The organism is Streptosporangium sp. LJ11 (assembly GCF_051918945.1).
Classification (GTDB): domain Bacteria; phylum Actinomycetota; class Actinomycetes; order Streptosporangiales; family Streptosporangiaceae; genus Streptosporangium.
The window spans coordinates 1-113,315 of sequence record NZ_JBPXMB010000006.1; the positions used below are offsets into that span (position 1 = coordinate 1).

At 71.7% G+C, this 113,315-nt stretch carries 98 protein-coding genes and 1 pseudogene (1 of these 99 running past the window's edge); 53 read left to right on the top strand and 46 right to left on the bottom strand.

Translation table 11 applies throughout. From position 1 onward, the window contains the following. The 11 genes from ACTOQ3_RS10685 to ACTOQ3_RS10735 form a co-directional block, all read right to left on the bottom strand. The coding region (locus ACTOQ3_RS10685) for a helix-turn-helix domain-containing protein (protein WP_440083184.1) at positions 1–437 on the bottom strand (437 nt) is incomplete at its 3' end. Positions 438–948: 511 nt separating this feature from the next. Then, positions 949–1,572, bottom strand: coding sequence for a TetR/AcrR family transcriptional regulator (locus ACTOQ3_RS10690; RefSeq protein WP_440083185.1), 624 nt, complete (start codon positions 1,570–1,572; stop codon positions 949–951). A 68-nt stretch (positions 1,573–1,640) separates the two neighbouring features. After that, positions 1,641–2,168 (bottom strand): VOC family protein, encoded by a 528-nt coding sequence (locus ACTOQ3_RS10695; RefSeq protein WP_440083186.1) that lies wholly within the window; start codon positions 2,166–2,168, stop codon positions 1,641–1,643. A 436-nt stretch (positions 2,169–2,604) separates the two neighbouring features. After that, positions 2,605–3,216, bottom strand: a complete 612-nt coding sequence (locus ACTOQ3_RS10700) for a WD40 repeat domain-containing protein (protein WP_440083187.1) — start codon at positions 3,214–3,216, stop codon at positions 2,605–2,607. A 43-nt stretch (positions 3,217–3,259) separates the two neighbouring features. After that, positions 3,260–4,780: a condensation domain-containing protein gene (locus ACTOQ3_RS10705; protein ID WP_440083188.1), complete on the bottom strand. Its 1,521-nt coding sequence runs from the start codon at positions 4,778–4,780 to the stop codon at positions 3,260–3,262. 448 nt (positions 4,781–5,228) lie between these two features. Next, on the bottom strand, positions 5,229–6,611 hold the full coding sequence (locus tag ACTOQ3_RS10710) for a pectate lyase family protein (RefSeq protein WP_440083189.1): 1,383 nt from the start codon (positions 6,609–6,611) through the stop codon (positions 5,229–5,231). A 766-nt stretch (positions 6,612–7,377) separates the two neighbouring features. Further along, positions 7,378–11,184: a type I polyketide synthase gene (locus tag ACTOQ3_RS10715; RefSeq protein ID WP_440083190.1), complete on the bottom strand. Its 3,807-nt coding sequence runs from the start codon at positions 11,182–11,184 to the stop codon at positions 7,378–7,380. 66 nt (positions 11,185–11,250) lie between these two features. Beyond that, entirely contained in the window at positions 11,251–12,294 is a 1,044-nt protein-coding gene (locus ACTOQ3_RS10720; protein WP_440083191.1) for a ketoacyl-ACP synthase III family protein, read from the bottom strand. Positions 12,295–12,313: 19 nt separating this feature from the next. After that, positions 12,314–12,589, bottom strand: coding sequence for a hypothetical protein (locus ACTOQ3_RS10725; protein WP_440083192.1), 276 nt, complete (start codon positions 12,587–12,589; stop codon positions 12,314–12,316). After that, positions 12,586–13,596, bottom strand: a complete 1,011-nt coding sequence (locus ACTOQ3_RS10730; protein ID WP_440083193.1) for a ketoacyl-ACP synthase III family protein — start codon at positions 13,594–13,596, stop codon at positions 12,586–12,588. Before ACTOQ3_RS10730 ends, ACTOQ3_RS10725 begins: the two co-directional genes overlap by 4 nt. Positions 13,597–14,005: 409 nt before the next feature. Then, positions 14,006–15,307 (bottom strand): cellulose binding domain-containing protein, encoded by a 1,302-nt coding sequence (locus ACTOQ3_RS10735; protein WP_440083194.1) that lies wholly within the window; start codon positions 15,305–15,307, stop codon positions 14,006–14,008. 574 nt (positions 15,308–15,881) lie between these two features. Between ACTOQ3_RS10735 and ACTOQ3_RS10740 the strand changes: the two genes are divergently transcribed. The 5 genes from ACTOQ3_RS10740 to ACTOQ3_RS10760 all read left to right on the top strand — a co-directional run bounded on the left by ACTOQ3_RS10740 (position 15,882) and on the right by ACTOQ3_RS10760 (position 20,165). Next, the gene (locus tag ACTOQ3_RS10740; RefSeq protein WP_440083195.1) at positions 15,882–16,100 is read left to right on the top strand and encodes a hypothetical protein; all 219 of its coding nucleotides are present in this window, start codon (positions 15,882–15,884) and stop codon (positions 16,098–16,100) included. Between the two features lie 364 nt (positions 16,101–16,464). After that, positions 16,465–16,824 (top strand): PRC-barrel domain containing protein, encoded by a 360-nt coding sequence (locus ACTOQ3_RS10745; RefSeq protein ID WP_440083196.1) that lies wholly within the window; start codon positions 16,465–16,467, stop codon positions 16,822–16,824. A 282-nt stretch (positions 16,825–17,106) separates the two neighbouring features. Next, positions 17,107–18,327, top strand: a complete 1,221-nt coding sequence (locus ACTOQ3_RS10750; RefSeq protein WP_440083197.1) for a Tm-1-like ATP-binding domain-containing protein — start codon at positions 17,107–17,109, stop codon at positions 18,325–18,327. Beyond that, positions 18,324–19,145 carry a phosphoenolpyruvate hydrolase family protein gene (locus ACTOQ3_RS10755; RefSeq protein WP_440083198.1) on the top strand — a complete coding sequence of 274 codons (822 nt, stop codon included), beginning with the start codon at positions 18,324–18,326 and terminating at the stop codon, positions 19,143–19,145. The genes ACTOQ3_RS10750 and ACTOQ3_RS10755 overlap by 4 nt, the downstream gene beginning before the upstream one ends. A gap of 270 nt (positions 19,146–19,415) precedes the next feature. Continuing rightward, positions 19,416–20,165, top strand: coding sequence for an HAD family hydrolase (locus tag ACTOQ3_RS10760; protein ID WP_440083199.1), 750 nt, complete (start codon positions 19,416–19,418; stop codon positions 20,163–20,165). Positions 20,166–20,740: 575 nt separating this feature from the next. Here ACTOQ3_RS10760 and ACTOQ3_RS10765 read toward each other — a convergent pair. After that, complete coding sequence (locus tag ACTOQ3_RS10765) at positions 20,741–21,355, bottom strand: TetR/AcrR family transcriptional regulator (RefSeq protein WP_440083200.1); 615 nt, start codon at positions 21,353–21,355, stop codon at positions 20,741–20,743. Between the two features lie 95 nt (positions 21,356–21,450). Here ACTOQ3_RS10765 and ACTOQ3_RS10770 point away from each other — a divergent pair, with 95 nt between their 5' ends. Then, positions 21,451–23,643 (top strand): MMPL family transporter, encoded by a 2,193-nt coding sequence (locus ACTOQ3_RS10770; RefSeq protein WP_440083489.1) that lies wholly within the window; start codon positions 21,451–21,453, stop codon positions 23,641–23,643. A 1,188-nt stretch (positions 23,644–24,831) separates the two neighbouring features. On the opposite strand, the gene ACTOQ3_RS10775 is transcribed toward ACTOQ3_RS10770, so the two are convergent. From ACTOQ3_RS10775 to ACTOQ3_RS10785, 3 genes are all read right to left on the bottom strand, one after another. Next, a complete protein-coding gene (locus ACTOQ3_RS10775) occupies positions 24,832–25,590 on the bottom strand; it encodes an SDR family NAD(P)-dependent oxidoreductase (protein ID WP_440083201.1) in 759 nt (252 codons plus the stop codon). A 95-nt stretch (positions 25,591–25,685) separates the two neighbouring features. Beyond that, entirely contained in the window at positions 25,686–26,648 is a 963-nt protein-coding gene (locus ACTOQ3_RS10780; RefSeq protein WP_440083202.1) for an alpha/beta hydrolase, read from the bottom strand. Between the two features lie 55 nt (positions 26,649–26,703). Beyond that, on the bottom strand, positions 26,704–27,009 hold the full coding sequence (locus tag ACTOQ3_RS10785) for a putative quinol monooxygenase (RefSeq protein WP_440083203.1): 306 nt from the start codon (positions 27,007–27,009) through the stop codon (positions 26,704–26,706). A 157-nt stretch (positions 27,010–27,166) separates the two neighbouring features. On the opposite strand from ACTOQ3_RS10785, the gene ACTOQ3_RS10790 reads away from it, so the two are divergent. The 3 genes from ACTOQ3_RS10790 (at position 27,167) to ACTOQ3_RS10800 (ending at position 30,918) form a co-directional block, all read left to right on the top strand. Further along, positions 27,167–28,069 carry an AraC family transcriptional regulator gene (locus ACTOQ3_RS10790; protein WP_440083204.1) on the top strand — a complete coding sequence of 301 codons (903 nt, stop codon included), beginning with the start codon at positions 27,167–27,169 and terminating at the stop codon, positions 28,067–28,069. A gap of 120 nt (positions 28,070–28,189) precedes the next feature. Beyond that, on the top strand, positions 28,190–29,455 hold the full coding sequence (locus tag ACTOQ3_RS10795) for a pyridoxal phosphate-dependent aminotransferase (RefSeq protein WP_440083205.1): 1,266 nt from the start codon (positions 28,190–28,192) through the stop codon (positions 29,453–29,455). 236 nt (positions 29,456–29,691) lie between these two features. Then, entirely contained in the window at positions 29,692–30,918 is a 1,227-nt protein-coding gene (locus ACTOQ3_RS10800; RefSeq protein ID WP_440083206.1) for an acetyl-CoA acetyltransferase, read from the top strand. A 217-nt stretch (positions 30,919–31,135) separates the two neighbouring features. Here ACTOQ3_RS10800 and ACTOQ3_RS10805 read toward each other — a convergent pair whose 3' ends face one another. From ACTOQ3_RS10805 to ACTOQ3_RS10815, 3 genes are all read right to left on the bottom strand, one after another. Further along, the gene (locus ACTOQ3_RS10805; protein ID WP_440083207.1) at positions 31,136–32,092 is read right to left on the bottom strand and encodes a hypothetical protein; all 957 of its coding nucleotides are present in this window, start codon (positions 32,090–32,092) and stop codon (positions 31,136–31,138) included. Continuing rightward, on the bottom strand, positions 32,089–32,649 hold the full coding sequence (locus ACTOQ3_RS10810; RefSeq protein WP_440083208.1) for an RNA polymerase sigma factor: 561 nt from the start codon (positions 32,647–32,649) through the stop codon (positions 32,089–32,091). Before ACTOQ3_RS10810 ends, ACTOQ3_RS10805 begins: the two co-directional genes overlap by 4 nt. Before the next feature lie 110 nt (positions 32,650–32,759). After that, the gene (locus tag ACTOQ3_RS10815) at positions 32,760–33,776 is read right to left on the bottom strand and encodes a carboxymuconolactone decarboxylase family protein (RefSeq protein ID WP_440083209.1); all 1,017 of its coding nucleotides are present in this window, start codon (positions 33,774–33,776) and stop codon (positions 32,760–32,762) included. Positions 33,777–35,054: 1,278 nt separating this feature from the next. Here ACTOQ3_RS10815 and ACTOQ3_RS10820 point away from each other — a divergent pair. From ACTOQ3_RS10820 to ACTOQ3_RS10835, 4 genes are all read left to right on the top strand, one after another. Continuing rightward, complete coding sequence (locus tag ACTOQ3_RS10820) at positions 35,055–37,814, top strand: AAA family ATPase (RefSeq protein ID WP_440083210.1); 2,760 nt, start codon at positions 35,055–35,057, stop codon at positions 37,812–37,814. 216 nt (positions 37,815–38,030) lie between these two features. Further along, on the top strand, positions 38,031–38,171 hold the full coding sequence (locus tag ACTOQ3_RS10825) for a hypothetical protein (protein WP_440083211.1): 141 nt from the start codon (positions 38,031–38,033) through the stop codon (positions 38,169–38,171). 298 nt (positions 38,172–38,469) lie between these two features. Then, on the top strand, positions 38,470–39,897 hold the full coding sequence (locus ACTOQ3_RS10830; protein WP_440083212.1) for a hypothetical protein: 1,428 nt from the start codon (positions 38,470–38,472) through the stop codon (positions 39,895–39,897). 252 nt (positions 39,898–40,149) lie between these two features. Next, complete coding sequence (locus ACTOQ3_RS10835; protein WP_440083213.1) at positions 40,150–41,043, top strand: tetratricopeptide repeat protein; 894 nt, start codon at positions 40,150–40,152, stop codon at positions 41,041–41,043. 343 nt (positions 41,044–41,386) lie between these two features. Here ACTOQ3_RS10835 and ACTOQ3_RS10840 read toward each other — a convergent pair whose 3' ends face one another. The 9 genes from ACTOQ3_RS10840 to ACTOQ3_RS10880 all read right to left on the bottom strand — a co-directional run bounded on the left by ACTOQ3_RS10840 (position 41,387) and on the right by ACTOQ3_RS10880 (position 52,787). Next, positions 41,387–42,085 carry a neutral zinc metallopeptidase gene (locus ACTOQ3_RS10840; RefSeq protein WP_440083214.1) on the bottom strand — a complete coding sequence of 233 codons (699 nt, stop codon included), beginning with the start codon at positions 42,083–42,085 and terminating at the stop codon, positions 41,387–41,389. Positions 42,086–42,357: 272 nt separating this feature from the next. After that, entirely contained in the window at positions 42,358–44,817 is a 2,460-nt protein-coding gene (locus ACTOQ3_RS10845) for a tetratricopeptide repeat protein (protein ID WP_440083215.1), read from the bottom strand. After that, positions 44,814–45,164 (bottom strand): hypothetical protein, encoded by a 351-nt coding sequence (locus tag ACTOQ3_RS10850; RefSeq protein WP_440083216.1) that lies wholly within the window; start codon positions 45,162–45,164, stop codon positions 44,814–44,816. Before ACTOQ3_RS10850 ends, ACTOQ3_RS10845 begins: the two co-directional genes overlap by 4 nt. Positions 45,165–45,335: 171 nt before the next feature. Then, positions 45,336–46,349, bottom strand: a complete 1,014-nt coding sequence (locus ACTOQ3_RS10855) for a LacI family DNA-binding transcriptional regulator (protein ID WP_440083217.1) — start codon at positions 46,347–46,349, stop codon at positions 45,336–45,338. A 366-nt stretch (positions 46,350–46,715) separates the two neighbouring features. Further along, positions 46,716–47,198 carry a YdcF family protein gene (locus ACTOQ3_RS10860; protein ID WP_440083218.1) on the bottom strand — a complete coding sequence of 161 codons (483 nt, stop codon included), beginning with the start codon at positions 47,196–47,198 and terminating at the stop codon, positions 46,716–46,718. Positions 47,199–47,471: 273 nt separating this feature from the next. Further along, positions 47,472–49,505: an amylo-alpha-1,6-glucosidase gene (locus ACTOQ3_RS10865; protein WP_440083219.1), complete on the bottom strand. Its 2,034-nt coding sequence runs from the start codon at positions 49,503–49,505 to the stop codon at positions 47,472–47,474. Further along, positions 49,502–50,911, bottom strand: a complete 1,410-nt coding sequence (locus ACTOQ3_RS10870; protein ID WP_440083220.1) for an MGH1-like glycoside hydrolase domain-containing protein — start codon at positions 50,909–50,911, stop codon at positions 49,502–49,504. The genes ACTOQ3_RS10865 and ACTOQ3_RS10870 overlap by 4 nt, the downstream gene beginning before the upstream one ends. Next, the gene (locus ACTOQ3_RS10875; protein WP_440083221.1) at positions 50,908–51,726 is read right to left on the bottom strand and encodes a TIM barrel protein; all 819 of its coding nucleotides are present in this window, start codon (positions 51,724–51,726) and stop codon (positions 50,908–50,910) included. The genes ACTOQ3_RS10870 and ACTOQ3_RS10875 overlap by 4 nt, the downstream gene beginning before the upstream one ends. 14 nt (positions 51,727–51,740) lie before the next feature. Continuing rightward, positions 51,741–52,787: a zinc-dependent alcohol dehydrogenase gene (locus ACTOQ3_RS10880; RefSeq protein WP_440083222.1), complete on the bottom strand. Its 1,047-nt coding sequence runs from the start codon at positions 52,785–52,787 to the stop codon at positions 51,741–51,743. Positions 52,788–52,976: 189 nt separating this feature from the next. On the opposite strand from ACTOQ3_RS10880, the gene ACTOQ3_RS10885 reads away from it, so the two are divergent. The 6 genes from ACTOQ3_RS10885 to ACTOQ3_RS10910 all read left to right on the top strand — a co-directional run bounded on the left by ACTOQ3_RS10885 (position 52,977) and on the right by ACTOQ3_RS10910 (position 59,411). Next, positions 52,977–54,335, top strand: a complete 1,359-nt coding sequence (locus ACTOQ3_RS10885; RefSeq protein WP_440083223.1) for an ABC transporter substrate-binding protein — start codon at positions 52,977–52,979, stop codon at positions 54,333–54,335. Positions 54,336–54,369: 34 nt separating this feature from the next. Beyond that, the gene (locus ACTOQ3_RS10890; protein WP_440083224.1) at positions 54,370–55,383 is read left to right on the top strand and encodes a carbohydrate ABC transporter permease; all 1,014 of its coding nucleotides are present in this window, start codon (positions 54,370–54,372) and stop codon (positions 55,381–55,383) included. After that, the gene (locus ACTOQ3_RS10895) at positions 55,380–56,246 is read left to right on the top strand and encodes a carbohydrate ABC transporter permease (RefSeq protein WP_440083225.1); all 867 of its coding nucleotides are present in this window, start codon (positions 55,380–55,382) and stop codon (positions 56,244–56,246) included. The genes ACTOQ3_RS10890 and ACTOQ3_RS10895 overlap by 4 nt, the downstream gene beginning before the upstream one ends. A gap of 21 nt (positions 56,247–56,267) precedes the next feature. Further along, positions 56,268–57,494: an ROK family transcriptional regulator gene (locus tag ACTOQ3_RS10900; RefSeq protein WP_440083226.1), complete on the top strand. Its 1,227-nt coding sequence runs from the start codon at positions 56,268–56,270 to the stop codon at positions 57,492–57,494. Then, positions 57,491–58,375 carry a Gfo/Idh/MocA family protein gene (locus tag ACTOQ3_RS10905; protein ID WP_440083227.1) on the top strand — a complete coding sequence of 295 codons (885 nt, stop codon included), beginning with the start codon at positions 57,491–57,493 and terminating at the stop codon, positions 58,373–58,375. The genes ACTOQ3_RS10900 and ACTOQ3_RS10905 overlap by 4 nt, the downstream gene beginning before the upstream one ends. 229 nt (positions 58,376–58,604) lie before the next feature. Continuing rightward, positions 58,605–59,411 (top strand): hypothetical protein, encoded by an 807-nt coding sequence (locus ACTOQ3_RS10910; RefSeq protein ID WP_440083228.1) that lies wholly within the window; start codon positions 58,605–58,607, stop codon positions 59,409–59,411. A gap of 72 nt (positions 59,412–59,483) precedes the next feature. Here ACTOQ3_RS10910 and ACTOQ3_RS10915 read toward each other — a convergent pair whose 3' ends face one another. The 3 genes from ACTOQ3_RS10915 to ACTOQ3_RS10925 form a co-directional block, all read right to left on the bottom strand. Further along, positions 59,484–61,583 carry a tetratricopeptide repeat protein gene (locus ACTOQ3_RS10915; RefSeq protein ID WP_440083229.1) on the bottom strand — a complete coding sequence of 700 codons (2,100 nt, stop codon included), beginning with the start codon at positions 61,581–61,583 and terminating at the stop codon, positions 59,484–59,486. A gap of 228 nt (positions 61,584–61,811) precedes the next feature. Continuing rightward, complete coding sequence (locus ACTOQ3_RS10920; RefSeq protein ID WP_440083230.1) at positions 61,812–62,312, bottom strand: hypothetical protein; 501 nt, start codon at positions 62,310–62,312, stop codon at positions 61,812–61,814. Positions 62,313–62,588: 276 nt separating this feature from the next. After that, on the bottom strand, positions 62,589–63,650 hold the full coding sequence (locus ACTOQ3_RS10925; protein WP_440083231.1) for a YihY/virulence factor BrkB family protein: 1,062 nt from the start codon (positions 63,648–63,650) through the stop codon (positions 62,589–62,591). Positions 63,651–63,787: 137 nt separating this feature from the next. On the opposite strand from ACTOQ3_RS10925, the gene ACTOQ3_RS10930 reads away from it, so the two are divergent. Further along, positions 63,788–64,354: a ferritin-like domain-containing protein gene (locus ACTOQ3_RS10930; RefSeq protein WP_440083232.1), complete on the top strand. Its 567-nt coding sequence runs from the start codon at positions 63,788–63,790 to the stop codon at positions 64,352–64,354. A gap of 36 nt (positions 64,355–64,390) precedes the next feature. Here ACTOQ3_RS10930 and ACTOQ3_RS10935 read toward each other — a convergent pair whose 3' ends face one another. The 3 genes from ACTOQ3_RS10935 to ACTOQ3_RS10945 all read right to left on the bottom strand — a co-directional run bounded on the left by ACTOQ3_RS10935 (position 64,391) and on the right by ACTOQ3_RS10945 (position 66,707). Next, positions 64,391–65,467 (bottom strand): cellulose binding domain-containing protein, encoded by a 1,077-nt coding sequence (locus ACTOQ3_RS10935; RefSeq protein WP_440083233.1) that lies wholly within the window; start codon positions 65,465–65,467, stop codon positions 64,391–64,393. Between the two features lie 212 nt (positions 65,468–65,679). Next, a complete protein-coding gene (locus ACTOQ3_RS10940) occupies positions 65,680–65,982 on the bottom strand; it encodes a YbfB/YjiJ family MFS transporter (RefSeq protein WP_440083234.1) in 303 nt (100 codons plus the stop codon). An 11-nt stretch (positions 65,983–65,993) separates the two neighbouring features. Next, on the bottom strand, positions 65,994–66,707 hold the full coding sequence (locus ACTOQ3_RS10945; RefSeq protein WP_440083235.1) for a sensor histidine kinase: 714 nt from the start codon (positions 66,705–66,707) through the stop codon (positions 65,994–65,996). A 296-nt stretch (positions 66,708–67,003) separates the two neighbouring features. On the opposite strand from ACTOQ3_RS10945, the gene ACTOQ3_RS10950 reads away from it, so the two are divergent. Beyond that, on the top strand, positions 67,004–67,990 hold the full coding sequence (locus tag ACTOQ3_RS10950) for a LysR family transcriptional regulator (protein ID WP_440083236.1): 987 nt from the start codon (positions 67,004–67,006) through the stop codon (positions 67,988–67,990). A gap of 140 nt (positions 67,991–68,130) precedes the next feature. Here ACTOQ3_RS10950 and ACTOQ3_RS10955 read toward each other — a convergent pair whose 3' ends face one another. After that, positions 68,131–68,964, bottom strand: coding sequence for a GNAT family N-acetyltransferase (locus ACTOQ3_RS10955; protein ID WP_440083237.1), 834 nt, complete (start codon positions 68,962–68,964; stop codon positions 68,131–68,133). Further along, positions 68,961–70,076 (bottom strand): M20 family metallopeptidase, encoded by a 1,116-nt coding sequence (locus ACTOQ3_RS10960; protein WP_440083238.1) that lies wholly within the window; start codon positions 70,074–70,076, stop codon positions 68,961–68,963. Before ACTOQ3_RS10960 ends, ACTOQ3_RS10955 begins: the two co-directional genes overlap by 4 nt. 442 nt (positions 70,077–70,518) lie before the next feature. Here ACTOQ3_RS10960 and ACTOQ3_RS10965 point away from each other — a divergent pair, with 442 nt between their 5' ends. The 8 genes from ACTOQ3_RS10965 (at position 70,519) to ACTOQ3_RS11000 (ending at position 79,883) form a co-directional block, all read left to right on the top strand. Then, positions 70,519–72,327 carry an ABC transporter substrate-binding protein gene (locus ACTOQ3_RS10965; protein WP_440083239.1) on the top strand — a complete coding sequence of 603 codons (1,809 nt, stop codon included), beginning with the start codon at positions 70,519–70,521 and terminating at the stop codon, positions 72,325–72,327. Then, positions 72,324–73,331: an ABC transporter permease gene (locus ACTOQ3_RS10970; RefSeq protein ID WP_440083240.1), complete on the top strand. Its 1,008-nt coding sequence runs from the start codon at positions 72,324–72,326 to the stop codon at positions 73,329–73,331. The genes ACTOQ3_RS10965 and ACTOQ3_RS10970 overlap by 4 nt, the downstream gene beginning before the upstream one ends. Before the next feature lie 64 nt (positions 73,332–73,395). After that, positions 73,396–74,352 (top strand): ABC transporter permease, encoded by a 957-nt coding sequence (locus ACTOQ3_RS10975; RefSeq protein WP_440083241.1) that lies wholly within the window; start codon positions 73,396–73,398, stop codon positions 74,350–74,352. 4 nt (positions 74,353–74,356) lie between these two features. Next, positions 74,357–75,703 (top strand): ABC transporter ATP-binding protein, encoded by a 1,347-nt coding sequence (locus ACTOQ3_RS10980; RefSeq protein WP_440083242.1) that lies wholly within the window; start codon positions 74,357–74,359, stop codon positions 75,701–75,703. Continuing rightward, positions 75,700–76,710 (top strand): ABC transporter ATP-binding protein, encoded by a 1,011-nt coding sequence (locus tag ACTOQ3_RS10985; protein ID WP_440083243.1) that lies wholly within the window; start codon positions 75,700–75,702, stop codon positions 76,708–76,710. The genes ACTOQ3_RS10980 and ACTOQ3_RS10985 overlap by 4 nt, the downstream gene beginning before the upstream one ends. Then, complete coding sequence (locus ACTOQ3_RS10990; protein WP_440083244.1) at positions 76,707–77,627, top strand: GNAT family N-acetyltransferase; 921 nt, start codon at positions 76,707–76,709, stop codon at positions 77,625–77,627. The genes ACTOQ3_RS10985 and ACTOQ3_RS10990 overlap by 4 nt, the downstream gene beginning before the upstream one ends. 128 nt (positions 77,628–77,755) lie before the next feature. Continuing rightward, positions 77,756–78,685 (top strand): N-acetylmuramic acid 6-phosphate etherase, encoded by a 930-nt coding sequence (murQ, locus tag ACTOQ3_RS10995; RefSeq protein WP_440083245.1) that lies wholly within the window; start codon positions 77,756–77,758, stop codon positions 78,683–78,685. Positions 78,686–78,800: 115 nt separating this feature from the next. After that, positions 78,801–79,883, top strand: coding sequence for a serine hydrolase domain-containing protein (locus tag ACTOQ3_RS11000; RefSeq protein WP_440083246.1), 1,083 nt, complete (start codon positions 78,801–78,803; stop codon positions 79,881–79,883). A 45-nt stretch (positions 79,884–79,928) separates the two neighbouring features. On the opposite strand, the gene ACTOQ3_RS11005 is transcribed toward ACTOQ3_RS11000, so the two are convergent. Beyond that, complete coding sequence (locus ACTOQ3_RS11005) at positions 79,929–80,420, bottom strand: MarR family winged helix-turn-helix transcriptional regulator (protein WP_440083247.1); 492 nt, start codon at positions 80,418–80,420, stop codon at positions 79,929–79,931. A gap of 65 nt (positions 80,421–80,485) precedes the next feature. On the opposite strand from ACTOQ3_RS11005, the gene ACTOQ3_RS11010 reads away from it, so the two are divergent. Further along, positions 80,486–81,583, top strand: a complete 1,098-nt coding sequence (locus tag ACTOQ3_RS11010; protein ID WP_440083248.1) for a serine hydrolase domain-containing protein — start codon at positions 80,486–80,488, stop codon at positions 81,581–81,583. Positions 81,584–81,729: 146 nt separating this feature from the next. On the opposite strand, the gene ACTOQ3_RS11015 is transcribed toward ACTOQ3_RS11010, so the two are convergent. Then, a complete protein-coding gene (locus ACTOQ3_RS11015) occupies positions 81,730–82,386 on the bottom strand; it encodes a TetR/AcrR family transcriptional regulator (protein WP_440083249.1) in 657 nt (218 codons plus the stop codon). A 58-nt stretch (positions 82,387–82,444) separates the two neighbouring features. Here ACTOQ3_RS11015 and ACTOQ3_RS11020 point away from each other — a divergent pair, with 58 nt between their 5' ends. The 3 genes and pseudogenes from ACTOQ3_RS11020 (at position 82,445) to ACTOQ3_RS11030 (ending at position 84,617) form a co-directional block, all read left to right on the top strand. Further along, complete coding sequence (locus ACTOQ3_RS11020; RefSeq protein WP_440083250.1) at positions 82,445–83,275, top strand: SDR family NAD(P)-dependent oxidoreductase; 831 nt, start codon at positions 82,445–82,447, stop codon at positions 83,273–83,275. A gap of 257 nt (positions 83,276–83,532) precedes the next feature. Beyond that, positions 83,533–83,856: a nuclear transport factor 2 family protein gene (locus ACTOQ3_RS11025; protein WP_440083251.1), complete on the top strand. Its 324-nt coding sequence runs from the start codon at positions 83,533–83,535 to the stop codon at positions 83,854–83,856. A gap of 153 nt (positions 83,857–84,009) precedes the next feature. Beyond that, positions 84,010–84,617, top strand: a pseudogene (locus tag ACTOQ3_RS11030) (IS5 family transposase). On the opposite strand, the gene ACTOQ3_RS11035 reads toward ACTOQ3_RS11030, so the two are convergent. Together ACTOQ3_RS11035 and ACTOQ3_RS11040 are read right to left on the bottom strand one after the other, a co-directional pair. Beyond that, positions 84,614–85,513, bottom strand: a complete 900-nt coding sequence (locus ACTOQ3_RS11035) for a MurR/RpiR family transcriptional regulator (protein ID WP_440083252.1) — start codon at positions 85,511–85,513, stop codon at positions 84,614–84,616. The pseudogene ACTOQ3_RS11030 and the gene ACTOQ3_RS11035 overlap by 4 nt on opposite strands. A 27-nt stretch (positions 85,514–85,540) precedes the next feature. Beyond that, positions 85,541–87,046, bottom strand: coding sequence for a glycoside hydrolase family 3 protein (locus ACTOQ3_RS11040; RefSeq protein ID WP_440083253.1), 1,506 nt, complete (start codon positions 87,044–87,046; stop codon positions 85,541–85,543). A 345-nt stretch (positions 87,047–87,391) separates the two neighbouring features. Here ACTOQ3_RS11040 and ACTOQ3_RS11045 point away from each other — a divergent pair, with 345 nt between their 5' ends. From ACTOQ3_RS11045 to ACTOQ3_RS11080, 8 genes are all read left to right on the top strand, one after another. Further along, positions 87,392–89,029, top strand: coding sequence for a glycoside hydrolase family 10 protein (locus tag ACTOQ3_RS11045; RefSeq protein WP_440083254.1), 1,638 nt, complete (start codon positions 87,392–87,394; stop codon positions 89,027–89,029). 40 nt (positions 89,030–89,069) lie between these two features. Next, positions 89,070–90,218 (top strand): anhydro-N-acetylmuramic acid kinase, encoded by a 1,149-nt coding sequence (locus ACTOQ3_RS11050; RefSeq protein WP_440083255.1) that lies wholly within the window; start codon positions 89,070–89,072, stop codon positions 90,216–90,218. A 337-nt stretch (positions 90,219–90,555) separates the two neighbouring features. Further along, positions 90,556–91,416 carry an FAD/NAD(P)-binding protein gene (locus ACTOQ3_RS11055; protein WP_440083256.1) on the top strand — a complete coding sequence of 287 codons (861 nt, stop codon included), beginning with the start codon at positions 90,556–90,558 and terminating at the stop codon, positions 91,414–91,416. Positions 91,417–91,449: 33 nt separating this feature from the next. Further along, positions 91,450–91,812, top strand: a complete 363-nt coding sequence (locus tag ACTOQ3_RS11060; RefSeq protein ID WP_440083257.1) for a gamma-glutamylcyclotransferase family protein — start codon at positions 91,450–91,452, stop codon at positions 91,810–91,812. Between the two features lie 102 nt (positions 91,813–91,914). Beyond that, on the top strand, positions 91,915–92,607 hold the full coding sequence (locus ACTOQ3_RS11065; RefSeq protein WP_440083258.1) for a DsbA family protein: 693 nt from the start codon (positions 91,915–91,917) through the stop codon (positions 92,605–92,607). A 357-nt stretch (positions 92,608–92,964) separates the two neighbouring features. Next, positions 92,965–93,543: an NADPH-dependent FMN reductase gene (locus ACTOQ3_RS11070; RefSeq protein WP_440083259.1), complete on the top strand. Its 579-nt coding sequence runs from the start codon at positions 92,965–92,967 to the stop codon at positions 93,541–93,543. A 186-nt stretch (positions 93,544–93,729) separates the two neighbouring features. Next, positions 93,730–94,275, top strand: coding sequence for a hypothetical protein (locus tag ACTOQ3_RS11075; RefSeq protein WP_440083260.1), 546 nt, complete (start codon positions 93,730–93,732; stop codon positions 94,273–94,275). 23 nt (positions 94,276–94,298) lie between these two features. Beyond that, positions 94,299–95,174: a diacylglycerol/lipid kinase family protein gene (locus tag ACTOQ3_RS11080; protein WP_440083261.1), complete on the top strand. Its 876-nt coding sequence runs from the start codon at positions 94,299–94,301 to the stop codon at positions 95,172–95,174. Between the two features lie 96 nt (positions 95,175–95,270). On the opposite strand, the gene pgm is transcribed toward ACTOQ3_RS11080, so the two are convergent. After that, positions 95,271–96,908, bottom strand: coding sequence for a phosphoglucomutase (alpha-D-glucose-1,6-bisphosphate-dependent) (gene pgm / locus ACTOQ3_RS11085; protein ID WP_440083262.1), 1,638 nt, complete (start codon positions 96,906–96,908; stop codon positions 95,271–95,273). 284 nt (positions 96,909–97,192) lie between these two features. On the opposite strand from pgm, the gene ACTOQ3_RS11090 reads away from it, so the two are divergent. From ACTOQ3_RS11090 to ACTOQ3_RS11110, 5 genes are all read left to right on the top strand, one after another. Next, positions 97,193–98,152 carry an ROK family protein gene (locus ACTOQ3_RS11090; RefSeq protein ID WP_440083263.1) on the top strand — a complete coding sequence of 320 codons (960 nt, stop codon included), beginning with the start codon at positions 97,193–97,195 and terminating at the stop codon, positions 98,150–98,152. Positions 98,153–98,208: 56 nt separating this feature from the next. Then, a complete protein-coding gene (locus ACTOQ3_RS11095) occupies positions 98,209–98,958 on the top strand; it encodes a sugar phosphate isomerase/epimerase family protein (RefSeq protein ID WP_440083264.1) in 750 nt (249 codons plus the stop codon). Next, on the top strand, positions 98,955–100,058 hold the full coding sequence (locus ACTOQ3_RS11100) for a Gfo/Idh/MocA family protein (RefSeq protein ID WP_440083265.1): 1,104 nt from the start codon (positions 98,955–98,957) through the stop codon (positions 100,056–100,058). Before ACTOQ3_RS11095 ends, ACTOQ3_RS11100 begins: the two co-directional genes overlap by 4 nt. Before the next feature lie 99 nt (positions 100,059–100,157). Further along, the gene (locus tag ACTOQ3_RS11105) at positions 100,158–100,769 is read left to right on the top strand and encodes a TetR/AcrR family transcriptional regulator (RefSeq protein ID WP_440083266.1); all 612 of its coding nucleotides are present in this window, start codon (positions 100,158–100,160) and stop codon (positions 100,767–100,769) included. Further along, positions 100,766–101,521 carry a VC0807 family protein gene (locus tag ACTOQ3_RS11110; protein WP_440083267.1) on the top strand — a complete coding sequence of 252 codons (756 nt, stop codon included), beginning with the start codon at positions 100,766–100,768 and terminating at the stop codon, positions 101,519–101,521. Before ACTOQ3_RS11105 ends, ACTOQ3_RS11110 begins: the two co-directional genes overlap by 4 nt. On the opposite strand, the gene ACTOQ3_RS11115 is transcribed toward ACTOQ3_RS11110, so the two are convergent. Further along, positions 101,488–102,255 (bottom strand): metallophosphoesterase, encoded by a 768-nt coding sequence (locus ACTOQ3_RS11115; protein ID WP_440083268.1) that lies wholly within the window; start codon positions 102,253–102,255, stop codon positions 101,488–101,490. The genes ACTOQ3_RS11110 and ACTOQ3_RS11115 overlap by 34 nt on opposite strands. A 203-nt stretch (positions 102,256–102,458) precedes the next feature. Here ACTOQ3_RS11115 and pdxR point away from each other — a divergent pair, with 203 nt between their 5' ends. Next, positions 102,459–103,862: a MocR-like pyridoxine biosynthesis transcription factor PdxR gene (pdxR, locus tag ACTOQ3_RS11120; RefSeq protein ID WP_440083269.1), complete on the top strand. Its 1,404-nt coding sequence runs from the start codon at positions 102,459–102,461 to the stop codon at positions 103,860–103,862. 49 nt (positions 103,863–103,911) lie between these two features. Here the strand turns inward: pdxR and ACTOQ3_RS11125 are convergent, their stop codons facing one another. Continuing rightward, the gene (locus tag ACTOQ3_RS11125; protein ID WP_440083270.1) at positions 103,912–104,115 is read right to left on the bottom strand and encodes a hypothetical protein; all 204 of its coding nucleotides are present in this window, start codon (positions 104,113–104,115) and stop codon (positions 103,912–103,914) included. Between the two features lie 17 nt (positions 104,116–104,132). On the opposite strand from ACTOQ3_RS11125, the gene ACTOQ3_RS11130 reads away from it, so the two are divergent. Both ACTOQ3_RS11130 and ACTOQ3_RS11135 read left to right on the top strand, forming a co-directional pair. Next, positions 104,133–104,768 carry a hypothetical protein gene (locus tag ACTOQ3_RS11130; RefSeq protein ID WP_440083271.1) on the top strand — a complete coding sequence of 212 codons (636 nt, stop codon included), beginning with the start codon at positions 104,133–104,135 and terminating at the stop codon, positions 104,766–104,768. A 161-nt stretch (positions 104,769–104,929) separates the two neighbouring features. Beyond that, positions 104,930–106,156 carry an NAD(P)/FAD-dependent oxidoreductase gene (locus ACTOQ3_RS11135; RefSeq protein WP_440083272.1) on the top strand — a complete coding sequence of 409 codons (1,227 nt, stop codon included), beginning with the start codon at positions 104,930–104,932 and terminating at the stop codon, positions 106,154–106,156. A gap of 14 nt (positions 106,157–106,170) precedes the next feature. Here ACTOQ3_RS11135 and ACTOQ3_RS11140 read toward each other — a convergent pair whose 3' ends face one another. Then, a complete protein-coding gene (locus ACTOQ3_RS11140; protein ID WP_440083273.1) occupies positions 106,171–106,632 on the bottom strand; it encodes a PPOX class F420-dependent oxidoreductase in 462 nt (153 codons plus the stop codon). 213 nt (positions 106,633–106,845) lie between these two features. Here ACTOQ3_RS11140 and ACTOQ3_RS11145 point away from each other — a divergent pair, with 213 nt between their 5' ends. Together ACTOQ3_RS11145 and ACTOQ3_RS11150 are read left to right on the top strand one after the other, a co-directional pair. Beyond that, positions 106,846–107,502: a fasciclin domain-containing protein gene (locus ACTOQ3_RS11145; RefSeq protein WP_440083274.1), complete on the top strand. Its 657-nt coding sequence runs from the start codon at positions 106,846–106,848 to the stop codon at positions 107,500–107,502. 336 nt (positions 107,503–107,838) lie between these two features. Further along, positions 107,839–109,500 (top strand): RecQ family ATP-dependent DNA helicase, encoded by a 1,662-nt coding sequence (locus ACTOQ3_RS11150; protein ID WP_440083275.1) that lies wholly within the window; start codon positions 107,839–107,841, stop codon positions 109,498–109,500. A 35-nt stretch (positions 109,501–109,535) separates the two neighbouring features. On the opposite strand, the gene ACTOQ3_RS11155 is transcribed toward ACTOQ3_RS11150, so the two are convergent. The 3 genes from ACTOQ3_RS11155 to ACTOQ3_RS11165 form a co-directional block, all read right to left on the bottom strand. Then, entirely contained in the window at positions 109,536–110,354 is an 819-nt protein-coding gene (locus ACTOQ3_RS11155) for an SAM-dependent methyltransferase (protein ID WP_440083276.1), read from the bottom strand. Between the two features lie 105 nt (positions 110,355–110,459). Further along, a complete protein-coding gene (locus ACTOQ3_RS11160; protein ID WP_440083277.1) occupies positions 110,460–111,275 on the bottom strand; it encodes an SAM-dependent methyltransferase in 816 nt (271 codons plus the stop codon). A 236-nt stretch (positions 111,276–111,511) separates the two neighbouring features. Then, positions 111,512–112,015, bottom strand: coding sequence for an ATP-binding protein (locus ACTOQ3_RS11165; protein WP_440083278.1), 504 nt, complete (start codon positions 112,013–112,015; stop codon positions 111,512–111,514). Between the two features lie 231 nt (positions 112,016–112,246). Between ACTOQ3_RS11165 and ACTOQ3_RS11170 the strand changes: the two genes are divergently transcribed. Further along, positions 112,247–112,483, top strand: a complete 237-nt coding sequence (locus ACTOQ3_RS11170; RefSeq protein WP_440083279.1) for a DUF397 domain-containing protein — start codon at positions 112,247–112,249, stop codon at positions 112,481–112,483. A 128-nt stretch (positions 112,484–112,611) separates the two neighbouring features. Then, positions 112,612–113,315, top strand: the 5' portion of a protein-coding gene (locus tag ACTOQ3_RS11175) for a helix-turn-helix domain-containing protein (RefSeq protein ID WP_440083280.1). It continues 214 nt past the right edge of the window; only the first 704 of its 918 coding nucleotides appear in the window; it begins with the start codon at positions 112,612–112,614; its stop codon lies off the right edge, out of view.

Consider the following 113,315-nt stretch of genomic DNA (forward strand, 5'->3'; position numbering starts at 1 on the left):
TCGGCCTCCACCCGGATCGCTCCGGTGGTGAACCGGCACGAGGAAACGGCGCGGTGCTTGGACTTGAACCGGGGAAATCCGACCTTGGGCCCCTTGCGGGTGCCGTTGCGGGAGGCGGCCCAGTTCTTCAACGCCCGCGCCACCCCGTCGAGGCCGGTGGTGTAGGCCTCTTTGGAGTTGTCGGCCCACCACGGCGCGACGTCGCCCTTGGCGGTGTTCCACGCCCGGCGCAGACCGTACAGCGACCACGCCACCTCGGTCAGGTGTTCATCGGGCACGCCGTAGGACTTCTCCGCCTCCCGCTGGGACAAGGCGGCCTTGATGCGGGCCAGGCCCCAGTTGAAGGCGAACCGCGCCGCGCCGCAGTGGGAGGCGAGCAGGCGCGCCTGCTCGGGGGTGGGGTCCAGGGCGTAGCGGTAGGCCTGGTGGACCCGCATCAACCCTCCCCGTCACGGTACGTCGCCGACCGTCAACGTACCGTAGGAGTCATGATCGATGACTACCCGATCGGCGAAGAGACAGACGCCTGCCTCGGTAGCGCAGGAAGCCGCAGACGGAGCCGGTGGCCTTGCCGGCGGTGTCAGTGGCGGTGGCGGTGGCGGTGGCGTCGAGCTGGATCTCGCAGCCGCCCGCGACCGCCGAGGTGGGGCCGGTGGAGGCGGGCGCACGCCGAGGAAGATGCCTGCGCCGAAGAGACGCAGGCGTACCCCACGGTGGTTGCGCCGTGCGAGGCGAGGGGATCGACGTCTGCGACCAGGATCAGCCGTCCGGCCTTACCGGCGGGCACGGGCAGGATGCCTTCCCGATACCACCGGTAAGCGGTGATCGGGTGGACACCTTGCGCCTTAACCCACTCTTTCACGATCACTCACACATACTGATACACGCTCAACCACCAACTGCTTCCAACCCCGCGCCTGACGGTCGCCGACCTGATCGGCGCCGACGTCATCGAGGCGGGGCCGTAGAGGGGGCGCGCAGCGGGTCGAGGCGGCGGATCAGTTCGATCGCCGCCTCGATGATCCGCTCCGCCTCCGCCTCGCCGTCGCAGGTCGCCACCTCGCGGCCCGCCTCGCCGATGACCGACGTCAGGACGGCGACCGTCAGGCGGTCGAGGGAGGTGCCGCCCGCGCCGAGCAGGACGCCGTTCTGCCGTACCCACTCGCGACCGCGCGTGCGGCGCATCAGCTCGAACCCCGGGGGCCCGCCCCCGTCCATGAACAGCCGGGCCAGATCCCGCCGTTCCCACGACCCCTCGAGAAAGGCGCGGGCGCCGGCGACGAACAGTTCCAGGGGATCGTGGGTGCCCGACTGGCGGGCCTTCGACACCGCGGAGGCCGCGTTCCTCTCGTGCTCGGCCTGGTGGCTCTCCCACAGCGCGAGGAACAGCTCGGTCTTGCCGCCGAAGTGGTGGTAGAGGCTGCCGATGCTCAGGCCGGCGCGCTCGACGACGTCGGCCACCCCGGCGTCGGCGAAACCGTGCTCGGTGAAGACCTCCCTGGCGGCACTGAGCATGCTCGTACGAGTCTGCGCCGTGCGGCTCCACTCCCAGGCGCCTGGCTTGCGTGTCATGTGCCTCTCCGCTGTCCGCCGGACGGAGAGGCTCCGGAACCCCGTCCTGTCCGATGATGGTTCCGTGTTCAGGCGGGGCTGGGAATCCCGTTGCCGCGGAATCCGCGTCCGGCCAGCACGTCGTCGAGGGAGGGGACGGGTACGGAGTCGCGCGGACCGGGCTGCGCGAGCTGGACCAGCACGCCGTGGGCCTCCTTGGGGTGCAGGAACACCTCACGCCACCTCGGGTCGCCCAGGTTGAGGCCGTGCAGGCGGTAGCCGCGCTCGGTGAGCAGGGAGACCGCCAGGTCGATGTCGACCACGTGGAAGTTGAGGTGGTGCACGCCGCCCCGGCCGCGCGTCAGCTCGAAGAAGCTGTCGAAGAAGGTGGATCCCTCGAGCGGCTCCATCAGCTCGATCTTGCCGCCGCCGGGATAGGTGAGCTGCATGGCCCGGTAGCCGCCGAGCTGGTTGTCGCCGCCACGGTGGAAGGTCCCGCCCAGCAGGTCACGATAGACCGGCAGGAGATCCCTGATCCGCGGTGCCGCGACGGCGGTGTGGTCGAAGACGGCGCCGAGTTCCCGAAGTGCCCGGAGCTCCGGTGAGACGTCGTGCACGTGGGCTCCTCGCGGTCGGGGGCCGGGAGACCGGCCAATCCTAGAATTGCATTCTAGTGGCCTCGTCCGTACCGCGCGTCTCGCGGGCGGGGCGTCCGGCCCGCCTCCGCGCGGCGACCTCTCCACGCAGGCTCTCCACGCGGGTGGGACGCCGAACGGAACGTCGAGGGAAAGCGGACCGGAACACCGAACGGAACGCCGGGGAAGGGGAGGCTTCGCCACGCGTTACGGGGTGAGCACGCCGTCACAGGACCAGATGTCCTCGTCGGCGGCATGGTCGAAGTCCTGCCCGTCGATGTGGCGCTCCCGGAAATCGTGCGAGATCCCGGCTCCCCCGTGGCGACATACGCTCCTGAGCGGGTCCCGGTCCACCTCTGAGAGATCCTAGACTCGCGGACCGCGCACCACGCTGCCCACCACGGCGGTCCGTCCGTCTTCACTGAGGGCGACCGTCTCCGTGCCGGGGCCCGGCTTCAGAGCCGCCAGCTTGACCGGTTTCGACGGCTGTGACAGGTCCCAGCGTGGCGCGCCCTTGAAAGTCGGCAGCGAGCACCAGGTCGCCGTTGCGGGCCAGGGCAACGGCGTACACGTCGCGGAAGTCGTCGTCCATCGTCGCCCTGTGGACGGGCTTCGTACGGTCGCCGAGGTCCCAGACGTCCACCCCGCCTTTGCTGGTGCCGAGCACGACCCGACGCCCGTCATGACTGAGCGCGGCAGTCCTCTCGGCGTGGTCCTTGTGATCCAGCTCGGCGACGGTCGCGGGATGGGCCGGGTCCGTCAGATCCCAGACGATCGCGCCCGTGTCGTCGTTCCGAACCGCCACCGCGGTCTTTCCGTCAGCGCTGACGGAAAGACCGTACAGATGGGATCCGGGCACCTTCAGCGTCGATCGGCGAGCCGGATGTGCCTTGCGCCTCAGGTCCCATACCTCGACCACCACGGCCTCCGGTTCGTCCAAGCCGTTATATGCGACCAAGGCCGTCTTCCCGTCGGGAGTCATGGTGATCTGATAGATGAATCCCACCCTGTCGACGTCCGCCTTCGTCATCCTCACCCGGGCCGCACGGCCCGCCACCCGGATCGATCCGTTCTCAGCCGGCGGCGCGCACGTAGTCGCTGGGCGCGACCACGCCGTGGCGTCCTTCGCGCAGGACCGCGTCGGCCACCGCCCTGGCGGCCGCGGAGACGTCGGCGTCGCGCCCGACGTGGGCGATGAGCTCGTCGCCGGCGGCCTCGATCCGCGCGACGCCGGGGCCGAGGGCGAGGTCCGCCGCGGCCTGGACGCCGGCGAGGTCGACCCAGCACGAGCGGGCACGCACCCAGCCCGGCCCCCGTTCCACCGGGGGGACGCCGAAGCCGGCCGGGTCGACGTCGCCGTCGGCGGCGGCGACGATGAGCCGCTCGACCCCGCCGAGGATGCCGGCGGTCTCGTCGGCGGTGGCCAGGCGGGCGTCGAGGCCGAGTCCGCAACCGAGCGTGCCTTCCAGCCGGTAGATGTCGAACTCCGCGGGGGCGCCGAACACGCGGTCGCCCGTGCCGGGTTCCACACCGGCCCTCGGCAGGATCACATGCGAGTGACCGGTCGTGTTGTTGACGACCACGTCCCGGTGGCAGCGCATGCCGCGGGCCCGTTCCGCCTCGCCCTGCGCCTCGGAGAGCCGAACCGGGTCGTACCGGCCGTACTTGTAGGCGGCCAGGGCCGCGGCGTTCGTCTGGGAGACCGACCGCAGGAACGAGGGCGACGCGCTGAAGGGAATGATCGTCTCCTGGGCCACCGTGCCGACGTAGTCGCGCAGCTCCGGGGAGAAACGGTTGTTGCACAGGCAGTTCAGCTGGCATCCCGGGGCTCCGGTCCAGTTCGTCAGGAGCGACGCGAACGCGGCCATCACGACCGCCGGCGGCCGCGCGCCCGTCTTCGCCGCGACGTGGGCCAGCGCCTCCGCGGCGGGCCGCGAGCCCAGCAGGACGTGATGATGGCCGCGGGCGCCGGGAAAGCGGAAGGGCAGGCCGAGCGCGCACAACGGCTTCTCGGCCATCTGGCGGGCCCAGTACCTGACCGAACCCTCCAGCCGGCGCTGCCCGGCCGGGGTGAGTTCGTAGGCGGCCTGGTCGGCGGGGTGGTACGCGGCGGGGGGAAGCGGCCGGCCCGCCAGCAGGGCGGCGAGTTCGGCGCGCAGGATCGTCATCGCCGACAGGTCCGCCGCCACGTGCGACACGTGCAGGACGACCAGGAACGGAGCTCCCGACCGGGTCACCACGCTCGCCCTCACCGGAAAGTCGGCGGCGGGGTCGAAAGCCCGGCCGGGCGGGAACCAGTCCTGGCCGGTGCCCGTGGCCTCGACCACGTCGGCGACGAGTGTTCCCGACGCGTGCACGAACTGCTCGCCGTCCCGCAACAGGGTCCGCAGCGCCTCCTGGCGGCCGATCAGCGCGCCCAGAGCCGCGCCGACCGCGTCCATGGTGCTTCCCCGGGGCACGCGCACCATCGTCGACAGGATGTCGGCCGGCCCCGGCAGGTCCGGACTGATCCACTCCAGCACGTTCTTCTGGCCGACCGTAATGGGCCAGCGCCCCGATCGGGAGCCCGAGAAGCAGACCTTCAGGTCGTTCACCTCCGACCACTACCGGTCATCGCGGTCTGCCTCGCACGGGGGCCGCACCGAACCCGGTGCGTGTCCCCCGGCGGTCACCGGCGTGCGGTCCGGCCGGGAGTGATGGTCCTGGCGAGTCGCCTCTCCGCGCCGGCGATGCCCGCCGCGGCCGAACGGCTCGTTCAAGCCCACTCCTTCGCGCCCATCACGTTGCCGTCGAGACACATGCCAATATGGCACTCGACCAAATTGTTGGATCGAGTGCCACATTGGTATTCGTCGTCGATCGGCCCGCTCCCGATATCGGTGGGAGAATGGTAAGGAGCGCCATTGGGGTCGTCAAGACGTTAAGTAATATCCGGCTCCTTCTCTTTCGGCCTCGGGCCGGTACTTCCCCGGTTCGGCCCCATGGGGCGAGGACACTCTACGGGGCGGGCCGAACGACTTCGGAAATCGGTTTCACGGTCGTTCAGAGATTGATTTTTCCTGCTCCCGCACCGGAGGTGACGATGGACTTGACGCTGGATGCTCCGTCAAGGCTGTAGGAATACGGGATGGAGGCCACCGAACCGCCTTGCTGCCCGCTGCCGGAACCGGTCAGGTAGTTGTTGCGGGCCACCAGGGTGCCGGGGCCTGACGCGGCCTCGCCCAGGTGGTACGGGTCGTCGACGTTCTCGAAGTAGTTGCCCTCGACCAGCACGCCGGCGCCTTCGGTGGAGGCGACACCGTATCCGCTGACGTTGGAGTAGTAGTTGTTGTAGACGTGCACCGGGTTGCCGAAGCGCACCCGGGGGTTGCGCTGGTTGGTGCCGTCGAGCCAGTTGTGGTGGTAGGTCACGCGCAGGTGGCCCCTGTCCTCGGCGCCGTTGTCGTCGCTGTGCCCGAGCAGCATGGCCTTGTCGTGGGAATACAGACGGTTCCACGACACGGTGACGTAGTCGCTGGCGCGCTTGACGTCGATGGCGCCGTCGTAGCCGTTGGACAGCGTGTTGTGGTCGATCCAGACCCGGGTCGAGTACTGGACGTTGATCGCGTCGTCGTTCCAGTTCCTGAAGGTCAGGTTCCGGATGATCACGTTGGAGGCGTTGGAGACGTTCAGGCCACAGCCGACGATCGCCGCGCCGGAGTTACCGATGATCGTCTTGTTGGAGCCGACCCTCAGCATGCCCGAGCAGGAGATCGTGCCCGACACCCGGATCACCGCCGCGCCCGTCCCCGAGGCCGCGCCGGTCAGGGCCGACGCGCTCGTCACCGTGGTGGCGGACGCACTGCCACCGCCCGTCGTGCCGCCCCCCTGGGTCGCCCAGCCGACCAGGCCGGTGGGGTTGGGCGGTGGCGGTGAGGTGGTCGGAGTGGGCGTCGGGGTAGGGGTCGGGCTGGGGGACGGGCTCGGTGACGGCGAGCCGGTGACCGAACCCGTGCACGCGACCCCGTTGAGGGTGAAGGAGGCAGGTATCGGGTTGGATCCGCTCCAGCTTCCGTTGAAGCCGATCGTGGTGACGGCACCGGTCGCCAGGTCGCCGTTGTGGGGGGCGTTCGCGGCGGTCACCGCGCTGCCGCTCTGGGAGAAGGTCGCGTTCCAGCCCTGCGTCACGGCCTGTCCGGCCGAAAACGACCATTTCAGCTGCCAGCCGGTGAGCGGGTCGCCCAGATTGGTGATCGCGATGTTCGCGCCGAACCCGTCGTTCCACTGGGAGCTCACCGAGTAGCTGACCTGGCAGCCCGGCGCCGCTGAGGCCGGCGCCGCTGAGGCCGGCGCCGCCGAGGCCGGCGCCGTGACGAGACCCGCCGCCAGACAGAGGGCCCCCGCCGCACCCCCGAGGATCGCCAGGTGTCGTTTTCCCAAGCTCATGCTCTCGCCTCCCTCTTGGGCGTCGGACGGGAGCCGAGCCCCTGAAACCGCAGGTCATTCCCGTGGTTTCGGTGAGCCAAGTTCACTTGAACCCTCACGTCAAGGCGCCGGTCCCGGGCCGGACCTGATCGACCGCCCCGGCGCGGGGAGGCACCGCATCCGGCCAAAGGTCCACGACACCTGTCGTCGGCGTCTCCTGGCTGGTGAGAGGAATGAGCCGTCCCCCGGCCGGGTTCTCGAGGCGGCGGTCGAGGCACCCGCGGTCCGTCCTCAGGCCCCGCTGGCACACGCAAGATCGAAGAAACTTTCATCGCCGGCCCGTGAGAGACGTGAATCAGCGCGGAACATGGACAGATCTCATGCCACGGGCCGGTGACGACACGTACGAAAAGCACAAGAAGTGTCGTCGAAGCTCAACCGTTCAAGTGCTTTCGTAAGAATTCCTGACTCGAAGGCGTCATTCAAATAAGAGGAGAACGACCCGGCGCCCGGCCCGTCGGCGGTCGAAGGGCGGGCAGAAAGATTCAGGCATCGCAGATATGCCGCGCCGGTGTCGTTTTCTCCGAGCCGGACGGTCCGCTCATCACGATCGGCAGCCGAAAACCCACGGGCTCCGTATCCTTTCAGCGTCCTTTCAGCGTCGACGCCGAGGAGCGGAGGGCGGCCGAGCGGCCGGGACGCGGCGGGTGGTGCGACCGGCTCCCGCCGAACGCGACGGCCGGACGGCCCGGGGGGATCGCCCCCTCGGGCCGTCCGGCCGGCGGCCTCAGCCCCCGATCGCGGGTGCGCTCTCAGGAACGGTCTCCGCCACCGCGTCCGGTCTCGGAGTCGCGAGAAGCCCCGCCAGGTGGTCCGCGATCGCGGAGATGGTGGGCTGCTGCCACAGCAGGGTCGCGGGGAGACGGCGGCCGAAGCGCTTCTCCAGGCGCCGCCGGACCATGACGGTCATCACCGAGTCCAGCCCCTGCTCGACGAGGGGACGCCGGGTCGCCAGATCCTCGGGGGCCAGCCTCATCACGGCCGCGATCTCCGCGCGGACCTCGGGCAGGACGCGCTCGCGCAGGTCCTCGGGCGCCAGGCCGGCGAACGACTCCGCGGGTCCCCGGAGATCCTCCTCGGCCGGGGCGGGCGCGTCGATCACCGGATAGCGGAGTCCCGTGAGGTGTCCCACCACCCGGCCGTCCACGTCGGCCAGGAGCGCCCGGACGGTGTCGTCGGCGGCCGGGTCCACGGCCGCGTCGATGATCACCGTCGAGGGCGGCGTGCCGGTCAGCACCACCTCGTCGATGTGCACGACCATGCGCAGCACCGGATCGCCGGGGAACACGCAGGGCGCCACGGACATCGCCGCGTCCAGCGCCGGCGCCCAGCTCCCCGGTTCCCCGGCGCGGGCGGTACGGACGGTGGCCCGCAGCACGCCGTCTCCGCCCAGCAGCGTCTCGATCGTCCAGTCGAAGCCCGTCGAGGGCACGCCGACGGTGGCCAGCCGCCCGTGCACGAACCCGGGATCGATCGGGGTGAGCGCGCCGGCGTCCGGCAGCACGTCGGGTTTCACCTGGCCCGGAGCGGCCACGTTCGCGGTGACGTGCACCAGCCAGGCGGGTTCCGGCTCGTCGGGGCCCGCCGGGGTGCGGGCCGCGAGCCGTACCGCCGGAGGCTCGTGCACGACCTGGACCTGCCTGCGTTCCGCGGTCATCAGCGGATGCATCATCTCCACGTCGGTGAGCGTGACGTCCTCGTCCTCGACCGCGTTCAGGAACGTGTTGACCAGCACGGCGGCGGGCACGATCTCGACCCCGTTGAGGGCGTGGCTGCCCGGGTAGGGCCGGTTGGCGTCCTCCACGCTGGTCCGCCACACCCGGGTCCGGCTGCCCGCGAGGCTGCTCACGGCTCCGAGCAGGGCGTGGGAGTGCACGTCGTGCCCACGGTTGCCGTCCTCGGCGTACGCCTCGCGCCAGTGGCGGCGGTGCTGCCAGGCGTACGGCGGCAGATCGGCCAGGCCGCCGGACGGCTGCAGCCGGCTCCAGTCCACCTCGACACCGTGACAGTGCGCCGTGCCCAGCGCGACGAGGAAGGTCAGCGGCTCCGGCTGGTTCCTGCGCAGCGACGTGCCGACGAACACGTCCTCGAACCCGTTCTCCGAGAGCGTCTCGCTCACCGAGTGCGCGACCACGGGGTGGGGGGAGATCTCCAGGAACACGCGGTGGCCGTCCTGCGCCGCGGCCGCCGTCGCCGCGACCAGCCGCACGGGGTCCCGGAGGTTCGCCGCCCAGTACGCGCCGTCCAGGACGGGCGTCGAGCGGGGGTCCGCCAGCGCGGTCGTGTACATGGGGATGCGCGGCGCCCCGAACGAGAGATCGGCGACGGCGGCGGCCAGCTCGACGGCCAGAGGGTCCATGTGCGGGCTGTGGAAGGCGACGTCCGACGCCACCCGCCGCACCACGATGCCCTCGACCGGCCACTCGTTCACCACCTCCTCGACCGCGGCGACGTCGCCGGACAGCACGGTGGAGCCGGGGGCCGACGCGATCGCGGCCACCAGGTCGCTGCGGCCGGCCAGCCTCTCCGCCGCCTCCTCGAAGGACAGGTCGACCATCACCATGGCCCCCTTGCCCTCGGCCCGGCGCAGCAGCCGGGAGCGGCGGCAGATCAGCCGGGCGCCGTCGGCGACGGTCATCGCGCCGGCCGTCACCGCCGCCGCGAGCTCGCCGACGGAGTGGCCGATGACGGCCTTCGGAGCGACCCCGTACGCGTTCCAGAGCCTGGCGAGGCCCAGCTGCATCACGAAGATCATGGTTTGCACGCGGTCGATGGTGTCGAGATCGCCGTCGGCCAGGACCTGCCGGGGGGAGAAGCCGATCTCCTCGGCGAAGATCGGCTCCACCTCGTCGACCAGGGACGCGAACTCCGGCACGGCGAGCAGTTCCCGCCCCATCCCGCGCCACTGGCAGCCCTGCCCGGAGAAGACCCAGACCGGCCCCGGGCCGAGCTCGGGCAGCACGTCGCCGGTGAGGACGGCCTCGGCGGGCACGTCCTCCGCGAGCCTGCGCAGGCCGGCCGCCAGCTCGCCCGCGTCCGCCCCGACCACGACGGCGCGACGGGCCAGATGGGTGCGCCGGAGCGCCAGCGTGTGCCCCGCCGACGCCAGGTCGAGCCCGTTGCCGAGGTGGTCGGCGAGCTTGCCCGCGTACTGCCGCAGAGCCTGCTCCGACGCGGCCGACAGCGGGAACAGCCGCTCTCCCGTCCCCTCGCGCAGGGGCGTCTCCCGGGACTCCCGGGCCTCCTGGACCGGAGGAGCCTGCTCGAGCACGATGTGCGCGACCGTGCCGCCGTACCCGAAGCTGGAGACGCCCGCCCGGCTGGGGTGGTCGCGCTCCGGCCAGGCCGACCGCTCGGTCACCACCCGAAGGCCCGAGGTCTCCCACGAGATGGCCGGGTTGAGACTGGTCAGCACGCTCGGGGGGATCTCGCCGCGGTCGAGGGCGAGCACCGCCTTGATGACGCCGGTGATGCCGGCGGCGCCTTCGAGGTGACCGATGTTGGACTTGACCGAGCCGATGAGGCACGGGTCTCCGGGGGGTCGCCGCGTGCCGTACACGGAGGAGAGCGCCCCCGCCTCCAGCGGGTCGCCGAGCCGGGTCCCGGTGCCGTGCGCCTCGATGTAGTCGACGGTGGACGGCTCGACGCCCGCCTGTCGGCAGGCCCGGACCATCACGTGTTCCTGGGCCTCCCCGCACGGCGCCATGATCCCGTTGGTGTGCCCGTCCTGGTTCACGGCGCTGCCGATGACGAGCGCGAGGATCCGGTCACCGTCGCGCCGCGCGTCGGACAGCCGCTTGAGCACGACCACGCCGCAGCCCTCTCCGCGTCCGTAGCCGTCGGCCGACGCGTCGAACGACTTGGACCGCCCGTCGGGGGCGAGGGCCCCGGCCGTGCCGAGCGTGAGGGTCTGGCCCGGGGTGACCAGCAGGTTGACGCCGCCGGCGAGGGCGACGTCGTTCTCGCCGAGCCGCAGGCTCTGCGCGGCCAGGTGCAGCGCGACCAGCGACGCCGAGCAGGCGGTGTCGATCGCCATGCTGGGTCCGCGCAGGTCGAGGGAGTAGGAGATGCGATTGGCGACGGCGCAGGTCGCGGCGCCGATCCCGGTCCACGCCTCGATCTGGGGCAGGTCCTCCAGGAGGCGGCCTCCGTAGTCGGCGGTGCAGACTCCCATGAACACCCCGGCGTCGGTGCCGGCCAGCTGGTGCGGCGGCAGGCCGGCGTGCTCCAGGGCCTCCCACGCGGTCTCCATCAGGATCCGCTGCTGCGGGTCCATCAGCTCGGCCTCGCGGGGCGACAGGCCGAAGAACTCCGCGTCGAAGCCCTCGATGTCGCTCAGGAAGCTGCCGTGACGCACGGCGTCACGCAGCGCGGCGGCGTACTCGGGGCTCCGGTTCTCGTACCGGCGCCAGCGTTCGGCGGGCAGCGGCCGGGTCGTGTTCCGGCCGGCGCGCAGCAGGTCCCAGAACTCGTCCGGTGAGCGGACGTCGCCGGGAAGGCGGCATCCGATCCCGATCACCGCCACTGGTTCCACCCGGACTCCGCGCGGACTGTCGACCATCTGCGTTCGTTTCCCTTCGGTTCAGGCCCACTCTTCGGTTCAGGCCCACTGAGGATTGTCGATGATCTTGATCACGGCGCTGGAGACGGTCACTCCCGGCCCGGTGCCGAGCATCAGCATGTGGTCGCCGGGGCCCAGCTGCCCGGTCATGAGCAGGTGGTCGAGGGAAAGGATCTGGTCGCTGGCGCCGCAGTGGCCGATGGTGCGGCCGTAGTCCCAGGTCGAGTGGGACATGGGCAGGTCGAGCATGGCCATGCACCGCTGTTCGACGATCTCCTCCGAGTAGTTCATGAACGCCACCCGGGTGAGATCGCGGGCCTCGATCCCGCTCTCGGCCAGCGCGCGCTCGACGACCTCCATCAACGCCCGCTGGATCTTGAACAGCGCCGCGGTGGCCTCGCCCTTGGACATGACCTGCTGCCGAAACTGCTCGTTCCTGGCCGCGAAGCTCATCTTGCGCCCGACCGTGACGCCCGGGGGGAACAGGGGTTCGCTGCCCCGGTGCAGTTCCTCGGCCTCGGTCACCGTCGTCGTGCAGACCGACGTCAGGCGCGCGAAACCCGTCCCCTTGGCGAGCACGAGCGCGCTCGCGGCGTCCCCGCCGATGTAGCCGGGGCCCATCCGCCACCGGTCCATCAGCGGGGTGCCGTAGTTGTCGGCGGCGACCAGCAGGGCGGCCTGCCGGCCGGGGGCGGCGTCCAGGTGGCCGGCCGCGAGTTCCAGGGCGATGAACATCCCGTTGCAGCCCTGCCGGACCTCGGTGGCCAGGACGTCCCCGCCGACGAGATGACGCTGCAGGTAGGAGTGCGGGGGCCAGCCGTCCGGTCCCTGGTGCCAGGTCGAGGCGTACAGGAGGAGATCCAGGTCGGCCGGCGCCCGCCCGCTGCGCTTGATCGCGCTCCGCGCCGCGTGCAGGGCCATCTCCGGTGCCGGTACGTCACCGGCCACCACCGCCCCGGCCAGGTTGTGCAGCTCGGCCTCCTCGGCCGGGTACCAGCCCTTGGCGACGGCTTTCTCGACGCTGACGACGGTCCGGGGGAGGAAGGCTCCCACTCCGCTGATGTACGTGTCCGCCAACTGCATGACTCTGCCCTCGCCCCGGCTAGACGGTTTCGAGTTCTCTGACCATCGCCACGATGGTCACGACGTCCCGGAAGTTCTCGGGGTCGAGCTTCGCGGCGGGGACCGGGACGCCGACGTCCCTGCGGAGGAAGTTCAGCAGCCGCGCCGTCCGCAGGGAGTCCAGGAGACCCGACACCAGGAGCGGGGTCGTCTCGTCGACCTTGATGTCGTCGCCGTCCTGGACGAGATTCTCCTGGATGAAGTCGACCAGCCTTCGCGTGAGCTCGGTCGTGCGCGTGTCCGTGAGCTCGGTCATGCGCGTGCCCCTTCCGTGACGGGAGAGGTGGAGAGGATCCTGAACGCCGCCGCGGCGACGGACGTTCCCGAGCCGAACCCGACCATGAGCAGGTGATCGCCGGCCACGAGCCCGCCGGTCGCGATCAGATGCTCGAAGGCGATGAACTGGTCCACCGCGCCGCAATGGCCCACGCGCCTCCCGTAGTCCCAGGTCGTCTGGTCCTCGTCGATGCCCAGCCAGGACATCTGCCCGTCCAGGTCCTCGCGGCGGCCGTGCGGCAACGCCACCCGCGTGATGTCGGCGAGTCCGATCCCGGCCTCGTCCAGGGTCCGTTCGACCTGCTGCATCATCGTTTTCTGGATCGTCAGGTGGATCCCGGTTCCCTGCGCCTTGAGCAGCCGCTGGCGGAACTCCTCGTGGCGGTCCCCGAAGCTCAGCCCTCTGCCGACGGTGGCGTCCGGGGGGAACAGGGGGTAGGCGCCGTCGTTGACCGCGTCGGCCTCCGGGATCACCGTCGCGTTCACCGACAGGAGCTCGGCCATGCCGTACCCCTTGCCGAGGAGGAGCGCGGCCGCGGCGTCGCCGATCAGCGCGCCGGGGGTCATCCGCCAGCGGTCCACCAGCGGGGTGCCGTGGTTGTCCGAGGAGACGACCATGGCCGTCTCGCGGTCCGCGTCTGCCTGCAGATAGCTCGCCGCCAGCTCGAGCGAGCTGATCATCCCTACGCAGCCGCTCCGGATCTCGAACGCCGGCACGTTCCCGCCGAGAAGGTGCATCTGCAGGTAGTGCTGGGGCTGCCAGCCGTTCGGGCCCTGGTGCCAGACCGAGGGGTAGAGCAGGAGGTCGAGATCGCGCGGGGAGGACTCGCCCCAGCGCTCGTACGCGTCCAGGACCGCGAGCCGCGCCATCTCGGGCGCGGACATGTCGCCGGCCACCGCCGCGCCGATCTGCTGGAACCTCTCGACCTCCTCGGCCGGGTACCAGCCCTCGCGAACCGCCTGCTCGACGCTCACACTGTCAGGCACATAGACGCCGAGACTCCTGACGAACATGTTGGATGTACGCACACGTTTCCTAACTCATCAACTCATCGACGATCCCGGACAACGGCCTTCGGGCAGCGGAAGGCGGCTTATCCGATTTATTTCGGGGCTCGGGATGTCAAGCGATACCGGCCGGTCGACGAAAACAACGGAAAATAGGTCGGCGAGCCGTCAGGGGCAAGAGTAGGGGCGGCTCATCGGGTAAAGCAATATGAACACGAGCAATCCGGCCGGTGACATTCCGTGATCAGGGTCCGACGGAAAGTGTTCGCCTTCGGAAATGCGCCTTTCCGCTCCACGTCGCGGTTTCCCCGAATGTAACTTTCAGAATCCGGGCGAGGTGAGAACGGCGCCGGGCCGTCGCCATTCGGCTCGGGCCCGGCGCGTCGTCTCAGGCGGGCACTCTCGTGCAGACGGTGTTGTTGAGCTTGAACTGGGCCGGAATGGCGTTCGTCCCGGTGACGGTCGCCGTGAATCCGAGGCTCTGACTGGAGCCGGGGCCGATGAAGGAGTTACTGCCGACGTCGCGGGCGGTCACCTGGGTGCCGACCTGGGTCACCGCGGCGTTCCAGGCGGTCGTGATCTGCTGGTTTCCCGACCAGGCCCACGTCAGGGTCCAGTCGTCGACGGGGGTCGTGCCGGTGTTCCTGACGGCCACGTTGCCGTTGAAGGCGCCGTTCCAGGCCCCGGTGGCCGCGTAGGTGACCTCGCAGGAGGTGCCCATCTTGAGCCCGCCGCGCAGGAAGTTCGCGAAGTTGGCCCAGGTGGGGTTCAACGTGCCGGTGCCGACGGTCTCGGTGCAGTCGGTGGTGGTGCGGACGGTCTGCATGCCGTACTGGGCGGGGTCCATGATCTGGGGCATCATGTGGTCCGCGGCGGGCACCGAGACGAACGTGGCGTCGCCGCACTGGGCCTTGATCCTGTTGTAGAGCAGGACGCTCTGCCCGTGCGGTACCAGGAAGTCGGCCTGGCCGTGCAGGAACATCAGCGGCGGGTCGTTGGCGTCGACGTAGGTCATCGGATTGGCCTGGGCCACCGTGGCCGGGCAGGTCTGGATCGGGCAGCCGACCAGGAGGGACTCCGGGGAGGCGGGAGAGTTGTGGTCGAGCCCGCCGGTCGGCAGGTTCTGCGCGTTCATCTGCAGGAAGTCGGTCGGGCTGTAGAAGGCGAGTCCCACCTGCACGGCGCTGGAGACGCCGGTCGTGCCGACGGTGCCCTCCATCGCCGCCACGCCGCCGGACAGGGTGGCCATCTCCGTCAGCCAGCCGCCCGAGGAGTCGCCCATGATCGCGAAGCGATTGGGGTCGAGCTGGTAGGTGGCGGCGTTCGCGCGCAACCAGCGGATGGCCGCCTTGATGTCGTGCACCTGGGCCGGGAAGATCGCCTGAGCGCTGGACCGGACGCTGACGCCGGCCACGGCGAAGCCCAGAGGGTTGAAGATGGCCGCGATCGCGTCCGCGCCGGCCTTGCCGTCGTCGCTCGTCCACGCCGAGCCGGTGTGCCAGATCAGCAGCGGCCGGGGCGTGATGCCGGTGGACGGCAGGTGGAGGTCCAGCAGATGCCCCCTGCTGCCGGCTGGTTGTGCGGGCGCGTAAGCGATATCGGTGATCACCTGCATGGCGTGAGCCGGCGGCGCGAAGGGCGCTGACAGGCCGACGGCGGCCAGCATGGTCATCGCAATGCCGACAATCATGGCCCTGCGGATTGGAACTTGCATGGTGCGACTCCGGTCGGGTCGGATGATCGCCGCTTCCCCGGTGACCGTCCGTGTCTCCTCCCGTGCCGGGGCAGCCATCATCGGCATGCCGACCGTGGTGCCTGCGAGAACAACGTCCTGCTCGAGTGTCGCGACTTACATCGATATGGGCGGGGCGACGATATGACACGTAAGTGACGATGGTCAAAGTCTTCCGCATGTCGTTTCCATCGAACAGGAAAAATGGCATAAATCGTACTTTGGAGAGCATGTAGTGCGAACACCCTACAGATCATCCATGGCATGCACGGGCGGTCGGATACGCTCCTACAGGGCCTTTCACGGCCGCCAGGTCTGGAATTGGACGACGGCCGCAGCCCTCGAGAAGGGGCGACCAGGGAAGCGGCACCGCCTTTACCGGCGGTGAATACCCGTGGAACACGCGCACCCGGCGACAGTGCCGCCGGAAGTTTCGGCTCCTTTCCTCGATTGATTCGGGCACACCAATATTCCTGGTGCGTGGTGAGTGATAATGTCCACGGTCATGATCTCCACAGTCACAGGAGGACGAATGCGAAAGGTACGCGCTGTTCTCGTCTCGGCCGTCATGGTTCTCGGGGTGTCGCTGACGATCGGTGCCGCCCCGGCGCACGCCGAGAGTCTGGCCGGCGTCTTCAGGGACCACTCGGAGTGCGAGCGGATCGGAACCCAAGGCGTCAACCAGGAGTGGTGGGACGACTACTCATGCGAGTGGGAGAGCCGGTACCGCTATTACTTCCTCTACGCGTGACCCCGTGAGACGCACGCGCCCCCGCTCCGACCTCCCGCCCCGGCAGACCGTCCACCGGCACTTCGCGTGCCGGGAAGACCGGGGAGTGACCCGGCGAACCGTGGACGCGCCGCGTCGGAGGGTTCGCGGCAGGACCGGCGACGTCGGTTGACCTGACCACCCGGCTCGTCGGCAAGGGAACGCTCTCAAGGCGAGGGGATTTCGAGCCCCTCGCCTCTTCGGCGCGAACGAAGATCCTCCGGGCGTGTTTTCGCCCGCGGTACGGCCCGCCTCCTGGCGGAAGACCGCCATCCGATGCACCGTTTACCTCGGCCGCCACGGGTAGGCGGGGGGCCACACACATCGCGACGAGGAGAGCCCGCACATGACGAGCGAAGGACTGTGGAGCTATCGCGAGGGCGTTTACGGTCCCGACGAGACGATGAGCGTCATCGGCTTCGACGTGGAGGCCGTCGACGGCAAGGTCGGCCTGGTGGAGGAGGAGAGCAACGTGACCGACGACAGCTACGTCGTGGCCGACGTCGGTTCCTGGCTCTCCGGCAGGAAGGTCGTGCTCCCGGCCAGCACGGTGATCCGGATCGACCGCCAGGAGCGCAAGATGTACATCTCGCGGACCAAGCAGGAGATCCAGGACGCGCCGGAGTACGACGCGGCGACATACCGGCAGAGCGTCTACCGCCAGGAGCTGGGCGGTTACTACGGCGCCTTCTCCGCCGCCCTCTGACCGCTACGGCGACGAGACGGCACCACACCACCACACGGCACACGGCGACGAGACGGCACAGAGCCGGGGAGAGCCCGCCCGCCACCGGGCCCCCGTCCGGCGGTCGCGTCGCCGTCCGGCGGCGGGGGCGTGATCCGCGGACCACGGGGCCTCCCGGGGCGGGAACCGGAACGGGTCTCCCGCCCGCAGAGATCGTCCATCGGGTCCGGCACGCGTCTCCCGGGGCGGTCAACACGATCGACGTGGCGAAGAAGGTCCGCGAGCAGAGAGGCGTGGCGCGAGATGCCGACGATAGGCCTGGTGGGAACTCTGGACACCAAGGGATGGGAGTACGCCTGGCTCCATGACCGGCTGCTCGCCCTCGACTGTGACGTCGTCCTGGTCGACGCGGGCATCGGCGAGGCGCGGGTGCCCGCCGACGTCGGCAACGACCGGGTCGCGCTGGCGGCCGGGGCCGACGTCGCGACGCTGCGCGCGACCGGTGACCGGGGAGCGGCCGTCACGGCGATGGGCGAGGGCGCCGCCGCCGTCCTCGCCGAGCTGTACGCCCAGGGCCGCCTCGACGGCGTGCTCGCGGTGGGCGGCAGCGGCGGGTCCTCGATCGCGGCGCGGGCCGTCAGGGACCTGCCGATCGGGCTGCCCAAGCTCATCGTCTCGACCATGGCCTCCGGCGACGTGTCGCCCTACGTGGGGACCAAGGACGTCACGCTGATGTACAGCGTCGTCGACCTCGCCGGGATCAACCGCGTCTCCGCGCGCATCCTCGGCAACGCCGCGGCGGCCATGGCCGGCATGGTGAGCATCCCGTCCCCGGTCGTCGAGGACGGCCGCCCGCTCGTGGCCGCGTCGATGTTCGGCGCGACCACGCCGGCGGTCGACGCCGCCAGGCGACGGCTGGACGAGCTCGGCTACGAGGTGCTGGTCTTCCACGCCACCGGCTCCGGCGGGCGGGCCCTGGAGTCGATGGCCCGGAGCGGCCTGATCTCGGGCGTGCTCGACCTCACCACCACCGAACTCGCCGACGACCTGGTCGGCGGGGTCCTGTCGGCCGGCCCCGACCGGCTGACCGCGGCCGGAGCGCGCGGCGTGCCCCAGGTGGTCGCCCCCGGCGCGCTGGACATGGTCAACTTCGGTCCTCGCGACACCGTTCCCGAGCCCTTCGGTGACCGCCTGCTGTACGTCCACAACCCGGCCGTGACCCTGATGCGGACCACGGCCGAGGAGATGGGTGAGCTCGGCCGCCGGATGGCCGCCAAGCTGAGCTCGGCCACCGGCCCGACCGTGCTGTTCGTCCCGCGCCGCGGCGTCTCCGCCCTCGACGCCGAGGGGGCGCCCTTCCGCGATCCCAAGGCCGACGAGTCCTGCTTCGACGCCCTGGACGAAGGGCTGCGCGGCTCGGCCGTCGAGGTCGAGAAGCTGGACCTGCACGTCAACGACCCCGCCTTCGGCCGCGCCATGGCCGACCGGCTGCACCTGATGATCACCGCGAGGTACGCCGCGTGAACCGGGGGGACGTCCTCGCCAGGCTGCGCCGTACCGTCGCCGAGGACCGGCCGATCATCGGCGCGGGCGCCGGCACCGGGCTGTCCGCCAAGTGCGCGGAGGAGGGCGGCGTCGACCTGATCATCATCTACAACTCCGGCCGCTACCGGATGGCGGGCCGGGGCTCGCTCGCCGGGCTGTTGCCGTACGGCGACGCCAACCAGATCGTCGTGGAGATGGCCGCCGAGGTGCTTCCCGTCGTCAGGGACACCCCGGTGCTCGCCGGGGTGTGCGGCACCGACCCGTTCCGGCTGATGCCCAGGTTCCTCGACCAGCTCGTGGCCATGGGCTTCGCCGGGGTGCAGAACTTCCCGACCGTCGGCCTGTACGACGGGGTCTTCCGGCAGAACCTGGAGGAGACCGGGATGGGCTACGACCTGGAGGTCGAGATGATCAGGCTGGCGCGCGAGCGCGACCTGGTCACCGCCCCCTACGTCTTCGACCCCGCCCAGGCGCGGGCCATGGCCGAGGCGGGCGCCGACGTCCTCGTCCCGCACGTCGGGCTCACCACCAAGGGCAGCATCGGCGCCGGCACCGCGCTGTCCCTGGACGAGGCGGTCGAACGGGTCCAGGCGATGCGCGACGCCGCGGTGGCGGTCCGCCCCGACGTCCTCGTGCTCTGCCACGGCGGGCCCATCGCCGAACCGCGGGACGCGGCCCACGTGCTGGCCCGTACCGAGGGCGTGGTGGGCTTCTTCGGCGCGTCGTCGGTGGAGCGCCTGCCGACGGAGCGCGCCATCACCGAGCAGGTGCGCGCCTTCAAGTCACTGACGTTCTAGCCGCTGAGGTAACCCGCGGGGAGGCCTCTGAGGGTTGGTGGGCATGGTGTTGTGGGGGCCGGTCCGGCCTCCACCTTCTTCGAGGAGGGCCACCGTCGCTCGCGTCCGATGAAGGGTCCCACCAGGTGCCGCAGACCGTACGCGTAGAGGCAGGGACGGCAGTGATTCAACTGATCGTTTCAGAACGAGGTCCCGGGACGGCGGACCGCGGGTCGGCCCTGACCATGGGCTGTCTGTTGAGCCGCCGCGCGGGCCTGGCAGGATTGTCGGATGATCCGGTGTCGTCCCACGCATCTTCTCTTCGACTTCTTCGGCACGCTCGTCGACTACTCGCCGAGCCGGACCGGGCAGGGCTACCAGCGCTCCCACGCCCTGCTGCACGAGTTCGGCGGACGGCTGGGTTATGAGCGGTTCCTGGATGTCTGGTCGGCGATCTGCGCCCGGTTCGACCAGGAGAGCGCGCTCGATGACCGTGAGTTCTCCATGGCCGACATCACGACCGCGTTCCTGCGCGAGGTGCTTCCTTCGGAGCCGACGCCCGGACAGGTGGACGCTTTCGTGAGGACCTATCTCGCCGAGTGGAATGCCCCGGTGCGCCCCCTCGCCGGTATCGACGTCCTGCTCAGCGGGCTGAGCTCGGAGTTTCGCCTGGCGGTGGTGTCCAACACCCATAGCCCGACCATGGTGCCCGAACAGCTCACGGCGATGGGGGTGCTCGGCTTCATGGACGCGGTCGTGCTCTCCGTGAACGTAGGCAGGCGCAAGCCCCACGCGGACATCTATCGGGCGGCACTCCGCCGGCTCGCGGTCTCAGCCCGGGACGTGTGGTTCATCGGCGACTCCTACGAAGCCGACTACGCCGGCCCGCGCCGCATGGGTATGGAGGCGTTTCTGATCGATCCCCAGGGCAGGACATCCGTCCCGCCACATCATCGGCTGGACACGGTTTTCGATCTGCCTCATCGCTTGAGTCCGACTCTCTCGGACCTCCCGGCCGCGACACCACCGCCCAGAACGTGATCTATTGATCGTCCGACGCGCGTTCTCGGATGCCGCGGGCCGGTTCGAGCAGGCGGAGCCGTAACTCCTGGCGCTCGGCGGTCAGCCCGCCTCCAGGGATACCGCACGCCTCCGGTGATACCGCAGCGGACGACCAGCCGTCAGTGTGACTCGATGCCTCAGTGACTGCGGAGGCCACCTTCAGGAAGGTCTTGGCAACCCGTTCCAGCGCCGCCTGGCGAAGCCCGATGTTCAGCGGGTGTACGAGGGCTTGAGGTATTTGAAAGCAGTCATGCCGGAATCGTGGCCAACCGTGTCTGAGCCTGGATCCACCGAGCCGAATCTGACACGAATGCCGTAAAACGCGAGGAATTGCCCTCCGGCCTGGGATGATGGGAGTTCCTGAGGCTTCCGTCAACCACTTCGAGATGGCACCTTCAAAGTGCAAGTCTTTCATGCTCCGGCCAAGACCCATGCGATCTTCGACGAGGAGCACCTGGTCGCCTATGCGGGGCTGGTGTCGGTGATGCGGCTGGCCGAGCGCTGCGGTCTGGACGGGCGGGTGGGCGAGCACGTGGCGAGCGCCGACCCGCCCCTCACTCGCCGAGTGCGGGGGTCAGGTAGCCCACCAGCATCGTCTTCAGCTCGGCGATGAGCTCGGCGGAGCGCTGCGGCGGCGCCGAGGCGACCAGCGGCATGACCGCCTTCACCGTCGCCAGCGACATGGTGGCCAGCGTGAGACAGCGCTCCTGATCCAGGTGCGGGGCGCGTATCGAGAGGACCTGCGCGACGCGCGTGGCGATGCCCACATGGAGCTGCTCGGAGGCCCAGGCCAGGCGGTCGCCGGTCGCCGAGCCGTGCAGCAGTGCCCAGTAGGCGGGGCGGCTGCCCTTGAAGTCGGCGATCTCATCGACGAGTTGGTCGACCAGCTCGGGCAGCGGTATCCGCGTCACGTCGCCGGTCAGCCGCTCGTTCCAGTGCTGCCGCCTGCCGTCGGTGAACCGGGCGAGCAGGGCCTCCAGGATCTCTTCCTTGTTGTGGAAGAACTGGTACAGCGAGCCCGGCGACATCCCGGCTCGCGCGGCGATCGCGTTGGTGGTCGCCTCGGCGTAGCCGATGTCGGCGATCACCTCCTCCGCCGCGTCGAGGATCTCCTCCATGCGTTTGAGGCCGCGCGCCTGGCGGCGTACGGGCTTGCGTGTCTCGACCACGGATCACCGTCCACGTTGACAAATGCGAGCTTTTACTTGTATTTCTGGTTCCAACACTAAATGCGAGTAGTTTACCGACTTCGGGGTTGATCAAGATGATCGTCCGCACCCATGCCCCTCCGGTGGCCGCGCCGCCGGTGCCCCCGCTGCGCCGCCTCGGCTACCTGCTGGTACGGCGACGCCGCCTGGTGATGATCCTGGCCCTGCTCGGCACGGTCGTCATGGGCGCGCTGGCGGCCGGCACCGTGAGCGGGCTGTCCCTCGCCCGCTACGACGCGCCGGGCTCGGAGTCCGACCAGGCGCAGAACGAGCTGGCCGAGCGGTTCGGCACGGGTAGTGCCGACCTCGTCCTGCTCGTCACCGCCAGGGGCGGGAACGTGGACGACCCCGCCGTGGCCGCCGCCGGCCAGGAGCTGACGAGCCGGCTGGCGGCCTTCGACGGCGTGGCCGAGGCCGCCTCCTACTGGTCGCGGGGCACCCCCGCGACGCTGCGCAGCGAGAACCGCGCGCACGCGCTCGTGCTCGCACGCATCCCGGGGGACGCCAACCTGGTCAGGGGACGGATCCTGCCGCGAATCATCCCCGAGGTGACCCGAGGCGACGACACGATCACCGTTCAGGCGGGCGGCGGGGAGGAGGTCTACCGCCAGACCGTCCCGCTGGCCAGGCAGGACTTCGTGCGGGCCGAGATGGTGATCTTTCCGCTGGTGTTCATACTGCTCTGGATCTTCCTGCGCCGCCTGGTGGCCGCCGTGGTGCCCATCGTGCTGGGCGTCTTCGTGATGGTGGTCTCGCTGGCCCTGATCCGCCTGCCGCTGCTCTACTCCGATGTCTCCACCTTCGCGCTCAACCTGACGCTGGCGCTCGGCCTCGGCCTCGGCATCGACTACGCGCTGTTCATAGTCTCGCGGTTCCGCGAGGAGGTACGGCTGGGCCATGACCGGCACGAGGCGGTCGCCAGAAGCGTCGAGAAGGCAGGCCGTACGGTGATCTTCAGTGGGGTGACCGTGGCGGCCTCGCTCGCGGTGCTGCTGCTGATGCCCTTCGACTTCTTCCGGTCCTTCGGCTACGCGGGGATCGCGGTGGTCATCGGGGGAGTGGTCGGTGCCATGATCGTCTTGCCCGCGGTGCTCGCCGCGATCGGTGACCGGGTGCTGCCCCGCCGTACGAAGGAGGAGAACGGCACGTTCTGGCGCGGCCTGGCCACGCGCGTCATGCGCAAGCCGCTGATCTTCGGCGGAGTGGCGACGGCGGTGCTCCTGCTGCTCGGCTCGCCCTTCCTCGGGCTGAACTTCGGCGTCGCCGACGATCGCATCCTGCCCACCTCGGCGCCGGCGCGGCAGACCTCCGAGGTGATCCGGGCGGAGTTCCCCGCGGAGGAGAGCGACGCGCTGCAGGTCGTCTCCGCCGGGGCCGCCGACGCGGCGGGGGTGCCCGGCTACGCGGCCGCGCTGTCGCGGCTGCCCGGGGTCGCCCAGGTGGACTCGGCGGCGGGATCCTACGCCGAGGGGCAGCGGGTCGGCGACGGCGATCCCGGGCGGTTCCAGGGCGACGAGGGGACCTGGCTGTCCGTGGTGCCGACCGCGGAGCTGATGGAGCGTGATCCGGTGGGCCTGGTGCGGGACGTGCGGGCGCAGGCGGCGCCGTTCGAGGTGCTGGTCGGCGGCTACCCAGCAGAGCTCGGCGACTACCGGCAGGCGGTGGTGGACCGGCTCCCGCTGCTGCTCGGGCTGATCCTCGTGGTGACGTTCGTCATCCTGTTCCTGATGACGGGAAGCCTGCTGATCCCGTTGAAGGCCACGGTGCTCAACCTGCTGAGCCTGTCGGTGATGCTGGGCGCGCTCGTGTGGATCTACCAGGATGGGAACCTGTCGGGCCTGCTCGGCTTCACCGCGACGGGCACCCTCGATCCGAGCATTCCCATCCTGATGTTCTGCATCGGGTACGGGCTCTCGATGGACTACGAGGTGTTCCTGCTGTCGCGGATCAAGGAGGAGTACGACCGCACGGGCGACACCGTCGCCGCCGTCACGGCAGGGCTCCAGCGCAGTGCTCCGCTGATCACCGCCGCCGGTGCGATCCTGGCGATCTCCTTCGCGGCCTATGTCACCGCGGGCGTCTCCTTCGTGCAGATGCTCGGCGTCGGGATGGCGGTGGCGATCCTGGTGGATGCCACGATCATCCGGGCGATCATGGTGCCGGCCTTCATGCGGCTCGCGGGCCGGGCCAACTGGTGGGCGCCCGGCCCCCTGCGGCGGCTGCACGCGCGGATCGGGCTGAGCGAGTGATCCGGGCGCGCCCGGTTGTTCGCGTCCACCCGGGCGCGCCCGGGGTTCAGGTGAGGTCTCGGGCCCAGATCTGCTCCACGACGGGCTCGCGCTGCTCGGCGACGCCGCACGCGACCGGGTCCTGGTGTTGGTCACCGACGGCCAGGTCGACAACGAGGACCAGATCCTGGAGCGGGTGAGCGCGGGCCTGTCCGGGGTGCGGGGCCGCGTCTCACCAACCGAAACGGCCCTCGCGGAGGAATTGGACCGAAGAATGCTCACAAGAATTCACGCCGTGGATCCAGGCTGAGAGGAATGCTTCTCCGGCAATTTGATCTCTACGCGAGATGGTCACGCACAGCGCCTTTGACGATGCTCGCGAGGATATTGTGAATCGCCTCCAGGGCACTCGATGTAAGCCCCTTACGTGAGGAAATCTAAGAGTCTATGGCAAGAGGCCCGACGCCAAGGTCTTCCCGCATTATCGCTCGTAGGGCCACAAGCGCGAGCGTGTACGACTTCTCTGCTTATTCGAAGGCAGACGAATTATCCGCGCCGCTGACAACGACCGCAGCCCTTACCGATCGCAATTGTGCTATTACGGTCTCAGCCGCATCCACTACTGTCTACGGGGCAGTGATCAGCAAGCGTTCACCTGCGCTCCAGACCTGGGAATCGTGGAGTATCTCTCGTGCTGCCTTCTCGTGCGACCGGCCGTCCGGAGCGCCCCAGTTGGCCAAACGCCGGTATGACTCGCGAGCACTGTGGAGGGCTCCCAGGAACTCGACATAGACGGATCGCCGAGTATCGCGCATTCGTTGGTCTTGATCGCGTCGCCATTTTGCGCGATCGACCACGAGCGTGGATCCCACGCCGATGAATGCCCCAAGGAGTGTCGTCGCAAACGGCAGCCAATCCATACGTCGATCATAGAACGGGCTCATGATCTCCGACTTGACTTTCTCGCTCGGTATGCGACTCTTCAGCCGATCGTACCCGGCGACGTCCATGTGCCGGCGACCGCCGATGCGGTGAGGCTTTTCATCCCGATGGCCTGGTGCGGCAGATCCGCGTGGAACGGTGCCCCCGGTGAACTCGCGAGAACTTGCAGCGGGGTGATCCACCGGCTGACTGTGAGCGGTGCGGGGCCGTGCGATCGATGTCCGGCCGGTGGCCGCACCGGAGGCCACCGGCCGCGGGGCGAGGCGGTCAGAGGTTGTAGCCGCCGGAGACCTCGATGTCCTGCGCGGTCATCCAGCGGCATTCCTCGGTCAGCAGTGTCGCGATCACCATGCCGATGTCGTCGGGTTCGCCGAGCCGTCCGAGGGCGGTCCTGGCCGCGAGCGCGGGGATCACCTCGGGGTGGCGTTCGAACGCGTCGCCGCCGATGCGGGTGCGGGTGGAACCGGGGGAGACGGAGTTGACGCGGATACCGCGCTCGCTGAACTCCTTGGCCAGATAGCGGGTCAGCACGACCAGACCGCCCTTCATGGTGCCGTAGGCGGAGTAGCCGGGCTCCAGGCCGGAGAACAGGGCCGCGTTGCTCGTGGTGTTGACGATCGCGCCGCCGTCGGCCAGCAACGGCAGCAGGGTCTGGGTCAGGAAGTACGGGCCCTTGAGCAGCACCCGCATGAGCGTGTCGAACATCTCCTCGGTCGTGTCCTCGAACATCGCCATCTGGCCGAAGCCGGCGTTGTTGACCAGGAAGTCGAACGTGTCGCGCCGCCAGGTGTCGCGCAGCGCCCCGGCGACGGACTCGCGGAAGGCCGGGAACGTCTCCGAGCGGCCGACGGCCAGCGGCAGCGCGACGGCGGTGCCGCCGGCCTTCTCGATCGTCGCCACCGTGTCCAGGGCTCCGGGCTCGTTGCCGTGATAGGTCAGGATCACTCCCGTTCCGCGCCTGGCGATCTGGATGGCGGCGCTCTGCCCGATACCGGAGCTGGCACCGGTGACGATGGCTACCTGCATGATTGGACTCTCCTGTTCGTTCGTGGAGGGGGCACCGGCTCGGCGGTGCCGGCTTTCGTGTGTTCAGGCCGACGGGTCCGGGATCCGCGGTGTGTTCAGGCCGCCGGGTTCAGGACCCGGGCGAGCCAGTCGCCGCGCGTCCGGCGCGCCGTGGCCGAGACGCGCGCCTGCGGGTACAGCGCGTCGAATCCGTGGAAGCCTCCCGCCCAGACGTGGAGCTCCGCCTGACCGCCCGCCGCCCAGATCCTGGTGGCGTAGTCGACGTCCTCGTCGCGGAAGACCTCGGCCGTGCCGGCGTCGATGTAGGTGGTCGGCAGGCCCGAGAGATCGTCGGCCACCGCGGGGGAGACGTAGCCGGGCACGTCCTGGCCGGCGAGGTCACCGAGAACCGATCGCCATCCGAACTCGTTCATCTCGCGGGTCCAGACGCCTTCCCCGCCGGAGAACTGCCTGCTGGAGGTGGTGACGTTGCGGTGGTCGAGCATGGGGCAGATCAGCACCTGGGCGGCGATCGCCGGGGCGCCGCGGTCGCGTGCCATCAGCGTGACTCCGGCGGCGAGGCCACCCCCGGCGCTGGCGCCCGCGACGACGACGCGGGTGGGATCGACGCCCAGCTCGCCGGCGTGCTCGGCGACCCAGAGCAGACCGTGGTAGCAGTCCTCGACCAGCGTCGTGCCGCCGGCCTCCGGCGCCAGCCGGTAGTCCACGGAGATCACGACGGCGCCGAGCCGGTCGAGCCAGTCGAGGGGGGTGTCGATCTGCGAGAAGCGGTCTCCCATGACCATCCCGCCGCCGTGGATCCAGTAGACGCACGGTGCCGCCGCGGCGCGATCGGTGCCGGCGGGGCTGAGGACCGACAGCGGGAGCCGCGTGCCGTCCGGGGTGGGGATGGTGAGCTCCCTGCGGTCGACGGCACGGCCGTCGAGGAGGGAGTCGATCGGCGTCGACGGGAACCGGCGCAGCTGGGCGAGCACATCGGGGTTGAGCTCGGACATGAGCGGCATCTCCGCGAGAAGAGCGCGCAGCTCGGGGTCGAGGTCGGGGCGTGCCGGTGTCATGGCGGGGTTCCTTTTACTGAGGTTCGCTGGGGTCGGCGGGGGTCGGCCGGGGTTCTCAGAAGGCGGCCTTGCCGCCGACCGGCACCTCGTCGGTGTACCGGGACTCGCCGGCGAGCAGCGGCTGGAGTTTGGCGACCAGCGCCTGCGCCTCCTCGGTCGCGAAGAACCTGCCGTGGGCCTCTTCGCTGGTCCAGCCCTCGGTGACGGAGACGATGTCCGGGTCGCCGGCCGATCGGCTGACCAGGAAGACGACGCAGTCCTCGTTCGACAGGGACGGTGCGTCGAGCAGGAACGCGACCAGCTCGTCACCCCTGCCGGGCTGCGCGGTCATGGTGGCGTGGAAACCGTGGTCGACGGCCATGGGGGTATCTCCTCATTCGTGGAGCGCTCTTGCGCCCCTGGGATTTCGATATGCCCATGTAAGCATCGCTGCCAGCGGAAACGTTAGAACGATGCTCTCGACCTCTTGCCTGATCCTATCGCTGTGAGAATTATCAGGCTTGTGCTTCAATCGGGTCATGGACCTTGACGAGCTGCGCGCCCTGCTCGCCCGCCATGCCCGGCCCGACATGACCACCGACATCGACGGCGTCCTGGTCTCGAAGGTCGAGGAGCCGGATCCGCCGTCGCCGTCGATGTCGGGCACGGTGCTGGCACTCATCGCGCAGGGCGCGAAACGGATCGCGCTGGGCGACCGCGTGTACGAGTACCGTGCCGGGCAGTATCTCGTCGCCTCGGTTGACATGCCGATCACCGGCCACTTCACCGAGGCGAGCCCCGAGCGGCCGGCGATGGGCTTCGGCCTGATCCTGCACCCGGCCACCGTCGCCGAGCTGTTGCTGCAGGCGGCCCCCGGCGACCTCCCGCCCGGTGGCGGCACGCCGTCCGGCATGGCCGTCAGCGACGCGCCCGACGCGCTCGTCGACGCGGTGATCCGGCTGCTGCGCCTGCTCGACCGGCCACGCGACGTGGCGGTGCTCGCACCGCTGATCAAGCGGGAGATCCTCTGGCGGCTCGTCACCGGCGAGCAGGGCGCCGTCGTACGCCAGCTCGGCCTCGCCGACAGCAACCTCACCCACGTCGCCCGGGCGGTCCGGTGGATCCGCGACCACTACACGCAGTCCTTCCGGGTGGAGGACGTGGCGCAGCTGTCCGGCATGAGCGTCTCCGCGTTCTACCGCAACTTCCAGGCGGTCACCGCCATGAGCCCCATCCAGTTCCAGAAGCAGATCCGGCTGCAGGAGGCCCGGCTGCTGCTCGCCGCACATCCCCACGACGTCACCGGGGTCGGCTACCGCGTCGGCTACGAAAGCCCGTCCCAGTTCAGCCGCGAGTATCGCCGCCAGTTCGGCGCGCCACCGAGCGAGGACGCCGCCCGCCTGCGCGGAAGGACACCCGGCACCGCACCGGCCCTGGTGTAGGAGCCGGGGCGGATCGTCGCTGAACCAGCTCGTATCCAGGTGCGTAGCTGGGGGTGTCAGAGGCGTTGGACGTCCGCCAGGAGGAGGCCCCAGTTGGCCGGTCCCACCGATCGCAGCCGAGTGCGCACCGCAGCGCACAGCCCGTCGTACTTCTCGCTCATGCGGGCCGCGCCGGAGCAGCCGGAGCAGGGGGAGGAACTGGTCGACTTCTGCATCCCCTGCAACCCCTACTTCCCCACACCCGAGGTCTTCGGCATCCTGGAACGCAACCTCGGCACGATCCTGAAGTTCTACCCCAGCGACGCCGACACGATCACCGCCGAGCTCTGCGGGGTGCTGGGCCTGAACCCGCAGACCGTCGTGATGGGCAACGGGTCGACGGAACTCATCACCTGGATCGACCACCTGCTGGTCAGGGAGAGCCTGGCCGTGCCGATCCCCACGTTCGGCCGCTGGACCGACCAGCCGATGGAGACCGGCAAGCGGGTGGACATGTACCCGCTGCCGGAGAACCAGGGGTTCGCGCTGGACGTGGACGCCTTCGTCAACTTCGTCCGGCATCGCGGCTCCCGGGTGGCGGTCATCTGCAACCCGAACAATCCCGACGGGGGCTACCTGCGCCGCCACGAGGTCATCGCCCTGCTCGACAGGCTCGTCGACCTCGACCTGGTCGTGGTGGACGAGTCGTTCATCGACTTCGTCGACGCCGAGCCGTACCCGAGCGTCGCGAACGAGGCCGCCATCCGGCCCAACGTGGTCGTGCTGAAGAGCCTCGGCAAGAACTTCGGGCTGCACGGCATCCGCTTCGGCTACATGGTGGCCAACCCCGCGCTGGCGGGCAGGGTGCGGCGCGCCCTGCCCAAGTGGAACCTGAACTCCTTCGCCGAGACCGTGGTCTTCATGATCCGCCAGCACATGTCCGAGTATCTGGACAGCCTCCGGCTGCTCGCCCTGGACCGCGAGTCGATGCGCTACCAGCTGACCCGGGTCCCCGGCCTCACCGTCTTCCCCTCCCAGGGCAACTTCCTGCTGGTACGGCTCCCCGGCGGCAGGGACGGCGCCGCGCTGCGCGACCAGCTGCTCGACGAGCACAACCTCTTCGTCCGCGAGTGCGGCGACAAACTCGGCATGACCAGCCAGTTCATGCGCCTGGTGGTCCGGCCGGAGCGGGACGTGCGGCGCCTGATCAGCGGGCTGTACGCCGTCCTCTACGAGAGCGGGAACCGGTCGCTGAGCTCGGTGCCGCCGCCCCTGCCGGCACCGACCCCGACGCCTCTGTACGACCCGCTGCCCGCGTCCCTCTCGACACCCCTGCAGACGCAGACGCCCCTGTACGAGGGTGACCGCCGCTTCGACATGCTGTCGGCCGTGCCGCCCTCCATCTGAGACGCCCGCACCCGGCCGCCGGGCCCTCGCCGAGGATCCGGGAGTCCACGAAGCCGGCCGAGGGACTTCTCCGTGCGGACCTGGAAGAACGGTTCGAGGCGCGTTGACCGCATACCCTGCTCGTTGTGGCAGACCGCGTACTCTTTTTGTCGTAGTACGTCGTAGTACGTCGTAGTACGTCGTAGTACGTCGTAGTAAGAGCCGGACAGTGGACGGATCTCAGCGAGGAGGCACCCGTGCCGGACGCGGTATGGATCCTGGGCGGCTACCAGAGCGACTTCGCCCGCAACTGGTCGCGGGCCGGTCAGGGGTTCGCCGAGCTCACCGGGGAGGTCGTGCGCGGCACCCTCGACGACGCCGGTCTCACCGCCTCCGACGTGGACGTCATCCACGTCGGCAACGCCTTCGGCCAGCTCTTCACCGGACAGGGGCAGCTGGGCGGCATGCCCGCCACCGTCGAGCCCGGGCTGTGGGAGATCCCCTCGGCCAGGCACGAGGCGGCCTGCGCCTCCGGCGGCGTCGCCGCGCTGGCCGCGATGGCCGACATCGAGTCCGGGCGCTACGACTGTGCCCTGGTCCTCGGCCTGGAGCTGGAGCGCACCGTGCCCGGCGACCTCGCCGCCGGGCACCTCGGCGCCGCCGCGTGGGTGGGCCACGAGGGACAGGACGCGAAGTTCGTGTGGCCCCACATGTTCAGCGCCCTCGCCGACGAGTACGACCGGCGCCACGGCCTCGACGACGCCCATCTGCGGGCCGTCGCCGAGCTCAACTTCCGCAACGCCAGGGCCAATCCCAACGCGCAGACGCGCGGGTGGACGTTCACCGAGGCGAGCTTCGCCGCCGACGACGAGGCCAACCCGGTGGTGGAGGGCAGGCTGCGGCGTACGGACTGCAGCCAGATCACCGACGGCGGCGCCGGGGTGGTGCTGGTCGGGAAGCGTTTCCTGTCCCGCCACCCCGGACTCGCGCGCGAGGGCCGCCTCGCCCGGGTGCTCGGCTGGGGGCACCGGACCGTCGGGCTCCCGCTGGCGATGAAGCTGGAGCGCAGCCGCGACGAGCCGTACGTGCTGCCGCACGTGCGCAACGCGGTGCTCGACGCGTTCTCCCGCGCGGGTGTCGGCGGCGTCGACGACCTGGACGGCATCGAGACGCACGACTGCTTCACCATGTCGCAGTACGCCGCGATCGACCACTTCGGCATCACCGGACCCGGTGAGAGCTGGAAGGCCATCGAGAACGGCGACCTGGAGATCGGCGGGCGCATCCCCGTCAACCCGAGCGGCGGTCTCATCGGCGGCGGCCACCCGGTCGGCGCCACCGGGGTCCGGATGCTCCTCGACGCCGCCCGCCAGGTCACCGGCAGGGCCGGTGCCTACCAGGTCGAGGGGGCGCGCCGGTTCGGCACGCTCAACATCGGCGGCAGTACCACCACGACCGTCGGTTTCGTCGTCGGGGCCGGGTAGTCGAGGCGGAGGGCGCCCGGGGGGCCGTCGCGGCGCTGGACGCGCACGGCCACCCGTACCGGATCCTGCACGTCGCGGTGACGGACATGCGTCATGTCAAGATTCGCCGGAAAGGCCGGCAGGCGGGCGGCTGAACCGGCAGGCTCCCGCCCTCCGGTGAGGGCGGGAGCCGGTTCCCGCGCGATCAGGAGGCGGGCGGGAGCCGGTTCCCGCGCGATCAGGAGGCGGGCGGTGGCGCGCTTCCGTTGTAGAACGGGTTCTCGGGCAATCGCCCGGGCGTGACGAGCAGCCGGATCACCCCGGCCTTCACCTGCCAGGCGTTCCAGACGGTCCAGTCACGTCCGACGCTGTCGGCGGGGAGCGGCTCGAAGGACAGCCCGCCCGTCTTCGCGTCGATCCGGATGAGGCTGAACACCGTGGCCAGGTCGCGTTTCCGCGCCTCGGTCAGGATCTCGTCCACCGGGCGGCCGTCCCTCAGCCGTACCCCGGCGAACATCTCGCCGGGAGCCATGGCCAGGTCGAAGTTCGCGTACTCCTCTCCCTGCCTCGCCTGGCGCCCCAGCCTGACGTCCACCTTGCCGGTGAATCCGGCGGGAATCCGCATCACCATCACGCACCCGGCGTCCCTGCCCGGCTCGCATCTCCCGGGGGCCGTCTCCATCGAGAGGGGGACACCGCCGAACCGGGGACCGGAGGGATCCGGCGGCGTCCCCGTGTCGGGCCCGTCGTCACCCGAGATCATCATTCCCATGATCTCTCCGACGCCGCCCGGCGAGACGGGCACCGGGCGCAGCGTGATGTCCAGGCCGACCGCGCGGAACGCCTCGGTGTACCTGGCGTGGTCGGCGAACGGGTCCTTGATGCGGGCGACGTACTGCTCACCGTCCAGCACGATGTCAACGGCGGAGTTCGCGTAGCTCGTGGCGCTCCCGTCACGCAACAGGCCGGGGCCGGCGACGAGTGCGGCGACGAGCACCCCGGAGGTGAGCGCCCCGGTCACCAGGCGCGGTCTCCACGACCGGCGGTGCGACGGCGAGGCCGCGGGGACCTCGGACCCGGATTCGGACACGATCGACGCCAGCAGTGCCCGCGCCCCCGCGGCGGACACCTGACCGGCCAGCTCGTCGTCGCGGACGCGGGGCGGCGGGCCCACCCGCTCATCGGTGTTCTTCACGAGGACCTCCACGTCGGGACCCGTGCGGCCCGGCTCATCGGGGTGAATTCGATCCCGGCCTCCGCCAGCCCGCGCGAGAAGCGCCGGCGGGCCCGGTGGAGCCGGATGCGTACGGCGTTGCGGGAACGGCCCAGGACGGACGCGATCTCTCCGGCGTCCAGGCCCTCCCAGACCACGAGCGACAGCACCTCGCGATCGTCGTCGGACAGTTCACGAAAGACCCGTCCGATCGCCCCGAGTTCCATCCCCTCCGCGGGCGGCGCGGCGCGGGCGTAGAGATCGGCGACGTCCTCGCGCAGCGCCGTCTGGTGGGTGTGACGGCGGATCAGGCCCCGGCGGTGGTTGGCCAGGACGTTGCGTGCCACGCCGTACAGCCACAGCCTCGCCTGCTCGCCGGGTGGCAGGTCGTCCACCCGGCGCCACGCGATCTCGAACGTCTCGGCCACCACGTCGGCCGCGTCCTCCGGGGAGTCGCAGCGGCGCGTCGCGTAGCCGAGGATCCGTTCGTACGTGTCGAGATAGACCTGCTCGAACCGGGCTCTTCGGTCGTCAAGCACGGGCGGTTCCCATGGCAGGAGGCCTCCTCTGGTGGGGGTCGTGGACACCCATCCATGTCGAAGGCGCCGACATCATTTCTCTCAGACCCGGAAATTTCTGGAAACGCCGCTCAGCCGGTGGCCGGTGCCCGGCCGATGCCCGCCTCGACGCGCTCGACGGCGATCATCGCGCCGAAGGCGAGCAGGTGCAGCAGGCAGTGGTCGCTGTACCGGTCGCCACGCCAGCGGGCGACGTCGTCCTCGGTGACCTGGTCCGGCGCCAGCGCCGCGAGGATCGCCAGGGTCGCCCCGGCGCGGTCGCCGGGGGACAGCGCGTCGAGCGAGGTGGCGGGCCACCCGTCGTCGGCGGGGAGATAGTCGCCGAGGTGACGGCCGACGGTGTCGCGTACCGCCGCGCGGGCGTCCTCGGACAGCAGGAACCCGCCCTTCGCCGCCGAGTCCCGCAGTGCCGCGTACGCGGGTCCGACGGGGCTTTCCCCCGCCCAGGCGGGTACGGGCCCGGCCTCGCCGTCCTTCAGAAGGAGAAGGCCGTCGCCGGAGCGGCGCCGCTCGACGGCGCGGGCGATCGGCGCGCCCTCGAAGGGGCGTGCGGTGTCCGACTCCCGCATGCCGCCGGGAAGCAGGTGCTCCGCGAGCAGTATCAGGACCATGCGGTTGACGAAGTGCAGCGCCAGCGCGGTCCCGACGTACTCCGGGGCGAGCGCCTCGGGGACGGGCGGCGCCCCCGGGGCCGGCGAGCCCGGGGCGCCGGTGGACCTCGCCCACCGGACGACGGCCGCGGCGTCCTCGTCCGCCGGGTCGTCACCGCGGCGGAGCGCCCGCGCGATGTCGCCTCCCCCGGACAGCTCGAGGAAGACCAGATGTCCGGCTATGTCGTACTCACACCGGTTGACCTGGGAGACGGAGACCGCGACGGCCTCCTTGTGCCGGCGGGGAACGGACCCGGCCAGCAGCGACTCGCGCAGCAGCGCCCAGCCAGGGGCGAGCAGTTCGGGGGCGGGGGACATCATCATGACCGCCGGGCCGATGCTGCTGAACTCGGCGTCGACCTGGTCGTAGACGGCGGCCACCTGCCCGGTGGCGGTCTCGGGCGGCACCGGGGTGACGTGGCGGAAGAGGGAGGGCATCGAGCGGTCCTTTCGCTGACGGTCGCGCTGCCGGAGGGGGTGTGCCCGGAGCACACCGGGTCGAGGCGTGCCGGGACGGTTCCCCCGAACGAGCGTGGGCTGCGATCGTCGCCCCTGTGCCGGCCCGCGGTCGTGGTACCCGGGGAGGTTCTTTCGGCTACGCCGCGAGGAGCAGGGGAGGCGGCGGAACTACCGCGCCGGGATCAGCGCCGCCACCGCACGGGATCGACGGTCGCGTCCGGCCTTCCGGTGACGCCGAGGACGGGGACGCCTGAGAACCGGGACGTCTTCGAGGCCGCCGGGGAGCGCGGCGGTTCCCGCGGTGGCGGTGCCGCGCGAGGGGAGCACCCCGTCCCTCTCGGCGGCGCGCTGCGCGTGGCGGACGGGACGGTGACCGAATGGCTGGAATACTACGACCGGGCCACCCCGCTGCGCGGGACGGCTCCCGGTACGGACTTCGCGGCATGGCGACCCCCGCCCCGCAGGGCTCGGGGCACTCGGTTCCGCGACGCCGGACTCCGGGACGCCGGGCTCCGAGGTGTCCAGGCCGGGCCCGCCCGGTCATCGTCCGTCCGGGTCCGGCTCGTGGGGGGCCGGACCCGGCGGGCCGTCGGCGGCTCCCGGGGAGCCGCCGTGACCGGCGAGGACGTGACCCGCCACCTCTCCGGGCGGGTCGCGGGCCACCGGAGGCGCTTCGGGCGTCCGCCGTCGACGGGCTTTGCGCGCGACGCGGCCAGGAAGGTGCGCGAGGAGGTGCTCACCGGCCCCGGCCGGAGCGCTGAGCGAACGCCTCGGACCGTGGTCGGGAAATCGCACTCGGTATCCGTCGTGTACTTTCTCGCGTAATGTGCGAGGTATTGCACACTTCGTGTCACCGGATACTTACCGAACGCAGAAATCGTCGAACGCGCGAAATCCGGCCGCACGTACGGCCATCAATGGCCACGGCCTCTTCACCGCCGGCCGCATTCGTGAACCGCCGTACGCGTTGGCGTGAGTGGATCGGTCCCATTCCGGGAAAACCCGCATGAACTCCAGAGAACACCAGGTGGGAGCGGGTGGGAGTGGGCATCGCGAGTCTCCCGGGCGGGTTCTCGGCGTGTCCGGGCGGTCGCGGTCCGCGTCCGGAGCGTTCCGCGGACGAGGGAATCCGGCTGATGTGAAATTCATTCGGATCCGTTTCGTGAAGAATCTTCAGATGAAATCCATGCCGATAGGCTGATTCCTGACCCATAATCGCCGTCAAGAACATGGGGATCGTGAAAAGGGAGCGCTGCGTTGCACGGCAGAACCTCTCCGCTGTTCATCGGCCGGAAGCGGGAACTCGACTTCCTCGGGGAGGCGTGGGGCGAGGCCAGACGCCGTGACGCGCGGATCGTGGGTGTCCGGGGGGCGTCGGGGATGGGCAAGACCGAGCTGGTCGAGCGCTTCCTGCGTACCGTGCCCGGCGTGCGGATCGTCCGCGCCTTCGGTGACGAGGACGCGCTCGCCCACCCGTGGGGGGTGCTGGAACAGATCGCCGAGCAGCTGCCGACCCCGGCGCTCGCCAGGACGCTGTCGGGCCAGTCCGAGGCGGCCTTCGTCGGACAGGCCCTCGCGGCGGAGTTCGCCGCCGCGGACGCGCTGATCGTGGTCGTCGACGACGCGCACTGCGGCGACCGGCAGTCGATGGCCGCGCTCCGCCTGGCGGCCCGGCGCCTGCGCAACGCCCAGGTCATGCTCCTGGTCGTGCACCAGGCCCCCGGGTACGCGACGGGAGCGGCGCCGGACGCTCCCCGCCTGGAGCTCCACGAGGGATGGGAACGGATCTTCGACTCGGCGCAGGGGCGCCTGCTCCAGGTCGAGGGGCTCCCCGCCGACGACCTCGTGAGGCTCGCCGTCGCGACCGGCCACGACGGGCTCACCCCCTCCGGCGCCAGGAGGCTGCACGAGCACACCAACGGCAACGCGCTGCACTCGGTCCTCCTGCTTGACCAGGTGGAGATGCACTCGATCAACTTCGGCAACGGCCCGCTGCCCGCCCCCCGCGGCATGACGCAGGCCGTCGTGGCGCGGCTGGCGTCGTGCGGCCGCCGTACCCGCGAGGTCGTCGGCGCGGCGGCGGTGCTCGGCCGCCGCTTCGGCCTGGCCGACCTGCGCGCGCTCTCCGGCGTCGCCGACGCCACGACGCCCCTCGCGGAGGCCGTCGACGCCGGGCTGGTCAAGGAGATTCCCGGGACGGCGGGGCAGGAGTTCGCGTTCACCACCCTGCTCGTCTGGGACCGCATCTACTACGACTCCGGTGTCGAGCGCCGCCGTGCCCTGCACCGCAGTGCCGCCCTGCTCGGCGGTCCCGGCGCGCTGTGGCACGGGATCGCGGCGTCCGGCGGCGGTACGGACGGTGAGCTCGCCGCGCTGGCGCAGGAGGAGGCCCAGTCCCTGCTGTCGCGCGGCAGGCTCCCCCTGGCGGCGGTGTACGCCCGCCACGCCGCGGAGCTGACCCCGCCGGGACCGGACAGGGTGGCCCGCCTGCTGACGGCAGTGGAGACCCTGCTGGTCTCCGGTGACGCCACCGTCGCCCGGCGCTACGAGAGCGAGATCCTCGCGGCGCCGCGAGGCCCCTGGCGCGACTACGTCGCCGGTTACCAGGCCCTGATCTCCGGGCGCGTCGCGGAGGCCAAGCTCCTGCTGGTCCAGGCGCTGGGCGCCGCCGGGCGCGACACGGCGGAGAGCCCGCACACGCCCGCGGACCTGCGGGCGCGCATCGCGGCCCAGCTCGCGATCATCGGGGTGGTCGAGATCTCCTACCCCGAGATGGTCGAGTACGGCACGGCGGCCGTCGCGGCGGGCAGCGACGAGCCGTGGGTACGCGCGTTCGCCTGGTTCGCCCAGTCCCTGGGCTGGACCCTGGCCGGACGGGCCGAGGAGGCGCTGGCGTCCCTGGCGGACGCCGACCTGCCGGGTTCGGTGGCCGGGCTGGACGGGCTGGTGGCCAGAGGAATGATCCGGTTGTGGACCGACGACCTGGAGGGCGCGTCCGCCGACCTGCGTGAGAGCGTCGCGCGGGCCACGCGCGGCGAGGCGCTGCGGGTCGGCCAGGCACTCGGCTTCCTGGGCGAGGTCGAGTACCGGCGGGGCAGGCTCGACGACGCCGTCCAGTTCACCCGGCTCGCCGTCGGCGACGCCGAGGAGAACGAGCGGGTCTGGGACTACGCGCTCCTGCACTCCCTGGCGTGCTTCCCTCACGCGGCCCGGGGAGAGTGGGACCGGGCGCGCGAGCACGCCCGCCAGGCCACGGAGTGGGCGCCGCTCGTCGAGAGCAGGGCGAGCCTCGCCTACGCGGCGGGCGCACGCGCGGCGGTCGCCCAGGCCCAGGGCGACGTCCAGCGGCTGCTCAGCGCGGCCGAGGCGATCGAGCTGCACTACGACTCCCTGGAGCCGGGCACCCACCTGTTCGGCCCGATCGGCGCCGACGCGCTCTCCCAGCTCGGCCGGGCCGACGAGGCGGACGTCGCGCTGGGCGTCTTCAGCGACAGGGCCGCGTCGAGCGGGCGCCGCTCGACCCTGATGTCCATCGCCAGGGTGCGGGGCCAGATCGCCGCCGTCCGGGGCGACCACGCGGGCGCCGTACGGGAGTGCGAGGAGGCCCTCTCCCTGGCCCGCGAGGTGGGCCTGCCGATCGAGGCCGGCAGGATCGACCTGGTGATGACGCGCTCCCAGCACGCCCGGGGCCGCCACGCCGAGGCGGAACGGCTGCTGAGGCGGGCACTGGTCGCCTTCAACCGTACCGGCGCCGCGGCCTACGCCGCCCTCGCCCTGAAGACGGCCGGGGAGCTCCGGCTTTCCGTGGACGGCCCCAACGCCGCCTTCAGCAGTCTCACCGGGGCCGAGCGCGAGGTCGTGGCGATGGTCTGCGAGGGCATGACCACCCGTCAGATCGCGCAGAAGCGCCTGGTGGCGATCAGCACCGTGGAGACGCAGCTGAACCGCATCTACGCGAAGCTGAACGTCACCAGCCGGGTCGAGCTCCGCGCGGTCCTGTCCGACCCCGACGAATGACGAGTGACGAGTGACGAACGAGGCGGTAAGGCGGACGGCCGGCATCCGGCTCGCGCGGAACGGTTCCGCGGCCATGCCGGCGTACGGGAAACGGGCATGTCGAGGTTTGTCGTGCCATCCGTAGGGGTGGTACCTGGACGCTTTCCCGGTCTCCGGCCACTACCGTGAGCGACTGCCAGAGTGCCGGGAGAGCGGCGCCGCCGACAGGAGGCCGGAATGCGGTTGACCATCGACGTCCAGAGGACCGCCACCGGTCACATCGCCGGGACGGTCGAATCCGATGACTCCGCGCAGCCCGTCCCCTTCCACGGTGTCATCGAGCTGGTCACCCTCCTGGAAACCCACCTGGACGGATGATCGCGCGAGAGGGTGCCGCGTGTCCGCCGGCGCGGGAGGCAGTCGTCCACGGAGTGTCACGCCAGGGGGGAGAACATCAGATGGGCACCACGTCCCACCTCGGGAGGGAACTCGGGAGGCAACACCGTCGCCGGCCGGCGGCGGGACGGGCGTACCACCGGCCGCCGGTCGTGACGGTCCCGCGGGCCGTAAGGGCCGTAAGGACCGCGCCGGGCAGGCAGGGCGCGCCGGGCATGCGGGGCGTTCCGGTCGTACGGGCCGGGTGGAACGGCCGCGCGGGATCGGCCGGGGCCGCCACGTGAACGCCACCATGACGGCCTTCGTACCGCCGACCGAGAGCGGCCACGACCTGCTGGACAACTGGATACGGCCGATCTGCGCGAGGCTGGGGGTCCGCCTGGCGGTCGCTCTTCCCGGTGCCGGCCAGACCACCGCGCTCGCGGCGCAGCGGGCGTCGACCTTCGTCGTGTGGGACTGCTCGGTCGAGGGACCGGAGGACGTCTACGCGGCCTTCAACATGCGCGCCAAACTCGACCCCGGCAGCATCGTCCTCAGCCGCACCCCGCTGCCCCGCAACGTGCTGACCCGCGCCAGCCACGCCCCCGTGCACGGCGAGACCCTGGGCAACCCGGAACTGGGCGAGTGGCTGGAGCGGCGCCTGCGCCGCGTGCTGGGCACGGTCCGCACGCCCGCGCCGCGCCTGCCCGCGCCCCGGGAGCACTACTGGATGTTCGACAACCCGGCCGACTACTTCCTCAGCTTCCACGGCGACCACCGGCAGGAGGCGGGGGAGTGGCGCGCGGGCTTCGAGAAGGCCCACTCGGTCACCGTGCGGATGGTGCCGCCCCGCGAGTACTCCTACCCGGCCGAGGTGGTCACCCGGCAGCAGATGTGGGAGGGCGTGGCGCGGCTGATGTACGAGATCATCGCGACGGGGAGGGCCGTCGTCCATCCCGCGCCTGACTACTTCTCGTCGTTCTGGACGGTGAGCGAGCTGCTGGCCACGCTGTGGCTGCTACCGCGCGGTTCCACGCCGCCCATGATCACCTCCGCGTACGCCGCCCGGCCCTCGGGCGGCATCCGGCGGCTGGAGCACCTCACCGCCCGTGCCGTCCTGGGCGTCCCCCTGCTGGGCGACGCCCACGCCGACCGCTTCGCCAGGCTCATCAACAACTCCGACCCGATCACCACCGCCCCGCGGATCCGCAGGCCTCCGGCGGGCCGGGGAGAGGCCGTCACCGAGACGGTCAAGCAGGCCGGCCGACACGATCCCGAACTGGCGGCCTCACGGTTCTGGGACGAGATGCGGGTGCCCTGCCCGGTCTGCGCCCCCCGGGGCAGGGCCGCCGCGAAGGTCGGCTGGGACCGGCACATGGACCTGTCGTGGGACGAGCGGGGAGTGGACCACTACGGCTACTTCACCGCGCGGCGCGAGGACCTCGGCACCGAAGGAATCCGCTGCCCCGGGTGCCGTACCCACCTGAGGCTCGTCAACGAGCACGGCGTCCGCACGCTCTGGACACCGCTCTCCGAAGGGGAGCCCGAACGGGATCGGCCGGTCATCCGGTGCGATCCGGTCTGGCAGGTGCTGCCGGACGGCCCGCGGGACGCCGGACCGCTTTCCAGGAGGCTTTCCAGGAGGAAGGACGCCGACGCCGTTCTCGACCTCCAGGGCAGGGGGTCCACCGCCGAGACGAGATGGGCGTCGGCGCGCAGCTTCGTCTGACCGCGCGAGGCTCCCTTCGGGTCTCGTCACCCCACCGACGGGAGCGTTCCAAAACATCGGCCGGCCTGGTCATCGCCCTCGACGGGGCCAGACCGGCGAGAGGCCGGCGAGTGCCCGGTGAGAGGAGGTTCGGTGAGAGGAGGCGAGAGGGATCCCGTTGACACCGCCCAAGCAGAGTTCCCACTCTCGAGGAGAACGGATGAACGCCATCCCGTCCCGGTCCGCGGGCCGGGACGCCGGGGTGAGGCGCCGGTGAGGGCCCCGGACCGCGAGCGCCGCCTGGCCCTGTCGCTGAGCCGTCGCTCCAGCGAGCTCGCGGCCGCCGGACGCCACGAGGAGGCGCTCGCCGCGAGCGAGGAGGCGCTCGAGATCACCCGGCGGCTGGCCGGGGACGACCGCGACACCTACCTCCCCGACCTGGCCCTGTGCCTGGCCGGCGCGGTGATGCGGTACGTCCGGCTGGGCCGCAGGCACGACGCGGTCGACGTGGGGCGCGAGGCGGTGGCCGTCAGGCGTGAGCTGGCGGAGGCGCGTCCCGACGAGTACCTGCCCCACCTGGCGGGTTCGCTGAACGGCCTCGCCTGCGACCTGGGCCGGATCGGCATGCCGGAGGCCGCCCTGGACGCCGCCCGCGAGGCGGTCGGCATCTACGAGGGGCTCGCCGTCCGGAGCCCGGCGGCACACGAGCCGAGCCTCGCGATGGCGCTGCACACGCTGGCCCAGCGGACGGCGTCGCTGGGGCGGCTGGAGGACGCCGTGCTCCACGGCACGAGAGCCGTCTCGATCCGGCGGCGGCTCGCCACGGAGAACCCGCCCGCCTACTCGGCGGCCTTCGCCACCGCGCTGCACGGCCTCGGCTGGCAGCTGGCCGCGCTCGGGCGCCGCGAGGAGGCCATCGCCGCCTACGCCGAGTCGGTCACGATCCGCCACCGGCTGGCCCGCTCGGAGGACGCCCAGGCCGCCGACCACGACTACCTGGCCGCCGTGGCGGGGGAGTGGGCGGACCTCCTCATGGACGCGGGGCGCCTCCCGGCGGCCATGGAGCCACTGGAGATCGCCAGAACCGCCTCCCTGCACGCCGGCGACACCGAACGGGCGAACCGCCTGGCCGCCCTGATGGAACGTTCCGGAAACAGCCGCGTCTGAGCCTCCGCCTCCCGTACGGGCCGGTCGACTCCGGCTTCCGTAGGGAGGGGAACGGAGGTGAGGGCGGGATCCGCGTCCCGCGCGGGAGGAGGGGACTCGCGCGGGCCGGGGCCCGCGTGCGGGAGGGGAGACCCGCACGCGGGCCGTGAGCAGGCGTGCGGGTCGGGGACGCGGGTGCGGGTCAAGGGCACGGGTTTCGTGACCCCGGCCCGGGTGACCCCTCCATCACCCAGGCCGGGGTCCTACCCGGCGGTGGGCCGGGTGCTCTGGCGGTCGCGGGCGCGCTCGTGAGGGTGGTCGCGAGCGGGATCGTGGGTGCGGCCGCGTGCCGGGACCGCCCTCGTCACGCGAAGCATCCGCCCACGCCCTGGCGGGCGCCCCGGTTGAAGGCGCCCAGTCGTTGCGCGGCGGTGCCGTGGTCGCTCACATCGGTCCAGGGAGTGTCGTCGGCGTGCTCTCGCAGAGCCGCCGAGATCTCCGCGGTGTCGCCGGTCTCGAAGTACAGGACGCCGTCATCGGCGGCTCCGAAGAGCGCCGCCCCGGCGAGGCAGTCGGCCTGGAGTTCGAGCTGCCGGGACAGCAGCCTCTCGGGAAGGCGGGCCTGGACGGCGTGGGCCCATTCGTGCGCGATGATCAGATAGACCCAGGCGTCTCCCTGCCGGTATCCCATGCGCATGAGGTCGACGTCCCACGCGACGAAGTCGTAGGGCGGCCAGCAGTACAGGGCGTTGTCATCGGGAAGGGGATATCCCTGGCACGTCGGCGCGTCGCCCCACGCGCCGTCGTACGCGCCGAGAACGCGCGGGGGCGAATACCTGCCGGGGAAGAACTCCGACCAGTGCGTCGCCCAGAACCGGTTGATGGCGTACTGGGCACTGCGAATGTCCGCGTTGATGTCGTCGAGGCTCCTCGCGGCGGCGGGCCCCACCGGGGCGTTCCCGCTCGTCGTGGCGGCCGCGGTGCCGGCGGGGACCGCGATCAGCGCGCCGACGAGCAGTGCGACGAGTGCGAGACGAGTGGTTCTCCGTCGTGAAGCGGCCATGGGCTTCTCCCCTGTCGCTGGCGGCCACATACCGGATGCAATGGTTTATCGCAGGGTTTTTTCGCAGAGCACCGTCACCATATGGGGAAATGTAATACGAGAGAAGCGCTATCGCGAGATCGTATGGAATATCGCGTTAATTAGTCGCTGGATTCGGGGGATTAGAGGCGCGTCGTAAATCGGTGCGAAGCGGAAGCGGTTACCGGGCAGGGCTGAAGCGTTCTCGTTTCTGAGGGATCCATTCATGTCATGTTCCAGCGGGCGACCGGTTGTCAAGCTCCCGTCTGTTCGGCTTGAACGGTGATCAGGAAGGCCCGGATATCCTGCAGTCGGCGGGAGAAGCTCTGGTGGTTGGCGGAGGCCAGAGCCGTGTACAACCTGGCGGCGTCGGTCAGGCATTCGACGGCCTCGGCCGCGTTGCCCGGAGCGAGCCCTCGTCCTTCCCACAGGAGCCGGCCGAGCCCGTGCAACACGCTGGCCAACTCCGCGTCGTAGTCTCCCAGCACTTCCTTCGCCTGACCGCGCCGGATCTCCACCGCCTCCCTCACGGACTCGATCGCTCCCGCGAGATCTCCCGTCTCTTCCCTGGCCCATGCCAGATTGTGCAGTGCTCCGGCCAGCTCAAGGTTGCCGTTGATCAGGAGGCCTTCCGACCACTCGCGATTCACCTCGACCGCGATGTTCGCCCAGGCCAGACGCTGCGAGGGCGTCAGTTCCTGTCGCGCCGCCAGATTCGCCAGCATCCGGCCCAGGCTCAACTCCAACTGCCCCCTGTTGAAGACCTCGTCCAATGCCGGTCCAGGGACTTCTCTCACCGATGCCGATCCAAGGACCATGTCGAGCTCTTCGGACAGGGTCTCGAGATCCGCCGTTATCAGATCCGCGACATCCGGGTTGCGTGCACGCATCAGAAGGCAGTGCAGGTGAATCCCCTTGACGGTGGATGCGAGTGCCTCGCGATGCCCGCCGGTCAGGTGCAGGGTGATCCCGAGGCTGACATGGGCCCACGCCAGGTCTTCCGCATGCCTTGCCTGGGCTCGAACGTCGCCCGATTCGAACGCGTCGTGCAGCAGTCCCTCGTACAGGGTGATGGTCACCAGGCCGAAGGCGAGCGCGTCCTCGTGAAGTGCGGCGGCGTGCAACCACCACTCGACCCGTCTTGAGTGTTCCGCCCGTTGGGCGTCACTCATTCCGCGGGTTTCCTTCAACGCCATGTGGCGCCGGACAACGGCGGCGATACCTACGGCACGGTAGACAGGGGCGCCTTTCTGGCTGGTCAGAACCGGGATGATCGCCTCCAGCGTCGCGACATCCAGGGCCGGGATCTGAGTGAGTCGAATCAACGCCGCATTGTCTATGTGGGAGGCGATCCGGGGATTCGCCCGAAGGATCGGACACAGATGGCGGGCCGCGAGATGCTCCCAGCGGTTGGCGGCCTCGATCAGGACCGTCATCGCCCGGCTCACCAGCACGGGTTGCGCCTTCGCCCCATCATCTGTGCTCAGTAATCGCGTCAGAGCGTGCGTCGTCCAGGGGTCAGGGGCATGATCGAACTCGTGGCCCACGGTCGTCAGCGCGACGAAGTCCTCGGCCAGCAGGTCAGGATAGATCGGCTCCAGTGTGAGATCCCCCTCGAAGGAGGGATAGCAGCGCTGGTGGGCGGCGAGCACATGTTCCGCGAACGTGACGTCGGCCCTGTTCAACGCGGTGCCGGCGATCTCGTGGGGTAGGGGCCCCGCGAGGATGGCGATGTAGACCGCACGGCCCAGAATCGCCGGTGTGACGTTCGACGACCAGGCGGGGTTGGCGGCCAGCACGTCCTGCCAGTGTCTACGCTCGCGAGAGATCAGATACTCGGAGATCCGAACCTGGTCGGCGGGAACGGCGACTCCCTGTTTCCTCGCGTCGACGAGCGCGAGTGCCGCCATGTGAATTCTCAGCACCAGGCCGTACTCGTCCTCCGCGAGCTGGTCCGGGGGATCGATCGTCATGGCCTCCGCCGCCGGCAACCCCAGCCATCGTGCGTACTCGTCCCGCGCCCTTTCGAACAACGTACTGCGGTTGTCCTGATCGTCGTTCGCGCTCAGATGTTCCAGGCTCATTCGGCCGGACGAGATCGACTTGTCGTCCAGCCATGCTTTGACATCGAGCCACCAGTCGCCGGCGGGCCTCGCGACGAGGAGGATCCGCGTCCGCCTGCGACGTCTCAGCAGAGGATCGCTGAGCAGGCCGTGAAGCGCGCCCTGCGGCCAGCGTTCCGCGTAGTCCACCAGGAGGAGGGTTCCCGCCTCGCTCGACGCCGGAGCGGAGACGGGACGCTGTTCGGCGAACTCCGCGGGATGTGCGGAGGCACGCCAGACGGCCCATTCCCGCTCGGCGGACATTCGAGCGAATTCGGCGGCCAGTCGTGTCTTGCCCTGCCCGCCGGATCCGTGGAGCAGGAGGATGGAGGTGCCACTCTCGTCAGGGTCGTCACGCCATCGCGCCAGCCGCGCGAGTTCCTCCACCCGCCCGGTGAACTCGACGACTTCGTGCCTTGCCAGCAGGAGCGCGGAAGGGCGTCTTCTCACCTGCTCCCGTGTCATCTCGATGGGGGCCGGCGTGAACCTCTCGATATGGTAGGCCGGTTTCCACTGGTACAGATTCAACACGCCGTGCTGGACGGCGTTGACCTGATTCCCTTTGTTGGTCTGGAGGTACGAGCCGACGGCCTCGTCCCGCTCGCCACTCATGGACCGGCCTGATCATCGAGAGATCTCATCTCGGAGGGCAGCGGTCGGTAGATGTTCAGCGGACCATGCTGCACGGCGTACACGGTGCCGTTCTCCGCCCGGTTCTCCTGAATGAAGAGGCCAGGGGGCGTGGGAGCCGCGGAATCGGCGCGGGCCGTGCGACGGTGGCGCAACTCGGCGACCAGGAACGTGATCAGCCCGACCGTCGCGCCAATCACGCTCGCCACCATGTCGGCATACTTCAGGGCAGTCTCGAAGGGTATCGTCAACAGCACATACGCGATGACTCCCGCTAACGTGGCCATGCCGACCGCGATCAGCAAACGCCAGATCATTCGATCCCACATGAACCCATTCTGAAGTCACGCGGCGGCGTCCCGGCGGGATGAGCGAAGGAATTTCCCGTTGTCACCCACCAGTGAGCCTTTTTCCAACCTGTCGGCGGTCGGCGCAGGCGTGAAAGGTCAGGTCGTGAGACGTTCCGGTCTCGATGGAGGCTCGTTCTCCTGACCTGCGGGTCAGGGTGCCGGGGGAGCGGAGCTCTCGCGGACGACGAGGTCGGTGGAGAGCTCGACCCGGCGCGGCTCGGGTGACTCGCCGCGGGAGATGCCCAGGGCCATCCGGGTGGCGAGGAAGGCCATCTCCTCCAAGGGCTGGCGGACCGTGGTGAGCGGCGGCCAGGCGGACCTGGACAGGGGCAGGTCGTCGAAGCCGACGACGCTCAGGTCGTCGGGGACGCGCAGCCCGCGCTGCCTGGCCACCTCGAAGACGCCGAAGGCCTGCAGGTCGCTGCCGGCGAAGATGGCGGTGGGCCGGTCGGGCAGCGAGAGCAGGGTGTGGCCGTGGTCGTGGCCGGAGCCGACGAGGAAGTCACCGTGCAGGATCAGCGCGGGGTCGACCTCGACCCCCGCCGTCTCCAGCGCGGCCCGGTAGCCGTCGATGCGGGCGCGGCTGCACAGCACGTCGGGCGGGCCGCCGATCATGCCGATCCTGCGGTGGCCGAGCTCCAGGAGATGCCGGGTGGCGGTCAGGCCGCCCTGCCAGTTGGTCGCGCCCACCGAGGCCACGCCGGGAGCCGGCTCGCCCTCGGGGTCGACGACCACGAAGGGGATCGAGCGGGAGTTGAGCCGGTCGTACCGCTGTGCGGAGAGCCGGGAGCCGACGATGATCACGCCATCGGTGCGGCGGGCGGCGAGCCGGTCGAGCCAGTCGCGGCCGGGACCCTCGTGGGTGTGCAGGACGGAGATCACGATGCTGGCCTCGGCCTCCGCGGCGGCCTTCTCCGCCCCGCGGATGAGCTCCATCGCCCACGGGCTCTCCAGCTCGGCGAAGATCAGGTCGATCAGGCCCGCCGGGCCGTCGGTGCCGGTCGCGCGCCGGATGTAACCGTGCTCGCGCAGGAGCCGCTCGACCCGCCTGCGGGTCTCCGGCGACACCTCGGACCTGCCGTTGATCACCTTGGAGACCGTGGGGGCTGAGACGCCCGCCTCCTCGGCGATACGGGCGATCGTCACCCGGGGCTTACCTGGCATGTTCGGCAGCATATCCGAAACCTTTCGGAGTGCGGCCGGTGGCCTGGGGGTACGGTTCTTTCGTTCTTGCAGAGCCCTCGCGTGGTACGCCATCCGCGCCTGAATGTTTTCCGCGAGGCTCGGACGAAAAATTTTTGTGATCGACAGAAATGTTCACCGGCTCGCATCGCGGTCGCGAGCGCCACACGCGGGGGGTGAACGCCCGTCGAGCAGAGTTTCGCGCTGTTGCACCGGTTCCGCCGCCCGCGCATCCGCCGGGAGATCGATGACGACATCCGCGAAGCGTTCCTCCGGCCGGCCCGCGCCATCATCTGCTGGCGCAGGCTCGACGACCACCGCTTCTGACGCCGGCGCGACAGCGGCCGGCTAGAGCGAGATCTTCCTCTCGTCGTCTTCGAGGCCGCGGAGCGTCCAAAGTCCGTACAGTGCCAGCAGCGGTTTGACGATCAGCCACTCGCCGGGACGGTAGTCATCCGCGAGCACGAGCCTGTCGGCGAGATCAGGGCGCTGGCGCCGCAAGTATGCGCGGGCTTTGAGCGCGTGAGCCGGTTGGGAGGCGATCTTGATGCGGTCGACGTCCTCAAGGAGCGGGATCACGTTCGTAACGTTCTCCCATGTCGTTCTACTTTGGTCTTCGAGGAAAACCGTGCCTTCGAAATCGAGCACCGACTTCGCGTAGTCAGCCATCAACCGGGCCTCCGCGGCGCCGGTGCCGGTCGCACCACCGCTGAAAATCACGCGCGTGTCCCGCTCGCGGTCGGCGGCGATGGAGCGAAGGCCGGCACGAACTCGCCAGCGGTTGACGAGGTTCGCCGTCGCTTGAGGGTTCCGGTATCCCAGCACGACCACGGCCTCGGAAACGCCCCTGCTGTTCCCTACGAGGGCTCGAGACCAGCGCCAGTTCAACCATTCCCCCCAGGCCAGGGCTACTACCCCGGCCACAGCCAATCCTGTCCGTCGTCGCATGCGGCGACTCTAGGACACCCCGGCATCAAACAGCGAAGACAGCGGCCACGCGACAGGCAACGCATCCCGGCATGTCCCGGTGACGTGCCCGGACGAGGTGCCGCACGAAACCGGGCGGCACGGGCGGGAACCCCCACCCCCCAGGGTGGGGGCACGTCAACGGTGCGGTACGGCGGAGGAGAGCGGCCCGGAAGCCGTGCCCGTCTCCCGCAGGGCGGTGAGGAGGGCGAGCGGTGTCGCGGCCGCCCAGGCCTGGGGGGAGGACGAGTGCGGGTAGGGCACCGGGTCCGGATGCTCGTCGCGCCCGTATCCGGCCATGACCTCCGGCAGCCGCCAGCCGTGCCCGGCCGCCGCCCGCACCAGGCCGTGGGCGACGGTCCGGGCCTCCTCGGCGAGCCCGCGGCGCGCCAGGCCGAGCACGATGACGGCGTTGTCGTGCGGCCAGATGCTGCCCAGGTGGTAGGAGAGCGGGTGGTAGGGGACCTGGCCCGCGGCGAGCGTGCGGATGCCGAAGCCGGAGAAGAAGTCCGGCCGCAGCAGCCGCCGGCCCACCGCCCGCTCCTCGTCCGGGGACAGGATGCCGGACCACAGCAGGTGCCCGGCGTCCGAGGCGAGCGTGTCGACCCGCCGGTCCGCACCGTCCAGGGCGAGCGCGGGGAAGGCGTGCTCGGGCATCCAGAAGTCGCGGCGGAACCGGTCCCGCAGGTCGGCGGCGGCCTCCTCCAGGAAGCCGGCCCAGCGCGGGTCCCCCCACACCGTGCGGGCGAGCCGGGCCGTGCGGACCAGGGCGTCGTAGGCGTACCCCTGGACCTCGCAGACCGCCAGGGCGCCCTCGGCCCGCGCGCCGTCGGAGAAGCGGATGGCGTCGGCGGAGTCCTTCCAGTTCTGGTTGACCAGGCCGCCGCCCGCCGCGTCGGAGGTGTAGCGGAGGTATCCGTGCCCACCGAGGCCGCCGTCGCGGAACATCCACTCCACCGCCGCGCGCGCCTGCGGTTCGAGGCGCCGGGCCAGCGCCGGGTCGCCGGTGGCCGCGGCGTGGGCCTCCAGCAGCACCAGGAAGAGCGGGGTGGCGTCGACGCTCCCGTAGTAGCGGCCATAGGGGACCTGCCGGAAGTGCGCGAGCTCGCCGTGCCGCACCTCGTGCACGATCCTGCCCGGCTGCTCCAATCGGGAGGGGTCGTCCCGCGTCCCCTGTACGGCGGCGAGGGCGAGCAGGGTGTCGGCGGCCAGCGCGGGCCGGTACGGCAGGGCGAAGAGCGAGGTCAGCAGGGAGTCGCGGCCGAACAGGCCGAGGAACCAGGGGACGCCGGCCGCGGGCACCCGCAGCGCCTCGCCGGCGGGGCCCGAGGTGGGGACGCGCAGCCGCGCCAGGTCGGCCAGCCCCTGCTCGCAGGCCCGGGCCAGTTCCTCCCAGGAGGTGAGGTCGCGGGGGCGGGGCCGCGCGCCGGCGAACGCGCCGGTGTCGGCCTCCAGCCGTTCCCGCACGGCGCCGGGGGAACCGGGTGGGGACGGTTCCCCCGTACCGTGCGGGACGGCCAGGGCGGTGAGCCGCAGATCCGCCGCGCCGTGGGCGGGCAGCGCGAACCGCCAGGTCAGGACGCGGGCGGTACCCTCGCCCTCGCCGTCGGCGGGGCGGATCCGGTGCGGCGGCGGCGAGGCGGCGACGGTGGTCCGTGAGGACCAGCTCTCGCCGCGCCGGTAGTGGAAGGCGACCCCGTCCGGGGTGTCGTGCGCGGTGCGGCGCGCGCCGGGTTTCTCGTACGCGCGATGGTCGGCGCGCAGCTCGAACTGGTCGGCGAAGTCGGCGTCCACGTGGAGTTCGAGCTCCACGACGGCGGGTTCGCCGCTGTTGCTCACCAGGCGGACGTGCTCGGTGAGGGCGCCCTCGGCCACCGCCTGCCGCCGGAAGACGGTGTAGGCGGGAGGGTGGTCGCGGGTGCCGGCCGGGGTGAGCACGCAGCCGTCGCCGGAGGAGGTCAGCAGGGTCAGCGGGGTCGGCAGGGTCGGCAGGGCCGGTGCGCTCGGCGGGACCGGCGCCGCGCCGCCCGCGGTCAGCAGCCACCGGCTCAGGTGCCGGGCGTCCCTGACGAACAGCCCGTCCGTCGCGGTGCCCCGGGTGCCGTGGACGTCCCCGTGGGCGGTCACGGCGGCGAAGGTGCCGCTGTTGACCAGCAGGCGGCCGGCGCTCATCGGGCGGAGCCCTCCTCGCCGGATCCGCCTCCGGGCGCGTCGCCCTCGGACACGCTTCCGGAGGAGTCGGAGGCGTGGAGCAGGTCCAGGGCCAGGGCGGCGGTCCAGCTGAAGCGCCGGACGCCGCGCCCCTCCCCGGTGTACGGCTCCAGGTACTCGGCGAACCCCGTGCTGTGGGCCGCGTCCAGGACCTGCGCGCGCAGCCGGCCCGCCGCCCTCGCGTCGCCGTGCCGCACCAGGCCGCGGTGGACCAGCCAGGCCATGTTGAACCAGCTGGGACCGCGCCAGTAGCGGTTGCCGTCGAACTCCTCCGCCGTGAGGTCGTAGCTGGGCACGAGCCGGACCTCTCCCAGGCGGAAGCGCGGTCCGCGGGCGGTCCGCACCAGGGCCGCCGCGACGTCCTCCGGCAGGCCGGGGACGATCAGCGGGACGAGCCCCGACACGCCGTACCCGGCGATGGGCTCGTCCGTCACCAGGTCGCGGGGGAGGAAGACGCCGGCGGCCGGGTCCCACAGCCGGTCGAGCAGGGCGCCGGTCGCCGCCTCGGCCCGCCGCCGGTGCGTCCCCTCGTCCGCGCCGACCACCCGGGCGATCGCGGCGAGCGCGTGCTCGGAGGCGATGAGCAGGGCGTTGAAGGAGGGGTCCTCGACGGCGAAGGCGTGCGGGGTGCGCGCGTCGTCGTAGCCGTGGTCGCGGTAGGTCGCGGCCAGGCGCACGTACCGCGCGTAGTCCAGGTCGGTGGGCCGGTCGGCGGGGGAGCCGTGGTCGAGGTCGGCCCGGCGGAAGGAGTCCCGCGGCGCGGGCTCGACCCTGGCCAGGGCCGCGTCCCAGCTCGGGCTGTTGTCCAGTCCCGGCTCCCACGGGTGCGTCACCGCGGCCAGCCCGCCGCCGCCCAGGTCCCTGGAGGTGGCCAGGTAGCGGTGCCAGGCGGCGAGCCGGGGGTAGACGCGCGGCAGGAAACCGCGGCGCCGCGACTCGGCCGGGTCGGCGAGGTGCACCAGCCAGGCGGCCAGGGCGTGAACGGGCGGCTGGATGATTCCGGAGGTCTCGACGGTGGAGGGCGCGCCCGTCCTCCGGTCCGTGCCCGAGGAACGCCAGAAGTCGGGGCTGGGGAAGTAGGCCCCGAGCGGTACGGACGGGTTGAAGATGATGTGCGGGATCCGGCCGTCGCCCCACTGCGCGCCCAGCAGCGTCTCCAGCTCGCGCTGGGCCCGGCGCGGGGCGATGTGGCGCAGCCCGATGGCGACGAAGGCCGAGTCCCAGCTCCACTGGTGCGGGTACAGGGCGCGCGAGGGAACGGTCGCCGTCCCGGTCCAGTTGCCGAGCAGGACGTGCGTGGCGGCCCGGCGCAGGTGGGCCCGGCGGCCGGTGCCGGAGGTGGCGGCCGCTTCGAGGACGGCGGTCATCCGGCCGGCCGGTGCGGGAAGGAGGCGCGCCGCAGGAAGGGCGGGATCGAGCGTACGGCCTGGACCGGGTCTCCGGTGAGCCTGCACTCGACGGCCAGGTAGCCGTCGTAGCCGATGGCGTCCAGGGCGCCCAGCCAGGCGGGCCAGTCGAGGTGGCCCGCTCCGGGCTGCATGCGGTTGGAGTCGCTGACCTGGGCGTGCCCGACCAGGGGCGCGGCGGCGAGGACGGCGGCCGCGGGGTCGGTCTCCTCGATGTTCATGTGGTAGCTGTCGATGCCGATGCGGACCGAGTCCAGGCCGACGGCGCGGATCAGGTCGGCGGCCTGCTCCAGCCGGTTGACCATGTGGTCCTCGTAGCGGTTGAGCGGCTCGAGGAAGAGCGTGACGCCCTCTCCGCGGGCGTGCTCGCCCAGCTCGGTGAGACCCTCGAGCAGCACCTCGCGGTCCCGCTCCTCGCTGCGCGGCGGCTCGAACGGCGGCAGCCGGCGCGAGAACATGCCGTAGGAGGCGGGCGTCTGGGCGCCGAGCCCGCCGAGCTCGCCGATGACGGACAGCTGCGACTTCATCTGCTCGAGGGCGTCGCGGCGCAGGTCGTCGTCGAAGGCGCCGAAGAAGTGGAGCATGTCCACGCACACGGTCGGCATGACGACGCCGTCGGCGAGGGCCTTGCGCAGCTCGGGCAGCCGGTCGCGGAAGTGGAAGGCCCCCTTGCCGCGCAGCTCGATGGCGTCGTAGCCGGCGTTCTGCGCGAACTCCCACTTCTCCTGGAGCGTCTCGCCGGGAAGCAGCTGCTCCTGGCAGGCGATTTTGAGCATCGTTCGTCAGCCTCTCAGAACTCCAGGACGACCTGGAGCGCGTCGGCGGGACGCTCATCCAGGAGGACGTATGCCTCGGCCGCGTCGGCGACCGGTACGACATGGCTCACCAGGGACTTCACGTCGACGTGGCCGTCGGCGACGAGCCGCAGGAAGGTCCGCTGGAGGCGGTCCACGCTCCAGCGCCCGGCGAGCTGCGGCGGGAGCCCGCCGATCTGGGAGGACACGAGCTGCACGCGGTTGTGGTGGAACTCGTCGCCGAGCCGCAGCCCCACGCCGTCTCCCTGGTAGAAGCCGGAGGCGACGACGCGTCCGCCCACGGTGACCGAGCGGATGGCCTCGTGCAGGGCCGGGTGGGCGCCGCTGATCTCGATGGCGACGTCGGCGCCGAGCCCGCCGGTGGCCTCGCGGATCCGCTCCGCGACGGCGTCGGTGCGCGCGTTCAGGGTGCGTGCGGCGCCGTACTCCGCCGCCTTGGCGAGCCGGGAGTCGAGCGCGTCGACGGCGGTGACGCGGGCGCCGCTCAGCTCCGCCAGCCGGGTGGTGAGCAGGCCGATCACACCCTGGCCGAAGACGGCGACGTCCTCGCCGAGATGGATGTCGGCGGCGAGGACGGCGTTGTACGCGATGGCCCCGACCCTGGCGAAGGCGCCCGCGATCGGCGCGAGCCCGGTGGGCAGCACGTGGCCGATCATCCGCTCGGCGGGGACGAGGCCCTCGCCGCGGTGTCCCCAGATGCCCCACACCAGCTCGCCGGGCCGGGGCAGCTCGGGGGTGCCCGCGAGTTCGGGGGAGACCTCGACGACCTCGCCGACCTCCGAGTATCCCCAGCCCGCCACCGGGTAGGAGATGCCGGGCCCCGCGTCGCGGAAGATCCTGGCCTCGGGGTCCCAGGTACGGGTCAGGTAGGGGTTGGTCCCCCGATAGGCGGTGAGTTCGGTGCCCGCGGAGATGCCGGAGTACAGGGTCCGGACGCGCAGATGGCCAGGTGGCAGGGGGAGTGACTCGCCGGTGGCGATCTCCACCTGACGGGGGCCGGTGAACTGGACGACACGTTCCACAGGAGCTCCGGAAGATCGTTTTTGTATATCGGTTGGACAAATACCGCTAACTTGTGTCGAAGATATCCCAAACTTAGGTCTTGTCAATAAGCAAAAGTGGTGCTCTGATGCAACACGTACGTAACACGGCGGCAGTGAGGAAGATCTATGCGCAGGCGGTCTCGAAGGTCGAGGGCACTGGCGGCCGCTGTGGCCGTAGCGCTGGGAATCGGGCTGATGTCCGGTTGCGCCGCGCGGGGTGAGAGCGCTCCGGACAACAGGATCACGGTCTGGAGCCTGGAGAACCTCACCCCCCGCATGGAGGTGACCAAGAAGATCGTCGCGGCCTTCGAGAAGGAGAGCGGCGTCCAGGTGGACCTGGTCGGGATCGACGAGGGCCAGCTGCCACAGCTGATCATGTCCGCGGCCGCCGCGGGCACCCTCCCCGACGTCCTCGGCGGCGTCCCGCTCGCCTCGGTCTGGCAGATGTACACCAACGGCCTGCTCGACACCGCCGCGGCGGGCAGGATCGTCGAGGGGCTCGGCGCCGGCACCTTCAACCGCAACGCGCTGACGCTGACCGGCGACAAGACCACCCGCCTCAGCGTCCCCAGCGACGCCTGGATGCAGATCCTCGTCTACCGCAAGGACCTGTTCGCCAAGGCGGGGCTCTCCGTCCCCGATTCCTACGACACCATGCTGCGGGCCGCGAAGACCCTGAACGGCGGTGAGGTCAGCGGCATGTCACTCGCCACCGACCCGAGCGACGTCTTCACACAGCAGAGCTTCGAGGACCTCGCGCTCGCCAACGGCTGCAACCTCGTCGGCCCCGGGGGCGACGTCGGCCTCGACAGCCCCCAGTGCCGGCAGGCCTTCGCCACCTACCACCAGCTCGCCGCCGACTACGGGGCCCCGGGCACGCAGAGCGTGGACTCGACCCGCGCCACCTACTTCGCCGGCCGTTCCGCGATGATCGTCTGGTCGACCTTCCTGCTGGACGAGCTGGCAGGCCTGCGCGCCGACGCGCTGCCCAGCTGCGCGCAGTGCGCCCAGGACCCCGCCTTCCTCTCGGACAACAGCGGGATCGTCACGGCCCTGAAGGGCCCCGGCGCCGCCGAACCCGCCCAGTTCGGCGAGATCTCCTCCTGGGCGGTCACCCGGACCGCCGAGACCGCGGCCTCGGAGAAGTTCGTCGAGTACATGATGAGCACCGGGTACGAGGGCTGGTTCGGGATGGCCCCCGAGGGCAAGATCCCGGTTCGCGACGGCACGGCCGAGGATCCCGACAGATACCGCGAGGCCTGGCGCGCCAGCGACGTCGGCGTCGACACGAAGAAGCCGATGAAGTCCGTCTTCTCCGCCGAGTTCCTCGACCAGCTCGCCTCCGGCGTGAGCGACATGCGGCGCTGGGGCCTCACCGAGGGTCAGGGCGCGCTGGTCGGCGCGACACTCGGCGAGCTTCCCATCCCGAAGGCGGTCGGCGCCATGACCTCCGGCCAGATATCCCCGGAAGAGGCCGCCAGGGAGGCCGACGACGAAGTCACGGCCCTGCAGAAGTCCCTCCAGTGAGCCCCCGCGGCCCCGTCCCCCCGAGGAACCCACGATGAGCACCACACAGGGCGCCGAGCGGCGCCGACCCCCCGAGACGAGCCCGCGACCCGAGGCCCGGCGGGACAGGACCATCACCCTGGCCCAGCGCGAGAACAGGACCGGGCTGGGCTTCGTGACGCCCACCGTGCTCGTGGTCCTGGTCGTCGTCATCCTGCCCATCGCCTGGACCGTGCTGCTCGCCTTCCAGCGGGCACGGCTGGTCGACATCCAGGGCATGGGCCTGCTGTCCAACTGGACCTGGGAGAACTTCGCCGAGGTCTTCACCTCGCCCGGCTTCTGGACCTCGCTGTGGACCACCCTGGTCTACACCGCCGGCAGCACCGCCGGGTCGATCGCCCTCGGGCTGGTCGCCGCCCTCGCCCTGCGCCGGCCCTTCCGCGGCCGTGCCCTGATGCGCGGGTCGATGCTGCTGCCCTACGTCGCGCCCGTGGTGGCCGTCACGTTCGTCTGGGAGATCGCCCTCAGCCCGCAGTTCGGCATCGTCAACGAGCTGGGCACCCGGCTGCTCGGCTGGGAGAAGCCGATCGCCTTCCTGGCGACCCGCTCCCACGAGGTCTCCCTCCTCGGCTGGCAGGTGGAGCTGCCGCTCGCCCTGCTCACCGTCATCGCCTTCGAGATCTGGCGGTACTTCCCGTTCGCCTTCCTGTTCCTGCTCGCCCGCCTGCAGGCCGTGCCCGCCGGGATAGAGGAGGCCGCCACGGTGGACGGCGCCACGCTCACCCAGCGCTTCCGCCACATCCTGCTACCCCAGCTGATGCCGGTGATCGCGCTGCTGTCGGTGCTGCGGTTCATCATGACGTTCAACAAGTTCGACGACGTCTACCTGCTCACCGGGGGAGGCTCGGGCACCGACGTCGTCGCGGTGCGGGTCTACGACTTCCTCACCGCCCGCTACGACGTGGGGGCGGCGGCCGCGCAGGCCCTGGTCCTCGCGCTCGTCCTCGCCGTGCTGCTCGGCATCTACTTCAAGTTCTTCGCCAAGAGGGTCCAGGAGGAGGCGTCATGAGCCGCGCACAGGTCGAGGAGAGGACCTTCGCCGTCCTGCGGTGGGTCGTGATCGCCTTTCTCGCGGTCATCACGCTCTTCCCCTTCTACTACATGCTGCTGCTGTCGGTGAAGCCCATCGACCAGCTGCTGCTCGACCCCGGCCGGCTGTGGGTGACCCTCTCGGAGCTCACGTTCGACACGTACCGCAACGTCCTGCAGTCGGTCGAGGAAGGCGGCCAGGGCTTCCTGCGGATGCTCGGCAACTCCGCGCTCGTCGCCCTCGCCACCGTGGCGCTCACCCTGCTGGCCTCGGTGCCCGGCGCCTACGCGGTCAGCCGCCTCAGGTTCCTCGGCGGACGCCAGGTCAGCGCGGTGTTCCTCGCCGTTTATCTCTTCCCGTCCACCCTGCTGGCGGTCCCGCTGTTCGTGATGTTCGCCAAGATCGGCCTGCAGGGCAGCCTGACCGGGCTCGTCATCGTCTACATCGCGCAGACCGTGCCCGTCTCCATCTACATGCTGAAGAACTACTTCGTCACCATCCCCAAGAGCGTCGAGGAGGCCGCGGCGCTCGACGGCTGCTCGCGGGCGCAGATCCTGCGCAAGATCGTGCTGCCCCTGGCCGCGCCCTCGCTCATGGCGACCGGCCTGTACGTCTTCATGATCGCCTGGAACGAGTTCCTCTTCGCGCTGCTCTTCCTCGCCGCCGCCCCCGACCAGTGGACGGTCTCGCTGGGCCTGCAGCAACTCGCCAACGGCATCGAGGTCCCCAAGACGGTTCTCATGGCGGGGTCGGTGGTCCTCACGATTCCCGTGGTAGTTCTTTTCTACGCCGCGGAGAGACTCCTTACCGAGGGTCTCACCAGCGGTGCGGACAAGAGCTAGAGCCGAGGAGAGACACACCGGATGGCAACGCCCTGGAGCACCGCAGGCCACCTCCTGGAACTGATCCGCACCGGGCAGGCGCGCACCCGGGGCGAGCTCCAGCGCGTCACCGGCCTGTCCCGCTCCACCGTCGGCCAGCGGCTCGACCAGCTCTTCGACGCCGGTTGGCTGCGCGCCGTCCCCGGCGGGCAGTCGACCGGGGGACGCCCCTCCAACCTGCTGGAGTTCGACACCGGCCACGCCGTGGTCCTCGCCGCCGACCTGGACGTCACCCACGCCCGCGCCGCGGTGATGGACCTGGCGGGCGGCGTCCTGGCCGAGCACACCGAGGCCCTGCCGATCGAGGACGGCCCGGAGGTCGTCCTGGACCGGATCGGCCTGTGGTTCGTCGACCTGCTGGCCGCGGCGGGGACCGCTCCAGAGGCGGTCTGCGGGGTGGGCCTGTCGCTCCCCGGGCCCGTCGACTCCTCGTCGGGACGGGTCGTACGACCGCCGATCATGCCGGGCTGGGACGGCTACCCGGTTCCCGGGCGGATGCAGAGCTCGCTCGCTCTGCACGCCGGGGTGGACGCCGCCGTGCCGGTCCTGGTCGACAACGACGCCAACCTGATGGGACTGGGCGAGCAGCGCCACGCGTTCGCCGACTGTTCCGCGTTCGTCCTGGTCAAGGTCTCCACCGGCATCGGCGCCGGCGTCGTCGTCGACGGCAAGGTCTTCCGCGGCATCGACGGCGGCGCCGGCGACCTCGGCCACATCCGCCTGCACGACCAGTCGGAGGCCCGCTGCATGTGCGGCTCGTACGGCTGCCTGGCCGCCGTCGCCAGCGGCCGCGCCCTGGCCGGGCAGCTCGCCGCCCTCGGCGTGCCCGCCCAGTCGGGCGCCGACGTACGCGCCCACCTCGACGCGGGCTCCCCCGACGCGGGACGCCTGGCCCGCGAGGCAGGACGGCGCTGCGGGGAGGTGCTCGTCACCGTCGTCACCCTGCTCAATCCCGGCGTGCTGATGATCGCCGGAGAACTGGCGGAGACCCACTTCGTCACCGGGGTGCGCGAGCTGCTCTACCAGCGCGCCCTGCCCCGGGCCACGCGCAACCTGCAGGTCGTCACCTCCCGGCTCGGCGACCGCGCCGCGCTCGCCGGGGCCACCGTGATGGTGGTGGAGTACCTGTACGCCCCCGACCAGGCCGACGCCCGCCTGACGGCGCCGGCCCGTCCGCACCACCACTCACCTGCCGGAGTCGAATCGTGAACACCACCACACCCGTCGAGGTCGGCCTCATCGGCGCCGGCCCGTGGGCCCGCACCATGCACGCCCGGATGCTGGCCGCGGGCCCGGAGACCCGCCTCTCCGCCGTCTGGGCGCGCCGCGCCCCCGCGGCCCGGGAGATCGCCGAGCCGTACGGGGCGGTCGTCGCCGGCACGCCGGAGGAACTGTTCGACCGGTGCGAGGCCGTCGCGTTCGCCGTGCCCCCCGCCGTCCAGGCGGAGCTCGCCGTGCGCGCGGCCAAGGCGGGCAAGGCCGTGCTGCTGGAGAAGCCGCTGGGGCCCGACCTCGCGTCGGCGCGCGCGGTGGCGGAGGCCGTCGCCGAGGCGGGCGTCGTCTCGCAGATGGTGCTGACCAAGCGCTACCACCCCGCCACCCGCGAGTTCCTGCGCCGCGCGGCGCGACTGGAGACGACCGGCGCCCGCTCGTGCTACCTGCACGGCGCCTTCCTCGATGGGGAGTTCGCCACCGGCTGGCGGCTGGAACAGGGAGCCCTGCTCGACCTCGGCCCGCACCTGCTGGACCTGCTGGACGCCGCGGTCGGCCCCATCACCGGCATCCGGGCGACCGGCGATCCGCGTCGCTGGGTGGAGCTGACCTGCGAGCACGAGAACGGCGCCGTCAGCCAGGCGTCCCTGTCGGGCAGCGTCCTGCTGCCCAGGGCGCGCACCCGGATCGAGCTGCTCGGACCGGAGGGGGAGCTCGTCTTCGACACCTCAGGGATCGACCACGAGGAGTGCTGGCCCGTCCTGCGCGCCGAGTTCGCCGCCGCCGTGCGGTCGGGCCGCCCGGGTGAACTGGACGCGGCCCGGGGCCTGCGCCTGCAGGAACTGATCGACGCCGCGACGCTGACCCTGTCGCGCTGACCGCGCCGCGCCGCCCACGGCTTCGCCGGCCGTCACCGCTCCGGCCGTCACCGCTCCGGCCGCCGCCGGGCCGGCCACGTCCGCCGCGGTCCTCCGCCGAGCACGGCCACCGGAACGATGTCCGGAGGTGGTCCGGCGGCTTCCTTTCTCCAGCAGGTTCTTTACCGACAACAAGAGTGAGAGGATTCTATTTATATAGTTTCATACAGGCTCGGAAGGGAGATCCGGCATGGCTGGGGATGAGGTCACGCGGTTGCGTGCCCTGCGGGCGGAGGTGACCGGCACCTGTCGCGAAGCCGGGTGGCGCCAGGCTCTCACCCAGGCGATCCTGTGCCGGTGCACGGACGAGGAACCCCCGGGCGCCGCGGCCCGGGAGGATCTCGACGAGGCGGCCGAACACGCGGGCTGGCTCCTCGCCCACGACTGCGACCAGTGGTCCTTCGCCCTGGTGGGACGGGTGCACGAGGTCCGGTGGGAGGACTTCGGCGACCCCGCCGACCGCGACGTCGCCATCACCATGCTCTCCGAGGCGGACGACCTGCGCGAGGAGAGCGCCTGGTTCAGCGCCGCCGACCACGAGGCCCTCGCCGAGCTGCTGCTGAGCCGCCACGCCGACCGGGGCGTGCCGTACGACCTGGACCTGGCGGTCGACAGGCTCAGGGCGGCCCTGCGCGAGTGCGACGACGGGGAGTCGGCCCTCTACCTGCGCTACCGGCTGGGCACGGTGCTGGCCACGCGCGTCACCCGCCCGGGTGCGCGGCCCGCGGATCTCGGCGAGGCCGTCACCCTGCTCGAGAACGTGCTCCCTCACCTGCCGGAGGGCGACCCGGCCACGTACCAGGCGACGTTCGCCCTGGGCGGGCTCCTGCGGAGCAGGGGGCTCGCCAACGGCAGCGCCGCGGACCTGGAGCGGGCGGCGGGACACTTCGGCCTGTTCCTGCGGGCCACTCCCGACGACGACCCGCTCAGGCCGAAGGCGGCGCGCGACCTGGCCAGCACGCTCACCCACCTCGGCGGGACCTCGGGCGCCTCCTGAGACGACACGTCCGGGGCGGCTTCGGAGAGAGGGACCAGGTCGTGGGGAGAGCGGCCCGCCGTGGCGAGGCGGTCAGCCGTCCTCCCAGAGGCGGTCCTCCGGGGTGCTCGACGGCGGCTCGCCCACCCGCGTGGCCACGGACCGCGCCGCGGCCAGCAGCGGGTGCCCCTCGCCCAGGGGCGGGCGGCCGTGGGCCAGCGGGCGGCGGTCGAGCAGCGGCGCGAGGAGGGGCGCCACCTCCTCCACCTCGCCCGAGCCCATCCTGCGCAGCGCGAGGTCCAGCCGCCCGGCCAGGACCAGCGGGTGCGAGGCGTCCAGCGTGTCCTCGCCCATCGTGACGAGCGCCGCGCTCGCGGCCTCCGACTCGTCCTCGTGCCCGAGGGCGTACGCGGCACGGGCGGTCAGCAGCAGCCGCTCCGCCTGGCCGGGGAAGTCGTCGTCCATGCCGCGCTCGTCCTTCGCGAGGGACGCGAGCACCCGCGCCGCACCGGCCGCGTCGCCCAAGGCCAGCTGCGCGGTGGCCTGGGCCCGCCGCACCGGCCGCTCGGGCGGGAGCGCCCGCAGGGCGGCGAGCGCCTGGGCGGGCTCGCCCGACGCGGTGAGCGCCACGGCGCGGACCAGCGCCGCCTCGTTGCCCAGCCGGGGCGACACCTGCCGCGCGAACCACTCCGTGGTGACGGTGACCCCGGTGAGCAGCCGCACCGCCTGGGCGGGGAATCCCGAGGCCAGCTCGATCTCCGCCAGCCGCACCGCGTCGTACTGGAGCCAGTAGCCCTCGGGCGGCAGGTGCTGCGTCCGCAGCCGGAGAGCCTCGGTCAGGTGGTGGCGCGCCTGCGCGGGCTGGCCCGCCGCGAGCAGCGCCTCGGCGAGGGTCACCCTGGCCGAGGCGGTGTTGACGCTGTCGGGCCCGAGGCGCTGCTCGCGGTCGGCCAGCGTCGCCTCGGCCACGGTCACGCCGGTGACGACCCGGCCCGCGCGGGAGGCGGCCCTGGCCATCGCCTGCCGGGTGAGCGTGAACCGCCGCCACGCCGGGGCGACCCCGGTGGCGGGGACGTCCTCGGCCCGCTGCTCGTTCACCTTCCGCAGCTCGCGCAGGCCCTCGGCGGGACGGCCGGCCTCCACCAGCACCTCGGCGAGGTTGTGCCGCGCCCGGGCGCTGAGCGGCGTCACGTCCGCGGAGCCGGAGAGCTCGCCCGCCGCCCGCAGCGACCGCTCGAAGCAGGACCTCGCGCCCGCCAGGTCGCCCAGGCGCAGCAGGGCCAGACCCTGCCTGCTGGTCACGTCGCACAGGGCCCGCGGGTCGTGAGGGCCGGCCGTCAGCAGGTCCGCCAGCTCCCCGCCGACCTCCGCCGCCCGGGCCAGCAGCGGGCTGCCGTCGAGCAGGACCTGCAGGACCACCTCCAGGGCGCGAACCCTGGCATGGCCGCCGGAGCCCGCCCGCTCGGTGAACTCGGCGGTACGTTCGGCGGCGTGCAGCCGCTCGGCCCACTCCCCGGCCAGCGGGAAAAGGTCACGGGCGAGCCAGTGCGCGCACAGCGCGGCCGCCTGCCGGTCCGCCGGGCCCTCGGGGTCGTCGGCCATCGACCGGAAGGCCAGCTCCGACAGGCGCTCGGCGCTCGCCGTGGCCCACCCCGCGGGCGGGACGCCGACCGTCAGTGCGGCGAGCTCGAGCCTGGGCGCCAGATACCGCGCGTACGCGGTGACACGGCCCTCCCATCCCGCGGCGGCCGTGGCGCCGTAGACCTCCGTCGTCTCCCACACCGGCTGGACCTGGCCGCCCGACGGGCGCTTCTCCGAGGTGGAGATGTCGCCGATGCCCAGGCGCACCTGGGCGAGCATGAAACGCTCCACCTGGTGGAAGCGCGCCACCCTGCGCAGCGCCGCCGTGACCAGGCGCTGCGCGTCGAGCAGTGAGCGCGGCGGCTCCGGCGCGCCGTCGCCGGAGGTGAACTCGTCGAAGGCGTGCTTGGCGGCCAGGGCCACCAGCACGCGCCGGCTCCTGACCTCGTTGTACAGCCAGACGGCGCTGCGGCCCCTGCCGCCCTCGGCGCCCCGCGGCAGCCGCACCCGCTCCGCGACGTCCTCGGCTCTCACCTGGTGGTAGTCGCCGCCCCGGAAGGCGTCGGCCGACGCCGCCGCGATGGCCGCGAGCCTGCGTTCCTGTGCCGACACCCTTCCACCCCCTCAGATCACCGCACATGAATATATCTCACTATGGTTCGGCGAACTTCTACTTGATGAGTTGACTATCGTGATGAACGGTCCCATGTCCCCTCTGGAATCGGCCGTAACGCACTGTGACGTCGGCCGGACCGCCGCCGGTGAGGCTGGACGCGAGAAGGCCGGGCGCCCGATCGGACGCCCGGCCCGCCACCGGCCCTCTCCCGCGAGGCCGGTCGCTCAGAACTCGCAGTTCTCCTCGGTCTCGCCGGTGCAGGTGTCGGTGTCGGCGCCGCCGTCGGTCGTGTCGTTGCCGCCACGGCCGTTCAGGAAGTCGTTGCCGGTGCCGCCGACGAGGACGTCGCGGCCGCTGCCGCCCCAGAGGGTGTCGTTGCCGGCCGAGCCGAAGATCTCGGTGAACCGGTTGACGGTGTCGTTGTTGACGATGTCGTCGCCCTGGCGCATGTTGACCATGATCGTGCCGGCGTTCCTGCAGCTGACCCCGCCGGAGATCGGCTGGCAGTCGCTGTCGCTGGAGGTGACGCCCGTCCCGGTCACCTTGATGGCGCCGGTCCCCTCGGCCAGGGTGATCAGGTCGGATCCGGTCGTGCCGGTGACCGACAGGCCGCCGAGGCTCACGGTCACGGTGATCGGCGCGGCCGCCTGGGCGGGAGCGGACAGGGACGCCATGCCGGCCAAACCGGCGATGGTGAGGGCGAGGGCGGCGATGTGACGACGCATTTTCATTCAGTCCTTCGATTCGGTGATCCCGGCCCCCGTCGGGCCGATGACCTAAGGAAAGCGCCTCGTTCCTCTCCGGTCTGTGCTGAAATGCGCGCCCGGTACCGGCCCGAATACCTACAGGACGAAGACGGCGCGATGCCTGTCTTCGCGGCCTGGGGGGGGGTGGCTCGGGTCGCGGCGGCGTCGGGTGTCGGTCCATGCCGCGAGGAAGCCTCAGAGGTGCCGCATCATGCCGCACGGGCTGAACCCCCGGTCTTCGGATCAGGGAGCGCGTCAACGCCGCTCGCTGTTTCCCGGCCGGACGGGGGGCCCGGTTCGGGTCCGGCGCCCGCGCAGGGACTTCACGAGTGTCCTGGCGACCGCGACGGTCGCCGCGCCCGCCGCTCCGACCAGGGGTTCCCGCTCCTCGGCGGCGGTGGGGCCCGGGTCGGGGTGGACGGGGCCGGCCCGCCCCGCGCGGACGGCCTCCATCTGCGCGGCGAACGCCAGCCCCAGGAAGAGGGCGATCGAGCTGAGGAACGACCACAGCAACAGCGCCATGACGGCCGTGAGCGGTCCGTACGTGGCGCCGAAGGTGCCGCTGCTCTCGGTGTAGAAGGCCAGCAGGAGGGTGAAGACCGTCCACAGGGTGAGCGAGACCAGGGCGCCGAACGCCAGCCAGGTGTGACCGGGCTGCCTCCTGCGCGGAGCGGCGCGGAACAGCACCGAGGTCGACAGCAGCGCGAGGAGGAAACCGAGCGGCCAGCGCACCAGGTTGAACGCCTCCGTGGTCCCGGCGTCCCAGTCGTAGACCTGAGCCAGGGCCCTGCTGATGGCACCGCCGCCGACCATCACCACGAAACCGGCGGTCATGAAGGCTCCGGCCGTCAGGGCCATCACCAGGGCCCTGCCGTACTTGCGATGGAACGGCCGGTCCCGCTCGACGCCGTAGATGCGGTTCGCCCCCCGCTCCACCTGGGCCATGGCGCTGGTCAGCGAGAACAGGGCGGTGACGAGGCCGAACCAGAGCGCGAGGGCGCCCCCGGTACGGCCCGCCTGCCGGTGGCTGTCGGCGAGCACGTCCTTGACCGCGTCCACCCCCGCCCCCGGCGCGAGCCGGCTCAGGACCAGCTCCAGCACCTCGCCGAGATGCTCCTGGTTGATCACCGAGCTCAGCCCGACCAGCGCGATGGCGCCGGGGATGATCGACAGGCAGATCTGGAAGGCCAGAGCCCTGGCGTTGGTCATGCCCTCGCCGTACCTGAACCTGGCGACGGAGTCGCGGACCAGGTGCCATCGGCCGTATTTGCGCAGGGTCGTCCACGCGTGGTCGGCGGAGAGCTCTTCGCCGTTCATGGTCCGCGTCTGCGGGACCTTCGTCGCTGTTCCCATATCGCCGGACCCGCTACCCCGTGAACGACGTCACGAACAAAACGCCTCCGACCGTGGCCGAGGACACTGGATAAGAGGCCGATTCTGGGTAGTGCAGGCTCATGGCTGAATTCCTCACAGATATCAAGGAGCTTCGGGCGCGGGCGCGCCAGGAGATCGACAAGGGTCCCATCACGTCGGCCTACGGCGCGGATCTGCCCCGGGTGATCCAGGTGTGCAACGAGGCCCTGGCGACCGAGCTGGTCTGCGTGCTCCGCTACAAGCGGCACTACTACACCGCCTCGGGCCTCCACGCCGGATTGGTGGCCGCGGAGTTCCTGGAGCACGCCGCCGAGGAGCAGGAGCACGCCGACCGTCTCGCCCAGCGCATCGTCCAGCTCGGCGGCGAGCCGGACTTCAACCCCGAGACGCTGGCCGCGCGCTCGCACGCCGAGTACGACGACAGCCTCGACCTGATCGAGATGGTCAAGGAGGACCTGGTCGCCGAGCGGATCGCGATCGCCTCCTACACCGAGATCGTCAACTGGCTGGGCAACGACGACGTGACCACCCGGCGCGTCTTCGAGGACCTGCTGGCCCAGGAGGAGGAGCACGCCGACGATCTCAAGGGCCTGCTGGAGAGACTTCCCGGCGCCCTGGCCGGCGGGGACTCCCGGGGGCGGGGCTGAGCGGCGGGCACGGGCCGCGCGGCGCGGCCCGGCCGGTCAGCCGGTCGTGCAGGACACCTCGGGAGCCGGGGAGCCCGTCCCCGAGGCGAGGAAGCCGAAGGTCGCGGTCGCGCCGGGAGCCAGGGAGCCGTTCCAGGCGGCGTTCCGCGCCGAGACGACGGCTCCCGACTGGGTCACCGTCGCGTTCCACGACTGGCTGATCTGCCGCCCGGTGAAGGTCCAGTTCGCCGTCCAGCCGGTGAAGGCCACCGGGCCGTCGTTCCTGACGGTCACCTCGCCCTGGAAGCCGCCCGACCACTGGCCGGCCGTCCGGTAGACCGCCGTGCAACCGGTGCCGGGCGTGGGGGTCGGCGTCGGCGTCGGCGTCGGTGTGGGGTTCGGGTCCGAGCCGAGCAGCGCGGCCAGCGCGGGGAACCACCGGTCGGCGATCTTCTGGTCGCCCGACGCGTTGGGGTGCACCCCGTCGTAGGTGTCGTACGCGGTGCTGAAGCCCGTCCACTGGTCGACCACGACCACCGGTGACCGCGCGGTGGTCTTGCCCGCCGCCCAGCCGGGGATCGCCGCGTTGAGCGCGGAGACCCGCTGCGCGCACTCACCGCACGTGCTCGGGTTCATGGGGATGATCTGGGCGACGAGGACCTTCGTGTCGGGGTTGCTCGCCCGCATCTGGTCCACCAGCTTGCCGTACGCGGACAGGATGGTGGCGGTCGGGCGGTTGCTCCAGGCGTCGTTGGTGCCGAAGTGCATCAGCACGATGTCGGGCCTGGCCGCCGCGAGCCAGCCGGGGAGCTGGTTCTGGTCGGCGACGTTGGTGACCAGCGCCCCGCCGTGCCCCTCGTTGTCCCCGTCGTGCGCGACGCCGCAGCCCTGCGGCGGCAGGGTGCCGACGAAGTCGATCCCGGTGTGACCGGCGTTCACGAGGCGGTTCCAGAGCAGGGCCCGCCAGCATCCGGGGGAGCCGGTGATGGAGTCGCCGAGCGCCATGATCCTGGTGGCCGCGGCCCGCGCGGGGGCCGCGGTGCCCACCAGGAGGAGTCCCATGGTCGCGACCGCGGTCACCGCGGCCGCCAGAACCGTCAGAATCGTGCCGCTTCCGCGTGCCGTCCTTCGCATCTCGCGCTCCCGCCTCGGTGGGGGCCGATGCTAGGCGCCCCGGATGGGGGCGGGAAGCCACCCGCCCGCCCGGGAGGGCCTGACCTGCGGACCGCCGCGGGCGGGGGTGTAACTTTCAACCCGCTCCCGGTCTCGTGTCGCCGTCGCCCTCCACGCGGGCCCGCGGGGCCGCCGAGCGGCCGGGGACGGGGGCGTCGGCCGTCCGCCGGGCGTCAACGATCGGCGCCGACGCGGCGGGGCAGCGGGCCGAGGTGGTGCGGGAAGCGGTGGCGCAACGCGCCGGCCGCGGCGGCGGCCAGCGCGACGAGGGCGGCGCCGACGAGCAGCGCCGAATGGTAGCCGTGACGCAGAAGCGGGGTCACGATCACGGGGCCGAGGATCTGCCCGACGCTGTAGCCGGTGGTGAGGATCGCGATCGCGCGCGGGACCCGCAGATGGGCGCCGGTGGCCAGGGTGAGGGTGGCGACGCCGAGGAACGTGGCGCCGAAGAGGGTCGCCGCCACCAGGGCGGCCACGATCCCGCCGGTCAGGGCCGGCCGACGGCGTTCCTGGCGACGGGGAGGCGGAGCACGAAGCGCGCTCCCGCGTCGGCGTCCTCGACGTTCAGGGTGCCGTTGTGAGCGTGGGCGATGTCGCGAGCGATGGCCAGGCCGAGGCCGGTACCGCCGCGGTGCCGGCAGCGGGCGCTGTCGAGCCGGGAGAAGCACTCGAAGACGCGTTCGCGGTCCGAGACGGGGATGCCGGGCCCGTCGTCGGCGACGACGAGCTCGGCCGTGGTCTCGTGCCGGAGTACCTGGAGCTGTATCGAGTGCCGGGCGTGTCGGCGGGCGTTGTCGAGCAGGTTGGCCACCAGCCTGTCCAGGAGCGCGGGCACCGCGTCGACGACGACCGGGGCCTGCGCCCAGGTGGCCCGCAACCGGATGTCCGGGCCCCCGGTCGTCTCGGCCAGATGGGCGCGGGCCACGGCGGAAAGGTCGACCGGCTGCTGCCGTCCGTGTGCCGCCTCCGCGATCCGTGTGAGCAGCAGAAGGTCAGCGGTGATCGCTTCGAGCCGCTCGACGCCGCGAAGCGCCGCGTCGAGGAGCCGGGGCAGATCGGTCTGGCCGGGATGCAACCGGGCCTCCTCGAACTCGGCCCTGAGCCCGGCGAGGGGAGTGTGGAGTTCGTGAGCGGCGGCGGCGGCGAACCGGCGCCGAATCAGATCCTCTTCAGTGGTCAGGGCCGCCTGGTTTGCGTTCAAGTTCACTCTTTCGGAAGGTTTCGGCCGCTGGCATCACCGGCTCGTTCGAACAGGGCGGGACCCGGACACCTCAGAGGGTTCGCGGAAGCCGGATCGCGGCGCGCCGAGCGGCGGCTCGGCCGGCGGCAGCGGCGTACCGGCCTCCGGCGGTGCGGCCGGTACGCCGGTCGGACGTGCGGGCATCGCGACTTTCCCCGTTTTCGTGAACCCATCGTGGGTCCAGCCGGCGCCATCTCGCCACGACCGGTTCGCTCCCTGCTGTTAGGTGAAACCTCCTACAGGGTTATGATGCGTGGATGGAGCTGCGCCAGCTGCGCTACTTCGTCGCGGTGGCCGAGGAGTTGCACTTCGGCCGCGCCGCGGCCAGGTTGCGCATCGCCGGCCCGTCGCTCTCCCAGCAGATCAAGGGGCTGGAGCGGGATCTGGGCGTGCGCCTGTTCGACCGGGACCGCCGCTCGGTCGCGATGACCCCCTCCGGCCGGGCCCTGCTCGTCCAGGCCCGGGCGGTGCTCGAACAGGCCGACGAGCTGCGCCGTTCCGCGACCGGCCTGGCCACCACCGAGCCGGTCCAGCTCGGCTACGTCAGCTGGCTGCCGCCCGACCTGGTCACCCGCGCGTCCGGTGTCGCGCAACTGCACGTCGACGCGTGGGTCATGCCCTCGCACATCCAGGCCGGCCGGGTCGCCGACGGCAGCATCGACCTGGCCATCTGCGGCGTGCGGACCGACGACCTGGCCGGCCACGGCCTCGAGGCCCGGCTGATCGGCGCGGACCGGCTCCTCGCGGTCTCCGCCGGCGCCGAGACGTCCGCCGTCCAGGCCAAGGACACCGTGGTGCTGGTGGATACCGACACCGCCACCTGGAACTCGTGGAACCGCTACGCCGAGGCGTTCGCCCGCGAGACCGGCGCCCATGTCGTGCACGTCGACGACGGCGGCATCGCCGGCCGGGCCTTCTTCGACCACGTACGCCGGCTTCGCCGCCCCGTCATCAACTCGGTGAAGGGCCTGAGCGCGCCGGTGCCGCCGGACCTCCACCGGCGCGCGGTGGTCGACCCGGCACCGTACTGGACATGGGCCCTCGTCTCCCGGCGCGACGAGACCCGCGAGGCCGTGCGGGCCACCGTCGAAACGCTGACCCGCGACGTCGGCGGCCTCGGTCTGGACGACGAGGGGGCATGGCTGCCGACCGGCGACCCGTTCCGCACCGCAGGGCCGGCGGGTCCGGGGCCCCGGTCTCCCTCGGCGGGGAAAGAGCCACCCGCCGCCACTCGATACCGGTGATCCTCATGATGGCCCGCGGCCCGCGCCGCGTCTCCCCTCGAGCTTCGGGGTGATCTTGACGTCGTCGCCGTACGGGCGATCACGGGCGGGCGTGCGTTCTCACGGTGGTCCCGCGTTCGCAGCCCGGTCCTGAGGCCACGTCACGGAGGCCGTTCCACGACGTAGCAGGACCTGTCGTGGAAGCCGGTCACGCGGGCGCCGTCCCGCAGGAGGCCGCCCAGCACCTCGCGCACGGCCAGCCGCCACGCCCCGGCGGCCCGCGGATCGGCGCGGCGCAGCGCCTCGACGTCCCGGGGCACGGCGACCAGCACCGTTCCCGCCCCGGCCGCCTCGGACGGTTCCCGCACGGGGCCGCCGTCGTCTCCCTCGATCAGCGCGCTCACCGCGTCCGGCGGGATCACCGGGCGGTGCGGCTCCCCCCGAACGGCGGCCAGGACGTGCGGCTCGGTCAGCCGCCAGACGGCCAGCGCCCGGTCCGAGGCGTCCCCGGCGTTGATCGCGTCGCTCATCGCGCCGTAGAAGGACGGCAGGTACTCCTCCGGGCGGGCTCCCAGCTTGGCCAGGTTGAAATGCGCGTTGCGCCGCACCAGCGGATCGTAGGTCCAGGTGATCCGCTCCAGGCCGCGCTCCAGCGCCCACGCCCGCTGGTGCAGCTTCAGCGCGAACCCGATCCCGCGCCCGGCCAGGGTGCCGGTGACGTGCGAATGCAGCACCTGCCCGGCCGGAGCGCCCAGGAAGCCGACCGACGCGCCCACCAGCCTGCCGCCCTCGTACGCTCCGGCCACGTAGTTGCCCGCGTGCGACAACGCCCGCATCAGCTCCACCGTGACGGGCGCGCCGCCGGGGGTGGGGTGCCAGATGCCGTCGAACAGGCGGAAGACGTCCTCGAACTCCTCGATGGAGCGCAGCTCGCGCAGCACCGGGTCGTTCACCCGGGCGTTCCCCCGGCTCGCCGGTGACACCACGCCGCTCACGCGAGCACCGCCCTGATCAGGCCCGCCAGCAGCGCCGTGCGGCAGGGCATCTCGGCCACGACGACGTGCTCGTCGTCGGCGTGGGCGCCACCGCCCACCGCGCCGAGCCCGTCGAGGGTGGGGCAGCCCGCCCCGGCGGTGAAGTTGCCGTCGGAGGCCCCGCCCACGCCGGCACCGGCGAGGGGGGCGAGCCCCAGATCGGCGGCGACCTGCTGGGCGAGGGCGAACAGCCCGGCCGACGAGGCGTGCTCCAGGGGAGGACGGTTCGGGCCTCCGGTGATCTCCAACCGGGTTCCGGCGATCCGGGGGGAGAGCGCCCGCATCAGCTCGTCCACCCGCCTCTGCGCGGCGAGGGTGGGCACGCGGGCGTCCACCGCCAGGCGGGCCAGCGCGGGCACGGTGTTGGCCGTGGTCCCGGCCGACAGCACGGTGGGCGTGACGGTGGCCGGTCCGAGGGGCCCCCGCGTCACCCGGCCGTCGTTCACCTGCTCGGCGACGCCGGTGACGGCGAGGATCTGGTGGGCCAGCTCGACCCCGGCGTTCGCGCCCCTGCCGGGGTCGAGCCCCGCGTGCGCGCCCCTGCCGTGCACCACGACCTCGTACATCGACGTGCCCTTGCGTGCGATCTTGAGTGCGCCGTTCTCGGCGCTCGCCTCCAGGACGAACGCGGCCGCGCAGGCGCGCGCCGACTCCTCGACCAGCGCGCGAGAGGTCGGAGACCCGACCTCCTCGTCCCCGGTGACCAGCACGCACACCCCCTCCGGTGACGGCAGCGCGGCCAGCGCGTGGAACATCTGGACCAGCCCGGCCTTCATGTCGAACACCCCGGGGCCCCGGGCGATCCCGTCGGCGACCGACCAGGGGCGGGCCAGGAGCGAGCCGATCGGCCAGACGGTGTCGTGGTGGCCGAGCAGCAGCACCCTGGGGGTGCCGAAGGTCCACCGCAGGTGGGTGACGCCACCGATCACGATCGTCTCGGCCCTGACGCCGAGCCTGCGGTGCCCCTGGTCGCCGACCACCCGCGCGCTGCGGGCCACCGCCCGGTGGTCGGCGGAGAACGACTCGCACACGACGAGCTCTCGCAGGTCCTCAAGCATGACGTCCAGGTTCACCGTGGTCGCCTCTCCGCAGATCCGTTGTTACCGCGACCGTACGACAGGCCGGGGCACCCGGATTCGTCTGGTTTCCCGAATTCCCCGAAGAGCGGCCAGGTTCTTCGTGCGGCCGGCCAAGGGCGTCTCGCGCCGGGCGCCTCCCCGCCCCGCGCCTCCCCGTCCCGCGTCTCTCGTCTCGCCGTCCCGCGCCTCCCGTCCCGCGCCCGCCCGGCCGAGATCGTCCACCCCGCCGTCCGGCCCGGATCGCCCGCCCCGCGCGGGGCCGACGCCGATCGGCGCGGGGCGGCGCCGGGGCGGCCGGTCGGTGAAGGAAAGTTACAGGGAGTATCACGAAAGTGGAGATAATTGACGCGAACGGTGGGTCGAACGTATTGTCCGGACAACGCCGACGCCTCGGTATTTGTGCCTTGACCTCGAAGAACACCCAACGGAGCGGTTCATGAAGCGACTAGCAGCGGCAGCGGTCTCCCTCTGCCTCGCCGCCGGTGCCGCGGCGTGTGGCAGCGGCGGCGACAGCTCCGCCGGTGGCGTCTTCACCACGATCGACGCGCTCAAGCCGGGCATCGACGCGAACGCGCCGATCAACCCGTACAACCCCAAGGGCAACGCCTTCCGGGGCTACAACGCCGAGTGGCTGGGGTGGACCAAGAACCACCTGACCGACCCGAACCAGTTCTACCCGGGGGTCGCGCAGAGCTGGCGGATCGCCCCCGACCAGTCCTCGATCACCCTGCGGCTCCGCCCGGGCGGGAAGTGGTCCGACGGCGAGCCGATCACCGCGGAGGACGTGAAGTTCTCCATCGGCCTGGCGTACACCCAGGGCGGCACCGCCTACGCCCTCGACCCCTCCGCGGCCGGTACGGCCTCCGACATCACGATCGTGGACGACAGGACGATCAAGATCACCCAGGCGGCGAGGAACCCGAGCTCCTCCTTCGTCCGCAGCGTCATGGAGACCGTCATCGTCCCCGAGCACGTCTGGCGCGGCGTGCTGCCCGCCGACTTCTGGCAGAAGCTGAAGCTCGCGCAAAGCACCGCCCCCGGGGCCGAGGCGGCGCGGGCCGGGATCACCAGCCTCGCGGACAAGGTCATCTCCTTCGCCCCGGCCAAGGACGTCTCCGCGGGGCCGTTCGTCCTGAAGCGCGTCAACCCGGGCGAGGCGCTGCTGGTCAAGAACAAGAACTTCTACAACGCGGCCAACGTCGCCGCCGACCAGGTGCGCATCCTCAACTACACCGGCAACGAGCAGGTCTGGAACTACCTGGTCGCAGGCAGGCTGGACAGCGCGCCGTTCACCGCGGTCCCCGCCGGCGTGATGCGGCGGATCACCGAGACCTCGGGCAACGCCGTCGTCAGGGGATACTCGCCCGTCAGCGAGGGATTGGCGTTCAACCAGTCCAGGAAGCCCTACGACAACGTGCACGTCCGCCGGGCGCTGGCCTACCTGATCGACCGCAAGCAGGTCACCAAGGTCGCCTCCCCCGAGGGCGGCACCGCCTCGGTCACCACCTCGGGCCTGCACCAGGAGGCCGCGAAGGCGTGGCTGGGCGACGGCCTCGCCGCCCTGGAGCCGTACCGGCACGACCCCGCCAGGGCCGCGAGCGAGCTGCGGGCCGCGGGCATGAGGAAGGTCGACGGCAGGTGGACGATGCCCGACGGCAGCCCCTGGAAGATGACCATCAACGTGCCCGCGTCCTTCTCCGACTGGCTGGCCGGCGCCAAGGCCGTCACCAGCCAGCTCAACGACGCCGGCATCGACGCGCAGGTCGTCACCACCGCCGACTACCCGCTCTACCTGGAGGAGATGGCGGCGGGGAAGTACGACCTCGGCTTCTGGCTGGTGGCGCTCGGCCCCGCGCCGTACAACATCTTCCAGCGCCTGTACGGGGCCCAGAACGGCTGGCAGCTCTTCGGCGGCAGGCTCAAGCACGTCGCCCCCGGCACGGAGGGCAACTGGATGGGCGGCGCCGAGCTCATCGACGTCAGAGGCGTGGGCAGGGTCAACCCCGGCGAGCTGGCGGTGAAGCTGAACTCCGTTCCCGAGGCCGAGCAGCGGCGGATCGTCTCGACCCTCGGCAGGACCGCCAACCAGGACCTCCCGGTGATCCAGCTGTGGGACTACGTCAACACCCAGGTCGTCAACACCACCCGTTTCACCGGATTCCCGGGCGATGACAGCGACGCGCTGCGCCTCACCTCCGGGGTCTGGCTCCAGCTCGGCATGGTCAAGAGGAAGGGCCGGACATGACGGTCATCGCACGCCGCCTCGCGGGCCACCTCACCCGCGGGCTCGCCATGGTCCTGGTGGTCACCACGATCAGCTTCGTGATCATCAGGAGCATCCCCGGCGACCCCATGCGGGCCCGCTACGAGAAGCTGGTCGAGCAGGGCATGTCGCCCGACCAGGCCGAGCGCGCCGTCGCGGTGCTGTACGGGTTCATGCCGAAGGGCACGATGTGGGAGCAGTACCTCGACTACATGCGGGGCCTGCTCCACCTCGACCTCGGCCAGTCGCTGAGCGTCCCCGGCGCGGAGGTGACCACCCTGCTCGGCTCGGCGGCCACCTGGACGATCCTGCCGGTCCTCGTCGGCACCCTGCTCAGCTTCGCGGTCGGCATCATCCTGGGCGTCTACGCGGCGATCAAGCGGTCGAGCAAGCTGGGGGACATCCTGGCCGTCTCCGGCTCGCTCCTGCACGGCCTGCCGCAGTACGTCCTCGCGCTGCTGCTGAGCGCGGTCTTCACGACCCTGTTGCCGATCTTCCCCTCCAGCGGCACCGCGGACGTCACGCTCGAACCCGGCCTCAACGCCGCCTACATCGCCTCGCTGGTCCAGTACGCCACGCTGCCGGTCCTGACCTACGCGCTGGCCGGGTACGGAGGCTGGATCCTGGCGATGAAGTCGAGCGTGGTCACCGTGCTGGGCGACGACTTCATCCTCGCCGCCGAGCTGCGCGGCATGAAGCGCGGGATCATCTTCCGCTACGTGGCGCGCAACGCCATCCTGCCGCTGTTCACCATCCTGGCGCTCTCGCTGGGCCTGCTGTTCGGCGGCGCGATCTTCATCGAGCGGATCTTCACCTACCCGGGGCTGGGTCTGCTGCTGCTCAACAGCATCACCGACCGCGACTACGCGCTGATGGGCGGGGCCTTCTTGCTGATCACCGTGGCGATCGTCATCGCCAACATCGTGGCCGACATGCTCTACACCGCCATCGACCCACGGGTCCGTTCCGGACAGGAGGCATCATGACCGGGCGAATCAGGGAAGCCGCAGGAGGCGGCCCGCAGGCCACACCGGTGGCGGAGGTGGTCGCATGACGGCGCCGGTCATCACCACCGGCGGCGCTCCCGGCGCTCCCGGTACCCCGGGCGCCCCGGGTGTTCCCGGCGTCTCCGGCACCCGCGCGGCGCAGCGGCGCAACTTCCGGCGCGGCGTCTGGCGGGTCCTGCGGCGCAAGCCCAGCCGGATCGTGGGCGTGGCCATCCTGGGCGTGTTCGCGTTCATGGGGATCTTCGGGCCGCTGCTCTACCCCGCGCGGCTGCCGCGCGACGACAACGCGCTCTACGCCGCGCCGAGCCTGGCGCACCCCTTCGGCACCGACTTCGAGGGCACCGACGTGCTCGCCCTGGTGGTCACCGGCTCCCGGTACGTCCTGATGACCGCCCTGGTCACCGCCGTCATCACGGTCGCCCTCGGCACCGCCGTCGGGCTGTTCGCGGGGTTCCGGCGCGGGCGCTGGGACAGCGTGCTCATGCGGATCACCGACATGAAGCTGACCATCCCCGCCCTCCCGCTGCTGCTGGTCCTGTCGACCGTCTGGAAGTTCACCAGCGCGATCGAGATGGGCCTGGTGCTCGGCCTCCTCGGCTGGGGCGGCGTGGCGCGCGCCGTACGGGCGCAGACCCTCTCGCTGCGCGAGCGCGGCTTCATCGAGGCGGCCAGGGGGCTCGGCCTGTCCGGCCGCCACATCATCGGCAGGGAACTGCTGCCCAGCATGGCCCCCTTCATCGCGATGAACATGCTCATCGCGGTGACCGGCGCGGTGTACGCGCAGGTGGGCCTGTTCTTCCTGGGCGTCCTGCCGTTCGACGCCAACAACTGGGGCGTCATGCTCAACCTCGCCGTGTTCGGCGGCGGCGCGCTGACGACGACCACCGCGCTGCCGTACATGCTGGCGCCGCTGCTGGCGATCCTGCTGCTCACCCTGGGCATCGTCCTCGTCGTCGACGCCATGGACGAGATCTTCAACCCCCGGCTGCGGGAGGACTGAACAGATGTTCACACATTCGGAGAAGGTGTCCGTGACACCGGGCGAGCGGCGGCCCGCCGCCGTGCGGCCCCGGCGCGCCTGGGGCGCCTGGGGTGCCCGGCGCACGGAGGGCATCGGGGGCATCGGGGGCATCGAGAGCACCGCAGGCACCGCGAGCCTCCGCGAGGCCGGGAGGAACGGCCCGCCGGGAGTGCGGGTCAACGGCCTGTCCGTCGTCTACCGGACCTCGGCCGGGGAGCTGCCCGCCGTGTCGGGAATCGATCTCGAGCTGGTGCCCGGGACGATCACCGGGGTGGTCGGCGAGTCGGGCTCCGGCAAGTCCACCCTGGCGCTGTCGCTGCTCAACGCGGTCCAGCCCCCCGGCAGGATCCGCTCGGGCAGCGTGGAGATCGACGGGCTCGGCGATGTCGTCGGGTTGCGGGGCGACGATCTGCGCCGGGCGCGGGGACGACACATCGGGTACGTCTTCCAGGCCGCCCAGAACTCCCTCAACCCGCTCAAGACGGTCGGCAAGCAGCTCCTCGACCTGGGCCGCTCGCACGACGTCCAGGACCTGCGGGGGCTGGTCAGGGACGCGAAGGACCTGCTCGGCAGGATGGGCATGGACGGCGCGCGCGTGCTCGACTCCCACCAGCACGAGCTGTCCGGCGGGATGCGCCAGCGGGTCGGCATCATGCTCGCGCTGGTGCTCAACGCCCACCTCGTCATCCTGGACGAGCCCACGACCGCCCTCGACATGATCACTCAGGCCACGATCCTGCGGATCGTCAGGGAGGTCCACGAGGAGCGCGGCCTCACCACGCTCGTCATCACCCACGACCTCGGCGTGGTGGCCGAGGTCGCCGACCGGCTGGCCGTCATGTACGGCGGGCGCGTGGTGGAGCAGGGGCCGACCACCGAGGTGCTCGGCGCCCCCCGCCACCCCTACACCCAGGGCCTGATCCGGGCCATCCCGCGCCTGATCGGCGACATCGGGGAGGCCAGGGCGCTGCCCGGCCGCCCGCCGACGCTTGGGACCGTTCCGTCGCGGGGATGCGTCTTCAGGGAGCGTTGCGAGCTGCGCATGGACGTCTGCGAGACCGAGGAGCCGCCCGCCGTCTCGCGCGGTGAGTGGATCGTGGCCTGCCACGCCGTCGCCGCCCGCCACGCGGACGCGGACGCGGACGCCGCGCGTACCGGGAAGGGGAACGGGACCGCGAACGAGAACGAGAACGGGAACGGAGCCGGGAACGCCGCACGTGGCGCGGACGGGGCCGGGGCCGGGGCCGCGACCGCGTACGAGGACCGGGACGCGGTCCCGCGGGGAGCCGGACGGGTCGCCCGGACACACGGACCGAGGGAGAAAACGTGATCACTGGCCGGGGAATCACGAAGACCTTCAAACAGCGGGGCGGCCTCCTCGCCGGACGCGAGGTGAAGGCGCTGCGCGGCGTCGACTTCGCCATTCCGAAGGGTGGGGCGGCGTCGTTCATCGGGGAGTCGGGCTGCGGCAAGACGACGCTCGGACGGATCATCGCCGGACTGGAGAAACACGACTCCGGAGAGATCACCATCGACGGCACGCCCATGTCGTCGCTGCGCCCGAAGCAGCGCGAGCCCTACTTCCGCCGTATCCAGCTCATCCACCAGGACCCGTACTCGGCGCTCAACCCGACCCGCACGGTGCACCAGACGCTGGACGCGCCGCTGTCGCTGCGGGCCGCGCAGACCGGCCGCTCGCGGGCGTGGGTGGACGGGCGCGCGCAGGAGCTGCTGGGACTGGTCGGCCTCGACCCCGGCTACGTGCTGTCGCGCTATCCCCACCAGCTCTCCGGCGGCATGCGCCAGCGGGTCGTCATCGCCCGCGCCCTCACCGTCGACCCCGAGATGCTCGTCGCCGACGAGGCCGTCTCCATGATCGACGTATCGCTGCGGCTGGGCATCCTCGCCCTGCTCAAGGACCTCCGCGAGCGCCTCGGGGTGAGCGTGCTGTTCATCACCCACGACGTGGCGACCGCGCGCTACATCGGTGACGACGGCGAGCTGTACGTCATCTACCGGGGCGAGGTCGTCGAGCGCGGCCACGTCGAGACGATCATCTCCGGCCCCGTGCACCCGTACACCCAGTCGCTGCTGTCGGCCATCCCCGTGCTGCACGGCCTGGAGCGGCCCGGCGAGGAGCCGGTGACGCCGACCGGGGCGCTCGACGAGAGCCGCCTCGACGCGGGCTGCCTGTTCGCCCGGCGCTGCCCGTTCCGTACCGGCCGCTGCGAGTCGGAGCATCCGCTGCTCGGCCACGGCGGCGGCACGCCCCAGGAGCACGCCTGTTTCCACCCCGCTCCCCGCAACGTCGTCGCCATGCCGGTCGGCCACCCGTGAACCCGCTGGGAGACGGTCCCGGGGCGGGGCCGGGGAGCGCGGGCGCGGCGTCCGGGATCCGCGAGGCCGTCGCCGCCGACTCGGCGGCGCTCGCGGGGATCGCCGGGGCCGCGCTCGCCCATGACGCGGGGGAGGCCGCGAGCCTGGTCGCCAGGCTCGCCACACCGCCCGCGCACCGGTCCTGGACGGCACTGGTGACAGGCGGCCTCGACGGTGTGGCGTTCGCCTCCATGTCGGCGCGCGACCCGCACGCGGGCCACATCGACCTGCTCGCGGTACGTCCCGAGGCGCGGGGGGCGGGCCTCGGCCGGGCACTGGTCACCGCGGCCGAGGACTGGCTGCGCGACCGGGGGGCGACCGAGGTCCGCCTCGCCGGCAACCCGCCCTGCTACGCCTGGCCCGGCATCGACGTGCGCTACACCGAGGCCGCCTGCCTGGCCGAGAGCCTCGGCTACGAGCGCTACCGGGTCGCCTGGAACATGATCGCCGACCTCACCGGAGACCTGTCCGTCGAGGCCGGCCTCGCGCGGCTGGCGGCCTTGGGGGTCACCGTGCGCGCCGCCGCCCCCGGAGAGCGCGCCGCCGTGTCGGCCTTCGTCGAGGAGCAGTGGAACGCCAGGTGGGCGTGGGAGGCGGAGCAGGCCACCGGCTGCCACTACGCCGTCAGGGAGGGCGAGATCCTCGGTTTCGCCGCCTGGGGTTCGAGGCCCTCCTGGTTCGGCCCGATGGGCACCGCGCCGGCCGCGCGGGGCCTGGGAGTCGGCCGGGTGCTCGTACGCCGCTGCCTCGCCGAGCAGCGGGCCGCCGGCATGTCGAGCACCCAGATCGGCTGGGTGGGGCCGCTGCGCTTCTACGCCAGGGCGGTCGGCGCGCACGCCGAGCGGGTCTTCTGGCTCTACCGCCGTGGCCTGCCGTGACGGCCCGTGCCCGCCGGGACGGGCCGATGGGCGGGCTCCAACCGGGTATGTGCCGGTAACGGCCTCACTGTCAGAAGATCATCTACTCAGCGGTAGTGAGATCAGGAAAACTAACGACATGGGACGTCATGAGTGATCAACTAGCCACACTGTCCACGCTCTCCACCGAGCAGAGCGATCCGCGCTACAGCCGGATCGACCGGCTTCCCACCGACCAGGTGGCCCGGCTGATGAACGCGGCGGACACCGCGGTGCCCGCGGCGGTGGGCGAGGCGATCCCGGAGATCTCGGCCGCGGTGGACGCGGTCGTGGCCCGGATGAAGTCCGGGGGCCGCCTGTTCTACGTGGGCGCGGGGACGTCGGGCCGGCTGGCAGTGCTGGACGCCTCCGAATGCCCGCCGACCTTCGGTACCGATCCCGAGCTCGTCCAGGGCGTCATCGCGGGGGGCACTCCCGCGCTGACCCGTTCGGTCGAGGGCGCGGAGGACGACCACGCCGGGGGAGCGGCGGCCCTCCGGGAACGGGGGGTGGGCGCGCTCGACGCGGTGGTGGGCGTCTCCGCCAGCGGTCGCGCGCCGTTCGTGCTCGGCGCGCTCGCCGAGGCGAGCCGCCGTGGCGCCCTGACCGTGGGACTGTCGTGCAACGCCGCGACCCCGCTGTCGGCGGCCGCGCTGCACCCCATCGAGGTGATCGTCGGTCCGGAGGTGGTGACCGGCTCCACCAGGCTCAAGGCGGGGACCGCGCAGAAGCTGGTCCTCAACATGATCTCCACGATCGCGATGGTCAAGCTGGGCCGTACCTACGGCAACACCATGATCGAGGTGTCGGCGATGAACTCCAAGCTGGCCGACCGGGCCGCCAGGATGGTCAGCGACATCACCGGGGCGGCCCTCTCCGCCGCCCGCTCCGCGCTGGAGGCCGCCGGATGGCACGTGAAGGTCGCGGTGCTGATGATCGAGCACGGCCTCGACGCCGGCGGCGCCCGGATCCTGCTGGAGCGGCACGGCGACCAGCTCGAGGCGGCGCTGGAGGCGGCGGGACAGGCCAGGGGTGCCTGAACCTCCCGCGGAAGGGGAACCGGCGCCGGCCGCGGAACCGGGAGCGGGACCAGGGTCGCGAAACCGGGATTGGGGGCGGGAATCCGAGCCGGGACCGGGGGATGGAGCGGGAGCGGTGACCGATTTCGCGGAAGGTGCCCGGCTCGCCGGGATCCTCGGGGCGGCGGTGCCGCGCGTCTGCTCGGCGGCGGTGGCCGCGATCGCCGTGGGCGGGGTCACGGTGGCCGCCGCCGCTGCCGGGGAGGCCGTGCGCTACGCGTCGGCCTCCGAGGAACTCGCCGCGGACCGGCCGCACGCCCTCCGTGACTCGATCTTCGACCTCGCCTCGATCACCAAGCTCTTCACCACGGCCGTCATCCTGTCGCTGGCCGAGGACGGCCTTCTCGGCCTGGACGAGCCCGTCGCCGCCTGGCTGCCCGGCCGCTACGGCGGCGCCCCCGAGGTCACCCTGCGGCACCTGCTCACCCACACCGCGGGCCTGCCGCCGGGACGCAGGGCCCATGAGGAGATCCCCGGCGACGGCCCGGAGATCCACGCCACGCGCATGGAGCGGATCCTCTCGACAGCGCCGATCGGTCCCGCGGGCGAGCGCTACCTGTACTCCGACGTCGGGCTGATCACGGCGGGCCGGGTGGCGGAGATCGCCGGCCGGGCCTCCCTGGACGAACTCGCCCGCGTCCGGGTCATCGATCCGCTGGGCCTGCCCGACACCGGCTACCGCCCCGCCGCGTCCCTGCTGCCCCGGATCGTCGCCACCGAGCACAAGCCCGAGCGCCCGGGCCCCGGATGCGTGCGCGGCGAGGTCCACGACGAGACCGCGCACGGCCTGGGCGGGGTCGCCGGGCACGCCGGGATCTTCTCCACCGCCGACGACCTCGTACGTTTCGCCGAGGCGCTGCGCACCGGGGGAGCGCCGGTGCTGGGTCCCGGCGCGGTCGCGGAGATCACCCGCGACCACGGCGTGCGGGGCGCGGACTTCCGCCACGGCCTGGGCGTGCGGATCGGCGACCCCGCGATCGTCGGCCCGCTGGCCGACGCCTACGGCCACTCCGGCTTCACCGGCACCTCGCTCGTCGTCGATCCCGGGCGCGCCCTCACCGTCGTCCTGCTGACCAACAACGTCCACCCCCTGCGCGGCCGCGCGGGCATCCGCGACCTGCGCCACGCGGTCGCCGCCGAGGCCCTGCGCCTGTCCTGAGCCCGCGCGACGGAGCGCGGGGGCTTCAGGGGGCTCACCGGGGGCTCACGTGTAGCGGGGCCGGAGGCGGCGGGCGAGGAGCTCGCGCATGGCGCCCGTGTGGTCGGCCAGCCGATCGAGGGACGACACCAGATCCCCCGCCGCCGTCTCGCCCAGGACCGCGCGGAGCTCGGCGGTGACGGCGGCGCGTGCCGTACGGCCTGCCTCGACGGCGTCCCTGCCGTGCCCGGTCAGCTCGACGACGCGCGCCCGCTGATCCTCCGGATCGGCCCTGCGGGTGAGGTAGCCGATCCGCTCCATGTCCGCCACGACCTTGGACGCGCCCTGCGGTGTCATGCCGAGCAGTCCCGCCAGGTCGCTGACGCGGACCGGGCCGCCGAGCAGGTGCTGGAAGACGTAGCCGTGCACGGTGCGCACCTGGGTGTGACCCGCCGCGGCCATGCGCCCGCGCACCTCGGCGTCGCAGGCGGCGGCCAGGGCGGTGAAGAGCAGGGAGAGGTCTCCGGCTGCGCCGGGATCGACCGGGCTTGACGTCACGTGGTCACCATCCAATACTCAACCATGATTGCGCAACTATGGTTTAGTAATCGGAGGAGGAGACCATGCTCTGCGATCCCGCGTTCACCCCGGTCGTCGAGGCGCTCAGGGAGGGACTCGGTCCCGGAGGCGCCGCCCTGGCCGTCACCGTGGGCGGCCGTCCCGTCGTGGACGTCTGGTCCGGCACGGCCGACGAGGGCGGGAGCCGTTCGTGGCGTCGCGACACGGTCGTCAACGTCTTCTCGGTCTCCAAGGGCGTCGTGGCGACCGTGGCCCTGCTGTGCGCGCAGCGCGGGCTCGTCGACCTCGACGCGCCCGTGGCCCGCTACTGGCCCGAGTTTGCCTCGGAGGCGACCGTCGCCCAGCTGCTCTCCCACCGCGCGGGGCTGCCCGCGGTCCGCTCCCCGCTGCCACCGGGAAGCCTCTACGACTGGGACGCCATGGCGGGCGCGCTGGCCGCCGAGGAACCGTGGTGGACACCGGGGGAGCGGCACGGGTACCACGCGGTCACGTTCGGCTGGCTGGTCGGCGAACTGCTCCGCAGGGTCACCGGCAGGGAGATCCGGGACCTGGTCTCCGGAGAGCTCGGCGTCCCCGACCTCTCGATCGGCCTTCCCGGTAAGGACGCGCACCGGGCGGCGTTCGTGCTCCCGCCGGAAAGCCCGCCCATGCCCGCGGGTTCCCCGCTGGCCGAGGCGATGGCGGACCCCGCGTCGGTCACCGCCAAGGCGTTCCTCAACCCGGCCGACCAGCTCGTGCCCGGCCTGCCGAACACCGGGCGCTGGCGTGCCGCCCAGATCCCCGCCGCCAACGGCCACGCCTCCGCCAGAGCCCTGGCGACCCTGTACGGCAGGCTCCTGTCGGGCGACCTCCTCGACCCCGAGCTGCTGGCGCGCGCCACGACGGCGCACAGCGACGGGTTCGACGAGGTCCTGCGCGGCCGGACCCGCTTCGGCCTGGGATACATGCTCCCCAACGAGGTGCGCCCCTTCGCGCCCCGGGCGGAGGCGTTCGGGCACAGCGGGTCGGGCGGCTCGCTCGCCTTCGCCGACCCGGTGGCCGGCGTCGGGTTCGGCTACACGCCGAGCCGTACGATCATCGCCCCCGCCGGCCCCGACCCTCGCTGGCCGCCGATCCTGGAAGCGCTCTACGGCTGCCTGTGAACGGGGCGTCCGGACGCCCCGCGCGGAGCCGGGCGGGCTAGGGCCTGTCTGACAATTCAAACCAAGTAGCGCAGCGGCACATCCGGGCGGGGCCGCGCGTCCAGAGCGACGAGGTCGTGCGGCCCCTCTGAGGAACACCGCGTGCTCTAGCGGGCCAGGCGGTCCAGCAGCTCGCCGAGCAGCGCGCGTTCGCCAGGGGTGAGGTCGCCCGGGTCGTTGCCGACCAGCGCACGCAACGTCAGTGCGGCGCTCGCACGGGTCGCGGGGGCGTCGGCGGAGGGCGTGTGCAGGACTCCGGCCAGCGCGGCCTCGCGGACGCGTCCGGACAGCCCGAAGTCCGGCTCCGGCTGGCTGATCAAGGTGAGCGTGATACCGACGTTGGCGGCGAGCACCTGTTCGGCGGCGTCGTCCGCCGGCACCTTGAGCAGGCCCTGGGCGGCGGCGGCGGTCAACCTCTCGCGCAACGCGGCGTGCGCGGGAGCGGTGACGGCGCAGGGCTTTCCCGGCTCGGCGCGGCCGTAAAGCAGCCCGTAGAACGACGGGTGCTCCAGCCCGAACCGCACATGCCTGTCCCAGCCCTCGCGCAGGTCGTCCAGCGGTTCGCCAGAGCTCTCGACCGCCGTGTACTGGGTGAAGCCGTGGTTCACCACGGCGTCGATCAGGCCCTGCTTGCTGCCGAAGTGGTGGTACAGCGTCGGGGCCTGCACCCCGGCGCGTTCGCACACCGCCCTCGTGGACACCGTGCCGCCGCCCTCCAGCAACTCCGCCGCGACGAGCAGGAGTCGATCCCGTGCGTTCTGCATGCTTGCTACAGTAGCCTATATAGCGCTACATTGCCCGCTATAGCGAAAGGAGAAGTCCATGAGGACTTGGTTCATCACTGGCGGGACACCCGGAGGGTTCGGCCTGGTCTATGCCGAGGCCGCACTGAAACAGGGCGATCAGGTGGTGGTGACAGCACGTCGGCCCTCTGAACTGCAGGAATGGGCTGAACCGCACGGCGACCGTGTGCTGGTTCTCCAGCTCGATGTCACCGATGCCGAGCAGGTGCGCGCGGCGGTCAAGACGGCAGAGGAGCGGTTCGGCGGGATCGACGTGCTCGTCAACAACGCGGGCCGTGGCTGGTTCGGCTCGGTCGAGGGGGCCCCCGACGAGACGATCCGCCGCACGTTCGACCTCAACCTGTTCGCCGTGGTCGAGGTGATACGCGCGGTCCTGCCTGGTATGCGGGCACGCGGCGACGGCTGGATCGTGAACATGTCGTCGGTGGCAGGCCTCGTCGGCGCACAGGGGTTCGGCTACTACTCGGCGGCGAAGTTCGCGCTCGAAGGACTGTCGGAGACACTGCGCCATGAAGTTGAGCCGTTCGGTGTGCGCGTGCTCGTCGTAGAGCCGGGAGCGTTCCGCACCAAGGCTTTCGCCGGCTTCCAGAACGAGCCCGTCAACGAGACCGTCGACGCCTACGTGCCGCTGGTCGAGGGCGTCAAGGCGGCGTTCGTGGAACATAACGGCAAGCAAGAGGGTGACCCTGAACGCGGAGTGCAGGCCGTGATCAGCGCGATGAACGCACCCGTTCCGCCGCAACGGATCGTACTCGGCAACTCTGGCTACGACGTCGTTGTCGCGATGCACGAGAACGCACTCGCGGAGCTGCGCGCGAACGAAAAGCTCTCGCGCGGTGCGGACTTCTAAGCCTGTTGCCAGAACGTGAGGAGCCTCGTCGGGGTGGATTGAGTTACCACACACAACCGACCCGACGAAGCCTTCATCAGTATGCGCCCCGCGCATGTCTATGCCGACTTGACCCCTGCTCGGCACCTCGAGCTGGTCACCGCGCTGCACGGCCTGTGGCGGGTCGCCGCCCGCATCGTCATCGTGCTGCCGAGGTGCTGCAGGGACGTACCAGGACGCGCCCGCGTCCTGGCACCCGAGAAGACCGGAGAGCAGAAATGGACGACATCACCCTTCCCAAGGCTGTCGAGAACTTCATCGCGGCCACCAACGCGCACGACGCGAACGCGCTGGCCGCGGTCTTCGGCGACGGGGCCACCGTGCGCGATGACGGGACGACCTACACCGGCGAGGCCGAGATCCGCGAGTGGATCCAGGGGCACCTGATCAACCCCAAGATCGTGATCACGCCGACCTCGTTCGCGGGCGACCGTCTGGTGGCCTCCGGGGACGGTGAGTTCCCCGGCGGGCCTCTGTCCTTCGCGTTCGTGTTCGGCATCAAGGACGACCAGGTCACCGACCTCGCGATCGACCCCGTCTGACTCATCACCGGCCGGGGCGGCCTGAGGGCTGCCCCGGCCATGAACAGGAGACCAGCCATGGGCACCATGGACGAACTGATCAACCCGACAGTGGTGACGCAACTAAGGCCTGCCTGACAAATGATCACGGTGGAGGCGGTTAGATAATCGCTCGTGGTGCGACGAGGCGAGCTGACCGACAAGGCTTGGCAACGGATCGAGCCCCTGCTGCCCGCGACGGACGGCAGGGGACGGCCCTGGCGTGATCACCGCGAGGTCACCAACGGGATCTTGCGGCGGTTGCGGACCGGATCGCCCTGGCGCGACATCCCCGAGCACTACGGTCCCTGGCAGACCTGCTATGAGCGGTTCAAACGCCGGGACCGAGACGGCACCTGGGCCAGGATTCTGGAAGATCTACAGGTCAAAGACGACTCTCTCGGGACGGTCGAGTTGACCGTCAGCATCGACTCGACCATCGCCCGCGCGCACCAGCACGCCGCCGGAGCCCAAAAAAGGGGGACAGCGGTGAGACGATTGATGCGAAAGCCTCCCAAAGACGACAAGCCCTCGGGCGCTCCCGTGGCGGACTCAGCCCTTTCGCCTTCGACGCGATCACCTACAAAGAGCGCAACCTGATCGAGCGGTGCTTCGCCAAGCTCAAGCAGTGGCGAGCCATCGCCACCCGCTTCGACAAGCTCGCCAGCCGCTACCTCGCAGGCGTCACCCTGGCATCCGTCATGCTCTGGCTCCGCCATTTTGAATTGTCAGACAGGCCTTAGGAGGGCCTGCTCCGGCGGGGGTAGTCGGTCCTGAAGCCGTCGATGGCGTCCCTGGTGGCCCGCAGCGCCGCGTCCGAGGTGTCGAAGGTGCGCTGGGCGACGCCGACGAAGATGCAGTCGACGATCAGGAGCTGGCTGATCCGGCTGGCCAGCGCCCCCGGGCGGAAGGCGGTCTCCCTGCCCGCCGAGACCAGGACGTGGTCGGCGAGCCCGGCCAGGGAGGAGCGAGGGTTGTTGGTGATGGCCACCGTGGTCGCGCCCGCCCGCCGCGCGACGCGCATCGGCGCCAGCACGTCGGGGGTCTCGCCGGTGCAGCTCACCGCCACCGCGACGTCGTCGTCGCGTACCAGCGCCGCGCTGGTCAGCGCGAGGTGCGCGTCGGTGTAGGCGTGGCCGGGCAGGCCGATCCGCATCAGCTTCTGCACCATGTCGGCCGCCACCAGCCCGGAGGCGCCGACCCCGTAGACGTCGACCTTGCGCGCCCCGGCCACCGCCTCCACCACCATGCCCAGCCGGTCGGGGTTGAGCTGCGCCGCGGTGTCGGCCAGCGCCTCCGACTCGGCCCTGGCCACCTTCGCGATCACGTCGGTCAGCGGGTCGTCGGGGCCGAGGTCGCCGGGGACCAGCCGTTCGGGCTCGTTCCTGGCCACCGCCGCGGCCAGGGCGAAGCGCAGCTGGGAGTATCCGGCGAAGCCCAGGGCCCTGGCGGTGCGCACGATCGTGGCCTCGCTGGTACCGGAGGCCGCGCTGAACTCGGTGATGGTGCTGCGGGCCACCACCGCGGGGTCGTCGAGGATGAGACGGGCGATGGACTGGGCCGCGGGGGTGAGGGAGGGGAGGACGGCCCTCACCGTGGCCACCAGGTTCACGGGGGTGGGGCCGTCGAGGACGTTCATTAAGCGCCTTTCATGTCATAAATCAGCCTATTGGTCGCCGGTCAACCAACGGGCCACGGCGCGGGCCGAAGCCCGGGAGATGCCGTTCGTGGTGACGTACACGGCCCCCGAGGGTTCGCCGGGCATCCCGGTCTCGACCACCACGGTGTCGGGGCGCAGCGCGACGGCCCGCGCCAGCAGCTCGCCGACCCACGGGTGGCGCCTGGCGTCGTGCACCACCATCACCAGCGGGCGGCTTCCGTCGCCCAGGTCGGGCAGCTCGGGCGCCTCCACGGTGACGACGTGGCCGACGGTGCCCGGCAGCACCTCGGTGAGGGCGCCGATGAGACCGGTGAGCATGCCCGGCTCGACCGCCTCGCTCAGCCGGGGGGCGATGTCGACGACCAGCGGCGGCCCGGAGAGCACGGCCGGGGCGTTCGTGGCGGTCACGCGGATGGCCGCCCGTGCGGTGCGCAGGCCGAGCTCCTCGCCCTCGTCCCCCGCGCCCCGGGCGGCGACCCCCGCCGCCCGCGCCTCCGCGGCGGCGCTCGCGGCGTACCAGCCGGACAGGGCGAGCACGCGGGAGGCGGCCTCGGCCAGCCGGTCCTCGGCCAGCCTGCCCTCCCGTACGGCGGCCACGATGGCGTCGCGCAGCTCGTGGACGTTCTCGCCCCCGGGGGAGGAGATGCCCGCGCAGATCGCGTCGGCCCCGGCCGCCAGGGCGCGGACCGCGATCTCCCCCGGCGGGTGGAGGGCCGCGACGGCGCGCATCTCGATGGCGTCGGTGACGATCATCCCGGTGAACCCCATCTCCTCGCGGAGCAGCCCGGTCGTGATCCGCCGGCTCAGCGTCGCGGGGTTCTCCGGGTCGAGGGCCGGGATCAGCAGGTGCCCGCACATGACGGCCCGTACCCCGGCGGCCACCGCCGTGCGGAAGGGCGGCAGGTCACGCTCGGCGAGGAGCCGCGAGGAGGCGTGCAGGGTCGGCAGGGCGTGGTGGGAATCGGTGTGGGTGTCGCCGTGGCCGGGGAAGTGCTTGGCGCAGGCGGCCACCCCGGCCCCCTGGAGCCCGGAGATCCAGGCGGCGGTGTGCCGGGAGACCAGTTCGGGATCGGCGCCGAAGGAGCGGACGCCGATCACCGGGTTGACCGGGTTGGCGTTGACGTCCGCCACCGGGGCGTAGTCGAGGGTGATGTCGGCCGAGGCCAGGAGGCGGCCGATCTCCTGGGCGACCAGCCGGGTCGCCTCGACGTCGTCGGCCACGCCCAGTGCCCGGTTGCCCGGCCACGAGCTGCCCCGCGCGGCCTGCAGGCGGGTGACGGATCCGCCCTCCTCGTCCACCGCGATCACCGCGGCGGGGTTCTCCGCGCGCAGCCGGGCGACCAGGTCGGCGGTGTGGCCGAGGCCGTCGAGGTTGCGGGCGAACAGCACGGTCCCGCCGAGGCCCTCGTCGCCGAGCGCGCGGAGCAGCCATCCGGGCGGCTCGGTGCCGTCGAAACCCGGCTGGAGGACGGTCATGGCCAGCCGGGCCAGGTCGGGGCTGCGATGGGGCATGCGGTCACCTTCTCGATCGAGGCAGGCGTCTTCTGACAGGTCGGCGGGAGGAGGTGTCTCAAGGCAGATTACACATCAATGACAATTTTCTTCATTATCATTGCCTTCGAAGTAGCTTTCTGTCATCCTCGCGATCGAGAACCCGTGACCTTGTGACCTTGTGATCCCGTGCCGGCCTCGCGATCATTTCCGCGTTCATCCGCACGTCCGCCGTCGTGCCCGCTTCGCGTCCGTCCTCATGTTCGCCTTCGTGCCCGCCCCGGTGCCCGCCCTCGCGTCGGCCCGGTGGCGTCCGGACCGCGGTCCCCGGCCCGCCGCCCGGGGCCGAACACCCCTGGAGTCCGCATGAGCCCATCCAGCCGGCGAGCCGTCCTGCGCGGCCTCGCCCTCGCCGTCGCGGCGACCGCCGTGCCCCTGTCCGGCCGGGCCCCGGCCTCCGCCTCCTCCTCCGACTCCTCCGGGATCTCGTACGGGGCCGGCGCCGGGCGGGTGCCGCCGCTGCGCCAGATGCGCGGCATGTGGATCGCCTCGGTCGCCAACATCAACTGGCCGTCGAGGACCGGGCTGAGCGCCGAGCGGCAGAGGGCCGAGTATCTGGGCTGGCTCGACCTGGCGCGGGCCCGCGGGCTCAACGCGGTGTTCGTGCAGGTCCGGCCGACCGCCGACGCCTTCTGGCCCTCCCGGTACGAGCCCTGGTCGCAGTACCTGACCGGCGTGCAGGGACGTGACCCCGGCTACGACCCGCTGGCCTTCCTGGTGGCGGAGACGCACCGGCGGGGCCTCGCCTTCCACGCGTGGTTCAACCCCTACCGGGTGTCGATGCAGGCCGACCCGGCCCTGCTGCACCCCGACCACCCCGGCCGCAGGCACCCCGACTGGATCGTCCCCTACGGCGGCAAGCTCTACTACAACCCCGGCATGCCCGAGGTCCGCGCGTTCGTGCAGGACGCGATGATGGACGCGGTCACCAGGTACGACATCGATGGCCTGCACTTCGACGACTACTTCTACCCGGTCAACACCACCGCCTTCGACGACGCCGAGGCCTACGCCCGGTACGGCGCCGGCTTCCCCGATCTCGCGGCCTGGCGGCGCGAGAACGTCGACCTCCTCGTACGGGAGATGCAGCGGCGGGTGCGGCGGGTCAAGCCCGAGGTCGCCTGGGGCATCAGTCCCTCGGGCATCTGGCGCAACCGGGCCACCGACCCCCTGGGGTCGGAGACCAGCGGCGGCCAGTCCTACGACAACCTGCACGCCGACACGCGCGGCTGGGTCAAGAAGGGGTGGCTCGACTACATCGCGCCGCAGCTGTACTGGTACATCGGCCAGTCCAACGCCGACTACGCCAAGCTTGTCCCCTGGTGGTCCGACGTGGCGGCGGGCACGGGCACCCAGCTGTGGATCGGCCAGGCGGCCTACAAGGCCGGGGCGGCGGGCCAGCCCGCCGAGTGGTCGCGGCCCGACGAACTCAGCAGGCACCTCACCCTCAACGAGGGCCACCCCGAGGTCGGCGGCGACATCTGGTACAACTCCGGCGACGTCCGCGACGACCGGATCGGCTCGATCAGCGCCGTGGTGACCGGCCACTACACCCGCCCCGCGCTGTCCCCGCTGCTGCCCAGGCTCGCCTCGGGCCGGGCCCCGGGCCGCCCGCTCGTCCTCCTGGCGCGCCGGGTGCCCGGTGGCGTCGAGCTGCGCGTCCTGGCCACCGGCCGGCACGTCCCGTTCCAGTACGCGGTCTTCCGGCTCGACCGGCCGGCCGGGCCAGGGGACCTCGCCGACGCCCGGAACCTGATCGCGGTCGTCCCCGCCGCCCGCGACCTGCGCTGGACGGACCCGGCGGGCGCTGGAGGCGCTGGAGGCGCTGGAGACGCTGGAGACGCTGGAGGCGCTGGAGGCGCTGCGGGCGCGTACTACCACGTGGTGGCCGTCGACCGGGCCGGCCGCCTGAGCCCGCCCAGTATCGGCCGCCGCGCGCGGTGACGGCCCGGCGGGACCCGGGGGATGGTGAGGGGATGAAGGCATGCGCGTGCTGGGGTTGATGTCGGGAACGTCCCACGACGGGATCGACAGCGCGATCGTGGACTGGTCCCCGGACGGCGACCTGCTCACCGGTGTCGTCGAGCACGCCGGCACGCGGCCGTACGAGGGACGGCTGCGCGAGCGCATCGCCGGCGCGCTGCCGCCCAATCCGGCGGACATGGCCGAGGTGTGCCGGCTCGACACCCTGGTCGGCCAGGCGTTCGCCGACGCCGCCGAGGAGTGCGGGCCGGTGGATCTCATCTGCTCGCACGGGCAGACGATGTTCCACTGGGTGGAGGACGGCCGGGTGCGCGGCACGCTGCAGCTGGGCCAGCCCGCCTGGATCGCCGAGCGGACCGGCGTGCCGGTGGTCTCCGACCTGCGGGCCAGGGACGTGGCCGCCGGAGGGCAGGGCGCGCCGCTGGTCTCCTATTTCGACCTGCTGCTCCTGGAAGGGCTGCCGGGGCCGAGCGGCGCGCTCAACCTCGGCGGGATCGCGAACCTGACCGTGCGGGACACCGGGACGGCCTACGACACCGGCCCGGCGTCGGCGCTGATGGACGCGGCGGTGTCGGCCGCCACGGGCGCGCCCTACGACGAGGACGGCCGCCTCGCCGCCTCGGGGGAGGTGCACGAGGGGTTGCTGGCGGATCTCCTGGCCGAGCCGTACTACCGGGCCCCGCCGCCGAAGAGCACCGGCAAGGAGCTGTTCCACCCCGGCTACCTGGACGGTAGGACGTCGCCGTACGGGCCGGACCTGCCCGACCTGCTGGCGACGCTGGCCGCGCTCACCGCGGAGACCGCCGCGGCGGAGATCCGGCGCCACCGCCTCGAGACGGTGGTCGTCTCCGGGGGAGGGGTGCGCAATCCGGTGCTGATGGCGATGCTGGCCGCGCGCGCCGGGGGCGCGCGCATCGTGCCGAGCGACGAGCTCGGCGTCCCCGCCGACGCCAAGGAGGCGATCGCCTTCTCGCTCCTCGGCTGGCTGGCGGCGCACGGGCTGCCCGCGACGGTCCCCGGCTGCACGGGCGCGTCCGGCCCCCGCCTCCTCGGCGCGATCACTCCCGGCGCCGGAGCGCTGAGGTTGCCGGAACCTCTCGACGAGGGACCTCGCCGCCTGCGCCTCACCGCGGCGGGGGCGGCCGGATAGGTCGTGAAGGCGTCCCTCCGGCCACTCGCGGCCTCCGGGCCGGAAGGGGGGGCGGGCGTCGTGGCGGTTGAAAAGGGGCCCGCCACGACGCCCGTAAGGCGCGGGATCCCGCCCGCCCGGCGTTCGCCGCCGTCGCCCCGGGAAACGGGATCACCGGATGCGCGCAGGACGCCGGACGAGTTCGCGGTCACCGCGGATCGGGGCCCCCGCGTCGTCCGCAGGACCTTCGGCCCACCTCGCCGGCGGCCCGTTCGCGAACGTCAAGATCGTGGATGGAACGGTTCACGCTCCCACTATCCGGTATACCCTACAGGAATAGTGGGTTATGCTGGATCGCGTGTCAGGTTCCTCATCGGTCGCCGTCGTGGGCGGCGGCGCGAGCGGCACGCTGGCGGCGGTCCACCTTCTCCGCGAGGCGAGGGCGCGGGCCATGCCGCTGGAGGTCGTGCTGATCGACCGGTACGGGCGGCACGCGCTGGGACAGGCGTACTCGACCACCGATCCGCACCACCTCCTCAACGCCTGCGCGAACAAGATGAGCGGGCTGGACGACGACCCCGGCCACTTCCTGCGCTGGGCCCTCGACGACGGGCTGGACGTCTCCGCCTCCGACTACCTGCCGAGACGGACGTACGGGCGCTACCTCCGCGACCTGCTGGCCGGTGCCGAGGAGTGGCCCGTCCGCGTGGTGCGCAAGGTGACGGGCACGGTGAGCGCCCTGACCCGGGGCCGGGGGGTGCGGGTCCACCTGTCCGGCGGCGGCCAGGTGGACGCCGAGGCCGTCGTCCTGGCCCTGGGCAACCGCGCCCAGGCCGCCCTGCCGCCGATCGTGGACGCCGCGAGCCCCTCCTCGCCGGCCTCGTCGCCGACGGTGTGGTCCGGCCGGACCCGCTGCGGCTCGGGCTGGACGCCGCTCCCGGCGGTGCGGTCCTGGACGCGGCGGGAGACCCGGACGACCGGATCTTCACGCTGGGCCCCATGCTGCGCGGAAGCCTGTACGAGACGACGGCGATCCCGGAGATCCGCGCCCAGGCCGCGGCCCTCGCGCCACGCCTCGTGGGGGCGCTCGCCTCCGGCGCCCGCCTGCCGTCCCCCGCGCAGGGCCGGTACGTGTGAGGACGGGGGTTCGCCGGGGCCGGCCGCCAGGGCGGTCTCCCTGCCGGGGGGCCGGGAACCGGCGCGTTCTAGACTTCGGTGAAGGAGTCCACGTCCGCGCGGGGAGGGGTGTTCGTTGTCCGAGGACGGCCAGGTCGCACAGGAGCGCACGTACCTGTTCTCCTACGGGACCCTGCGGCAGCGCGACGTGCAGCTGTCCACCTTCGGCCGGGAACTGGACGGCAGGCCGGATCTGCTGCCCGGCCACACGCTGTCGACGGTGGCGATAACCGACCCGGACGTCGTCGCGGTCAGCGGCGCCGATCGTCATCCGATCGTGCGGGCCACCGGTGATCCCTCGGATGGGGTCGAGGGGACGGTGTTCGAGATCACCGGCGTGGAGCTGGCCGCCGCCGACGGCTACGAGGTGGCCGACTACAGCCGGGTGTCGGTGACGCTCGCCTCCGGCGTGCGCGCCTGGGTCTACATCGCCTCCTGAACCGGCGGGGGGAACCGTGCCCCGGCCGGGTGGCCGCCCGGGCTTGACCTTGAGCGTGGTTGAGGTCGCATCCTGGGGGACCCCCGAGGAAAGAGGACTCCCATGAGCGAGGATCTGGTCGACTTCTGGTTCGACCCCGGTTGCCCCTGGGCCTGGATCACCTCCCGCTGGATCCTGGAAGTGCGCGAGGTGCGCCCCATCACGATCAACTGGCGGGAGATGAGCCTGGCGGTGCTCAACGAGAAGCAGGACCTGTCCGAGGAGTACCGTGAGATCGTCGAGATCGGCCGGGGCACCATGCGGGTGTTCGCGGCGGCGCGCGCGGAGGCCGGGGACGCCGCCGTCGGCGACCTCTACACCACGCTCGGCACCCGTTACCACGGCGAGGACGGCCTGTTCCAGCGGCCCCGCGACACGACGCCGGACGGCGGTCTCGCGGGCTGGCGGGCCGCGATGGAGGCCCTGGAACCGGTGATCGCCGCCGCGCTCGCCGACGCCGGGTTGCCCGCCGGGCTGCTCGCCGCGAGGACCGACGGCACCTGGGACGAGGCGATCCACGCCTCGCACGCCCTGGTGCCCGCAGGGAGGCGGAACCCGTCGCTGATCGGTGTCCCCACCATCTCGGTGAACGGGCACGCCGGGCAGTTCGGTCCCGTCATCAGCGAGATCCCGACCGGCGAGCGGGCCGGGCGGCTCTGGGACGCGTTCAAGGTGCTCGCCACCGAGGAGGCGTTCTTCGAGCTCAAGCGGGTCACCGACCGGGCGGTTCCCCGCACCTGGCCGCAGGCCCCGTAGCGCGGGACGAGGCCTCCCTTCCAGCGTCCTCGCCGCGCTTGACGGAGAAATAACCGCTTTTTTCGCGAACGATACGCTTGATCATGTTCGTCACCTCTCGCTGAGGGCAGGCCCCCGAGTGTGATGGAGCGTGAGGTTCGCCGGCACCGCCGTCACGGTGCTGGCCTGCGGAAGCGTGATCGCCGTTCCGGGGTTCGTGAGAGGGGCGGCTCGACCGGTACCGCGAGCGGACCACTCTCTCCGCGTCACGGTGGCGTCGAGTAGCGGTTTTTGTCGGTGAGTTCGGGGGAGCGCCCCCGCCGACGGCCGCGACCGCGTGACCGAAGGCGGGACCTCCCTCACTCGTAACGTCGCGGTATGGCGACAGAGATGGGGCCGGGAATGAGGATCGTTGGGATCGCGGGAAGCCTTCGCCCGGGGGCGTACGTCTGGAGGCTCCTGGAGGCGGCGGCACGGGAACTGCCCGCGACGGTGGACTTCGAGATCTGGCGGGGCCTGGACCAGGTGCCGTCCTTCGAGGACGGCGAGCTCCCGAGGCCGGTCGCCGACCTGTGGCACCGCCTCTCCGCCGCGGACGGTGTGCTGATCACCGCGCCGGCGCACAGCGCGCTCCCGGCACAGCTGGGACACGCGCTCGACTGGATCTCGTCCGCGCGCGGCGGCGCGGTCCTGGTGGGCAAGCCGGTGGGTGTGGTGACCGCCTGCCCGCGCGCCCACGAGGGGATGTGGACGCAGATCCAGCTGCGCAGGGCCCTCGGCGCGGCGGGGGCGGTGGTGTGCGGCGCGGAACTGGCCGTCTCCCCGGCTCCGGATCAGTTCGACGCCGACGGCAGGCTCGCCGACCAGGACTGCCGGGGCCGGCTCCGCGACGTGCTGGACGAGATCTGCTCCCCGTCCCTCGCCGGGGCCGGTTCTCTCGACAGGTCCGCCGTGTGAGGCCGCCCGGCCGCTCGCCGGGGCCCTTGGGCCCCGGTCCTCAGGATCCGCCGTACGGCGTCCGCGATCCCGCCGTACGGTCCCGATCCTCCGAATGCCCCTCGACCCGCCGAGCGGTCCCCGCCGGGAGGCGACCGCCGCGTCGTGCGCCACGAAGGCGCGAAGGGATGAGGAAGGGAGGCTGCCGTGGGGAGATCCGACCAGGAGGTGGCGCTGCGAGCCCTCGGCGCGGCGCTCGACGTGCACGCCCCGGCGGCCAGGCACGGCGTCAGGACGTTCCCCGAGGGCACGCCGTTCCTGTGGCTGACCGTTCCCGGCGCGGGAGGCGCCACCGTCTTCCTCGAGGAACGCCACTGGATCTGCCTGAGCGAGCCCGAGCGGGGCGGGGTGACCGTCCAGCTCGTCGCCGGCGGGGTCGACGACGACCCCGCCCTCGTCGTGGGCCGCCTCATGACCGTCATGACGCCGGTGCCGCGCAGCGCGGGAGGCCTGTCACGCGCGCTGAAGGTGGGCCTGCTCGGTCTCGCCGGGGGAGCGGGCGTGGGGCTGCTGGCCGCGCTGCTCATGGCCATCCTCGTGGCCGGCAACGGCTACACCTCGGACACGACGATCGGCGTGGTGTACGTCCTGGCCGCGCTGATCGGCGTCGGAACCGGGCTCTGGGTGTCGCTGCGCTGGTGGCGGACGGACAGGGAACCGCGTGATCGTGATTCCGGTGGGCAGGGACCGTAGGGACGACCACCTGGAGGAACGACATGGCCGAGTTGCTGGCGATCTACAACGAGAGCGCGGGGAGCGCCGACGACGAGGCCAGGGCCACCGCCCTCGAGACGCTGCGCGGCGGTGGCGCCGACGTGATCGAGGCGCCCGCCGGGGAGAAGGACCTGGACGAGATGCTCGACGCCTGTCCCGGCAGGGACGTGGTCGTGCTGGGCGGTGACGGCACGTTGCACGTGGTGGTCGCAACCCTGCACCGGCGCGACGAGCTGGACGCCCGCACGGTGGGGCTCGTGCCGCTGGGCACCGGCAACGACTTCGCCCGCGGCCTGGGCATCCCGCTGGACCCGCCGGTCGCGGCCCGCGTCGTGCTCGCCGACCGGCCCCGGCCGCTCGACCTCCTGGTGGACGACGAGGGCGGGGTCATCGTCAACATGGTCCACCTCGGCATCGGCGCCGAGGCGTCCGAGGGCGCCACGCCGCTCAAGCCGGTGCTCGGGCGGCTCGCCTACGCGGTGGGAGCGCTGCTCGCGGGTGTGCGCAGCCCCGGCTGGCGGCTGCGCGTCACCGTGGACGGCCGCTCCGTCGGCGACGGGCGCCCGGCGCTCATGGTGGGGATCGGCAACGGCGTCACCATCGGCGGCGGCACCCCGCTGGCCCCCAGGGCCAGGCCCGACGACGGCATGGCCGACGTCATCGTCTCGCTGACGACCGGCCCGCTGGACAGGCTCGTCTACGCCCTCCGGCTGCGCAGGGGGACCCACCTCGGCCTGCGCGACGTGATCACCACTCGCGGCCGGGAGGTGACCGTGGAGGGCGGCCCCGTCCCGGTGAACGCCGACGGCGAGCTGACCGGCCGGATCACCCGGCGCCGCTGGACGGTCGTGCCCGCCGCCTGGCGCATGTTCACCTGAGGTCGCTCCCGCTTTGCCCGAGGCCGGTTCGCGAGAGCCCGGCCGCCCGGCGGACGGCCACTTCGGGAGATGCCCGCCGGTCGCGCGTCGTCGCCGTCAGCCCAGGGAGGCCGAGACCAGGTCGCGCGCCTCCTGCTGCACCCGCGCCAGGTGCTCGGGACCCTTGAAGGACTCGGCGTAGATCTTGTACACGTCCTCGGTGCCGGAGGGGCGGGCGGCGAACCAGGCGCTCCCGGTGGAGACCTTGAGCCCGCCGAGGGCGGCGCCGTTGCCGGGGGCCGAGGTGAGCACCTGGGTGATCTCCTCCCCGGCGAGGCTGCCGGCGGTGACCTGCTCGGCCGAGAGCCTGGCGAGCACCGCCTTCTCCTCCCGGGTCGCGGGGGCGTCGACGCGGGCGTAGGCGGGGTCGCCGAACCGGGCCACCAGGTCGCCGTAGTGCTCGCTCGGCGAGCGGCCCGTGGTCGCGACGATCTCCGAGGCGAGCAGCGCCAGGATCAGGCCGTCCTTGTCGGTGGTCCACACCGAGCCGTCGCGCCGCAGGAACGACGCCCCGGCGCTCTCCTCGCCGCCGAAGCCCAGCGAGCCGTCCAGCAGGCCCGGCACGAACCACTTGAACCCGACGGGGACCTCCATCAGCCGCCTGCCCAGGTCGGCCGCCACCCGGTCGATCATGCCGCTGCTCACCAGCGTCTTGCCGATCCCGGCGGCGGCGGGCCAGCCGGGCCGGTGGGAGTAGAGGTAGGAGATCGCCACGGCGAGGTAGTGGTTGGGGTTCATCAGCCCCCCGTCGGGCGTGACGATGCCGTGCCGGTCGGCGTCGGCGTCGTTGCCCGTTGAGACGTCGAAGGCGTCGCGGTTGGCGATGAGCGAGGCCATCGCGTACGGCGACGAGCAGTCCATCCGGATCTTGCCGTCCCAGTCCAGCGTCATGAACCGCCACGTCGGATCGGTCAGCGGGTTGATCACCGTCAGGTCCAGCCGGTGCCGCTCGGCGATCTCCCCCCAGTACGCGACGCTCGCGCCGCCCAGCGGGTCGGCGCCGATGCGCACCCCCGCCTCCCGGACGGCGTCGAGGTCCAGCACCGAGGGCAGGTCGTCCACGTAGTGGCCGAGGAAGTCGTACCGGCCGGTCGTGTCGGCGGCCAGCGCCCTGGCATACGGGACCCGCCTGACCTCCTTCAGGCCGTCGGCGATCAGCGCGTTGGCCCGGTCCTGGATCCAGGAGGTGGCGTCGGTGTCGGCCGGGCCGCCGTGCGGCGGGTTGTACTTGAACCCGCCGTCGCCGGGCGGGTTGTGCGAGGGGGTCACCACCACGCCGTCGGCCCGTCCCGAGGAGCGCCCCCGGTTGTGGGCCAGGATCGCGTGGGAGACCGCGGGGGTCGGGGTGTAGCCGTCCCGGCTGTCGATCATGACCGTCACCCCGTTGGCCGCGAAGACCTCCAGCGCCGACACCCGCGCCGGTTCCGACAGCGCATGGCTGTCGGCGCCCAGGAACAGCGGGCCGTCGACTCCCTGCGCCGCCCGGTACTCCACGATGGCCTGACTGGTCGCGAGGATGTGGTCCTCGTTGAACGCGACGTTCAGCGAGGAGCCCCGGTGTCCCGACGTCCCGAACGCCACCCGCTGGCCCACCTCGCCCGGGTCGGGATGCAGGGCGTAGTAGGAGGTCACCAGGCGGGCCACGTCGACAAGATCGGACGGCCTGGCGGGCTGTCCCGCGTGTTCGTGCGTCATCGCAGTCTCCTCACATCACACCTGAGCTAACCGTATCTGCCCTTAAATCGGATAAGCCTGCACAATTGATGGAAGGCTTGTGGCGAACCGGTGGCCCCGCACGCCTCCATATGACGTTGACAACGTTGTCATCAACGTCATACCTTCAGCCTGTTTGCCCGGCCACTTGGGTATCGCACCCTTTGTGCCATTGACCAGCGGAGGATCCCCTTGCACAGCCGCGTGGTGGCCCCGGTGGCCGCCTGCCGTCCCTCCGGGTTCCGGTACGCCGGAAAGGCCGGCCGATGACCGCCCTCGCGATCGACATCGGCGGCACCAAGTTCGCCGCGGCGCTGGTCCGGCCGGACGGGACCGTGGCACGCAGGGTGGAACTGCCGGTCGGCCCGGATCCCGAGGCGACGCTGGTCTCGCTCGTCCGGCACATCCGCGAGGTCCCTGAGGTCCGTGACACCGATGGCGTCACCGGCGCCGGCGCCGCCGGAGAGACCGGGGACCTGGGAGACCTGACCGGGGTCGGCATCGGCTCGGCCGGTCCCCTCGACGCCGTCGCCGGTACGGTCAGCCCGGTCAACATCCCCGCCTGGCGTGACTTCCCGCTGGTCGGCGCGGTGAGCGAGCTCCTTCCCGGCCTTCCCGTCGCGCTCGCGGGAGACGCGCAGTGCATGGCGCTGGGGGAGTGGTGGCGGGGCGGGCACTCACGCTCCCGGGCCCTGCTGGGCATCGTGGTGTCCACCGGCGTGGGCGGGGGCCTGGTCCTCGACGGGGTGCCGTACGTGGGACCGACCGGAAACGCCGGGCACATCGGGCACATCGCGGTGGACGGCGACGGACGGCTCTGCCCCTGCGGGGCGAGCGGCTGCCTGGAGACGGTCGCCAGCGGCCCGAGCATGGTCCGCTGGGCGCTGGAGAACGGCTGGAGCGCTTCCGGCGCGCACCCGGACGCCCGCGCGCTCTCGGCCGACGCCGCGCGCGGGGTCCCCGTCGCCCGGCAGGCCTTCCAGCGGGCCGCCGACGCGCTGGCCGTGGCGATCCTCACCACGGCGGCGCTCTTCGACCTCGACGACGTCGTCATCGGGGGCGGCGTCTCCGGGGCGGGGGAGACCCTGCTCGCCCCGCTGCGCGAGGCGGTCGCCAAGCGGGCGGGCCTCGGCTTCCTGCGCGGCCTGAACGTCGAACGTACCTCCCTGGAACGCGACGCCGGTCTGTACGGCGCCGCGGCCCTGGTCCTCCCCGTCGCGGGGTAGAGGACCGCGTTCTCTCCTCCGCCCGCAGGCGAAGGTGTCCACGCTAAGGAGAATCGATGAGCTCACTCGCCGTCCAGCTGTACTCCGTGCGCGAACAGGCGGCCGTCGACCGCCGCGCCGTACTGCGCCGCATCGCCGACATGGGTTACGGCGCGGTCGAGCCGTACGACGTGCACCTCGATCCGGAAGGTCTCCGCGACGACCTGCGGGAGGCGGGGCTCTCGGTGTGCAGCGTGCACGCCCCGCTCCTCGACGAGCGGCGCGCGGCCGCGCTGGCCGGGGCCGTCACCGTCGGCGCGGAGACCGTCATCGTGCCCGCCGCCCCCGCCGAGTGGTTCGCCGGCAGGGAGGGGGTCGAGCTGGCCGCCAGGACCATCGGCGAGGCGGCCCGCGAGGCGGCCGACCACGGGCTGCGGCTCGGATACCACAACCACTGGTGGGAGCTGGAGCAGCGGGTGGACGGCCGTCCCGCGCTGGAGGTGCTCGCGGAGCTGCTGGACCCCTCCGTGCTGCTGGAGGTGGACCTCTACTGGGCGGCGACCGGCGGGGTCGACCCGTCGGGACTGCTGACCCGGCTCGGCGAGCGGGTGAGCCACCTGCACGTCAAGGACGGCCCCGCCACCCAGGAGGGCCCGATGACCGCGGTCGGCTCCGGCCGGGTGCCCATCGTGGACGCGCTGAACACCGCGCCGGACGCGGTGCGGATCGTGGAACTCGACCACTGCGCCACCGACATGCTCCAGGCGCTGGCCGACAGCCACGCCTACCTGACCGGTCTCGCCGCCGCCGGGCGGGTGAACCCGTGACCGGCCCGCTCGGGGTGGCGATCGTCGGCTGCGGGAACATCAGCCACCAGTACCTGGGCAACCTCACCTCCTTCCCCGGCGTGCGGGTGGTGGCGTGCGCGGACCTCGACCTGGACCGCGCCGCGGAGGTCGCCGCGCGGTACGGCGTGCCGGTGGCGACCTCCCCGCAGGAGGCGATCTCGCACCCCGACGTGGAGCTGGTGGTCAACCTCACGGTCCCCGCCGCGCACGCCGAGGTGGCGCTCGCCGCCGTCCGGGCCGGACGGCACGTCTACAACGAGAAGCCGTTCACCGTGGACCGGGAGTCCGGCGCGCGGCTCGTGGAGGCCGCCGCCGCGGCGGGGGTGCTCCTGGGCAGCGCCCCCGACACCTTCCTGGGCGCCGGGCTGCAGACCGCGGCCAGGCTCGTCGCCGAGGGGGCCATCGGCACCCCGCTCACCGCCCTGGTCCTGTTCCAGACGCCGGGCCCCGAGTCGTGGCACCCAAACCCGGAGTTCTTCTTCCAGCCGGGAGCCGGGCCGCTGTTCGACATGGGTCCCTACTACCTGACGACCCTGGTGACCCTGTTCGGCCCGGCCTCGCGGGTGACCGCGGTCGGCCGCAGGGCCAGGGACGAGCGGGTCGTCGGCTCCGGCCCCAAGGCCGGGGCGCGTTTTCCGGTGGCGGTGCCCACCCACACGAGCGCGCTCCTGGAGTTCGCCGCGGGACAGGCCGCCACGATGGTCTTCAGCTTCGACTCGCCGCTGCGCCGCACCGGGTTCGTCGAGATCACCGGTACCGAGGCGACCATGCGGGTGCCCGATCCCAACACCTTCGGCGGCGAGGTGCGGTTGCGCCGGGCCGTCGACGACGAGTGGGTGCCGGTCCCCACGAAGGGCACCGAGGCCGGTCGCGGCCTGGGCGTGCTCGACATGGCCCAGGCCATCCGCGAGGGAAGGCCGCACCGGACCACCGGCGAGCTGGGCCTGCACGTCCTCGACACGATGATCGCCGTCGCGGAGTCCGCGGAGCGGGCCGAGTTCGTGGAGATCGGCAGCACCTGCCCGGTACCGGCCCCGCTGCCCGAGGGATGGGACCCGGCCGCGATCCGTTTCGACTGACGGCTCCGGGCCCGGGGGCCTGACGGCGAGGACGCGAGGGGTGGACCGTTTTCCGGTCTGCCCCTTGCGCTTGTTACTCATCCGAGTTACTTATTACTTATGCAAGTAACGAAGCCTCCGAGTCTCGCGGCCACCGCGCGACGCGCCCAGATCGTCGAGGCGGCGATCGAGACGATCGCCGAGCTGGGGTACGGGCAGGCCTCCTTCGCGCGCATCGCCGAACGGGCCGGGCTCAGCAGCACCCGCCTGATCTCGTACCACTTCCAGGGCAAGAACGAGCTGATCGCCCAGGTCGTCGCCGAGGTCCACCGGGAGATCGGCGAGTTCATGTCCGAGCGGGTGCGGGCGGAGCCCACGGCCGGCGGGGCGATCAGGGCCTACATCACGGGCAACGTCGAGTTCATCGCCACCCACCGCGTCCGGATGAGGGCGCTGTACGAGATCTTCGTCAACTACCGGGGCGAGGACGGTGAACGGTCCCACGACGCGGCCACCGACCTGGGAACCCTCTCCCACATCGAGGAGATCCTGCGCTGGGGCCAGCGGGAGGGCGAGTTCCGCGCCTTCGAGCCGAGGGTGATGGCGATGAGCATCCAGCGGTCCGTGGACGGGCTGCCCTTCCTGCTGGAGGCCGACCCGGACGTCGACACCGCTCTCTACGCCGCCGAGCTGGTGACCATCTTCGACCTGGCCACGCGGAGCGGGAGATGAGAGCGGAACGCGAGGCGAGGACGGAGCCGGGAACGGAGACGAGAACGGGGACGGGGGCGGAGACGGGGGCCGAGGTGAGGGCGGAGACGAGGACGAGGGCGGGCCGTCGTGCCGCGGCCGTCCTGATGCTCGTGGACCTCGTCCTGCCCATCGGGCTCTACTACGCCCTGCGCGCGGCGGACGTCGGCTACGTCACCGCCCTGGTCGTCAGTTCCCTGGTGCCCGGCACCGGAATGGTCGCCACCCTCGTCAGGGAGCGCCGCCTCGACTCCGTGGGTCTCTTCATGGTGAGCGCCATGCTGGTGAGCGCCGGGCTGTCGGTCGTCGGCGGCAGCCCCCGTTTCCTGCTCCTCAAGGGCGCCCTGCTGATGGTCGTGGTCGGCGGCTGGTTCCTGGCCACCGCCCGGGGGCCGAGACCGCTGGCCCTGCAGTTCTCCCGGCCGCTGCTGGAGGGCCGGACCGGTGCCAGGGACGTGTCGTGGGACGACCTCTGGAGTGGCTCGCCGCGCTTCCGCCGGGTGTGGCGGGTCTCCACGGTCGCCTGGGGCGTCGGGGCGCTGGCCGACGCGGCCGTCCGGGTGGTGATCGCCCTGACTCTCCCGATCGACCTCGCCGTGGGGCTGAGCGGCCTGCAGTACGGGGCCTTCTCGGTCCTGATGCTGGTGATCATGAACGTCCACCAGGCGCGCGCCGGCCTCCACGACCCCCGCTCCGGCCTCTACCTCACCCCCGGCGCGGTGAGGAACCGGTAGTGGGTGGTCAGCCGTCCCTCGTCGTCCAGGACGTGAAAGGCGAGCGCGGGCGGCTGGTCGAGGTGGACGTGGTCCTCGGGGTGGGCCCGGCGCTCCCAGGGGAGCCGGAGGGTGGAGACGACTCCCGGTGCCACCAGCAGCGGCCGTCCGGCGAAGGTGGTCGCCGCCGGGGTGTGGGCGTGCCCGCACAGGAAGGCCGCGAGGTTGGGGTGGCGGTCCGCGATCGCGGCGAGCCGCTCCGCCCCGAACTGGCGGATGCCGTCGACGAAGGGGACGTGCAGCCGAGCCGGCGGATGGTGGAAGCCGACCAGCACGGGCACCCGGGCCGGGGCCCGGGCCAGGGTGTCCTCCAGCCACGCCAGCGTCTCGTCCTCGAGGAAGCCCTCGTCCTTGCCCGGCACGGAGGAGTCGCACAGGGCGATGACGACGCCGGCCGCGTGGTGCACCTGGTTGATCGGCGCCGTCGTCTCCGGCCGCCCGAGCAGGTGCCGCCGGAACGCGGCGCGCTCGTCGTGGTTGCCGGGACAGATCATGACCGGGTGCCGGGAGGTCAGAAGCAGGCGGGCCCGCTCGTACTCCTCCGGCAGGGCGTGGTCGGCGATGTCGCCGGTGACCAGGACGGCGTCCAGGTCGTGGGGGAGGTCTTCGAGGTGGTCCATGACGGCCCGGGTGCGCTCGGCGCTGCGCTCCCCGCCGTCGATGTGGGTGTCGCTGAGGTGGGCGATCACGATCATCACCGGGGTCCCTTCGTCGCGGTGTGCGGGAGATGAGCGAGGACGGCCGAGCGGCCCTGGCCGGCGCACCGATCGCGAGGACGGCCGGACGGCCCTGGGCGCGCACCGATCGCGATGACGGCGACCCGTTTCGCGCTCGTGCTCCCCGTTCGGGCTCACCTCGAACGTAGAAGGTCACCGGACCAAGAATAAGATCCAGTTTCATGCCGGATTCTTGGGCCGGTTCCCGGCTCGACCTGTACATCTCCCCCGACGCGGCGGGCGGGCGGCGCTCCGGCCTGGAGTCCGCGCTCCGGGCGGCGATCCGTCAGGGGCGCCTGCCCGCGGGGACGCTCCTGCCGTCCACGCGCGGGCTGGCCCGGGAACTCGGGTTCTCGCGGGGCACCGTCAGCGCCGCCTACGACCAGCTGGTCGAGGAGGGCTACCTGACCACGCGGCCGGGATCGGGCACCAGCGTGGCCGAGGCGCCGCGACGCGCCCAGGCTCCCGCGCCCCGCGCGCCCGCGCCGGTGACCCCGCGCCACGACCTCCGCCCCGGCCGCCCCGACGTCAGCGCCTTCCCCACCCGGGCCTGGCTCGCCTCCACCCGCCGCGTCCTCGCCCACGCCCGCCCCGAGGTCTTCGGCGCCGGAGACCCTCAGGGGCGGATCGAGCTGCGCGAGGCGCTCGCCGGCTACCTGGGCCGCACCCGCGGCGTGATCACGACCCCGGACCGTATCGTGATCACCTCGGGCTACTACCAGGGCCTGGGCCTGCTCAGCGGGGTGCTGGCCGCGGACGGCACCCGCACCGCGGCCGTGGAGGACCCGGGCCACAACAGCTTCCGCGACGTCGTCCGGCGCGCGGGGCTCACCATCCTCGCCCTGCCCGTCGACGCGCACGGCGCCCGCGTGGAGACGCTGACACGGCGCGCGGGAGCGGCGTTCCTCACCCCCTCGCACCAGTACCCGACCGGCGTCCCGCTGCGTCCCGGCCGCCGTCAGGCACTGGTCGCATGGGCGCGCTCCACGGGCGGGCTGATCGTCGAGGACGACTACGACGGCGAGTACCGCTACGACCGCCAGCCCGTCGGTGCCCTCCAGGGCGTCGCCCCCGACCAGGTCGTGTACTGCGGCACCGCGTCCAAGACCCTCGGCCCCGCCCTCCGCCTGGCCTGGATGGTCCTGCCGCCGCATCTGGTGAGACCGATGACGCTGGCCAAAGAGCGATCCGACCTGTACACCGAGACCCTGGGCCAGCTCGTCCTCGCCGACCTGATCACCACCCACGCCTACGACCGCCACATCCGCGCCGCCCGCCTGCGCTATCGCCGCCGCCGCGAACTCCTCCTCGACCGGCTGGCCGCCGTTCCAGGCCTTACCGCCCACGGAGTCCCCGCCGGCCTGCACACCCTCGTCACCCTCGCGCCCGGCGGCCCCACCGAGGACCGGCTCCTGGCCAGGTGCGCCCGCCACGGCGTCGCCCTGCGCGGTCTCACCGAACTCCACCACGATCCCGCCGGCCGCCCGCGGGGCCTGCTGGTCGGCTTCGCCGCCCCGTCCGAGCGCGCCTACCCGGCCGCCCTCGACGCCCTGTCCGCGGCCCTCGCCTCCGGCGGGCCGGCGTGAGCGCCGCCGCGGGCCCGGCCCGCCCCCGGCCGCGCCGGGACGCGTTCGTTCAGGGGGCCCGGTCGGCGGGGTCGACGGTCTTCGGCTCCGGCTCGGCGGGCCCTCCGGCGGACTCCTCCAGGCGGGCGCGGAGGCGGGCGCGGATCTCGTCCGGGGTGTACGCCTGCCGCCGGCGCTCGGCCCGCGCGATCACGACCCCCGTGGCCGCGACGCCCGCCACTCCTGCCAGACCGAGTACCTTCCACCATCGCATGTGCCTACGCTAGCGGAATGTCCGGCAAGAGCATCAGCCTCGACGAGGCCGTCAACCTGACCCGCACCGGCGACGTGTGGCTGTTCCGCGGTCGAACGGTGCCCGATCGAGCCATCCAGACCATGACGAACAGCCCCGTCAACCACGTCGGCATGTCGGTCGTCATCGACGACATGCCGCCCCTGATGTGGCACGCGGAACTGGGCCGCTCCCTGCCCGACCTGTGGTCGGGAACCCACCAGCGCGGCGTCCAGCTGCACGACCTGCGGGAGGCGGTCACGGTCTGGGCGACCAGATACGGCCAGCGCGGCTGGCTGAGGCAACTGGAGCCGCAGACCCCCCGCGAGATGGAGGACGCCGTCCTGCGCACCGTCGCCCGGCTGGACGGCACGCCCTTCCCCTCGACGGCCAGGCTCGCCGGCCGCTGGATGAAGGGGCGGGTGCCCAAGATCTTCAAGCGGGGCACGGAGGAGAGCGCCCTGGAGAGCGCCTACTGCGCCGAGGTCGTCGCGGTCACGTACGAGGCCATGGGGCTGCTGCCGGGAGGACGGCGGCCGAACTGGTACGACCCCGGCCGGTTCTGGAGCGGCGACGACCTGGAGCTGACCGGAGGTTTCCGGCTCGGGGGAGAGATCACCGTGAGTCTGGGGTAGGCCGTACGAGGAACGGAGCGGCGGACGCAACCCCCGGCACCCGCCTTCTCGAAGACACAGACGGCGGATCCCCGCACCCGGGGGGACTCCACGGACCCACGGACCGGTGAACCCGGTGGGTCCGCGGACTCCGTGCCGCCGTCGACCCGGGGGGATGCGTCATGCGGGACACGGTGGTCATCGTCGGTGCGGGGCTCGCCGGTCTCGCGTGCGCCCTCCGGCTGCGCTCGGCGGGAGTGGAGGTCCGCGTCGTCGAGGCGGCGGAGGAGGTGGGCGGCCGGGTACGCACCGACGTCGTGGACGGCTTCCGGCTGGACCACGGCTTCCAGGTGTTCAACACCGCCTACCCGGAGGCCGCGCGGGTCCTCGACGTCGCCGCCCTGGACCTGCGCCCGATCCCGTCCGGCCTGATCTCCTTCGACAGGGGGCGGCGGGAGCGGCTCATGCTGCCCTGGCGCCACCCGGGCCAGGCGCTCAGCGGGCTGCTGGCCGACGTGGGCTCACCGGCCGACAAGGCGGCCCTGGCGGCGCTGACCGCGCGGGACCTCCTGCTGCCGGCGAGCCGGTTGCGCGGCGGGCGCGAGCGCACCACGCGCGAGGAACTGCGGCACTGGGGCGTCTCGCCGAAGATGGTCGAGAAGCTGATCCGCCCGTTCCTGTCGGGCGTCGTCCTGGAGCGGGAACTGGAGACCTCCAGCCGTTTCTTCCACCTCGTCTGGCGGGCCTTCGCCCGGGGAACGGTCGGGGTGCCCGCGCTCGGCATGGGAGAGATCACCCGGCAGCTCGCCGCACGCCTCCCTCCGGGGGCGCTCGCGCCGGGCACCCCGGTCCTCGCCGTGACCGGGGAGGGGGTGGAGACGGCCGGGGGCGCGACGATCCCGGCCCGCGCGGTGGTGGTGGCCACCGACCCCGCCATGGCCGCCACGCTCTACCCGGGGCTGGAGATCCCGGCGATGCGCTCGGTGACGACCTTCTACCACGCAGCCTCCCGTTCCCCCATGGACGACCCCACGCAGATCGTCGACGTGGAGGGCCACATCACCGACACCCTGGTCATCAGCGACGCCGCGCCCGAGTACGCCCCGCCGGGCCGCGCGCTGGTCTCCACGTCGGTGCTGGGGGTCCTCTCCGACGCGGACGAGCCCCGGGTCAGGGCGCGGCTGTCGCAGATCTACGGAACCGACACCTCGGGCTGGGAGCATCTGGCGACGTACGCCGTCAAGGGGGCGCTGCCCGCGATGGTGCCGCCGTTCCGGCTGCGGCGCCCGGTGCGCTTCGCGCCGGGCCGCTACGTGTGCGGGGACCACCGCGACACCGGTTCGCAGCAGGGCGCCCTGGTCTCGGGGCGCCGGGCCGCCGACGCCGTCCTGGCCGACCTGGGCGCCTGACCCGGGGGCGTCCCTCAGGCCAGCCGGGCCGGGAAGCCGCCGGTGGCGATGGGGCCCCAGCGCTCCGGGGTGAGGCGCAGCAGCGACTTGCCCTGCCGCGTCATGGCCGCCCGGTACTCGTCCCAGTCGGGGTGCTCGCCGGAGATCGACCGGTAGTAGTCGACCAGTGGTTCGAGGGCCTCCGGCAGGTCGAGGACCTCGGCGGTGCCGTCCACCTGCACCCAGGGGCCGTCGAAGTCGTCCGACAGGACCACGATGCTGACCCGGGGATCGCGGCGGGCGTTGGAGGTCTTGGCCCGCTCGGGGTAGGTGGACACCACGATCCGGCCCTCGGCGTCGACGCCGCAGGTCACCGGGGACGCCTGCGGCCTGCCGTCGCGCCGCGCCGTGATGACCAGTGCGCGGTGGCGGTCACGGAGGAAATCCAGAAGCCGGTCGCGGGAGACGACCTCGTTGGTTGCGATCTTCGGGCTCATAATGCCCACTCTACGGGGGATGTGGCACGCCCGAATTAACGCCCTGACGAATGGAAAATGGCTCTCTTTCTCGGGAGATATGTGGTCAAGAGTCGTCAAATGGGGCATTTGACACCAAATATCAGGGAATTGATCTCCAATGCAGGACATGAGTGGCTCGGGAACCCGCCGACGGACCCCGGATGGCTCATCCGCCCAAACAAGGAGATAACCGTGAAGCAGAAGTCTCTTCTGGCATCGGCCCTGACCGTGCTCGCCCTGACCGCCGTCCCCGCCGCGCAGGCGGTCGCCGCCGACGCGCGCGTCTTCTCTCCCACACCGATCCCGACGGACACGGCTCTGCCGACCGACAGCGCCTCGCCCACGGACGGCATGTCGCCCGAGCCCACGGGCGCGATGACGGAGCCGTTCGGCCCCGGGTGCGCGTCCCTGCCCGCCAGCGGCGAGGGCAGCCTCAGCGAGATGGCCTCGCAGCCGGTCGCCACCGCGGCCGCCTCCAACCCCACCCTGTCCACGCTGGCCCAGGCGATCGAGCAGGCCGGCCTGACCGAGACGCTCAACTCCGCCAAGGACATCACGGTGTTCGCGCCGACCAACGACGCGTTCGCCAAGATCCCGAAGGACACGCTCGACAAGCTCCTGGCCGACAAGGCGCAGCTCACCAAGGTCCTGACCTACCACGTCGTCGAGGGGAAGAAGGCGCCCGAGGACCTGAGCAGCGGCGACCTGACCACGATGCAGGGAGGAACGCTGAACGTCACGGGCTCCGGTGAGGACTTCACCGTCAACGACGCCAAGGTCGTCTGCGGCAACATCCAGACCTCCAACGCCGTCGTCTACCTCGTCGACACGGTGCTCATGCCGAAGTGACCGTGGTGACGCGACGCTCGTGACGGCCACGACGGCCGTGACGACCACGGTGGCCCCGGTGGCCCCGGTGGCCGTCGTGGCCCGGCCGGCCGGGTCGATCCGGCCGAAGGAGGGGTGCCCGTGTGGGGCGCCCCTCACCCGTGGCCCCGCACGCGTGTCCCGCTCCCATGGCTCCGTACGCCTGCCCGGCTCCCATGGTTCCGCACGTACGCCTCCCACCCGTGTCCACCGCCCGCCCATACCCGTCTCGTGCCATCCGGCGATCAAGGGGACGTCGCGCGACTAGCGCCCCGATCCACGGGTAACTGGCCGTCACACGGAGGGAAGGCGGAGGGCATGAACATCAAGGACAGGTTCGGGCCGAGGGCGCGGAGGCTGCGGGCGGTGGCCCGCAAGGTCTTCGGCTGGCGGGACCTGCGGCCCGGGCAGCTCGACGCCATGCGCCACCTGCTGGGCGGCGGCGACGCCCTCGTGGTCATGCCCACCGGCAGCGGCAAGTCGGCCGTCTACCAGGTGCCGGCCCTGTTGCTCGACGGGCCCACCGTCGTCGTCTCACCGCTCATCGCCCTCCAGCGCGACCAGGTCGCCGGGCTGGCCGAGGCGGACGCGGGCGGTGCGGTCGCGGTCAACTCCGCCCAGTCCGGCGGCGAGGCGTCCCTGGAGGCCGTACGCGCGGGCGCGGCCGAGTTCGTGTTCCTCTCGCCCGAGCAACTCGCCAAACCGGAGACGGTCGAGCGGCTGCGCGCCGCGCGTCCCTCGCTGATCGCCGTGGACGAGGCGCACTGCGTGTCGGCGTGGGGGCACGACTTCCGGCCCGACTATCTGAGGTTGGGCCAGGTCATCGAGCGGCTGGGGCATCCGCCGGTGGTGGCGCTGACCGCGACGGCCGCCCCCGCGGTGCGCGAGGAGATCATCACCGCCCTCGGCCTGAGGAACGTCCGTCAGATCGTGCGGGGGTTCGACCGGCCCAACATCGATCTGGAGGTGCGCCGCTTCGTCACCCAGGAGGATCTGAGGCGGGCGCTGGTGGAGGACGCGGCGTCCCGCTCCGGGCTCGGGCTGGTCTACGTCGCCACCCGCCGCGCCGCCGAGGAGTACGCCACCGCGCTGCGCGAGGCCGGTCGCAGGGCCGAGCCGTACCACGCGGGGATGAAGGCGGCCGAGCGCCACAGGATCCACGAGATGTTCCGCGACGACGAGCTGGACGTGGTGGTCGCGACCTCGGCGTTCGGCATGGGCATCGACAAGCCGGACGTGCGGTTCGTGCTGCACGCCGCCCCGCCGGAGTCGCCGGACTCCTACTACCAGGAGATCGGCCGCGCGGGGCGGGACGGCGAGCCCGCCGCCGCGGTGCTGTTCTACCGTTCGGAGGACCTCGGGCTGCGCAGGTTCTTCGCCGGGGGACGGGCCGACGAGGAGCTCCTGCTGCGCGTCGCCACGCTGGTGCACGAGCACGGCGGCACCGTACCGGCGGAGGAGCTGCGAACCCTGCTCGGCGTCGGCGCCACCCGGCTCACCCGGCTGGTCAACCTGCTGGAGCGGGCGAACGCCATCGAGGTCACCGGGGAGGGCGACCTGCGCGGGGTGCCCGAGGGGCCCGAGCCCGAGGCGGCCGCGGCGCGGGCCGTCGAGCTGGACGACACCCGGCGCCGCATCGACGACTCCCGGATCGACATGATGCGCGCGTACGCGGAGACCACGGGCTGCCGCCGCCGCTTCCTGCTCGAGTACTTCGGCGAGCCGCGCGAGCGCGGCTGCGGGGCCTGCGACACCTGCCGTGCCGGCCTCCCCGACGAGCCGGAGGCCGTGAAGGGGGCGGGGGGGGAGGGGGGGGAGGGGCCCTTCGCGATGCACGCCAGGGTGCGGCACAGCGCCTGGGGCCCCGGGATGGTGATGAGCAGGGAGAGCGACCGGATCACCGTGCTGTTCGACGAGGTCGGCTACAAGACACTCTCCCTGGAGGCCGTCGAGCGCGACGACCTCCTGGTCGCGGGCTAGACCGGGCGGGCGGGGCCCGCGAGACCGGAGCCGGGTCAGCCCCCGGACTTGCGGGCCACCCCGCCCATCGTCCACGTCCTGTCGCGGCCCTGCGCGGCGAGCGGGTTGTCGGGGCGCCAGTGGCGTACGTAGACCAGGCCGGGGTCGACCAGTTCCAGCCCGTCGAAGAAGCGCAGCACCTGCTCGCTCCGCCGCGAGGCGTCCTCGCCGCGGCCGAGGATCCGCTGGAAGATCTCGACCAGCGGGCGCTGGGCCTCCGGGCGCGTGTCGAAGACGACGTGGCCGATGGCGAAGTGGCTGCCGACCGGCACCGCGTCGCGAAGGACGGCCACGCTCTTGTGCGGGTCGTCCTCGTCGGGGATGAACTGCAGGGCCGACAGGATCAGCACGGCCACCGGCAGGTCCAGGTCGACCAGGCGCAGCAGCTCCGGGTCGGCGAGCAGCTCGCCGGGATGCATCACGTCACCCTCGACGACGCCGGTGTAGGGGTTGGTGGCCAGCGTGGCGCGGGCGTGGGAGAGCACCACCGGGTCGTTGGAGACGTAGACCACGCGCGTCTCGGGCACGATCTCCTGAGCCACCTGGTGGACGTTGCGCTGGTTGGGCAGCCCGGAGCCGATGACGACGAACTGGGTCATGCCCTGCTCGACGAGATAGCGCACCACCCGGCCGAGGAACGCCTGGGCCTCGTGCGTCATGTCCCTGACCTCGGGCGCGACGGCCAGCACCTCCTCGGCCGCCCTGCGGTCGGCGGCGAAGTTGTCCTTACCGCCCAGGAAGTAGTTGTTCATTCTGGCGATGTTGGGAACGCTGGTGTCCAGGCCCGCCCCCGGCCGCCGGGACGCCTCGCTCATGTATCGACTCCCCCTTTTCCTGTGACAATAAAGAACCGCACGATGTGTGAACAGGTGTCAAGACGCGGTTTATGCATGAAAAACGCGGTTATTTGCCAAGAAAGTCTATTCCTTGCGGGCAACGCCGCCGACGACCCAGACGGAGTCCGGCCGGTGGGGCACCGCGCCCTCCGGCCGCCACTCCGGGATGTAGACGATCCCGGGCTCGACCGGCCGCAGCCCGTCGAGGAAGAGCTCGACCTCGGCCTTGGTCCGCAGGTTCGCCCGCCGGGGACCGGTGATCGACCCGCTGTCCTGGAAGAGGGCGGCGAGCCTCGCGGTCCTCTCCGGGCACAGGTCCGAGACCGCGTGGGAGAGGGCCAGGTAACTGCCCGGCACGACGGCCTTCTGCAGGGCGGCGGTGATCTGCATGGCCTGCAGGTCGTCGGAGAAGTCGGTCAGCACCGAGAACAGCAGGATCGCCACGGGCTCGTCGAGGTCGATCATGTCGGTGAGGCCGGGATGTGCCAGGAGCCGCTCCGGGTCGCGGATGTCCGCCTCGATGACCGTGGCCGGGCTGTCCTCCTTCAGGAGGGCCTGGGCGTGGACGACGACCATCGGGTCGTTGTCGACGTAGACGACCCGCGCCTCGGGCGCGACGCCGCGCAGGATCTGGTGCACGCTGCCCTGGGTAGGCAGGCCGCAGCCGATGTCGACGAACTGCCGGATGCCGGCCCGCACGAGGAACCGTACGGCGCGGTCGAGGAACCTGCGCCCCTCCCGCGACATGGCGGGGAGCTCGGGGGCGATCGCGAGTGCCGCCTGCGCGGCGGCCCGGTCGGCGGCGAAGTTGTCCTTGCCGCCCAGGAAGTAGTCGGTTATCCGGCCCGCGTTCGGGATCGTGGGGTCGAACCTGAGGCGCTCAGGTTGCGGCGACGCCATGATGTCCTCCGTCCAGCCATGCGGTTCCAGCGGACATTATCGACCTTCCGCCCACGCTGTGCTGTATTTCTTGCCAGAGCCTCCTTCTGCTCATGTCACTTTTTGGATACTCGGCGGTCCGTACCCTCTGCACCCTCTGCTCCGCGTCTCCCTCGCCGGTGGCGGGCGGGCCGCCGGGACGGGTTCCCCGCGCTATCGGCGGCGGGCTTCCAGGTGTCGTCGGCGGGCGGGTGTCGTCAGTGGCAGGCCTCCAGATGGCGTTCCCCCGCCGGGGGCAGGGCGAAGGCCGCCCACACCGCCTTGCCGCGGCTCTCCAGCGGGGCCCAGCCCCACGTCTCGCTGACGCCGTCGACCAGCTGGAGTCCCCGGCCGTTCTCCGCCTCGTAGTCGGGCTCGCGCAGGCAGGGCCCCTGGTCGCTGGGGTCGGTGACCGCGCACAGCACCGAGCGCTCGGTGTGGCAGAGGATCACCTTGACCTCGGGAAAGGAACGGGCGTGCAGGACGCCGCGGGTGCCGTGGCGCAGGGCGTTGGTCACGAGTTCGGAGACCACGACACCGGTGTCGTCGATCAGCGGCTCCAGCTCCCAGGCTTTCAGCGACCTGGTGGTGAACTCGCGGGCGGTCCGTGCCGCGCACGGGTCGTAACGAAGGCTGCGCACGGCCATCTGCAACTGGCCGGCGTGGCCCTCGTCGCCGGCCCAGGGGGGCAGGCCGCTCGGGGGGAGCAGGTGATCAAGCATCGACAACCACCGTTCCCACCCTCCGATCTCAGCTCGGATAGGTGTGGCTTCGTGTCTTTGGTAACCAGTCATCGGCGACCTTGGGGAGGGGGGCGATCGTATGGCGAGGTTGATCCGTCTAGTCATCTTGCCCTCCGTAATGTGCATAGGCAAGTACAGATGCACGTGCATCTGCACAAAAAGCTCTATGCTCGAAGTGTTGTTTCCCTCCCCGACCGGTGAGAGGCGAGGATGAACCAGCTGTACAACGGCATGTCGGCCGCCCTGATGGACGGCGTCGTGTGGCGCAAGAGCCACTTCAGCAACCCCAGCGGCAACTGCGTGGAACTCGCGGAGCTTCCCGACGGCAGGGTCGCGATGCGCAACTCCCGCGATCCCGAGGGTCCCGCGCTGATCTACACCCGCCGCGAGGCCGACGACTTCGTCCGCGGGGTGAAGGGCGGGGAGTTCGACGACCTGATCATCTGAGGGGCCGGGACTGTGATTGAAAAATAAAACTCTCTATGGTCTGGACGCGGCGAGCGGAGTACCGTGAAGGCTCGCGATCGCCACAAAGAGTGCGCAGAGGCTCGCGTTCCGCGCCCGAAGGACTGCAGATGATCACACCCGACGCCGACGGCCCGCCGGTCAGCCCAACCTCGATGGCCGCGCCGCGGGGCAGCTCCACCGTGCTGCGGATCGTCCTGGGCGCGCAGCTCCGCCGCCTGCGCGAGCAGCGGGGCATCACGCTGGAGGAGGCGGGGCACTCCATCCGCGCGTCGCACTCCAAGGTCAGCCGCATGGAGCTCGGCAGGGTCAGCTTCCGGATCAGGGACGTGGCCGACCTGCTCACCCTGTACGGGGTGACCAGCGACGCCGAGCGCGAGCCGCTGCTGTCCCTCGTCGAGAAGGCCAACCTCACCGGCTGGTGGCACAACTACAACGACGTGCTGCCCCCCTGGTTCGAGACGTACGTGGGCCTGGAGGAGTCGGCCACCGTCATCCGCAACTACGAGGTGCAGTTCGTGCCCGGCCTGCTGCAGAGCGAGGGCTACGCGCGGGCCGTCATCCGGCTGGGCTTCCCCTCGGCCTCCCACGAGGAGCTGGACCGCAGGGTGAAGCTGCGCATGGCGCGCCAGCGGCTGCTGCGCCGCCCGGAGCCGCCCCACCTGTGGGCCGTGCTCGACGAGGCCGTGCTGCGCCGCCCGCTCGGCGGGGTCCAGGCGATGTGCGAGCAGATCGACCACATCCTGCGGGCGCTCGAGCTGCCCAACGTGACCGTCCAGATCGTGCCCTTCAGCGTCGGCGGCCACGCCGCGGC

What these genes read in the sequence shown, in the direction of transcription:
- ACTOQ3_RS10965 (WP_440083239.1), top strand. Translation starts at nt 70,519, where the DNA reads ATGAAGCGACTAGCAGCGGCAGCGGTCTCCCTCTGCCTCGCCGCCGGT.
- ACTOQ3_RS10690 (WP_440083185.1), bottom strand. Translation starts at nt 1,572, where the DNA reads ATGACACGCAAGCCAGGCGCCTGGGAGTGGAGCCGCACGGCGCAGACT.
- ACTOQ3_RS11040 (WP_440083253.1), bottom strand. Translation starts at nt 87,046, where the DNA reads ATGCCCCATCGCAGCCCCGACCTGGCCCGGCTGGCCATGACCGTCCTC.
- ACTOQ3_RS11050 (WP_440083255.1), top strand. Translation starts at nt 89,070, where the DNA reads ATGCGCGTGCTGGGGTTGATGTCGGGAACGTCCCACGACGGGATCGAC.
- ACTOQ3_RS10735 (WP_440083194.1), bottom strand. Translation starts at nt 15,307, where the DNA reads ATGATTGTCGGCATTGCGATGACCATGCTGGCCGCCGTCGGCCTGTCA.
- ACTOQ3_RS11155 (WP_440083276.1), bottom strand. Translation starts at nt 110,354, where the DNA reads ATGAGCGAGGCGTCCCGGCGGCCGGGGGCGGGCCTGGACACCAGCGTT.
- ACTOQ3_RS10770 (WP_440083489.1), top strand. Translation starts at nt 21,451, where the DNA reads ATGATCGTCCGCACCCATGCCCCTCCGGTGGCCGCGCCGCCGGTGCCC.
- ACTOQ3_RS10950 (WP_440083236.1), top strand. Translation starts at nt 67,004, where the DNA reads ATGGAGCTGCGCCAGCTGCGCTACTTCGTCGCGGTGGCCGAGGAGTTG.
- ACTOQ3_RS11165 (WP_440083278.1), bottom strand. Translation starts at nt 112,015, where the DNA reads ATGCTTGATCACCTGCTCCCCCCGAGCGGCCTGCCCCCCTGGGCCGGC.
- ACTOQ3_RS10780 (WP_440083202.1), bottom strand. Translation starts at nt 26,648, where the DNA reads ATGACACCGGCACGCCCCGACCTCGACCCCGAGCTGCGCGCTCTTCTC.
- ACTOQ3_RS10920 (WP_440083230.1), bottom strand. Translation starts at nt 62,312, where the DNA reads ATGCGTCGTCACATCGCCGCCCTCGCCCTCACCATCGCCGGTTTGGCC.
- ACTOQ3_RS11135 (WP_440083272.1), top strand. Translation starts at nt 104,930, where the DNA reads ATGCGGGACACGGTGGTCATCGTCGGTGCGGGGCTCGCCGGTCTCGCG.
- ACTOQ3_RS11170 (WP_440083279.1), top strand. Translation starts at nt 112,247, where the DNA reads ATGAACCAGCTGTACAACGGCATGTCGGCCGCCCTGATGGACGGCGTC.
- ACTOQ3_RS10825 (WP_440083211.1), top strand. Translation starts at nt 38,031, where the DNA reads ATGCGGTTGACCATCGACGTCCAGAGGACCGCCACCGGTCACATCGCC.
- ACTOQ3_RS11010 (WP_440083248.1), top strand. Translation starts at nt 80,486, where the DNA reads ATGCTCTGCGATCCCGCGTTCACCCCGGTCGTCGAGGCGCTCAGGGAG.
- ACTOQ3_RS10890 (WP_440083224.1), top strand. Translation starts at nt 54,370, where the DNA reads ATGAGCACCACACAGGGCGCCGAGCGGCGCCGACCCCCCGAGACGAGC.
- ACTOQ3_RS10930 (WP_440083232.1), top strand. Translation starts at nt 63,788, where the DNA reads ATGGCTGAATTCCTCACAGATATCAAGGAGCTTCGGGCGCGGGCGCGC.
- pdxR (WP_440083269.1), top strand. Translation starts at nt 102,459, where the DNA reads ATGCCGGATTCTTGGGCCGGTTCCCGGCTCGACCTGTACATCTCCCCC.
- ACTOQ3_RS11045 (WP_440083254.1), top strand. Translation starts at nt 87,392, where the DNA reads ATGAGCCCATCCAGCCGGCGAGCCGTCCTGCGCGGCCTCGCCCTCGCC.
- ACTOQ3_RS11025 (WP_440083251.1), top strand. Translation starts at nt 83,533, where the DNA reads ATGGACGACATCACCCTTCCCAAGGCTGTCGAGAACTTCATCGCGGCC.
- ACTOQ3_RS11115 (WP_440083268.1), bottom strand. Translation starts at nt 102,255, where the DNA reads ATGATCGTGATCGCCCACCTCAGCGACACCCACATCGACGGCGGGGAG.
- ACTOQ3_RS10700 (WP_440083187.1), bottom strand. Translation starts at nt 3,216, where the DNA reads ATGACGAAGGCGGACGTCGACAGGGTGGGATTCATCTATCAGATCACC.
- ACTOQ3_RS10710 (WP_440083189.1), bottom strand. Translation starts at nt 6,611, where the DNA reads ATGAGCTTGGGAAAACGACACCTGGCGATCCTCGGGGGTGCGGCGGGG.
- ACTOQ3_RS10725 (WP_440083192.1), bottom strand. Translation starts at nt 12,589, where the DNA reads ATGACCGAGCTCACGGACACGCGCACGACCGAGCTCACGCGAAGGCTG.
- ACTOQ3_RS10845 (WP_440083215.1), bottom strand. Translation starts at nt 44,817, where the DNA reads ATGAGTGGCGAGCGGGACGAGGCCGTCGGCTCGTACCTCCAGACCAAC.
- ACTOQ3_RS11130 (WP_440083271.1), top strand. Translation starts at nt 104,133, where the DNA reads ATGTCCGGCAAGAGCATCAGCCTCGACGAGGCCGTCAACCTGACCCGC.
- ACTOQ3_RS10855 (WP_440083217.1), bottom strand. Translation starts at nt 46,349, where the DNA reads ATGCCAGGTAAGCCCCGGGTGACGATCGCCCGTATCGCCGAGGAGGCG.
- ACTOQ3_RS10740 (WP_440083195.1), top strand. Translation starts at nt 15,882, where the DNA reads ATGCGAAAGGTACGCGCTGTTCTCGTCTCGGCCGTCATGGTTCTCGGG.
- ACTOQ3_RS10745 (WP_440083196.1), top strand. Translation starts at nt 16,465, where the DNA reads ATGACGAGCGAAGGACTGTGGAGCTATCGCGAGGGCGTTTACGGTCCC.
- ACTOQ3_RS10850 (WP_440083216.1), bottom strand. Translation starts at nt 45,164, where the DNA reads ATGTGGGATCGAATGATCTGGCGTTTGCTGATCGCGGTCGGCATGGCC.
- ACTOQ3_RS10720 (WP_440083191.1), bottom strand. Translation starts at nt 12,294, where the DNA reads ATGCAGTTGGCGGACACGTACATCAGCGGAGTGGGAGCCTTCCTCCCC.
- ACTOQ3_RS11105 (WP_440083266.1), top strand. Translation starts at nt 100,158, where the DNA reads ATGCAAGTAACGAAGCCTCCGAGTCTCGCGGCCACCGCGCGACGCGCC.
- ACTOQ3_RS10910 (WP_440083228.1), top strand. Translation starts at nt 58,605, where the DNA reads ATGGCTGGGGATGAGGTCACGCGGTTGCGTGCCCTGCGGGCGGAGGTG.
- ACTOQ3_RS11090 (WP_440083263.1), top strand. Translation starts at nt 97,193, where the DNA reads ATGACCGCCCTCGCGATCGACATCGGCGGCACCAAGTTCGCCGCGGCG.
- ACTOQ3_RS10895 (WP_440083225.1), top strand. Translation starts at nt 55,380, where the DNA reads ATGAGCCGCGCACAGGTCGAGGAGAGGACCTTCGCCGTCCTGCGGTGG.
- ACTOQ3_RS11160 (WP_440083277.1), bottom strand. Translation starts at nt 111,275, where the DNA reads ATGGCGTCGCCGCAACCTGAGCGCCTCAGGTTCGACCCCACGATCCCG.
- ACTOQ3_RS10775 (WP_440083201.1), bottom strand. Translation starts at nt 25,590, where the DNA reads ATGCAGGTAGCCATCGTCACCGGTGCCAGCTCCGGTATCGGGCAGAGC.
- ACTOQ3_RS11140 (WP_440083273.1), bottom strand. Translation starts at nt 106,632, where the DNA reads ATGAGCCCGAAGATCGCAACCAACGAGGTCGTCTCCCGCGACCGGCTT.
- murQ (WP_440083245.1), top strand. Translation starts at nt 77,756, where the DNA reads ATGAGTGATCAACTAGCCACACTGTCCACGCTCTCCACCGAGCAGAGC.
- ACTOQ3_RS11110 (WP_440083267.1), top strand. Translation starts at nt 100,766, where the DNA reads ATGAGAGCGGAACGCGAGGCGAGGACGGAGCCGGGAACGGAGACGAGA.
- ACTOQ3_RS10750 (WP_440083197.1), top strand. Translation starts at nt 17,107, where the DNA reads ATGCCGACGATAGGCCTGGTGGGAACTCTGGACACCAAGGGATGGGAG.
- ACTOQ3_RS10925 (WP_440083231.1), bottom strand. Translation starts at nt 63,650, where the DNA reads ATGAACGGCGAAGAGCTCTCCGCCGACCACGCGTGGACGACCCTGCGC.
- ACTOQ3_RS10785 (WP_440083203.1), bottom strand. Translation starts at nt 27,009, where the DNA reads ATGGCCGTCGACCACGGTTTCCACGCCACCATGACCGCGCAGCCCGGC.
- ACTOQ3_RS10975 (WP_440083241.1), top strand. Translation starts at nt 73,396, where the DNA reads ATGACGGCGCCGGTCATCACCACCGGCGGCGCTCCCGGCGCTCCCGGT.
- ACTOQ3_RS10865 (WP_440083219.1), bottom strand. Translation starts at nt 49,505, where the DNA reads ATGAGCGCCGGCCGCCTGCTGGTCAACAGCGGCACCTTCGCCGCCGTG.
- pgm (WP_440083262.1), bottom strand. Translation starts at nt 96,908, where the DNA reads ATGACGCACGAACACGCGGGACAGCCCGCCAGGCCGTCCGATCTTGTC.
- ACTOQ3_RS11020 (WP_440083250.1), top strand. Translation starts at nt 82,445, where the DNA reads ATGAGGACTTGGTTCATCACTGGCGGGACACCCGGAGGGTTCGGCCTG.
- ACTOQ3_RS10875 (WP_440083221.1), bottom strand. Translation starts at nt 51,726, where the DNA reads ATGCTCAAAATCGCCTGCCAGGAGCAGCTGCTTCCCGGCGAGACGCTC.
- ACTOQ3_RS10815 (WP_440083209.1), bottom strand. Translation starts at nt 33,776, where the DNA reads ATGCCCTCCCTCTTCCGCCACGTCACCCCGGTGCCGCCCGAGACCGCC.
- ACTOQ3_RS11070 (WP_440083259.1), top strand. Translation starts at nt 92,965, where the DNA reads ATGGCGACAGAGATGGGGCCGGGAATGAGGATCGTTGGGATCGCGGGA.
- ACTOQ3_RS11080 (WP_440083261.1), top strand. Translation starts at nt 94,299, where the DNA reads ATGGCCGAGTTGCTGGCGATCTACAACGAGAGCGCGGGGAGCGCCGAC.
- ACTOQ3_RS11150 (WP_440083275.1), top strand. Translation starts at nt 107,839, where the DNA reads ATGAACATCAAGGACAGGTTCGGGCCGAGGGCGCGGAGGCTGCGGGCG.
- ACTOQ3_RS10790 (WP_440083204.1), top strand. Translation starts at nt 27,167, where the DNA reads ATGGACCTTGACGAGCTGCGCGCCCTGCTCGCCCGCCATGCCCGGCCC.
- ACTOQ3_RS10980 (WP_440083242.1), top strand. Translation starts at nt 74,357, where the DNA reads ATGTTCACACATTCGGAGAAGGTGTCCGTGACACCGGGCGAGCGGCGG.
- ACTOQ3_RS11125 (WP_440083270.1), bottom strand. Translation starts at nt 104,115, where the DNA reads ATGCGATGGTGGAAGGTACTCGGTCTGGCAGGAGTGGCGGGCGTCGCG.
- ACTOQ3_RS10840 (WP_440083214.1), bottom strand. Translation starts at nt 42,085, where the DNA reads ATGGCCGCTTCACGACGGAGAACCACTCGTCTCGCACTCGTCGCACTG.
- ACTOQ3_RS10900 (WP_440083226.1), top strand. Translation starts at nt 56,268, where the DNA reads ATGGCAACGCCCTGGAGCACCGCAGGCCACCTCCTGGAACTGATCCGC.
- ACTOQ3_RS11065 (WP_440083258.1), top strand. Translation starts at nt 91,915, where the DNA reads ATGAGCGAGGATCTGGTCGACTTCTGGTTCGACCCCGGTTGCCCCTGG.
- ACTOQ3_RS11035 (WP_440083252.1), bottom strand. Translation starts at nt 85,513, where the DNA reads ATGAACGTCCTCGACGGCCCCACCCCCGTGAACCTGGTGGCCACGGTG.
- ACTOQ3_RS11015 (WP_440083249.1), bottom strand. Translation starts at nt 82,386, where the DNA reads ATGCAGAACGCACGGGATCGACTCCTGCTCGTCGCGGCGGAGTTGCTG.
- ACTOQ3_RS10935 (WP_440083233.1), bottom strand. Translation starts at nt 65,467, where the DNA reads ATGCGAAGGACGGCACGCGGAAGCGGCACGATTCTGACGGTTCTGGCG.
- ACTOQ3_RS10870 (WP_440083220.1), bottom strand. Translation starts at nt 50,911, where the DNA reads ATGACCGCCGTCCTCGAAGCGGCCGCCACCTCCGGCACCGGCCGCCGG.
- ACTOQ3_RS10760 (WP_440083199.1), top strand. Translation starts at nt 19,416, where the DNA reads ATGATCCGGTGTCGTCCCACGCATCTTCTCTTCGACTTCTTCGGCACG.
- ACTOQ3_RS11095 (WP_440083264.1), top strand. Translation starts at nt 98,209, where the DNA reads ATGAGCTCACTCGCCGTCCAGCTGTACTCCGTGCGCGAACAGGCGGCC.
- ACTOQ3_RS10970 (WP_440083240.1), top strand. Translation starts at nt 72,324, where the DNA reads ATGACGGTCATCGCACGCCGCCTCGCGGGCCACCTCACCCGCGGGCTC.